The organism is Photobacterium sp. S4TG1, from assembly GCF_036040035.1.
GTDB lineage: Bacteria > Pseudomonadota > Gammaproteobacteria > Enterobacterales > Vibrionaceae > Photobacterium.
The window spans coordinates 57,672-162,595 of the sequence record NZ_JAYXUH010000008.1 but is presented as its reverse complement, the minus strand read 5'-3'; the positions used below and the strand labels follow the sequence as shown (position 1 = coordinate 162,595).

Genomic DNA, 104,924 nt, shown 5'->3' with positions numbered 1-104,924 from the left:
GATTGTGATACCGCGCTCGCGCTCTTCAGGAGCGTTATCGATAGATGCGAAGTCTTTAGCAACACCACCGTACACTTTTGCAAGTGTAGTACAGATAGCAGCTGTTAGAGTTGTTTTACCGTGGTCAACGTGACCGATTGTACCAACGTTAACATGCGGTTTTAGACGTTCAAATTTTTCTTTAGACACAATTGTGTTCCTTCCTAGTTAAGATACGCCCCCTACTAGGTCGGGGACGGCTCTGAAGTTTGTATTTTATGCGCCAATAGCCATTGACGCAATAATGAAATTAAATACGTTCAGCAATAATTTTGTCAGTAACGTTCTTTGGCATTTCAGCGTACTCGCTAAACTCCATAGAATAAGACGCACGGCCTTGTGTTGCCGATCTTAAATCAGTTGCATATCCGAACATTGCTGATAGTGGAACTTGCGCACGAATAATTTTAATACCCGCATTGCCTTCTTCCATACCTTCGATCATGCCGCGACGACGGTTAAGATCGCCAACAACATCACCCATCCAATCTTCTGGCGTGGTAATTTCAACTTTCATCATCGGTTCAAGCAATACTGGAGTTGCCTCAAGAGCACCTTGTCGTAATGCCATTGAACCTGCGATTTTAAATGCAATTTCGCTTGAATCAGTGTCGTGGTAAGAACCATCAACTAATGTCGCTTTGACATCAATCATTGGGTAGCCTGCTAACACGCCACTCTTCATTTGTTCTTCGATACCTGTAGCAACAGCACTAATGTATTCTTTAGGTACGCTGCCACCAACAATTTCATCTACGAATACGAAACCTTCACCCGGTTCTGATGGTTCAAGCTTTAGCCACACATGGCCATATTGGCCACGGCCGCCAGTTTCACCAGCTTGACGAATGAATTTACCTTCAACTTTAGTGTTACCACGAATAGTTTCACGGTAAGCAACCTGGGGTTTACCCACGTTGCAGTTGACGTTAAATTCGCGTTTCATACGATCGACGATGATATCCAGGTGAAGCTCACCCATGCCAGAAATTAGAATCTGACCTGATTCAACATCGGTCTCAACGCGGAAAGATGGGTCTTCTGCTGCTAGTTTATCTAGCGCGATTGTCATCTTATCTTGATCAGCAACAGAACGTGGTTCAACCACAATCTGAATAACCGGTTCAGGGAATTCCATGCGCTCAAGGATCACTTTATGATTTTGATCGCACAAGGTATCGCCTGTCGTTGCAAATTTAAGACCAATGGCTGCCGCAATGTCACCAGCGCGCACTTCTTTGATCTCTTCACGTTTATTCGCATGCATCTGAACAATACGACCTAAACGCTCACGTTTTTCTTTTACAGTGTTGAAAACAGTATCACCTGAATTAACAACACCTGAGTATACGCGCATGAAAGTTAACGTACCTACGAACGGGTCGGTTGCGATTTTGAACGCTAGTGCTGAGAATGGTTCGTCATCACTTGAATGACGCTCAACAGGGTTACCGTGTTCGTCTTCACCAGTAATTGCTTTTACTTCAGTTGGTGAAGGTAGAAAATCAACAACAGCATCAAGTACGGCTTGAACACCTTTGTTCTTAAATGCAGAACCACAAGTTGCCAGTACGATTTCGTTGTTTAGGGTACGTTGACGCAGACCAGCTTTAATTTCAGCTTCAGTCAGTTCACCTTCTTCAAGGTATTTATCCATTAGTTCATCATTAGCTTCTGCTGCTGATTCAACTAAGTTCATGCGCCACTCTTCTGCTAACTCTTGCATGTCAGCAGGAATATCTTCATAGGTAAAACTGGTGCCTTGATCAACATCAGACCAGTTAATGGCCTTCATTTTGATCAGGTCAATTACACCTTTAAATTCATCTTCAGTACCAATATTTAATTGCAGAGGCACTGGTGTTGCACCAAGACGGTGTTTGATCTGCTCGATAACGCGGAAGAAATCTGCGCCCGTGCGATCCATCTTGTTGATAAAAACAATACGAGGAACTTCATATCGATCGGCTTGACGCCATACAGTCTCAGACTGAGGCTCTACACCTGAAGCACCACAGAACACAACAACAGCACCATCAAGTACGCGCAGTGAACGTTCAACTTCAATGGTGAAGTCTACGTGTCCTGGAGTATCAATAATGTTGATTCGGTGCTCGTCGAACTGCTTGTCCATACCGCGCCAAAAGGTGGTCGTAGCAGCAGATGTGATAGTGATACCACGTTCTTGCTCCTGCTCCATCCAATCCATAGTAGCAGCGCCGTCGTGTACTTCACCAATCTTGTGAGATAGACCTGTATAAAACAGGATGCGCTCGGTAGTGGTTGTTTTACCGGCGTCAACGTGAGCACAGATACCGATATTACGGTAGCGCTCGATAGGCGTTTTGCGAGCCACGGTTGTATCCTCTTACTAAGGTGAACCTTAGAAAATGGTTTAGGCACAGCAGGATAACCTGCTGTGCCCAAGCGGTATTACCAGCTATATTACCAGCGGTAATGTGCGAACGCTTTGTTCGCATCTGCCATACGGTGAACGTCTTCACGTTTCTTAACAGCAGAACCTTTGTTGTCAGCTGCATCTAGCATTTCGCCTGCAAGACGCTGAGCCATAGATTTTTCACCACGCTTACGCGCAGCTTCAACTAACCAACGCATAGCTAGTGCATTACGACGTACTGGACGTACTTCTACAGGCACCTGGTAAGTTGAACCACCCACACGGCGAGATTTAACTTCTACCGCTGGACGTACATTTTCAAGAGCTTTTTCGAATACAGATAAGTGTTCTTCACCAGAACGCTCAGCCATAGTTTCTAGTGCAGAGTAAACAATTTTTTCTGCAGTAGATTTCTTTCCGTCAACCATTAGGATGTTAACGAATTTTGCCAGCAATTCTGATTTGAATTTAGGATCTGGAAGGATCTTACGCTGACCGATTACGCGACGACGTGGCATGGATTATCTCCGTTGTCTTCTTCAGGTTATCCAAAACTTTTCAGTTTCTTCAAAATTAAATAATTTTAGTGTTTGGCCTTACTTAACGGAATCCATTAAGACTTAGGACGCTTCACACCGTACTTAGAACGACCTTGTTTACGGTCATTAACGCCTGCACAGTCAAGTGCACCACGAACAGTGTGGTAACGAACACCCGGTAAGTCTTTAACACGACCACCACGGATAAGAACAACTGAGTGCTCCTGAAGGTTGTGACCTTCACCGCCGATGTATGATGTTACTTCAAAACCGTTTGTTAGACGAACACGACAAACTTTACGTAATGCTGAGTTCGGTTTTTTAGGTGTAGTAGTGTAAACACGAGTACATACACCACGTTTCTGTGGGCACGCTTCTAGTGCTGGCACGTTGCTTTTTACAACTTGCTTAGCACGTGGCTTACGTACCAACTGGTTAATAGTTGCCATTAAATAGCTCCTGATTGTTACTTTCGTAAGGTGAAAAATCTGCCTCCCAACAACAGGAGGACGCGAAATTTTAGGCATCGCACCTAAAGGTGTCAAGATCTAACCAACGATCAATTAAGTGATCATTTCTTAAACAATCACTTTTTTGTCCATATATTGTTACTAATAATGGCTTATTACGCCCATTTCATGTGTTTATTATGCCGTTCAGTTAGCAAAACAAACCCTTTGTAATCAATAACATCTAGACCTTTATCACATTTATCTTGCAAACCGCGCGCAATAATATCGGCTTCTAGTAAATAAATTTTTACGCCAATATTTTTTATTAAATCAAAGTAAATATTTTCGCTCAAGGCGACAATTACGGCATCTTCGAGCAATAAGATCTCATCATCAGGGCAAATAAACTGTAAACATTGTGTCAATGCATGGCTCTGAAATGGTGATCGGGTCACAGTATGTAACATCGGCACCTCAAAATGTGAGAATTTGGTGGCAACAATGCAATCTTGTCACCAACTCGGAATGGGGACAGATAATCACATCAATTAATAAATCATCAACGTTTAATCCGCGTTCAATTAATGACTGCTGACATACATAAATATTTTCGATGTCATACAAAGGTAACATTTTAAAAGTCGCAATATAATTACGACTTAAAATAGCGTCTGGCTGTTGATGCTTAACCAGTTGTAATACCCCATCACCAATAAAAAATGCGTCTAGTGCTTCAGTATAAGCAGAAGCCGCTAATAGCGCATCCAGCCCTTCACGACCACAACTATTGCCGTGAGGTGGTTGACGAAAAACAAACCCTAAGTTATTCACTCAATTAACCTCAAAATTGAATCACGCGATCAGCACTAAGTAACACCTCTGCAAGCCCGCCAAGTCCAACGGCTTCAAATCCTGATGCTAAATTATGACTCGGCAATTGGTGGTGCTGTGCTTCTTGTTCACCAACAATGCCACGTCGTAATGCAGCAGCAACACACGTATGTAATTCAATCTGGTGTATTTGCGCTAACTGCTGCCATGCGGCAACCAAATCAAATTCGTCTGATGCTGGCGCGGTAAGCGCATTACTATTTAAAACGCCATCTTGATAAAAGAAAACGCGAGCAAGTGTATGTCCCTGCTCAATGACTGCGCATGAAAATTGATATGCTGAGCGTGCGGTTTGAGTACCATAAGCTGGGCCATTAACAACAATGGCGTAAGTTAAACTCACTTGTCACCGTCCTCTGTTTTACGCTGACGAATATAAAGATAGACAGTATGCTTTGATATATTAAGTCGATCAGCAACACGGTTAATTGCATCTTTAATATCAAAAATACCCTTATCAAATAGCTCCATTACTATTTGACGATTTTTGGCATTGTTTGAGACATTCTTATCCGCATTTATTTCTTCAATCGTACGCTCAACGGTTTGATCGACCAATTCATCAACATCACTGGCAAAATTTACTTTTGATGCAGCTTGCTTTGCTTCATCAGTTGGCATAAACGATTGCAGAATTTGGGTAAATGGCACATCAAGATTAACGTTAATGCACAGCAGTCCAATGACTTTATTATCACCATTACGAATCGCAATGGTAATTGACTTCATTAAATCACCGCCTTTAGCACGCGTAAAATAAGCACGTGAAAAATTGCGTTCTGAATTTTGAATATCACGTAAAGAACGTAGCGCAAGATCCGTAATTGGAGATCCCACTTTACGACCGGTATTTTGGCCATTGGCTATTTTGATTGCCGAGGTATTTAAATCGGCTAAGGAGTGCAGAACAATTTCACAAAATGGCCCAATCAATGCAGCTAAACCGTCAACAACCGCTTCATACGCACGCAGAATATTATCATCGTGTTCAGAAAAAATACGTCTGTCAACGATGTCACTATCAACAATTATCTCTGTTCCAAAATTATCTACTGAAATCACGATATCACCTTCCATTTTGCTGCTTATCTACAATGCGATCGCCCTGATCTATCACTACAAGCATTCAATATAATTGATAAAATTTAAAATCTTCTCAGTAAGTTTATCAGATAATTGAACAAAAAAGACCCGACATATGCCGGGTCTTGATCAACAGTTACGCTTTTTTGTCACTAGAAAGTGATAAATTATTGCGCTTTTGTCGCTGTAGTTGTTGTTTTTACAGCTTCAACTGCAGGCTGTTGAGCTTGCTTAGCACCTTTGATACTTAATAATTCTACTTGGAAAACAAGAGTAGAATTAGCAGGAATGCTTGGATTAGCTTGTGCGCCATATGCTAGTTGTGGCGGAATAACAAACTCAAACTTAGAACCAACTGGCATTAATTGTACGCCTTCAGTCCAACCTGGAATTACTTGATTTAGTGGGAAAGTTGCTGGTTGGTTACGCTGGTATGAACTATCAAATACAGTGCCATCAGTTAGCATGCCTTTGTACTGTACTTCAACAGTGTCAGTTGCAGCAGGTTTTGCACCTGTACCTTCTTTCTCAACTTTGTACATCAAACCAGATTTAGTAGTTACTACGCCCGCTTCTTTAGCGAATTTAGCGCGGAACTCTTCACCTACTTTTACGTTCTTTTCAGCTTCAGCTTTTGCTTTTTGCTCAACAATCTTTGCAACACGTTGATCAAGAGATTGTAGTGCTTGCTGAGTTTGTTCTTGTGTCATGCGGCTCTTACCTGCAAACACATCTTCAACACCAGCAAGAACGTCTTGACGGTTAAGATTAAGACCTAGTTCTTTTTGTTGATCAAGATTAGCTGATAGATATTGTGCTAGTGATGCACCAATAGCATATGCTGCTTTTTGATCTTCAGTTTTAAATTCAACTTTAGCTGCATCCGTTGCTGCAACAGCAGCTGAAGCTGTTGTTTGTTCAACTTTTGCAGGTTCAGCAGGCTTGTTGGTGTCTGCTTTATTATCGTCCTGACAACCCACAGCAAGGAAGATTGTTGCTGCTAATACAGACATCTTTAAAATAGGCTTCATGTATTTCTCCATCAGTCATTGAGGTCATGCCTCACTTTTACACTGTGTTTATTAGTATGAGTATGAAAACAAAATTATATCAATATACTACTACCAGTCTGATTAAGTAACTGTAAATACTTAGCGCTGCAGTTATTTAATCAGATTCATTTCTTCTATCTAGTTACCCTAATCAAGCGGAACCAGAGCTTAATGTACAAGAAATTTTTGTCAGTTAGTCTACTTTTCTCGACCTTTGCCTTGAGCGGTTGTTTTCTCTTCAATTCAGAAGTTCAACGCTGGCATCTTGCTCAACAAGGTAGCACGAGTTTAAGCCTTAGCCGCGATGGCCGTTTTGCACTGATTAGCACAAACATACAAGGTATCGCGCTATGGGACTTACAGCAAAACAAAAAGTTAGCTGATTTTGGTTCTCAAGATCAATATCACAATAGCGTGATAACAAGCCATATATCTGATAACAATCGTTATGCTATAACCGCGACAACTCAAAACTTTGCCGTATGGGATTTAGGATGGTCACAAGCCCACGGGTTATGGTCGATTGAGAGTGCAACAATTGAAGATGTGGCTATTGCCAACAATGGCACTGATGTATTGTTAGCATTAAATAATGGTAAAGCACTATTTATTGACTTAAAAAAGGGTCGACGCCTAGAGTTCTTAGCGCATCGAAACAATGTTAATAGTGTTGCTCTCTCAGCCAATGGTCGCTATGCCCTTTCTGGAGGTAATGATCACCACGCCTATTTGTGGGATACCCGTAGCGGACAGATTATTTATTCATTTAAGCATAGCAGCAGTGTTAACCAAGTCGCACTGCAACGCGATGGAAAATTCGCTTTTTCTGCTACCGATAATAATGACAATATTATTTGGGACTTAACCACGGGTAACAAAATTACTCAATTAGCGATGAAAGTTCGCTATCACCCCCTTTCAAGTGCCCGTTTTTCTGATGATGGTCAATTTTTAGTAACGGGATCACCGTCACGCCGAGTCGAATTATGGCGCACAGATAATGGTGAAAATATCAAAAATTGGCGAGCGGAAGTACAGTCAGGGGCTCGACCCGCCACTGCAGTGGTGTATGATGTCGCTATTAGCCCTACAGGTAATGTTGTCGCTGGCTCGTCTGCTGGTTACGCTCAAGCCTGGTCAACCGACTGAAAGATATCCCATGAATGAGATACAACAATTACAAAGCCGTCTTGATGAACTCGAGATGAAACTCGCCTTCCAAGAACAGACCATTGATGAATTAAATGATGCGCTAACGAAGCAGCAATTTATGATTGATCGAATGGAAGTACAACTTAAGTTTATGGTCGGTAAAGTTAAAGGTATGCAAACCTCTAATATGGCAGATGAATCAGAAGAAACACCGCCGCCACATTATTAAATAGAGGTTCGAGGTTCGAGGTTCGAGGTTCGATAAAATAAAAACAAAAAAGGAAGCCGAGGCTTCCTTTTTTATGATCACAATAAATGTGATTAGTGAGAACAGCCGCAGCCACCCTTACCTTCGCCACCGCAACAACCTTCGTCATTACCGTGATCGTGGTCGCCGCCACAGCAATCATCGTCACCGTGATCACCACAACCGCCTTCACCACCACAACAACCGCCACCTTGGTGTAGGTGACCATGTTCAATTTCTTCTTCAGTTGCAGCGCGTACAGCAACAACTTCAACGTCAAAACCAAGTGTTTGACCAGCAAGCATGTGGTTACCATCAACAACAACTTCGTCGCCGTCAACTTCAGTTACTTCTACAGGGATTGGACCTTGATCAGTATCAGCTAGGAAACGCATACCAACAGTGATTTCATCAACACCTTGGAATACATTTGCAGGAACACGTTGAACCATTTCGTCCATGTGCTCGCCGTAAGCTTCTTCAGGAGCAACAGTGATTTCAAACTTATCGCCTGCCACGTGACCTTCAAGCGCTTTTTCCAGACCAGGAATAAGGTTGTTGTGACCGTGTAGGTAATCAAGAGGTACTTCAACTGTTGATTGATCGACAACGATACCTTCTTCAGTTTTCACTTGGTAAGCTAGGCTTACAACTGTGTCTTTAGCGACTTTCATGTTAACTCCAAAATTTAAGCTTGGGGTGATAGTTTTTGTTCCCATATCATACAGGATAATACCATTGAGATGCCATTATCACATTAGTCTGGTTTAAAAATCCCTATCACTTGTTGTTTGGTTGTCGAAGAAAGTTGTTCACTTTCTTTTACTGACTGTGGCAAACGTGTATCAAGGTGATGACATAGTGCACATTCAATGTGTTCAATGTCATGTTGCCGCCACCAGCGTAATGTATCTTGCGCTTGGCAATTCGGACACACTGCACCTGCAATAAATCGTTTCTTGATCATTAAATCATTCCTTGATTAATTCCAATCTTGGTGGCGTTGTTGCTCACCACGCATTTCACGATCAAAGATATCTTCTAGCTCTTTACGCGCTTCTTTTTGACGTGAAGCTAAATTGACATCTTCGCTATGCTGAGGCAGTAAATCACGTAATGCTTGGCTATCAATTTTACGAAAATGCGCCTGAGCACGATTCGCTTTATAAGGATGCATACCCAGAGATATGAGGGCTTGACGACCTAAATCAAGAGCACCTTCAAATGTTTCACGTGAAAAACATTCAACCCCATAACTTAATAACTGATGGGCTTCAACACGGCTACGCGCACGCGCCATTAATTTCAATCGAGGAAAGTGTTGTTGGCATAGTGCGACGACTTCCATCACCTCATTAGGATCATCAGTACAAATAATCAAGGCTTCAGCATTCTCAGCACCTGCAGAGCGTAATAAATCTAATTGAGTCGCATCGCCGTAATAGACCTTATAGCCAAATTTACGTAAAAATTGAATTTGGCTAGGGTCGCGTTCTAATACCGTCACGCGAATTTTATTAGCAAACAATAACCGTCCTACCACCTGCCCAAATCGACCAAACCCGGTAATAATAACTCGCGGTTGACGATCAATGACATCTGAGACCGGTTGCTCTGTATCTTCAGCTTGAAAGCTACGGCGATACCACTGTTTTTGTAGTTGTAAAATTAATGGCGTCGTCATCATAGATAAACTAACAACCACTAATAACAACGGTGCTAACTCACCACTTAATAATCCATCAGCTTTAGCTGCTGTAAATAACACAAAAGCAAATTCTCCACCTTGGCTTAAAATAACTGCCATCTGACTTCGTGATTTTTCACCAACGCCAAACATGCGTGCCAATAGATAAAGAATACCAGCCTTAAGGGTCACTAAGGCAATAACTGCCACAAGTATTTGTAACGGATATTGCAGTAACAACCCCAGATTAACCGCCATACCAACCGAGATGAAAAATAACCCCAGTAATAGTCCTTTAAACGGTTCAATAGCAATTTCAAGCTCATGCCGATATTCACTTTCAGCCAGTAATACACCCGCTAAAAACGCACCAAGCGCCATCGATAAACCAATCATCTGCATGATTAAAGCAATACCAATAACTAACAATAACGCGGCCACATTAAACAACTCACGCACACCACTCATCACCACATAACGAAATAACGGCCGTAACAGAAAATGCCCCGCCACTAAAAACAGCACAATACAACTCAACATCCAAATGCCATCAAGCCAACTGCCACCAGCATTACCTGCCAGCAATGGTAATAACGCTAACATTGGAATAACCGCGATATCTTGAAATAGCAGCACCGCGAACCCTGATTGACCGGTTTCACTACCACCTAGTTGTTGTTCATCAATGACCCTTAGCGCAATCGCCGTTGATGACAATGCCAACCCCATGCCGATAACAATCGCATCACGCCAGCTAAGTTCTGGAAAAAACCAGCGGCACCCAAGAGCTATAGTTGCAATAACCGCCGTCGAAAGCACAACTTGACTGCCACCGAGCCCTAAAATGGGTTTGCGCATTTGCCATAATTTTTTAGGGTTTAACTCTAATCCAATCAGAAACAGCAGTAATACCACCCCAAATTCAGAAAAGTGTAACATTGCATCCACATCAGAGATTAATCCCAAGCCCCATGGACCAATGCCAATCCCCGCAATGAGATACCCCAATACAGAACCAAGCCCTAACCGTTGCGCTAAAGGTACCGCAATAATTGCAGCCCCTAAGAAAATCACCATCACCACTAAAAAGTCATTATTCATGGCGAACTCCTGCGATTAACGGTAATTTCGGATCGTTTTGATGAGGATTAATTAACCATTGCCGATACCATTGTGCATATTGCTGGCGCTCCAATTCTGGAATTCGTCGAGCCCAATGCACCACTAACGGCGGTAACCACTGCATTCGACAAAGGTCAGCACACAATTCAAATGGCTTTAAAATATCGTCAATACTGCACCGGTTATAACCATCAGGACTGTAAGCTTCTGCAGCACCACCAGTGGTGATGACTGAACGCCAATATTTACCTGCCGTTGCTTTACCATCACCATGGGCAAACCCTTTAGTTAACACTCGATCAAGCCACTCTTTCAACAGAGATGGACAAGAGTACATATACAATGGATGTTGAAATATGATCACATCATTAGCCATTACCCGTGCCCGCTCAGCGACCTCATCTATAAAAAAATCAGGGTAAGTAGCATATAAGTCATGCACAGTAACATGAGGCAGTTGTTCAATTTCATTGAGTAATGTTTGATTCGCAACGGATTCTTGAGGATCGGGGTGAGCAAAGATAATTAATATTTTTAAATCGGTCATACTGTCCTTTGCACGTCGTTAGATGATCCAAGTAATACTTTGCTAGAGTATTACGGCGTCCAATTGTTAACCATCATACCTAATTGTTACTTAATATGATCATTTAGTTGGCTTTTCTATTTTATACAAACCAGCATCTCCCCCATGTAAGTACCGTGTTAACTCGGTGTCAGGTTAGCCACTGGTTCAAGTTTGGGTTAGACTCCTGAACATAATTCCAGTTTAATTTTGTGGAGCGGGCACGTCCCCGGCGCTATCGATGATTATCTTCTCAGACATCCAACTTCTACGTGGTGGTAAAGTTCTGCTTGAAAATGCCACAGCAACCATAAACCCTGGCGATAAAGTCGGTCTGGTAGGGAAAAACGGTTGTGGTAAATCAACCCTATTCGCATTACTCAAAAATGAACTCAGCTTAGATGGCGGTAATTGTCAGTTTCCAAGTAATTGGGAATTAGCGTGGGTAGCTCAGGAAACTCCTGCACTGGAGCGAGCGGCAATTGAATATGTTATTGATGGTGATCGCGAGTACCGCGAACTTGAACGTCAATTAATCGCAGCAGAATTGGCTGATAACGGCAATAAAGTTGCTGAACTGCATGGTAAAATTGATACCATCGGTGGTTATAGTATCAATGCGCGTGCTGCAGAATTATTAAATGGTCTCGGTTTTTCACAACACCAAATGCAATGGAACTTAACTCAGTTCTCTGGTGGTTGGCGCATGCGTTTAAACCTTGCCCAAGCCCTACTATGCCGTTCTGATCTGTTATTACTCGATGAACCAACCAACCACTTAGATCTTGATGCGGTAATGTGGCTTGAAAAATGGCTTCAAAGCTACCGTGGCACGCTAGTACTGATTTCTCATGACCGTGATTTCTTAGATCCTGTTATCAATCGTATTATTCACGTTGAAAACCAAACCATGAATAGTTACACCGGTAACTACTCATCGTTTGAAGTCCAACGTGCAGAAAAACTGGTATTGCAACAAGCGATGTTCCAAAAACAACAGAAGCAAATGACTCACATGCAGTCATATATCGAACGCTTCCGTTATAAAGCCAGTAAAGCACGTCAAGCGCAAAGTCGTATTAAAGCATTAGAACGGATGGAAAAAGTATTGCCTGCGCAACTTGATAATCCATTCAGTTTTGAGTTCCGCGAACCAAGCGCCCTACCAAACCCTATTCTAATGATGGATCATGTCGCTGCTGGTTATGACGATTTACTGATTCTAGAAAAGATCCGCTTAAATCTAGTTCCAGGCAGTCGTATTGGTTTGTTAGGTCGTAATGGTGCGGGTAAATCAACCTTAATAAAAATGCTAGCGGGAGACTTACCTGCCAAAGCCGGTGATATGGCGTTTTCACAAGGAGTTAAAATTGGTTACTTCGCTCAGCACCAATTAGAAACCTTATACCTTGATGATACGCCGGTTCAACACATGGCTCGCATTGCACCAAACTCAACCGAACAACAGTTACGTGATTACTTAGGTAGCTTTGGTTTTATTGGTGATAAAGCCCTTGAGAAAGTAGGTCCATTCTCTGGCGGTGAAAAAGCACGTTTGGTATTAGCGTTAATCGTATGGCAACGTCCAAACCTATTGTTACTCGATGAGCCAACTAACCACCTTGATTTAGATATGCGTCAAGCACTGACCTTCGCGTTGCAATCTTATGAAGGCGCAATGGTTATTGTTAGTCACGACCGTTACTTACTCCGAGCAACGACCGATGATTTATACTTAGTTCACGATCGCCAAGTAGTGCCTTTTGATGGTGATTTAAGTGATTACCACAAGTGGCTAAGTGAGCAGCAACGTAATGAGCGTCGTGAGCAGCAGGCTGCCAAACCGGATACAAATAAAGACAATAGTGCTGCATCACGTAAAGAACAAAAACGTTTAGATGCTGAATTCCGTAAACAAACCGCACCTATTCGCAAAGAGATCACTAAGCTTGAAAAGCAAATGGATAAGCTTAATGCGATCACCACCGCTGCAGAAACAGCATTAAGTGATAGCTCCATTTATGAGCCTGAAAATAAAGCGCAAATGAATGAACAGTTAAAGCTTCAAGGCGATGCTAAGTCGGATCTTGAAGACATTGAAGTAGCATGGATGGAGCTACAAGAACAATTAGAAGAAATGGAAAGCCAACTTAACGCTGAGTGATCATTGAACGCCGTAGTGATAGTTTTATTACTACGGCGTTTTTATTTGAATCAAGGACATCATATGCAGCCATTCACTGCCGCAAGTGGATTAAGTAATCCCCACCTACAAACCTTATTACCTCGCTTTATTCGTCGCCAGCCTCTTTTCACCCCGACGACTCAACGGCTTGAAATACCTGATGGTGATTTTATCGATCTCGCTTGGACAGAGCAGCCCAATCTCGCGAATCACCACCAACCATTAATGATTTTATTACATGGTTTAGAAGGCAGCTTTAACAGCCCTTATGCTAATGGCTTATTAATGGCAGCCAAGCAGCAAGGTTGGCTTGGGGTCATGATGCATTTTAGAGGGTGCAGCGGTGAATTGAATCGTCATCCACAAAGTTACCATTCTGGTGATATTAAAGATGTACACTTTTTCATTCACTGGCTACGTCAACAATTTCCACAGCGCCCATTTATGGCTGTTGGCGTCTCTCTTGGGGGTAATGTATTGATTAATTACTTAGCGACCTACCCTGATAATAGCGAACTAATTGCAGCTCAAGCAATATCACCACCATTGAACCTTGCTTCATGTTCTGATCGTATTCAACAAGGATTCTCACAAGTTTATCAACGCTACTTACTCACCTCTCTCAAACGTACCGTCGCTAAAAAAATTGACCGTCAACCTCACACAATGCCCATTAATCACCAACAACTGGCATCAATTCGTAGTGTGTGGCAATTTGACCAAGCGATAACAGCACCATTACATGGTTTCAAAAATGCGAATGACTACTATCAACGTTGCAGTGGCTTAAAACAATTAACGAACATTCGCAGTCCTTTACGTATTATTCACGCCAAAGACGATCCATTTATGAATAACGATGTTATTCCATCACAGCCTTTACCCTTCAATATTCGTTATGATTTATCCACTACAGGTGGTCATGTTGGTTTTATTTGTGGCAGCTTACTCAAACCCCAATTTTGGTTAGAGCACACAGTGCCAGAATGGTTTCAACACCAACTCAACTCGCATCAATCACAGCCACTTAAATAATTAATGGCTGACTTTCTTTATCGTGAATTTTAAGAATATACTGCAGTTATTATTTCATTAGTCATTTAAGAAGTTGTAATGATTATTCCTTGGCAAGACATCGCACCAGAAACATTAACCAACCTTATTGAGCAGTTTATTTTACGAGAAGGTACTGATTATGGCGAAGTAGAGATCAGCCTCAGCGATAAAGTGGCTTATGTTCGATGCCAACTACAATCAGGAGATGCGGTGATTGTATTCTCTGAATTACATGAATCAGTGGATATTAAGCTTCGCAATCAAATGTGATCAGCACGTTATTGTAGCGATGACCATTAAAACTTGCCTTCAGTTGCATTTTTATCACTTAATACCGACATTTTAGCAAACCTGTAGTAACATTTATGGTTATCCATTATTTGTTATTAAACCTGTGTTAATCACAACAACAAGGTGAGTTATGTCGGTAAAACATCCTATTATTGCAGTCACGGGTTCATCAGGTGCGGGGACGACCACTACCTCTGAAGCCTTTCGCAAGATGTTTAATATGATGGACATCAACGCTGCATGGCTAGAAGGTGATAGTTTTCATCGCTTCACTCGCCCTGAAATGGATTGTGAAATTCGTAAAGCTAAAGAGCAAGGTCGTCATATCAGCTATTTCGGCGCTGAAGCCAATGATTTTGAACAATTAGCCTACTTTTTCGAGCAATATGCTCATGACGGCAGTGGTAAGTTTCGCCGCTACTTACATACTTTTGATGAAGCAGTACCTTACAATCAAATGCCTGGTACTTTCACCCCTTGGCAACAGCTCGCTGAAAATACTGATGTGCTATTTTATGAAGGATTACATGGCGGTGTGGTTGATGGCGAAACTAATGTTGCTCAGCATGTTGATTTACTGATTGGTATGGTGCCTATTGTTAACCTAGAGTGGATTCAAAAGATTATTCGAGATACTCGAGATCGCGGTCATTCAAGAGAAGCTGTGATGGAATCAATTGTGCGCTCAATGGATGACTATCTTAATTACATCACTCCCCAATTTTCTCGCACCCATATTAATTTTCAGCGTGTTCCAACCGTTGATACATCCAATCCCGTTAGTGCCAAAGGTATTCCAAGTTTAGATGAAAGCTTTGTTGTGATCCGTTTTCGAGGCTTAAAGAATGTTGACTTTCCACATCTCCTAGCGATGATTCAAGGTTCCTTTATGTCACGTCACAACACTCTTGTCGTTCCTGGGGGAAAAATGAGTTTTGCGATGGAGCTGATTATGCGACCGTTGCTTGAACAACTTATTGAAAATGGGAAAATAGCATGAGTAAACACTACAACCAGCGATATTAATAAACGGTTACTAATATCAGCAACCGTCATCGTGGGCGAACTATGCCACAACAATTTCATAGCTGTGACTCATTTCAACACCCTGCCCCAGCATTAAACAAACTGAACAGTATTTTTCAAGCGAGTCAGCCACCACTTTGCTCACTAACTCACTACTTAAATCATGACCAGTAACAATAAAGTGTAAGTTTGCATGAGTGAAAATTCGTGGTGCTTGCTCACGACGCTCAGCAGAAAGATTTACTTCACAAGCCGTGATCTGCTGCTGTAAATCCTGTAAACCACTAACGACATCCACAGAACTACAACCTCCCGTAGCCATCAGTACCAACTCCATTGGGCTTGGGGCTTTTTCACCACCGTTACCATCTAAAACAACACTGTGACCTGAAGCTGATTGGCCAACAAAAGTCATGTTTTCTACCCATTTCACACGTGACTGCATTTTTATATCCTTTAGCTATATTATTTAAAAGTTGAGCTTATTTTTGTTGATAATTCCATCGATGTAAACGTTATTTATTTCGCCTAATGCTAATTGTGTTGCATATTTCTATTGCTAGAATTAGAGAGTAAAACCACTTTGAAACAGCGCTTTTGGTAACTAAGTCACAACGATGTGATCATGTGCACACTTATCTCTCATAAATGAGCGGGTCATCGAGATCAATATCAAGAAAAAGCCCCAAAAAAAGGATACACTCTAAACCAGTTTAAGTTAGCTCGCAGCCCATCAGCTGAGTGAATAAACCCTGCCAACACACAGTTTTGTCGAGTTATCTTTACAGAACATATTGTTGGGCAACATATGCAGAGGAAGTTAGTAATATGGTTCCAGGTAAACCGCAAACAGATCCAACTTTAGAGTGGTTTCTTTCCCATTGTCACATTCACAAATATCCATCAAAGAGCACGTTAATTCACGCAGGTGAAAAAGCAGAAACTTTGTACTACATCGTGAAGGGTTCTGTTGCTGTATTAATCAAGGATGAAGAAGGTAAGGAAATGATTCTTTCTTACCTAAACCAGGGCGACTTTATTGGTGAACTCGGCTTGTTCGAAGAAGACCAAGAACGTACAGCTTGGGTTCGCGCAAAAAGCCCTTGTGAAGTTGCAGAAATTTCATTTAAAAAATTCCGTCAATTAATTCAAGTTAACCCAGATATTCTAATGCGTTTATCTGCTCAAATGGCATGTCGTCTACAAGTGACAAGTCAAAAAGTTGGTGATCTTGCATTCCTTGATGTTACAGGTCGTATTGCACAGACATTATTGAATCTTGCAAAACAACCGGATGCAATGACACACCCTGATGGCATGCAAATTAAGATCACTCGTCAAGAAATTGGTCAGATCGTAGGTTGTTCTCGTGAAACAGTCGGCCGTATTCTTAAAATGCTAGAAGAGCAAAATCTTATTTCTGCTCATGGTAAAACTATTGTGGTTTACGGCACACGCTAATTATTATAGCGATACCGTGATCACCGATGAAACCGCAGCTTATACCTGCGGTTTTTTTTTTCTCTGCATTTCCAAAATTACCTCCATAAAACAATCATTGGCAGCGTCAGTATTACTGTTAAAATTTAATTTGTAATAACACCCATTTGTGTTACATTTTGCTCACAAACGGATATTAAATCAATGATGGCCAATATGGATATTGAACGCTTTTCTGCGAATAGTTTCACCACGGTACCTGGCGTATTAACCACTCAACCCACGACGATTGAAATGACAGGGTTTAGTGATAGCCGCTGTTATCTCGAACAACAAACAGGGTTACGTCGCTGCCCTGCAGATGAATCAGGTGTTTGGGCTTCACCATTAGATAACTAGCCTTATGACAGTGCTTATATGCTAAGCACTGTATTATGTTAATTTGCCTATCGACGGTCTTTACGGCAAATACAACGGCACATCGAAATATACTAGCGATCCGTACTTTCAAATATTTTATTTGCAGAATCAACAACAAACCCTTCATATAATTCGCCATTCGCTTGAGGATAGCGTTTAGCAAATTCATAAAAACCACCTGGGATATTATGAATGCCATCACGAAAGCTGACTCCAACCTTGTCAGCCATAGTTGCTGATTGCTCTAACATAACCTCGGCATTGCCTTTTATCTCACCACCTGCTTGATTAATGACAAATTGATTATGACGCAATAAATGATTGACCTCTTCAAGGTTAGCAAACTGCTCTAACTGATTAATATTGACCGTAAAATGATTCGCACCAAAACCATGGGCCGCAACCCATGCCGCATATTCACTTTCTGCGGCTAAGAACTGGTAGGTTGCAAAATCAAGTTGCCACGGACGCCCTCTATAAACAAAATCAGACTGATGAAAATAATCATCACCCACCTGATCAAGCAATGCCCGTATTGCACGCTGCAATTCAGCGGAGCACCCAGCTAGTTGTAATTCGCTAATAAAGACCTTTGGTAATAAAGGATTGGCATGGATAAATGATTCGGCATACAGTTTTTTAGCACTAAAATGATATTTTGCCTGCGGTTGGTATCCTAAAGCAATAAATGGCGCAGCAAGCACTGCTAATCCACACTTAGGTATTCCAAAACTGCGCAATGCAATATGATCATTGAGTAACGTCGTGTCCTCAGTTAACAACTGCTGTATCTGTACCGCGGAGGGGCATAATCGTTGACTATAATCGTGCCATAAACCATCAAAAAGTTGTGTTATAGATTCCATAATCAGCCTGCTTATTGAAAGCATTATTACTTACTAAACCTTAGTTCAAGCTCACTCCTGGCGCTAATTGGGACGGTAATTGTAATTGTTCCCCTTCAACTGATGCCATTGGATAGGCACAATAATCCGCTGCATAATAAGCACTTGGACGCAAGTTACCTGAAGCACCTGGGCCACCAAAAGGCGCATCGCCACTCGCCCCCGTTAATGGTCGATTTCGATTTACAATCCCTGCACGAATATGATCAATAAAATACTGCCATTGCTGCTCATCGGTTGAAATTAATCCTGCAGCTAAGCCATAGCGCGTTTGATTAGCACTTACCACCGCTTGAGTAAAATCAGTATAACGACAGACCTGCAATAACGGCCCAAAATATTCTTCATCTGCAAGCTCACTGATCGCACTAACATCGATAATCGCCGGTGTTACAATTGCACCGTGCCCACGGGTTGCCGTTAATAAAGCAATTCCACCAGCGGCAAATAATTGCTGCTGATGTGCCATAATTTGATCCGCTGCAACGGAAGAAATTAATGGTCCCATAAACGGTGCCGGTATTGCTAATGGATCACCGACCTGCAATTGTGAAGCAACAACAACTAACCGCGCTAATATTGCATCGCCAGCTTTTCCAGTAGCGATATATAACCGCCGAGCACACGTACAACGCTGCCCTGCACTTAAAAAAGCGGATTGAATAATGGCATATACTGCCGCCTCAATGTCGCCATACTCTTGACCTACTACCAATGGATTATTGCCTCCCATCTCCAAGGCCAACATGGTTTGCGGCTGCCCTGCAAATTGTTGGTGCAGTAAATGTCCGGTGTATGCACTTCCTGTAAATAATACGCCTGCGACTCCTGTTGCCATCGATAATGCGGCTCCTGTTGCACGCCCACCTTGCACTAAATTTAGAACACCATCAGTAATACCGGCTTGCTGCCACAACTCACACATTCGCTGAGCGGTATTAGGCGTCAGCTCTGAGGGCTTAAATACCACGGTATTACCCGCTAATAGCGCTGGAATAATATGGCCATTCGGTAAATGTGCGGGAAAGTTATATGGCCCAAAGACTGCCATTACGCCCAACGGGCGATGGCGCACAATCATCGTTGTATCGGCCTGTTGACGCTGACGAGTGCCCGTTCGTTCATGATAAGCTTGGGTTGATAACTCGACCTTAGCAATCATAGCTGCAACTTCAGTAGTACTTTCCCACAGTGGCTTACCTGTTTCTGACGCAATAATCTGTGCCAATTGAGATTGATGCTTATGCAGTAATTGAGCAAAGCGTTCAATAACGGCTAAGCGCTCACTAAAGGCCGTGTTACGCCAACTTAAAAACGCTGTATTTGCCACAGCAACCGCATTCTCAACCTGCTCTTCACTCGCCGCATTACCCTGCCAAACTACATCGCCGTTGTAAGGATTACAGGATTGAAATTGCTCACCGTCACCCGTTAACCAATGATTATTTATCCATATACTCATTCGTCTCTCCTTTTATGGTTGAGCTATTAATCTTACCTCATCACCCATTCCAACATTTAGTGCAGCAGCAACCTCAACCGTCATCAGTGCTTGTCCTTGTGCATTAATGGCAATAGCGGCAGCTACGGCTCGAAAGCCCGCTAATTGCCCATTTGAAATAAGGTAATGTTGATGGCTACTATGTTCGCCAATATCCACTTGATACCGCTGCGAATGGCGCACAGTTTCAATATTACGAACGTCACATTCAACACTAGGGCCGGCATCAAAAATATCGACATAACCACGACAACAAAATCCTTCTTGCTCTAATAGCTGTAATGCAGGGCGAGTGTTTTCATGCACCTGTCCAATCACAGCTTGCGCTTCTTTACTTAGCAAGTTGACGTAAATGGGCAATTTAGGCATTAAATCGGCAATAAAACCTTTGCGGCCAATACCCGTTAGATAATCAGCATAAGTAAAATCAATCGAAAAGAAATGCTCTTTAAGCCATTGCCAAAAAGGAGAGTTACCCAGCTCATCCGAGACGCCGCGCATTTCAGCAAAGGCCACCTCGGCAAATCGCTGCCGATGATCAGCCATCAACAAAAAACGTGATTTCGATAACAAGCGGCCGTTAATACCTTGACGCCATTCTGGTAATAAAAATAAGCTACACAGCTCAGTCTCACCTGTATATTGGCTTCCCAAAGTTAACACCTTAACGGTGTTATGGACGCCTAATTGACGCGAAGCATGGGTCACTGTACTTAAATGGTAATTATAGAAAGGCACATCAAGCCCAACCGTTGCTTCAATTGCTGTTGTACCAACAACTTGATCGGTGTCGCTATCAACTGCAACCAACAAATAACTTTCTTGATTTGGTGAAGTAACGGTGGCATTAAAACTGGTTTGAGAATGTTGAATACGGTGACGAAGCAAATCTTCATTGATAGGTAATGATGTAAAACCATGACCAGAGGCTTCTGCACATTGCATCAGTGCAGGATAATCAGCGGCAGTAATAGGACGAATAATGAGCATGGCATTCCCTCCTAATGTAGACAATGACTCCTGCCATTGCCTCGCTCAAAATTAGCATCAGAATGGGGCTATTGATGTTAACTAAGCCCCCGCAATTATAATTTAATCACAATTAAGAATCTGCGTTATATAGCGAAGCAATTGCCGCCTCTAAGCGTTGCATTCCTTCATCGATATCGGTTTTATCAATGACAAGTGAAGGCGTAAAGCGTACTACATCCGCTCCTGCCACCAACACCATAACCCCTTCTTTACCTGCAGCAACTAAGATATCTCGTGCTCGTCCTTGCCACTGTGGGCATAAGACAGCCCCAAGTAATAACCCTTTTCCTCGAATATCACTAAAAATAGGATAGCGGTGGTTAATTTGTTGTAATCCCTCACGAAACCACTGCTCACGCTGTTTTACTCCAGCGAGGACTGCTGGCTGACTAATGGTATCAATCACCGCCTCAGCAACGGCACACGCAAGAGGATTACCACCATAAGTTGAGCCATGGGTACCCACTTTAAGATGAGCAGCAAGTGCCGTCGTTGTTAGCATGGCAGCAACAGGGAAGCCGCCACCTAATGATTTTGCAGTGGTCAAAATATCTGGGGTAACACCAAGACCTTGGTAAGCAAACAAGTCTCCTGTACGGCCATTACCCGTTTGCACTTCATCAAAGATCAACAGCGCATGGTGTTTATCACACAGCTCACGTACTCCTTGCACGAACTCAATCGTTGGGCTAATGACCCCACCCTCACCTTGTAAAGGCTCCATCATCACAGCACAGGTTTTATCTGACATTAATTCAGTAATTGCCGCTAAATCATTATAAGGAATATGGGTAACTGCTTGGGGTTTAGGACCAAAACCATCGGAATAAGTACTTTGACCACCGACAGTCACTGTAAAAAAGGTACGTCCATGAAAACCGTGATGAAAGGCAATAATTTGATCTTTATCGGCACTAAAATTATCGACCGCATAACGACGGGCTAACTTTAATGCGGCTTCATTTGCTTCCGCGCCAGAGTTAGCGAAAAAGACTTTATCAGCAAAAGTGAGTTGGGTCAGTGTGTCAGCTAAGCGCAACGCGGGCTCATTGGTCATCACATTACTTAAATGCCACAATTTTTGTGCTTGCTCTGTTAATGCTTCCACCAGCACCGGATGGCAATGGCCTAAACAACTGACCGCAATCCCCCCCGCGAAATCAATATATTCCCGTTGCTGTTGATCCCATAAGCGCGAGCCTTGTCCACGAACGGGAATAATATCCATCGGCGCATAGCAAGGTACCATGACCTCATTAAACAATGAACGTTGCAGCTTCTCTTCTGTTGCCATCACACTATCCTTCTGTGCTGTATGCCGTATTATTAATAGTATTTACATTTTATTAACTTTTTGCCAAGCAAGTTAATGCTTTTTATTTCAGCAAAAGTGTTAATAAATGAATACACTAGCAATAGTTATGCATTATTTACGGAAGATTATTAACCACTATCATTGACCAACACTCTTTCCTCTAAGGAAATAATTCTTATCAAATGCATAAAATTGCATTTCAACAAAAACGAAACGACTCAAATAACGAAGATAAGCAGTAATAACAACAGAAAAGCGTACTTACTCACGCCGTAATAAGTACGTTAGAAAAGCAGTAACAGAGGAATTAGCGTTGCAGAAAATTAGCCAGCAGTTGATGGCCTTGTTCGGTCAAAATGCTTTCTGGATGAAACTGCACCCCTTCAAGTGCCAGCGTTTTATGTCGAATACCCATAATTTCATCAAATTCACCGTCTAATTCTGTCCAAGCGGTGATCTCAAAACAATCAGGTAATGTTGCCACTTTAACGACCAAGGAATGGTAACGCGTCACCGTTAGAGGATTATTCAGCCCCTTAAACACACCACAATCAGTATGATAAATAGGTGATGTTTTACCATGCATAACCTGGCGAGCCCGTACTACATCGCCGCCAAATACTTGCGCAAGTGATTGGTGTCCAAGACACACACCGAGAATCGGTAATTTACCTGCGAAATATTCAATGGCTTGCAAAGATATACCCGCTTCATTAGGCGTACAGGGGCCAGGAGAAATGACTAAATGCGTGGGTGCTAAAGCCTCAATTGCCGCAATATCAATTTCATCATTACGCACCACAACCACTTCAGCGCCTAATTCACAAAAGTATTGATAGAGGTTGTAAGTAAATGAATCGTAGTTATCAATAAGTAACAACATACTACAACTAAGCTCTTATTCTTTACTGTCGACGACAGTAATTAACTTGCGATAAAAAAGCAGAGCCTAAGCCCTGCTTTTATTGTCATTATTATTGCTAGCATTTATGGGCGAGCAACAAAACCTACTGCATGATATGCTTTTTTCAATACTTCAGCAGCGCGTGCTGATGCTTTATCCGCACCGGCTTTCATCACGCTATCAAGATAAGCACGATCATCACGGATACGATGATATTCAGCCTGCACAGGCTCTAGCATTGCAACTAATGCCTCACCAACGTCTTTCTTAAACGGACCATACATATCAACGCCAGCATACTGCGCTTCAATTTCAGCGAAAGTCTTACCCGTTGCGCCAGAATACAAACCCATTAGATTTGAAATACCCGCTTTTTGCTCAATATCATGTGCAATACGTGGTGGCATTTCTGCATCGGTTTGTGCTTTATTAATTTTCTTGAGAATTGACTTAGGATCTTCAAGCAACGTAATAACGTTCTTACGGTTATCATCTGACTTCGACATTTTCTTAGTCGCATCTTGTAAGCTCATTACACGCGCACCTACCGTTGGAATATACGGTTCAGGTACTTGGAAAATAGGACTTTCAACGCTGCCATAGAGATTATTAAAGCGAGTTGCGATATCACGTGCTAGCTCTAAATGTTGTTTCTGATCACTACCCACAGGCACTTGATGGGCGCCATACAATAAAATATCGGCAGCCATCAGTACTGGGTAACCAAATAAACCCGCATTAACATCATTAGCGTGACGCGCTGATTTATCTTTAAACTGAGTCATACGACTTAGCTCACCCATTTGGGTATAGCAATTTAATAACCAGCCCAACTGTGCATGCTCAGGTACGTGAGATTGTACGAACAAAGTGCTTTTCTTTGGATCAACACCAACGGCTAAGCAAATCGCAAGAGCATCGAGAGTTGCTTCATGAAGTGCTTTTGGATCTTGGCGTACAGTAATGGCATGTAAATCAACCACGCAGTACTGACAATCATAATCATCCTGCATCTGTTCCCACTGACGCAGCGCACCAAGGTAGTTGCCGATACTCAATTCACCAGAAGGCTGTACGCCACTTAATACAATGGGTTTACTCATGATCAGGCTGTCCTGTTAATATCTGTAATTGTATTGACGAAAGGTACTAATAACGTGGTTATCAGTACCTAATGTTATTGGTTTTTAGTGTACACCGTAATGTACTAGCAGCCTAGTTTAACCACATCAAGTAATTGCTTGAAGTGATCACAGACAACATCTGGCTGACTATCACTGATCGGTTGACCATAGTTATAACCATAAGTCAGCCCAAGCGAGCGACAACTAGCAGCTTGCGCCGCTAAAATATCGTTACGCGAATCCCCCACCATCAGCAATTCAGTGGCTGCAACATGGTGTTTTTCCATCAACCAATGTAATGCGTAAGGATCAGGTTTTTTCAATGGAAAAGTATCACCGCCAATCACATCAACAAAATAAGCACTCAAACCATGTTCTTCAAGCAAATGAGGCACAAATTGTGATGGCTTATTCGTCACCACCGCCATCAAAACACCCGCTTGATGTAAATGAGCTAATGTCGTTTTCACATCCGCATATAGCGCACTTTTTTGGTGACCGCCTGCGGCATAATAGTGATCAAATAACTCACGAGCTTGGCGCTGTAATTGTGGGTCAAGATTAGGATCAATATCGATACTACGGCTTAATGCGCGACCAATTAAAATATCAGCCCCGTTACCAATCCAAGTTGTCACCTGTTCAACCGTCACACCTTCACGGCCAAGATGACGCATAGTCAAATCAGCCGCATCGGCTAAATCAGGTACGCTATCTAACAATGTACCGTCTAAATCAAACGCTATAAATTTAATATTTTCAATCATGTTTTCAGAAACCATTAACGCTTAGCCTCAGCTAACTGTGCACGCATATTATCAATCGCAATTTTATAATCAGGTTCATTAAAAATAGCAGAGCCCGCAACAAACATATCCGCACCTGCTGCTGCGATTTCCGCAATATTATTAACGTTAACACCACCATCCACTTCTAAACGAATATCTCGCCCTGAAGCATCAATACGCTGACGTACTTGACGTAATTTATCTAACGTACTTGGAATAAATGATTGACCACCAAAACCAGGATTTACAGACATGATCAAAATCATATCCACTTTATCCATAATGTAATCAAGGTGGTGTAATGGTGTTGCTGGATTAAATACCACCCCAGCTTGGCAACCATGTTCTTTGATCAGTTGCAAACTACGGTCAAGGTGGTCAGTCGCTTCAACATGAACAGTGATCATGCTAGCGCCAGCTTTGGCAAAATCAGGAATAATACGATCAACAGGTTTTACCATTAAATGAACATCAATCGGCGCGGTAATACCATAATCGCGCAATGCTTGACAGATAGGCGCACCAAACGTCAGGTTAGGGACAAAGTGATTATCCATAACATCAAAATGTACCACATCAGCACCAGCGGCCAATACGTTTGCTACATCTTCACCTAAGCGGGCAAAATCAGCAGACAAAATAGATGGAGCGATCAAAAAGTCCTTCATGGTTAGCCTCTTTACACTAGCGATAAAAACACAGGCTCGGCGTACCAAGCTCATAAATTGCAGTCAGTCTACCCGATCCCCTAGGTGTTGTCTTAATGGATTTATTTATTACTGTAGTTAGCAATAATTATCAGTGTTACTACCAACATAGGCACTACAATCTAGCTAGCATTTAAATAAAACACTCACAGGAAAGCCGATGAATAAACACAGTAAAGCGGTGTGGCAAATAATAAAGAGTGTCTTAGCAGCATTGTTTGGCGTGCAATCACAACAACAGCACCAACAAGACTTTCAACATTCAAGTCCATGGCTATTTATTGTCATCGGAGGGATTGTTATCGTGCTGTTAGTGATCATATTGATTGCTATCACGCATCAAGCAATAGCAATCTAAAATCAGGAGGAATTATTCGTTATCAGTGGCAAGTGGCGTGTTAAATAACGCTAATAGCTCATCAACCTTATTGCGCCCGCCGCCATTGCGACTAATCGTGCGCTTAACCCTTACTACGGATAAATCAGCACCGGTATATAAACGACGAGTTAACGGTGTATCGTGATTAGAAATCAATACTGCGATATCGCGTTCAGTCGCGGCTTTCTCTGCGATATTAGCTAAGGTCGCTTGATCATCCAAACTAAAACCATTACCAGAGTAAGAGGTAAAATTAGCGGTGGTTGATAATGGCGCATACGGTGGATCACAATAAATCACACTGCCTTTACGCGCCCGTGAAAATGTCTGGCTGTACCCTTCACAAATAAACGTCGCACGTTTAGCTTTTTCTGAAAAATAATACATTTCAGCTTCAGGAAAATACGGTTTTTTGTAAGAGCCAAAAGGAACGTTAAACCCGCCCTTTTTGTTATAACGGCATAAGCCATTAAAGCCATGACGATTTAGATAGAGAAAATAAATCGAACGCTGATAAGGATCAGTACTGTTATTAAAGTCTTCTCTAATACTTAAATATGCTGCTTTAGTATTATATTCAGGCGTAAATAATCGGCGTACATCTTCAATGTATCGCTCAGGCTCTTGCTTAATAATATTATATAAATTAATCAGATCTGGGTTGATATCCGCCAGCAAATAATGCTCGTAATCAGTATTTAAAAACACAGATCCGGCACCGACAAAAGGCTCAACCAATTTACGCGCAGGCGGTAGGTGTCGTTTAATATCCTCGACCAGAGAATACTTACCTCCAGCCCACTTCAGGAATGCACGATGCTTTTTCATTAAGCTGACCCACCACCACTTACAAGAATGTCACGAAAGGTCGCGGATTGTACCTCATTTACACCCTGTGCTGATACCAATTCACATAAATAACTACCATTTATGGCTTTATTTTAAGCGATCCATTTCTTGCGAGATCTTACGATAAGATTTTAACCACGGTTTTAGCTGTTGTAACGAAGCAGATAATTGATTTTTTGCAGTGCGTGCCTGAGTGGCTGTGGCGTAATTTCCGGTCACAACAATAAACCATGACTGCTGATTACGCTCTGTTTGGTAAATCATTGCATCAGTTACATTATGGGTAGTGATAAACTCAGCAGCAGCGGCGAGACTTTGGGTTGCAGCCAGTTGTAACGCATAATGCGTTGGCTTCACTGTGGACAATTGTTGCTTATCTGCGGCTAATTTAAGCGACCAATCTAACCTAAAAACCGGTGCAGACATAATACTAGCGGAAGCTGTAGATGGGACTTTACCGACTTCTGTTGCTGCGATGGCTGGCGTTTTAGTTGTATCTGTAGCTTCAGTAGCTTCAGTAGCTTCAGTAGCTTCAGTAGCTTCAGTAGCTTCAGTAGCTTCAGTAGCTTCAGTAGCTTCAGTAGCTTCAGTAGCTTCAGTAGCTTCAGTAGCTTCAGTAGCTTCAGTAGTGACAGCATGCCCTTTTAGCGCATGATCATCAATAATCGCATCAATTTGCTGATCCGAGATAACAATTCGTTCTTGACCTTTAATGTCATCTTGACGTCCCACAGTTAATCCTTGTGGATTAACGTTAACTTGTGGTGGTAAGGGTTCTTTATCAATGGTTACTGCTGTTGTTGCCGCTGAAGGTAAAGACGTCGTTGCCGTTATAGCCGCAGCTGAAGGCTCATTACTTGTCTGCGCTGTCATAAAGAGATAACCGCCAGCAATTAAAACAATGATCACGCCACCAATCACAATCGGTAATAATGGTTTGTTGTTAATATTTGAGTTCATGGTTATTCCTTCTGCTTGCGGAAGATTATGTAATACACCTGGACGAGGCAGTGCCATTAATAGGCGCTGCTTTAACGAACGCCGACAAGGAGCATCTAATCCATCTGTCGCCATTAGCATATCACTAAATAGCATCACTTCTTGCTGACTAAAATCATCAATATCAAGTTCAACCGGAGTGATACTCGAGCCATGTGCAACATGAGCTAAGGTTTGATTTAACTCTCCCTGATTTGCAAATAGCACAATATTCAGTTGTAGCTCAGCATGCTGATTTGCATATTGTGCCAATGCCCACAATTCAGCAATTAAGACTGGACTCAGAAAATGAGCATCATCAATCACCACCATTAATTTATAATGTTGGTTCGCTAATAAATGCTCAACACTCTGACATAAAGAGTCATGTTCGTTAAACATAGCGTGATTAACAAATTGCTGGAGCAGTAAAGTACGGTGTTGAATATCAGTTTGTCCACGCTGACACATCAATAATACTTGATGGCAATCAGTGGCATAGTCTTCAAGAAAAGCATGTGCAAGCCAAGTTTTACCTGAGCCTTGTGCACCAGAAAGGTGAATGAGGTGAGAGCTAAACCGAGTAATGAACTGTACTCGAGTCAGCAACTGGATCTGGCTTTCCAGATCCAGACTTTTTCGTTTTGTCATGCGAATTATCAATTGGCTACAATTTAGTGACCAATTATATCCTGAAGCACATCAAAAGGAACATCAGCCACAACCTCAGCACTACCAATCGACGTCGGTAATACTAAGCGTAGCTGACCTGACAATACTTTTTTATCACGCATCATGTGCTTAATAAAATCGTCAAAAAACATTGTATCAGGGGCAACAACGGGCAAATTTGCTCGTTGATGTAATGTAATAATCCGCATTACATCAGCATCACTGATTAATCCCTGCTTTGCGGCAGTATGTGCTGCGAGAATTGTACCTACTGACACCGCTTCGCCATGTAGCCAATTTCCGTAGCCCATTTCTGCTTCAATAGCATGGCCAAATGTATGACCAAGATTAAGTAATGCTCTTACTCCTGATTCTTTTTCATCGGCAGCAACAACATCGGCTTTAATTTGACAGCAACGGCTAATGGCGTAACACAACGCCTCGTTATCCAGTGCATGTAATCGCTCAATATTGTTTTCTAACCAAACAAAAAAATCATGATCGGCAATAATGCCGTATTTGATAACCTCAGCCAATCCTGCTGCTAACTCTCGTTGCGGCAAGGTATGCAAACAATGATTATCAATAATCACTGCTTTAGGTTGGTAAAAGGCACCAATCATGTTTTTACCCAGGCGATGATTAACCGCAGTTTTTCCACCGACAGATGAATCAACTTGTGCTAACAACGTGGTTGGCACCTGAATAAAATCAACCCCTCGTTGATAACTCGCAGCAGCAAAGCCGACGATATCACCAATTACGCCGCCACCTAAAGCAACTAAAATCACATCACGACCATAATTACCTTCCAGTAAAAATGTCATGATCTGATTAAACGTATCAAGGGTTTTGTATTGTTCACCATCAGGCAGAGAAAGTAATGCCACTTGGCACGATAATGATCTGATGGTTGCTATTACCTGATCCGCATATAACGGGGCAACAGTGTCATTACTGACCACAACTACTTGCTTGCCTGCAGATATCGCAGATGCAAACAACGCCGAGTTGTCGAACAACTCGGCGCCAATTGAAATAGGGTAGCTTCTGTCATCTAAATTGACATTGATCCGTTCCATGGTCAGCTTCTCTTTTTAATTAATTAACGCTCTTCCAACATCTTGATGATTTGGTTAGCAACTACTTTCGCACTCTGATCATCAGTACGAACAACGTAGTCAGCAACCTCTTCATACAATGGGTTACGCTCTGCTGCTAGTTCTTCAAGTACTTCACGAGGTGTGTCAGTTTGAAGTAACGGGCGTTTTTTATCACGTTGAGTACGAGCTAATTGTTTTTCAATAGTCGTCTCTAGATAAACAACGATGCCACGAGCAGAAAGGCGATTACGGTTCTCTTTATTAATAACAGAGCCGCCACCCGTTGCGAGAACAATACCTTGTTCTTGTGTTAGGTCATCAATTACAGCTTCTTCGCGAACGCGGAAACCGTCTTCACCTTCAACATCAAACACCCAACTAATATCAGCGCCAGTACGTTCTTCAATTACAGTATCTGAATCAAAGAATTCCATATGCAGCTGCTGTGCAAGGTGTCTACCAATAGTGCTTTTGCCGGCACCCATAGGGCCAACCAAGAAAATATTTCGTTTTTCAGCCATTTTTAGCAATTTACGCGCGGTTAATAAAACGACACCACCCGCAGGCTCTATGTAATATAAGCCCGAGGCGCCAAGTTCCTCACATATAATTCGTGATAAGACAGAAAATTATCTCAGGACTGACTACTATTTTGCAATAGCTAGTCGACATCAATCGATATTTTATTAAGCCTGTCTTACCCACAGAGGTTGCCATAATGGCTTACCCGAGGTCAGAGGTCAATCGTATTAAGCTCGTAAATATCCTAATAATTGCCGAATAACATGCACAACACCCATTCAAAGGGCTAAGGTAACCAATAGAAATCAAACAACTTTTAGCAATACTCACCTTGCTGAGGCTTTGTTTAGAAGCGTTATCAGCAAGATGATTTGTCAGTGAAAAATTATTGCATCACAATCTTTGGCGTGACAAAAATCAATAATTCACGTTTTCCAAGTTCTTCCATCTTGTGCCTAAATAATGCACCAAGTACTGGAATATCGCCAAGAACAGGGACTTTACGAACCGTGTTGTTAACTTGATTTTGGTAAATACCGCCTAATACAACCGTCTCACCATTGTTGACTAACACTTGTGTTCCAATCCGTTGCGTTTTGATTGCAACCGCCGTACCAACCCCCGTTGGCACTTCTTCGCCTTTACTGTCTTGAGTCACTTCAAGATCAAGTACCAGTTTATTATCCGGTGTAATTTGAGGGGTTACCATCAAACTCAATACCGCCTTTTTAAAATCAACCGATACTGCACCACTTGATGATGCTTCGAGGTACGGTATTTCGGTACCTTGCTCGATATAAGCCGCTTTTTTGTTAGTAGTCATTAAGCGCGGACTAGAAATAATCTCAGCTTTACGTTCTGATTGTAATGCTGATAATTCCAAGTCGAGTAAAATATCACCCAACTTTGCCACCTGAAATGCAATACTTGCCGCCCCTGCTTGACCTGCACCTAAGTTAACATTAAGAAAATCATCAACAGTAGTGTCATCAAGTAAACCAGAGCTACCAAGATTGCCCTCTATCGAGCCCCCGATAGTGGTATCGCCATCAATACTTGACACACCCCACCGAACACCAAGCTCATCAATATTACCTTCATCAATGGTAACGATACGCGCTTCAATTTGTACTTGTTTAACGGGAATATCAAGGGCACCAACAATATCTTTAATACTGGCGATATTCTCTGGTGTATCTTTAATTATCAAGGCATTAGTTCGTTCATCAACATGTAAAGAGCCACGCTCTGATAGCATTCCCACACCATCACTTGAACCACTTAATAACGCAGAAATATCCGTTGCTTTAGCATAGTTCACTTGAATCAACTCAGAGCGTAAACTCGCTAATTCTTGTTGCTTGCGGGCGGTTTCCATCACTTGATGTTCATTCGCGGCTAATTCAGCTTTAGGGGCAACAAGGAGCACAGAACCACGGACACGCTTATCTAACCCTTTTGCTTGTAGAATAATATCAAGCACTTGCGGCCATGGCACATTATCTAATCGAAGAGTAACGTTACCACTAACGGTATCGGCAACCACCAAGTTAAAATCATTATAATCCGCAATTAACTGTAAGACATTGCGCACAGGAATATCTTGAAAGTTAATTGAAATAGGTTTGCCTTTGTAAGACACGTTACCTTTACTTGCCGTTGAGGTCGCTTTAGGCTGCACCCGTTTAATTAACGTAACTTCAAGATTGTTACCTCGAATGCGATAATCATAATCGTAGCTACCTGTCATATTGAACACAAACCGTGCTCCACGAGCCACGTTACTGGTATCAATGCTATTGACGACCGTAGCAAAATCAATCACATCTAAAGTGTGTATTTGCTCATTAGTTAATTGAGTATCAAATATATCTAGCTGTAATTGCTTACCTTGACGGCGAATATCAACCAAGGATTGTGGCTGTTTTAACTTTACCGTTAATACGCCTCGACCTTTACCATCACGGTGAAATTCAATATTTTGAACTTGATTCGTGATGCCGCTAGCTGGCGCTGCTGTAACGCTAGTCACAGTCAGTAACCCCCAGCACATTAACCATACACTGACGAAAATCTGGCGGCTAAGCCCCCATGTATTCCCTTTCATAACTCATCCTTGATTAATGCTGAACTAAAGCCAGCTTTGCAGGCCGTGTTAGCCAACAACCTTTGCCATCGGGTAATGTTTCTTCAATTTCAATGAGTTCATCACTCACTTTGATTACTTTGCCGCGGTTAAGCCCCACAAATTGTCCAGGCTTAATTTTCACTAGTTCACCTTTTGGGGTATAAATTAGTCCCCATAACTGACGTTGGTGACCAATTGCCCCTTTCATTGCAAGTTGCTCTAATGGGAACGCTTCTAACGGGGTTGGTTTATGATCAGTTAACGGTTGCCAACAACTACTATCCCCTTGCTTGGTTAATAATAATTCAGGTCTTGGCCGTAAAAACGGTACTCGTTTACTGGTCATCACAAACGATTCAGCAACAAAAATATAAGGAGCTGCTAATGGTTTTACTTTTGCCTTCGCATTAGTGTGTGTTTTAGCAATAAACTGCTCAATCGAATCAGTGTTAGCTTGGCACCCCATTAATCCGAGTCCTAACGGTAACAGCCATAATAGTGTTCTCATAGCATCCTCATTATTGTGGGGTTTTAAAGCGATAGGTCGTAGCAGAAACTGTTAACGACAGTAATTCATCAAAACCTTGATTATCCACTCGCCCCAACTCAACATTACGTAAGTTAACAATTCGCGGTAGCTGAGCTATTGCTTCTGCAAACTGACCAATCTGTTGATAAGAACCTGTGAGCTGCATATTAAGTGGAAGCTCATAATAAAGATCATGCTCAATACGAGAGGCCCATTTAATTGATTGAAAAATCAATCCATTTTTGACCCCGATATCATTAATACTTGCCAATAAGCTCGCGAGTTCTTGCTCTTCTGGCAATTGTTCAATAACTTCTTGATAACGACGATTAAGCTCTGCAACTTGTTCTTTAACGCGCGGCAAAGCGGCCACTTGGGCTGCACGGCTCACTAACTGAGACCGTAAGGTTATTTCTTGTTGTTTTTGTTGCTCTAAAGCCTCGGTCAGTGGCGTTAACCAATACCAATAGCCAAAAGCAGAGAGCAACAGAGTTAGCATTAACGCAACTAAGCCTTGCGGTAATAAAGGCCACTCCGTGATTTCATCTAACTCTAATTCACGCCAATCAATCATTGTTTTTCTCCACTATTGCAGTAGGAAAGGTCGCCTTTAATGGATTGTTCTTAATAACTGGCGCGACTAAATCAAAAGATGCATTAAATTGTGACTTTTGCTGTTTATCTGCACTCTTGGTAGTAACTAACGAATGCATTTCAATATTTTCAAACCACGGGGATTGTTCCGCTTTACCTAATAAAGCAGCAAGGTGACCATTAGTATCACCAAAACCATCAACTTTTACCCGTTGCGAAGCTAAGTTGACCCCATCAAGATACACTCCAGCTGGCACCACCTCCGGTAATTGATTCAGCAATTGTGTAACGCGATTACGTGATAATTGAATATCAGCAATCACCTTTAATCGCAGCTCAATAGCATCTCGCTGTTTATCTAGCTGTGGTAAAAAAGCCAATCGCTGCTCTAAGCTGTTTAGTTCTTGTTGCAGCTGATCATTACGGCTTTGTTGTTGCAACTGTTGGCTTTCAATATATTCACCAATCGCACCATTACCTATAAAAGCCAGCGCAACACTTGCCATCAATAATCCGATAAAACGCTGCTTGTGTTGTTTACGCCGCTGCTCACGCCACGGCAATAGATTGAGTTTATCGATCATGCTAGCCCCCGCAATGCTAAGCCTGTTGCAACGGCATATTGACTCGACATCAAGTGGGGTAATTCAACTTTTTTAGCACAACTAAAATGCTGAAATGGGCTCACCCACATTACATCTAACCCAATCAAACGTTGTAATAAAGATTCAGAAACTAAACTTTGCCCCCCACCACATAACCATAAGCCTTTAATGCCACTACGCGGATGGGTTGAGTTATACAGTTGAATTTGACGTTTTAGCTGTTCAGCTAATTGCTTGGTAAATTGTTCAGCATGATTACTGCCAAGTTCAATTGTTGTTTCTTGATTGTCAAACAAACCAGTACCAAATCGAATTTCACGATGATAAGCCGCACTGCCCTGGGGTTTCATGCAAAACTCAGTGTGACGTTTACCTACATCAACCACACCCCATTGGTTATAATGACTTCCCATTTCAGCAAGGTATTCCGCTAACCACAATAAAGCATGGGTTTGTAGCTCCATTACTTTGGGCTTAAAACCAAGCTTTAATAATGAGTTTAAGCGGTTATCTATAGTCTCTCGGCGTGAAGCAAACACTTGAAATGGTGTTGTCGACGCAGAATCACTAAAACGATCGCTAATAAGAGGAAAATAATCAAACCATAGCTCTTCTACTGGAAACGGCGAAGCCGCGCCCAATGCTTGCATTATGGCGAACTCAGCCTCTTCTTCACTGAGGCTTGTGTCTAATTGAACAACTTTGCTGATCACAGCACTATCGGGTAAGGCTAAGGTAACGGCTTTGGCTTGCCATGGTAATTGCTTTTTAATTTGACGCATTGCTGACAACAGCTCAGCATTATTCACGCTATGCTGATCGTTTATGACAGTTTTAGTCAATTCAACTTCAACAAACGCAGCTAACTCAAACTGCTCTTTTTTTTGTTGTAGCACCACAGCTTTTATACTGTGATTACCAATATCTACCCCAACACTTAGTGGGTTCCGAAACATCCGTGTTATGCTCCCATGTGGCGAAAAAACAAACTATTTCGAATAAACACCATCAACGGCATTAATTAATTTTTTGTTATCTTTATACTTGAAGGTAAAAGATAATAGATAATGACCGCCAGAACGATGGCGTAACGGGAAATCTCAAGTGAAGTTCATAAAGCGATTACTAATACTTGCAATAATTTGCATCACTCTTGGAGTGGGTACAATTTTTGGTTTTTATTTATACCTAAAACCAGACCTTCCAGATGTTGCTAAATTAAAAAATATAGAACTGCAAACCCCATTAAGGGTGTACAGTGCTGATGGTGAACTGATCTCACAATTTGGTGAGAAACGTCGTATACCACTCACACTGAAACAAATGCCACCACTGCTAGTCGATGGTTTTATTGCGACCGAAGACAGTCGTTTTTATGAGCATCACGGTGTCGATCCTATTGGTATCGCTCGCGCCGCTTTTGTGATGCTAACCTCTGGCCATGCTCGTCAAGGCGCAAGTACAATCACACAACAACTTGCACGTAACTTTTTCTTATCCAATAAAAAAACCTTCTCTCGTAAAATTCGAGAAGCATTTATTGCGATTCATATCGAACAAATTTTAACGAAAGATCAAATTCTTGACCTTTATCTCAATAAAATTTATCTCGGTTACCGTGCTTATGGTGTGGGTGCTGCTGCACAGGTCTACTTTGGTAAAAGTGTTGATGAGCTAACATTAAGTGAAATGGCTGTTATTGCTGGCTTACCTAAAGCGCCATCAACCATGAACCCAATTTACTCCATCGATCGCGCGACAACTCGTCGTAATGTGGTTCTTGATCGTATGTTTAAAGAAGGTTACATCACCCAAGCACAAATGGATCAAGCCCGTTCAGAGCCGATTGTTTCCCATTACCATCGCGCTGAAATTCAATTGTATGCACCTTATGTTGCAGAACGTGCTCGCGCATGGATGGTTAACCGTTATGGTGAAGATGCCTATACCAAAGGTATGGACGTTTACACCACCATTAACGCCAAGCTACAGCATGCTGCTCAGCAATCTGCGGTTGATAACCTGTTAAACTATGATGAACGTCATGGTTACCGTGGTGCAACAGCGGTGATATGGAAACCAGGCCAAACGCCACTGAATGCCAATCAAATTGTTGAAAAGCTAAGTAGCCAACCTACCTATGGTGAATTAATTCCAGCGGTCGTTACTCAGGTGAAGCAACAAACAGCCACGGTGGTGACCAAACAAGGCCAAACGGTAACCTTAGGTTGGAATGGTATGAAATGGGCGCGTAAGTTCCAAACTAGTAGCGCTCAAGGACCAGCACCAACAACTGCAGCTCAAATCTTAACTGCAGGTCAACAAATCTGGGTTCAAAATAAAGCTACTACCGTTGCTGCAACAGCAGACACTGCCGCAGTAACAACTGACCACTGGGTGTTAAGCCAAGTGCCAGGTGCTAATACCTCGTTTGTTGCTATGTCACCAAACAATGGTGCAATACTGGCTATGGTCGGTGGGTTTAACTACACCCAAAGTAAATTTAACCGTGCGACACAGTCAATTCGTCAGGTTGGTTCAGGCATCAAGCCCTTTATTTACTCGGCAGCAATTGAAAAGGGACTAACACTTGCGACCCTAATCAATGATGCGCCGATCACTAAGTGGGATAAATGGCAAGGCACAGCATGGCGACCAAAGAATGCTGATGGCCGTTATGGTGGCCCTACCCGTGCCCGTATTGGTCTAGCACGTTCTATCAACGTAATGGCAATTCGTGTATTACGTATGGCTGGATTAGATTTTACGATTAACTACCTCACACGCTTTGGCTTTAAACGTGCCGATCTTCCTCGCGCAGAACCATTAGCGTTAGGTGCTGGTAGTTTAACGCCACTAGAATTAGCCCAAGGTTATTCAGTGTTTGCTAACGGTGGTTATGCAGTTAAACCATTCCTTATCAATAAAGTTGATAATAGTAATGGTGAGTTGATCTACAGTGCGAATCCTAAAATTGTTTGTAACGATGTTTGTCAAAACGAAAATCCACAAGCAAAAATGCAAGTAGCACTCGCAACTGCCGCTCAAAATGCACCTATTCACAAAGCGCCATCATCTGCTGTTGAAAAACCAACATTGGCACAACTAGAACAAGTGATCACACCCCCAGAGGTACGCTATGCGCCTGAAGTGATCAGTGAGCAAAATGCATTTCTTGTTCGTCAAATGTTGACCAGTAATATTTGGGGTGAACCCGGCCATCCGTATGGTACAGGCTTTAGAGCTCGCGTATTAGATCGACATGATATTGGTGGTAAAACAGGTACAACAAATGACTCGAAAGATGCATGGTATACCGGTTTTGGGCCTAACATTGTTGCAACCACTTGGGTTGGTTTTGATGATCACCGTCATGCACTTGGTCGTACTAGCTATAATAAAAACCTCGGTAAAAACCAGGTGGCCGGTGGTGAATACGGCGGTAATGCAGCTCAACCAGCATGGATTAATTTTATGCGTACTGCATTGAAAAACACGCCAGAACAACCACTACAGGTTCCTGCTGATATCGTTAAAGTACGAATTGACCGTGCAACGGGTAAACTGTCTGATCGAGATGGTTCAAGCTCAATGTTTGAATACTTCATCAAGGGTACAGAGCCAACACAATCAGTTCGCCAAGTGACTTCTGAGCAAAAGTTTGATACTGAGACAGCAGAAGAGTTATTCTAATTACGGTTTTAGCCGCAATCAAAAAGAGCGCCGATTGGCGCTCTTTTTTTGCTCAAATATCATGTTTGATAATGAGTATTAACTATTGTTGTTTCTTATTGCTGCACATGCTTTTCAAAAATATCAGGCATTTTAGCCTTTATCACTGCAGCCAATTTTTCATAACGTGATTTTAATGGCGAGCCAGGACGATAAGCTAATGTGATTAAACGCGTTGGCTGCGGGTGCTCAGCTTCGATATAACAGACCCCATCACGACAATGTTCTTTTGGCGTCGCTAACTGAGGTAATAAAGTAATACCACTGCCTGCCGCGACCATATTGCGTAATGTTTCAAGGCTAGTCGCTTTAAAACGACCATCATCACGTGCACCAGCAGCAAAACAAAAACCTAATGCTTGATTACGTAAACAGTGACCATCTTCCAACATCAGTAAGGTTTCACCATGTAGGCGTGACATATCAATTTCTTTTTCTTGTGCCCACTGGTGCGTTTCAGGCACCGCAAGCATCATCGGCTCATCATAGAGTGGCAACTCAATAAACGGCTCACTCTCTTTGACCGATGCTAAAATCATGCAATCAAGTTTACCCTCTTCAAGTTGTTGCACTAGTTGATGTGTTTGTGCTTCATGTAAAAACAACTCTAACTCAGGAAAGGCTTCTTTAAGCGTTGGAATAATTTGCGGTAATAAATATGGACCAACCGTTGGAATAAAGCCAATATGTAGCGGGCCAGCCATGCTTTCACCTTGTAAACTAGCTAGTTCGGTCAATATTTTGACCTCAAGCAACACTTTTTGAGCTTGGGCGACTAAACTCAATCCCGCATCGGTAAAAAGTACGCGACGACTGGTTCGTTCTAACAACGACACCCCAAGTTCATCTTCTAGTTTACGAATTTGACCACTTAGGGTTGGCTGACTGACGTAACATGCTTCAGCTGCTTTACGAAAATGCTTATGTTCAGATAGGGCGACAAGGTACTCAAGATCTCGAATATTCATTAGCTAAGGTTACCAATAGGAATCAACTATCAAAACCATAGCAGTAAACGATTAGAACTATCAAGAGTAAAATCGCATAATTTCTTCATCAATATGGAGAACATATTAACGAAGCTCCGATTGCATTAAATTTATTTATATTTTTTTAAGGAATCACATTATGTTCGTATCTAAAGAAGGTCAGCTAATACCTCAAGTTACTTTCCACACTCGCAAGGGTGATCAATGGGTAGACGTAACAACTAATGAGTTATTTGCTAATAAAACAGTGGTTGTATTTAGCCTACCAGGCGCATTTACACCTACATGTTCTTCTAGCCACCTACCTCGCTACAACGAGCTAGCATCAGTATTTGCTGATAATGGTGTTGACGACATTCTATGTGTGTCAGTTAACGATACGTTCGTAATGAATGCATGGAAAGCAGATCAAGAAGCAGCAAACATCACTTTTATTCCTGATGGTAACGGTGAGTTCACTAACGGCATGGGCATGTTAGTTGAAAAAGACGATCTAGGTTTTGGTGCGCGTTCATGGCGTTACAGCATGCTGGTTAAAAACGGCATAGTTGAAAAAATGTTCGTTGAAAACGAAGAACCAGGCGACCCGTTCAAAGTATCTGATGCAGATACAATGTTAAATTACATTGCACCTGAGCAAAAACTACAAGAATCAATCACCGTATTCTCAAAGCCTGGTTGTCCTTTCTGTGTTAAAGCAAAACAGAATCTAATCGATAAAGGCCTACAGTATGAAGAAATCATTCTAGGAAAAGATGCAACGACGGTTTCTCTACGTGCAATTACTGGCCGTAGTACTGTTCCTCAAGTCTTCATCGGTGGTAAACACATTGGTGGTAGCGAAGAACTCGAAATTTTCTTAGGCTAAGCAATAGTCATTAGCTACAAAAAAGCCCTTACTTTATAATAAAGTGAGGGCTTTTTGATATTAATCCATCGCTAATATTGAGCTAAGCAACATTCACCGTTGGAATATGCTGAGCTTGATCAAGCCAGACCTCTAGAGCGACCTCATCACACGCATGTTGACGTGGGCAACGATCACAGTCTTTCATTACTTTCTCTGGTAATAAGGCTTTTGAGGTTGGCGTAAAACCACGTTTCATAAAGAATTCAGGCACTCGAGTTAACACAAATACTTTTTTAATCGCCATTTGAGTGGCTTTATCAAGCAAATGTTCAACAATCGCTTTTCCTTGGCCCTGCTGTTGCCAGCCCGCTTCAACCCCTAAAGATCGTATTTCGGCCAATCCAGAATCATAAACATACAATGATGCGCACCCAGTGACTACACCATGGTTTTCAGCTACAGCAAACGAGCCAATATCACGCACTAACTCATTACGATTACGCGGTAAATTCTCACCTAGCCCCGCCCAATACACCACCATGCCTTCAATAGCATCAAGATCGGTAAGTCGCGCGCCTCGTACTTTAACATTAGGTGAATAACGCTTATCAAGCCGCTTTTCTACTTGACCAATAGCATAGTCAACTTGATTTGGTGCAACGCCACCTAAAGCACACCGTTTATCTAAACATGATTCAATGGTTAAAATAGGATAAACATCATTTTCAATCACCGACGAAAATTGTTTCATCTCCTCAAGTGAGAGTTCTTCTAACGCACAACCTTTGGCAATTGCGGCCACCACCGCGACGCCGACAATATGGTGTGCTTCTCGAAAAGGAATCCCTTTTGCTACTAAATAATCGGCTAATTCAGTCGCATTTGAATAGCCTTGCATCGCCGCTTCTAAAGTACGATCTTGATTAATCTTGATCCCTTCAAAACATAAAGCAGCCATTTCCATACAATCATGCCAGCTATCTAACGCATCAAATAGCCCTTCTTTGTCTTCTTGCATGTCTTTGTTATAAGCCAGTGGTAATGCCTTAACGGTCATCATCATCGCCGCCATCGCACCATACACTCGGCCACACTTGCCACGAATAAGCTCAAGGGCATCAGGATTTTTCTTTTGTGGCATCAATGATGAGCCCGAGGTCACCGTATCATCAAGCTCTATGAAGTTAGATTCGCCAGAATTATAGAAAATCAGATCTTCAGCCATGCGAGATAAATGCAGCATTGAAATTGATGCGGTAGATAATAATTCCATCACATGATCGCGATCAGACACTGAATCAAGGCTATTACGGGTTGCACGTTGAAAGCCAAGGTTATGCGCTAACACTTCACGATCTATCGGATACGCCGTTCCCGCAAGAGCCCCAGATCCTAATGGGCAAGTATCAAATCGCGTCATAGCATCATTCAACCGTGAATGATCGCGCTCTAGCATTTCCACATACGCTAAACACCAATGAGCAAAGGTGACAGGCTGCGCCCGCTGCAAATGAGTATAACCAGGCAACACTGTTGTTTGATGCTGACGCGCAACGGTCACTAACTGCTGCTGTAATTTATCCAGCATCAACAATAATTGCTGACCTTGCTGACGACACCATAGCTTAAGATCTGTCGCCACCTGATCGTTTCGTGAACGACCGGTGTGAAGTTTCTTCCCCAGATCCCCTACTTTTGCAATCAACTGCTGTTCAACCCAACTGTGAATATCTTCAGCATCAGCAGCAAGAATTTGTTCAGGATCTTCCATTACCGCTAATTTAAGCTCATTTAGAGCCAATTCAAGCTGCTGTTGCTCAATTTCAGTAAGCACATTCACTTGGCGTAGGGCTTTTGACCAAGCTATTGAACCGACAATATCTTGCTCTGCGAGTCGATAGTCAAAACGCAACGAATCATTAAATTGTTTAAATCTGATGTCAGCTGCCTGACTAAACCGCCCACCCCATAATGCCATGCTAAATCTCCTGTTACTGTCTAAGCGAAGTCATATTGAGAAGCTTACGTTGCAATAAATAGCGTCATCATTACAGCGTAAGCAACAATATTAATTGGTTATTTATTTCTGACTATTAAGCGCACGAATACGGCTTGCCAAAGAATACAAACGAATAAAACCGCCAGCATGGCTATGATCATAAACATCATCTTCACCAAACGTAGCAAACTCTTCCGAGTACAAACTATTAAGTGAACGCTTTTGAATAACGGTTGCTTGGCCTTTGTATAGTTGAATCACAACTTCACCCGTTACATCTTGTGCCAACGTATCAGCCGCAGCTAACAATGATTGACACAATGGCGTAAACCAGCGGCCGTCATAAATAAGGTGCGATGCTTTAAGACCAATGGTTTGACGGAACTCAAATGACTCTTTATCTAGCACTAATTGCTCAACAGCACGCAATGCTTCCATCATAATGGTGCCACCAGGGGTTTCATAGCAACCACGAGATTTGATTCCTACGAGACGGTTCTCAACAATATCAATCCGTCCAATTCCGTGCTCTGCACCTTTGCTGTTGAGGTAATTAAGCGCGTTATAGGGCGTCATCGGTTCACCATCAACCGCAACCACTTCACCTTTTTCAACTAAAACAGACACAGTTTCAGCGACATCTGGCGCCTGTTGTGGATCTTTAGTCCACACCCAACATAGCTCATTAGGTGCATTCCACGTATTTTCAAGTACACCGCCTTCAGTGGATACGTGCCATGCATTAGCATCACGTGAATAAATTTTCTCTAACGTTGCAGTACAAGGAATATTACGCTCAGCCAAATAATCAAGCAGTGCTTCACGGCTACGTAGATTCCACTCACGCCATGGTGCAATCACGGTAAGTTGTGGCGCAAGAGCGGCAAATGCCCCTTCAAAACGCACTTGATCATTCCCTTTACCTGTACAGCCATGACATAACGCATCCGCGCCAACCTCTAATGCACACTCCACTTGCGCCTTTGCAATAATTGGACGCGCCATTGAGGTTCCTAGTAAATATTTACCTTCGTATGTCGCTCCGGTTTTAAGTGATGGATAAATATAATTTTTTACCATCTCTTCTTTTAAATCAGCGATATAACATGCTGATGCACCAGAGGCGAGTGCTTTAGCTTCAATGCCAACCAGTTCTTCTTCACCTTGGCCGACATCGGCCACAAAAGCGACAACTTCACAGTCATAGTTTTCTTTTAACCATGGAATAATGGCTGAAGTATCTAAACCACCGGAATAGGCCAATACCACTTTATTAATTTTGCTCATCTGCTGCTCTCCTTTTCAGCCTTATCGCGGTCATCCCGTTCAGGCACTATTTTCAAAAATATTTATTCGTCTTAATACATCAATTAACGTTCATCAATGCCGTTTAATTACTCATCGATGGCAACGTAAATCGAGTCCCAATACTCTCACCCGCTAATAAGGCATTGAGCTTGTCGGGATAACGCCAACTGGCCACTTCAATCGAGCGCCCTAAGGCTTTAGCTGCTGTAAATGCTGCACGTACTTTCACAATCATGCCATCGGTGATCACCGCTTGAGCAATTAACGCTTCTGCCTCTGCTTCAGTGAGTTGCTTAATTAAATTACCTTTACCATCAAGCACTCCCGTTACATCAGACAATAACACCAGCTCTCCACCAACAGCGGCAGCAACGGCAACAGCGGCTTGATCAGCATTGACATTCATCATTTCACCTTGCGCATCTAGTCCAATAGAGCTAATGATTGGAACAAAACCTAATTGCATAATTTGACGCACTAAAGCACCGTTATTAGGCTCAGCATGCCCCACAGCACCTAACTCTGGATCTAATTGACTAACTGTACACAAACCGCCATCAGCTAAACTTAATCCTACGGCTGCCACGCCAGCTTTAACTGCTTGCCCTTGCAGCATTTTATTAGCAGTGCCAGCTAACGCACCGGTAATCAAGCCAATTTGATCACTAGGAGTAACTCGTAACCCTTGCTTTTTAACTGTCGGCAATTGCAATTTTTTCATCAGTTCATCAACAAGATAGCCGCCGCCATGAACAAATAATATTGAGCGTTGTGAACGTGATTGATAAGCATTGATGGTTGAAAATAATCGCTCTAAGGTGACATTACATTCCAATGCAGCACCACCGAGTTTGATCACTAAAGGAACTTGATTCATTGTATTACTCCTACACCAATGCTGTTAATTGAGGAAATCCATTTCGAATATTTATGCACTGAACTGCTTGTGAAGAAGCCCCTTTCAATAAATTATCAATCGCGGCAGTTAAAATAATATGCTCGCCTTGAACCTGCCAACCGATATCACAAAAGCAACTACCGACAACATCATCCAATTTAGCCGTGTTATTGTTAAGCAACCGTACTGCATGTTGATCTGCTGTATTTAGATAAGCAGACTCCATTGCTACCCTCACATCTTCAGCAGTTACGCCAGACGCTAGCTTCGCGGTAATAGAGGCTAAAATTCCACGTTTAAAATTACCGAGATGCGGGGTGAAAATAACGTCACAATTAAGATGATGAGCAATTTCAGGTTGGTGACGATGAGTAAACAAACCATAAGCCTGTAAGCTCACCTCGCAAAAACTATTGGTTATGGTGGCTTTACGCCCAGCCCCAGAAACACCACTGACAGCATTAATCACCGGCCATTGATGAGTATCAAGCAGCCCAGCAACCAGCAGTGGTTTTAACGCTAATTGTGATGCAGTGGGATAACAACCGGGAACAGCAATCAACTGCGCTTGACGAATTTGATCATGATTCCATTCCGCTAATCCATAAACAGCACTATCTAGCAATGCGTCATATTGGTGCTCAAAACCATAATATTGATCATAGAAACCATCCGCTTTCACTCTAAATGCACCAGATAGGTCAAATACCTGGCACCCCATATTAAGAAAGTCAGCAGTAATATCATGGCTCACTTCATGAGCTGTTGCTAACAACACAATATCTATGTCTACTGCCGCTGTTTTAATGTCTGTCAGCGGCTGCAACGGTAAATCAACCACACCAAGTAATTGACCATGCAGCGCACTTAATGGTTTTCCGACATCAAAACTGGTGGCGGAAACATATAAGCCGCGAAGCGTTAACTGCGGATGACGACTCACTATTTTTACCAGTTCTGCGCCGGTATAGCCACTGGCGCCAACAATAACCGTGTTTAACATTGCTAATTCCATATCGTAATAGTGTTCTTGAGCCGTCATCAAATAATTGGAGCTATGGCATAAGTAGAGATAATTGTCATAACGGCTAACGGAGGTGTGCTGTAAACAGCATAGAAAAGGCACGTAAAAGCACCTAAGGCAAAAGACTTAGCGTCGTCGAAGGGAGATAAAGGCAGATGTATAGATTTGGTTCATGATAATAACTTCCTGCATTGAACAATAAACCCTGAGCGTTCCGTTGCTCGAGGATAAATAAACAGCCAACACTATTTATTCATAAATTTGAATTAATATGTTTACTGGTTAAATTACATACTGTCAATAGCGTAACGATAAAAAAATATATTTTATTAGCTTTTCATTAACTTTTACAACATTAAACCATAACAGAACCCATTCTTTAAGTGGCGATTTTTTGCTTTATCTTGTTAATAATGAACAATAAATGTGGGCTAACACAGGCAAGAATGAAACAAAATTACAAAATTCAATCAAGATTATGACCAAAATCAATATCGATAGTTTTTATTGGCGATAAATACAATCTCTGTTGACCTGTTACTAACTTCACGGCTAGATTGTGGGGTAAAGGTTAAATTGGATGTAACAAAATTACGAGATGGATACGATATGAACGAGAAATACAGTGCGTTAACAAGTAATGTCAGTATGCTTGGCCATTTGCTGGGTAATACGATCAAAACAGCTTGCGGTGATGAACTCTTAGAAAAAGTTGAAACGATTCGCAAACTTTCTAAATCAGCAGGCACAGGTAATCAAGATGACCGCGAGAAACTGATTGCTGAATTACAAAACCTACCAGATGATCAATTACTTCCTGTAGCTCGAGCTTTTAGTCAATTCCTTAATCTCACCAATATTGCCGAGCAATACCATACGGTTTCACGCCAACGTGAAACAACATTGTGTAGCCCAGATGCGCTCGATGAGTTGTTTACTAAATTAGTCCAGCATGATGTTAACCCTGCAGATTCTTTAGTAGCAATTAATGAATTAAATATTGATTTGGTTCTTACCGCTCACCCAACTGAGATTGCACGTCGTACCATGATCCATAAATTGGTACAGATTAATAAATGTTTATCACAATTAGAATTAAGCGAACTATCAACCGCAGAACGCGCGCGAGTTGAACAACGCTTAGAACAACTGATTGCTCAAGCATGGTATTCCGATGTTATTCGCCAACAACGTCCAACCCCAATTGATGAAGCAAAATGGGGTTATGCCGTGGTTGAAAATTCATTATGGCAAGCAGTACCAGAATTTGTACGCTTGTTTGATGAAAAGCTACAGCAACATTTAGATAAAAAATTACCATTAGATGCCGCGCCAGTAACATTCTCATCATGGATGGGCGGCGATCGCGATGGTAACCCATTTGTTACCTCAAATGTTACCCATGAAGTTTTACGTCTTTCTCGTTGGAAAGCCGCCGAACTTTACCTTGGCGATGTTCAAGAATTGATCAATGAATTATCAATGATTCAATGTAATAATGAAGTGCGTGAACTTGCAGGTGAAGAGCATGAACCTTACCGTGCAATTTTAAAACAATTGCGTACCAAGCTGATTGTTACGCGTGACAGCTTAGAAGCACAAATCAATGGTAACGCCCCCCTTTCTAAGCACATTATTAATGATGTTGCTGAGCTATGGGATCCATTGTATGCGTGTTACCAGTCATTACATCAATGTGGTATGGCTATTATTGCTGACGGTTTATTACTTGACTCATTACGTCGTATCAAATGTTTTGGTGTCCATCTGGTTAAACTGGATATTCGTCAAGAAAGCACACGTCATGAAAATGTTATTTCAGAGTTAACTCGTCACCTTGGTTTAGGTGATTACAGTCAGTGGTGTGAGCAAGATAAGATCGCATTCTTGGTCCGTGAGTTATCATCTAAGCGTCCATTGCTTCCACGTAATTGGGAACCATCAGCAGACGTTAAAGAAGTACTTGAAACCTGTAAAGCGATTGCAGAACAACCACGTGAAGCATTGGGTGCCTATGTTATTTCAATGGCACGTACAGCCTCTGATGTATTAGCCGTTCACTTATTGCTACAAGAAGCAGGTTGTCCATTCCGAATGGATGTGTGTCCATTATTTGAAACACTTGAAGACTTAAATAACGGTGCTGATGTTATTGAGCAACTGCTTAACATTGACTGGTACCGTGGCTTTATTCAAAACCACCAAATGGTGATGATTGGTTACTCTGATTCCGCCAAAGATGCCGGTGTTATGTCTGCTGGTTGGGCACAATACAGTGCAATGGAGAAACTGGTCGATGTCTGTGAAAAAGCAGAAGTTGAAATTACCCTATTCCATGGTCGTGGCGGTAGTATTGGCCGTGGCGGTGCTCCTGCACATGCCGCTTTATTATCTCAACCACCACGCAGCCTAAAAGGCGGTTTACGCGTAACAGAACAAGGTGAGATGATTCGCTTTAAGCTTGGCTTACCTGAAGTTGCAATCAATAGCCTCAGCCTTTATGCAAGTGCGACGTTAGAAGCAAACTTACTTCCACCACCGGCACCGAAACAAGAATGGCGCCATATTATGGACCAGCTTTCTCATGTTTCATGTGAGTCGTACCGCAACGTAGTCCGTAATACGCCGGAGTTTATTCCTTATTTCCGTGCCGCAACGCCAGAATCTGAATTGGGTAAGTTACCATTAGGTTCTCGTCCTGCAAAACGTAACCCTAATGGTGGTGTTGAAAGTTTACGTGCAATTCCATGGATTTTTGCTTGGAGCCAAAACCGTCTCTTATTACCCGCATGGTTAGGTGCAGGTGAAGCAATTCAACACTCAATTAATAATGGTGATACGGCACAACTAGAAGAAATGTGCCGCGAATGGCCATTCTTCTCGACTCGTCTAGGTATGCTTGAAATGGTGTACAGCAAAACCAGCCTTGGCATTACAGAATACTATGATCAACGTTTAACCGATGAAGCTTTATGGCCACTTGGTAAACAATTACGCTCACAGTTAGTACAAGATATTAAAGCAGTATTAACCGTTGAAAATAATGACCATTTGATGCAGCAAGACCCATGGGGTGCTGAGTCTATTCGTCTACGTAATATTTATGTTGAGCCACTTAATATGCTTCAGGCCGAATTACTTTACCGTACTCGCCAACAAAGCGAATTACCAAAAGAGCTTGAAGAAGCATTAATGGTCACTATTGCGGGTATTGCAACCGGTATGCGTAATACAGGCTAACCCTCGATAAATAACCATAAGGCTATCTTCGGATAGCCTTTTTTTTTAATCGTTATTTACAATGTTGTTAAAATATACTGTTAATTCTCAACTATGATACAGCATTGTATTGCTTATAAAGACTAAGATAGAAAAGTATCAATATGAGAAAAGATGAATATATTTCAATCAAATTATTATTTTTTTAGCGCTAAATTAGTTTAGTGACAGTTCACAAGATAATAAATTGAAACGCCTCAGTAACAGATAATTGAACTAGAAGTATCGATATTGAGTCAATTAATGATATTCTATGCGACCGCAATTAGGCAGTGCAATAGCACGATTATAAATTAAAAACGTCATTTGAAGCGTTACATAATCTAAGCCCTATTGTGTTTTTTATTTTATATATTTAACGGATAGAAGAGATGTCACTACCACATGTAATTTTAACGGTGCTTAGCACTCGCGAAGCGACTGGTTACGATATAACCAAAGAATTTTCACACAGTATCGGTTATTTTTGGAAAGCGAGCCACCAGCAGGTGTATCGTGAACTCAATAAAATGGCGACTAACGATCAAGTAACTTGCCGTCTTGAACCGCAAGATGGTAAACCTGATCGTAAGGTATATTCTATTACCGATCTTGGTCGCAAGGCATTATTTGAGTGGTTCCAAGAACCTGCACGTAATCCAACTACCCGCGATGAATTTTCTGCAAAACTGCTGATTTGTGGTGTTCACAATTCATTACCAATGCAGCAGCAACTTGAAGCTTTAATTGATGAATCACACATTTTAATGGGTCATTATCAAGAACTAGAGCAAATTCATTTTAGCGATTACAAAAACATGGATCGTCAACAACGTCTCGACCGTTTAACCTTGCGCCGCGGCCTTCACAACCGCCAAGCATGGATATTATGGGCAGAAGAAGTACTAGCTGAACTGAAAGATATGGACAGTGAAAATAGCGCAGTTGCTATTAACTAAGTCAGTATCAAAAATAAAGCCGCAGTTCAGTTTGAACTGTGGCTTTTTATTGCAACTTATCTTATATAATCATGGCTACAACATTGTCGCTAAGCGATTAATATCAGAAATTAACGCCCCCGCAGTCACATCTCGTCCAGCCCCAGGACCTCGAATCACTAATGGGTTCTCACGATACCACTGACTTTCTATCGCAAAAATATTATCACAAGGCAATAAGTTTGCTAATGCATGCTCATGGGGTAATGCTTCTAATCCAACATACGCTTTACCATGACGATCTAAACGTGCTACATAGCGTAGTACTTTATCTTCACGTGCCGCTCGTGCTAATTTTTTCGCTAACACCACATCGAGTTCAGATGCCTGCTCAAAAAAGGCATCAACCGTTAATTCACGTAAGCAAGCAGGAACCAATGATTCAACCTCCACTTGCTGTGGGTCGATTTCAAACCCCGATTCACGTGCTAAGATAACCAGCTTACGCATCACATCACTGCCATCCAGATCGTGACGAGGATCGGGCTCAGTTAACCCCTGCTGCCACGCTTGTTCAAGCAATTCAGAAAATGGCTGACTACCATCAAACTGTTGAAATAACCATGATAACGTGCCAGAAAAAATACCAGAGATAGCTAAAATACGATCGCCACTTTCTCGCAGATCACGTACGGTATGATTAATGGGTAACCCCGCACCAACCGTCGCGTTATACAGCCAATAACGGCTACTTTTAGCAAACGCATCAATAACCGCTTGATACTCTATCGTCGTCGCAGAACCGGCTATTTTATTCGCAGAAATAAGATGTAATCCACTTGCAGCAATACGTGGGTATAATGCCGCCAGCTGATAACTTGCGGTTACATCAATCACAACCACATCATCATAATCAACCGCAGCTAATTGAGATAATAAGTGCGGTAATTGATAATCTATCGCTTGATCATGAAACTGCGCTAACGCTGTCTGAGGCGCAATGCCTGTACTATTAATCCAACATTTATGCTGACCAACAATACCGATTAAATTAAATAGCATTCCATGTCGTAGCTCTAATGCTGCTTTTTCACGATTAAACAACCCTAACCAATGCTTACCGATATTGCCTTTGCCGCATAACACAATACCCACACTTTTTTGCGCTTGAAATAACGCTTGATGGATATCATTAACTAACGCATCCGTTTCAATATCGAGCAACACAGCCACTAAACTTAAACCTGACTCAGCCTCCGTCATAAATTCAACGGGTAAGCCTTTAAGTTGCTGATAGAAACCATGGCAATGATTCGGATTATTCAATACGCCAGCACCAACAGCGGCAACCATTGAAAAACCTTCTCGTAATCGAAGCTCAGCCGCAACACCGCTATCTTGCAATAACCTCAGCACGCTATTTACCATTTCTTGGGTATAGGCCAAAATAATGCGCCGCTTCCCTTTATCCATGGTTTGAGCCAATGGCTGTAATTGTGCTCGATCCAATAATAACTGCACGTCATGTTGAATATGTGCCACTGTCATTCCTTGCGGCACATCAAGCTCAATTAAACACACATCATTAAGTGATGAAATAATTTTAGCCCCGCGACCAGATGCTAATACTCGCTCAACCCGCGTCGAGCCTGATTCCGGTTGGTGACTACAACGTAAGGTTAAATCGAGACAACTTTGTGCGACAGGTTGTAACGTTCGACTATGTAAAACTGGTGCGGCAAGACGTGCTAATTCATTAGCCTCATCTAATCGCAATAAGGGCAACAGGCAAGCATTGCTGACTTTACGAGGATCGGCACTATAAACCCCCGCGACATCACTCCAAATTGTGACTCGATCTACTTTAGCTAAAGCACCGATGATCGTAGCGGAATAGTCAGAGCCATTACGGCCTAATAACACCGTTTGCTGATGTTGATTTGCAGCCATAAAACCAGTGATCACTAATCGCTGCTGCTGATATTGTACGATAAGTTGATCCAATAAAGGTTCAGATAAAGCTTTATTGACTTCCGGTTGCACTGCATGGTCGGCTCGTAAAAATAATCGAGAATCAATGGCTGTCGCGGCTAATTGTGATTGATTAAGTAGTGCACTTAATAAACGTGCTGACCATAATTCACCATGACCTAAAACCGCATTTGTAACCTCGGTCGTCATTGGTGACTGTCCCCACTGAGCAATTAACGCCAGCTCCGAAAATAGCTGCTGTTGTAATGGCTCTGCATATTTAGCCTCAAGTAACTCACTGATCAATTGCTGCTGAAATAATCTGATTGATAATAAAGTTTCATGGGCTTGGCGGCCATCGGTAGCTAATAGCTCTAACCATAACAACAATTGATTCGTCGTTTTTCCTGCCGCCGATACCACCACTAAATCGGTGCTATTAGAGTACGATTGTAAAATATCAGCGACACGGCGATAACACTCAGCATCGGCAAGGCTACTTCCACCAAATTTATGTAATTGGCGCAGATCTTTTTTCATCAGCAGCCCTCCTTTGCAATAGCAAACGCCTGTTTAAGATCAGCAATCAAATCTTGTGGGTCTTCTAAACCTACCGATAACCGCAACAAAGACGTAGAGATCCCTGCCGCTCGTTGTGCTTCATCAGTCATTGCACGATGAGTCATTGAAGCAGGATGAGCAATTAAACTTTCCGTTCCCCCCAATGATTCTGCTAGTGAGAATAATTGCAGTTTTTTAACAAATAATTCCAGTTGCTGATAACTTCCAGCAAATTCAAAACTCATCATTGAACCAAAACCACGCTGCTGACGTTTAGCAATCTCATGCCCTGGATGGGTAAGTAAACTTGGATGATAAATAGTGCCAACCAGCGATTGTTGTTGTAAATAAGCCAGCACTGCCGCACCATTTTCTTCATGCATTCTCATTCGTGGCGCTAAAGTACGTAATCCACGTAGTGTCAAATAGGCATCAAATGGTGCTCCAGTTGCCCCAATACAATTAGCCCACCAACTGAGATTTTCAGCCGCAGCTTGGTCTTTAGCAATTAAAACACCCCCGACAACATCAGAGTGGCCATTAATGTATTTGGTTGTTGAATGCACTACAAAATCAGCACCAAGCGATAATGGCTGTTGTAATAAGGGCGACAGGAAAGTGTTATCAACGGCAACTTGGCAACCAACCGCCTGTGCTTGTTGGCAGATCGCAGTAATATCAATCACGCGCACTAAAGGGTTTGAGGGAGTCTCAAGCCATAATAGCGCTGGTTTTTGTGCCAATGCAGCAGCTAAGGCTTCTGGATCTGATTGATCTATAAACAGAACTTTAAAGTCACCTTTTTGAGCACGAGTATTAAATAAACGGTAGCTTCCGCCATAACAATCATGAGGAGCAATCAATAAATCATCAGGACCTAAAACCGCAGACACCAATAAATTCATCGCAGCAGTACCACAATTGGTGACGACACCACCCGCACCGCCTTCCATGTCACTGAGAGCATCAGCTAGTGTGTTACGAGTTGGATTACCTGAACGGGAATAATCATATTGCGGTAACTCACCTAATGCTGGAAAACTGTAGGTGGACGTTAAATAGATTGGAGGCACAACAGCATTATATTGTGAATCAACGTCAATACCGGTTCGAACGGCAATAGTCGCAGGCTGCTTATCACTCATAATAACGTTCCTTGTTATAAGGGGGTGAACCCTGTAAATAAATAATGGTGGCTGTTAACAACCTTAACCACATCAAAACAAGACGTCAACACCTCTAGACGTCTATATGTCTTTGCTTATAGCGGTAAATCCCGCTAAAATTTAGTAATTGAAAAAAATAGTCGTGATCTAGCAACTGTTGTCTATCACTGTAGAGGACAAATCAGTGATGTTCACGTAATATCGCCGCCTATCATGACTATGTACTAACAACCGTCGTCGCGACATTGTTATCATCATTAATTAAACATCGCTGAGAAGGTAAAACATGGCAAAGTGGAATGGCGAATATATTAGCCCTTATGCAGAACACGGTAAGAAAAATGAACAAGTAAAAAAAATTACAGTGTCTATTCCATTAAAGGTTCTTAAAATTCTTACTGATGAACGTACTCGTCGTCAGGTCAATAACCTGCGCCACGCTACCAACAGTGAATTACTCTGTGAGGCTTTCCTACACGCCTACACTGGACAACCATTACCTACTGATGATGATATTCGTAAAGATCACCCCGATGATCTCCCCGCAGAAGCTAAAGCATTGATGGAAGCTATGGGTATCAGCTACGAAGATATTAATGAATAATATGGACATGAAATAGCAAAAAACCAGCACTTATGCTGGTTTTTTTATAGCGATAAATCTCAGCCATAAAAAAAGGGATGCTTGCGCATCCCTTTTTTTTAAATTCATCTGGCAAATAATTACTTGCTAGAAAGCGCACCGAAACGCTTGTTGAATTTGTCCACACGACCGCCAGAGCTAACTTGACGTTGCTTACCAGTGTAGAATGGGTGACACTTATCGCATACGTCAAGGTTAACGTCTTTGCTCATAGTAGAATTAAATACGAAAGTGTTGCCGCAAGAACAACGTGCGTTTACTGCTTTGTATTCTGGGTGGATACCTTGTTTCATGGGGAAACCTCAAGTTAAGGCCGTGTCGCTCTCCCGATCCAAAGCCGGGCACCACACGTGGTTAATAAAATAGTCTGTCGTAAATTTACGACAAATCAGGCGGCGTATAGTAATCAATCATTCTCCAGAGATCAACTCAGACACTGTTTTTTTATCGCTCTTTTATTGATCACCAAAACAGTAAATAATGGTTGCAACATAGCAGTACTTATCCCATATCACACGATCTGTTACTATTTAGTACAAGCTCAATTAAAGCGATAAAATATGACCCACCCAATAGCACGCGTTGCTTTACCTGTCCCACTAGATAAAACTTTTGACTATCTCATCAAGCCCAACACTACCCCTGTTATCGGTGGGCGTGTGCTGGTGCCTTTTGGTCGACAACGATTAGTTGGGATTGTGGTTGCTATTGGACATGATTCTGATTTTCCCATTCAACAGCTAAAACCTATTCAGCAAGTATTGGACGAGCAACCTTTATGGCAACCATCACTATTTAGCTTATTAAAATGGGCCAGTAGCTATTATCAATACCCTTTAGGTGACGCTCTAGCCAATGCGATGCCAACATTACTGCGTAAAGGTCGAGAAGCATCAACCGCACCATTAAAGTACTGGCACCTTACTGAAACGGGTCGAGAGCAGCCGTTAAATGGTTTAAAACGTGCGCCTAAACAAGCGCAAATCCTAAATCTATTACGTAATGGTCCACTCAGCCACGAAAGTTTACTCACTCATGAGGTCAGCAGCTCCACCCTCAAAACTATTGAGCAAAAAGGCTGGATTAGCGAACAACAACATCAACCGCAGCAACGTCAGTGGCAACCACAATTTGAGATTACAGAGCAGAAACCGCGTTTAAACGAAGAGCAAGCGTTAGCAATTGCAACGGTTAACAGCAATCCAGAATTTGGCTGTTATCTACTTGATGGCGTTACAGGCTCGGGTAAAACCGAGGTTTATCTTAATTTACTTGAACCCATTTTAGCGGCGGGTAAACAGGCGTTAATTTTAGTGCCAGAAATTGGCCTAACGCCACAAACAATCAATCGTTTTAAGCGCCGTTTTAATGTGCCATTAGAAACCGTACATTCAGGCTTAAACGATAGCGAACGCATGGCAGCATGGTTGGCAGGGCGAGATAATCAGGCAGGGATCATTATTGGCACCCGTTCAGCACTGTTTACGCCCTTTGCTAATCTTGGCATTATCATTGTTGATGAAGAGCATGATGCTTCATACAAGCAACAAGATAGTTTACGTTACCATGCTCGCGATCTAGCCGTAATGCGAGCCAATAAAGAAAATATTCCAATAGTGTTAGGTTCAGCAACGCCAGCACTGGAAACACTGCATAACGCACAAACAGGCAAATATCACTATCTGACACTCTCTAAACGTGCAGGTAATGCGAGTGCTGCACGTCATGGTGTTATTGATGTCAAAGGCCTGTATTTAAACGCGGGGTTATCAGCACCATTAATTGCAGAAATGCGTAAGCACCTCAATGCGGGCAATCAAGTGATGCTGTTTCTTAATCGGCGTGGATTTTCACCCGCGATGATGTGCCATGAGTGCGGCTGGATCGCCGAGTGTGATCGTTGTGATGCGTATTACACCCTCCATCAGCAATCTGGAGAATTACGGTGTCATCACTGTGCCACTCAACGGCCGATTATGCACCAATGCCAGCAGTGTGGCTCGACTCAGTTGTTACCTGTTGGAGTGGGTACAGAGCAACTTGAAGCCCAATTGGCCGAATTGTTCCCTGAATTTAAAACAGTACGAATCGACCGTGATAGTACTCGTCGTAAAGGGGCATTAGAAAACTATTTAGAAGCCATTAAAAATAATGAATATCAAATTTTAATTGGCACCCAAATGCTTGCTAAAGGTCACCACTTTCCTAATGTAACCTTAGTGGCATTAATTGATGTTGATAGTGCATTATTCAGTAATGATTTTCGCGCCTCTGAGCGATTAGCACAGCTGTTTATTCAAGTTGCAGGTCGTGCAGGTCGCGCCAGTAAACCGGGAGCTGTTTTATTACAAACCCACCATCCAGAGCATCAACTGCTACAATCATTACTGCATAAAGGCTATGGCGTTTTTTCTCAAGCAGCATTAACTGAGCGTCGTCAGGCATTATTACCGCCGTTTACTCACTTAGTATTATTACGTGCAGAAGCCAATGATAGCGACCTTGTGTGCCAGTTCTTACAACAAGTAAGAGGGATTTTTGAAGCAAGCCCGATATATGATCAAGACTGTTGTGTATTAGGGCCAAATCCAGCTCCCCTTGCTCGTCGTGCTGGCCGATTTCGGTGGCAATTAATTTTACAAATACCTAATAGAAATAAACTTCAGCAAATACTCAGTATTGCTAAGCCAGCGATTCAACTATTACCGTTAGCGAAAAAAATCAGGTGGTCGATTGATGTTGAACCACAAGATTTAACTTAAACTAGACAATGCGATGCATCTCACATAGCGAATGTAATTTATGCTATTGGAAGCATGTTTCAGCTTATGCATCCATTCTACAATATGTATATGAATTGACGTTTTTCAGTCAGTTACAATTAGTTGATGAGCATATCTGAATATATTTTCAAATCAGATAGTCAACTGTAAATTAGAAAGATATAGCACAAGAGGAAAGCACTATGGCGACAATGAAGGACGTTGCCCAGCTAGCCGGGGTATCAACCGCGACAGTTTCACGCGCGCTCATGAACCCGGAAAAAGTATCGGCCTCAACCAGGAAAAAGGTCGAGCAAGCCGTAATGGAAGCTGGATATTCACCCAATTCACTAGCACGCAATTTACGCCGCAATGAATCGAAAACTATCGTGACTATTGTTCCAGATATCTGTGATCCCTACTTCACAGAAATCATTCGAGGAATTGAAGAAGCGGCAATGGAAAATGGTTATTTAGTGCTACTGGGTGACAGTGGTCAACAACAGCGTCGTGAAAACTCATTCGCTAATTTAGTGTTTACTAAGCAAGCTGATGGTATGTTGCTATTAGGTAATAATTTACCGTTTGACGTCAGTAAACCTGAACAAAAAAATCTGCCGCCATTAGTCATGGCATGTGAATATGCGCCGGAACTTGAATTACCAACAGTGCACATTGATAACTTAACTGCAGCCTTTGATGCGGTGAATTACTTGACTCAAATGGGCCATAAGCGAATAGCTCAAATTACAGGGCCAGATAAAGCAGCTTTATCACAATTTCGTCAGCAAGGTTATCAACAGGCCCTTCGTCGTGGAGGTATAACTTTAAATCCAGCCTACACTATTAAAGGTGATTTTAGTTTTGCAGCAGGTGCCCGTGCTATCACGGCATTACTTGCTTTGCCTGAGCCGCCAACAGCATTATTTTGCCACTCAGACGTAATGGCAATTGGCGCCATGCAACAGGCAAAACGGTTAGGTTTACGCGTACCACACGATATTTCTATTGTTGGTTTTGATGATATTCAATTTGCAGAATATTGCGATCCACCATTAACAACTGTCTCACAACCCCGTTATGAGATTGGCCGTCAGGCAATGTTGATGTTATTAGAATTACTGAAAGGCAAAGATGTCCAAGCGGGATCACGATTATTGGATGCCAAACTGGTTATTCGTGAAAGTGCGGCGCCGCCAAGTCGCTAATTTATCTATCCCCATATTTAATACGTTACTGCACAGAGATCATAAAATCTGGCATCTTTGTTACAATATGGGGTTAATTATCAGCGAAACAGCGATAATAACTGGTCAGGATCAATCCAACTTTGTAACATAGCGTCCTATCTATCTACCCAAACTAATTTGTCGATATCGTGGCTACTAAAGATTATGTAAAACGTGGACGCTCAACAAAATCAGCGTCACCAAAAGCAAAAGCTAACCCTAAAGGCAAAAAAGTGCCGACAACTGGTTTTCCAACCAAGTGGGCTGCTTTCGCTGTTGTTTTAGTGTGTGGGCTGATTACGAGTTTATTTTTCCTTTCTGGTACTGATGTTCCTGAAAATGAGCCCGCCATTCCTGCGGCTGTTATTATCAAACCACAACCACCAGCAAAAGTTAACACCACCGCTTTGCCTCCTAAACCAGAAGAAAAATGGCGTTACATTCAGGAACTAGAAAATAAAAAAGTCATTGTTCCCGACTTAACACCCAAAAAAATCATTGCTAAAGAGAAGCCAGCTAAGCCTTATTTATTACAATGCGGCGCTTATCACAGCCAAACTCAAGCAGATGAACGTAAAGCGATGATTGCGTTTCAAGGCTTAAATAGCCAAATAAAAGTATCAACGAATAACAAAGGTACTTGGTATCGTGTTGTACTTGGTCCTTACAAAAATAAACGTTTAGCAATGAATGATCAGAATAAATTACAACAACATGGCATTAGCCCTTGTGCAATTTGGTTCTGGGAATAATCATCATTAGCATGAATAACAATAAAGGATGCCATCATGGCATCCTTTTTTATTCTCTAAAGCTTAACATCACCCCACCCAGCAATTGTTATATACACCTTGAAAACCTGCCTCTCTATCCCCAGATCTAATAGCATTAATGATCCCGGCTAACGTCGGAGCTGAATCAAAGAGGGTTTAACGTGACAACTATTGTATCTGTTCGTCGTAACGACAAAGTCGTAATTGCTGGTGACGGCCAAGTCTCACTTGGCAATACGGTAATGAAAGGCAACGCTCGCAAAGTTCGTCGTCTCTATAATGATAAAGTACTTGCAGGTTTCGCTGGCGGTACCGCTGATGCCTTTACTTTATTTGAACGTTTCGAACGTAAATTAGAAATGCACCAAGGCCATCTATTGAAATCAGCCGTTGAGTTAGCCAAAGATTGGCGTACCGATCGTGCTCTACGCAAGCTTGAAGCTTTATTAGTTGTTGCTGATGAAACAGGCTCATTAATCATTACTGGTAATGGTGATGTCGTACAGCCTGAGCATGATTTAGTTGCGATTGGTTCTGGTGGTAATTTTGCTCAAGCAGCTGCCATTGCATTATTGGAAAATACCGATCTTAGCGCCCGTGAAATTGCTGAAAAAGCGCTAAATATTGCGGGTGACATTTGTGTATTTACTAACCACAATCATACTATTGAAGAATTAGAAACTAAGTAAGGAAGTTGCAATGTCTGAAATGACTCCTCGCGAAATCGTTCATGAACTTGACCGCCATATTATCGGCCAAGACAAAGCCAAGCGAGCGGTGGCGATTGCACTGCGTAACCGCTGGCGTCGTATGCAGCTTCCTGAAGAGCTGCGTGTAGAAGTAACCCCAAAAAATATTTTAATGATTGGTCCAACCGGTGTTGGTAAAACAGAAATCGCACGCCGATTAGCAAAACTGGCGAATGCACCGTTCATTAAAGTTGAAGCGACCAAATTTACTGAAGTCGGTTATGTCGGTAAAGAAGTTGAAACTATCATTCGTGATCTAACTGATGTCGCTGTAAAAATGGTACATCAGCAAGCGACTGAAAAAGTACGTGTACATGCAGAAGAACTCGCAGAAGAACGTATTCTTGATGTGTTATTGCCACCAGCACGCGATGCTTGGGGACAAAACGAAGAAGTAGCAACAGAATCAACGACGCGTCAATCTTTCCGTAAGAAATTACGTGAAGGTAAACTTGATGATAAAGAAATCGAAATTGATATTGCAGCGCCACAAATGGGCGTTGAAATCATGGCGCCTCCTGGTATGGAAGAAATGACCAACCAGTTACAAGGCATGTTCCAAAATCTTGCGGGTAACACCAGTAAAAAACGCAAAATGAAAATCAAAGATGCGTTAAAAGCAGCGACTGAAGAAGAAGCGGCAAAACTGGTTAACCAAGAAGAATTAAAAGAACAAGCCATTTTCGCGGTTGAAAATAACGGTATTGTCTTTATTGATGAAATCGATAAGATTTGTAAGCGTGGCGAATCATCAGGCCCTGACGTTTCTCGTGAAGGTGTACAGCGTGATTTATTACCATTAGTTGAAGGCAGCACAGTATCAACTAAACATGGCATGGTTAAAACAGACCACATTCTATTTGTGGCATCAGGTGCATTCCAAGTTGCTAAGCCATCAGATTTAATTCCTGAGCTACAAGGTCGTTTACCGATCCGCGTTGAATTGGATGCACTGAGCAGTCATGACTTTAAACGCATTCTTACTGAGCCCAAAGCATCGTTAACGCAACAATACGTAGCACTAATGGCTACGGAATCTGTCGATATAGAATTTACGGCTGAAGGTATTGAAAGCTTAGCGGAAGCAGCATGGCAGGTAAATGAGCGTACTGAAAATATAGGTGCTCGTCGTTTACATACGGTAATGGAACGCCTAATGGAAGAGATTTCTTATGATGCGAGTGAAAAATCTGGCGAGAAATTCCTTATCGATGACGCGTATGTACAAGCACGCTTAGGCGAATTCGTTGCTGATGAAGATTTAAGTCGCTTCATTTTATAATCGAATTTAGACTAACAGTTAACACAATAAACGGTGCGTTTTATCGCACCGTTTTTTTTATTCTTTAACAAACATTGATCGGATAAATTTGCGCCTGACCAAATTTACGCCATAATACCTTTTCAGTATTCACTTTAAGTATCTAATTTATGAACTCACCCTCTTCACTGACAATTTGGTTAGATGCCGCAAGACCAAAAACCTTACCCCTTGCCATCGCTTCTATTGTCTGCGGTAGCGCAGTAGCAAAATGGCACGACAATTTTTCTGCAAGTATTGCAGCTCTTGCGCTATTAACTGCCTTGTTATTACAAATTCTATCTAATCTTGCTAATGATTATGGCGACGCCGTTAAAGGCACAGATAATGATGACCGTTTAGGCCCACAACGGGCAATGCAATCAGGCTTAGTTACTGCAGCCACAATGCGTAAAGCGATGATTATAAACATCATTCTTACCGCTATCAGTGGCTTAACCTTAATTTTAGTGGCTTGTAAGAACCCGCATGACATTATCGGTTTTTTAATCTTGGGCTTACTTGCAATAGCAGCATCGATTGCTTATACCGTGGGCAATAAACCTTATGGCTATCAAGGTCTTGGCGATCTATCTGTACTGATATTTTTCGGCTGGCTGGGTGTTGCAGGAACGTATTATCTTCAAACGGGACAGATTGACTCACTGATCATGTTACCGGCAACGGCATGTGGTTTATTGGCTGTCGGTGTACTAAATATCAATAATTTACGTGATATTGATAATGATAAAGCATGTGGCAAACAAACCTTAGTGGTGCGTATGGGTCCACAATGGGGCCGTAAATACCATCTGATATTACTTTCTACTAGCGTGATATTTTTTAGTTTATTCGCGCTATTAGAAGTGAAATCTCTTTTTGGGTGGCTATTCATTTTAAGCCTACCACTACTGATCAATCATGGTCGACAAGTGTACAATTCTGTTGATGGCGCTGCGCTTCGTCCAATGATGGCAACCATGGTTAAGTGTGCGTTAATCACTAACCTATTATTTGCTATTGGTATGGTATTAGCATAATCACTGATACAAATTGCAATGCGATATCAACTGGTTATAATTTAAACAACCTTTTTTGTTTTCAGCTACCAATAAGAAGCCTGCCCATGGAATATAATACATCTGAGCTTTGTGATATCTATCTCGACCAAGTTGATGTGGTTGAACCTATGTTCAGCTCTTACGGTGGTCGCAGTGCATTTGGCGGTCAAATCACGACCATTAAATGTTTTGAGAATAATGGGGTTATTCATGACGTTTTATCCCAGCCTGGCGCTGGGCGAGTATTGCTAGTCGATGGTGGAGGCTCATTACGCCGTGCTTTAATTGATATCGATCTCGCTCAATTAGCCGTTGAAAATCACTGGGAGGGGCTCATTATTTATGGCAGCGTCCGCCATGTTGATGAACTGGATAGACTCGATCTAGGAATTCAGGCACTCGCTGCGATTCCTGTTGGTGCAGATCAACAAACCATTGGTGAGATTGATGTTGCGGTGAATTTTGGTGGAGTAACCTTTTTACCTGAAGATCATATTTATGCGGATAATACTGGCGTTATTTTATCGCCAGAAGCATTAGATATAGACTAATCACTCATAAATAAAATGGCTACAATACAAAAAATCGGCTCGGTATATCACCTGTGAAGGGAGCTATACCGAGCCGATAATCGTATTAAAATAAATACGCGATTATTCTACGCTATCCATTTTACCTAGCAGTGTACGTACGCGATCTTGCCATACGTTATGCTCACCACGTAGCTTTTCGTTATCTTGAACAAGACTCTCACGACCAGAACGTAGTTCTTGTGCTTCCATAGCTAGGCTATCATTTTTTTCTTTTAGTTCATCAATTTCCATTTGTAGTAAAGAAATTGAATCCACAGCCATTTGAACTTTGGCTTCCAATTTTTCCAACATTTCTAGAGACATATTGTTCACCTGATCTATGCCCATATATTTACCTTAACAATTCAAGGTAATCTCTACGGACAGGGTTATATACATTTAACAGCTATTCTAACGAGGCATTGGCTTGCTGACATCTACATTTCCACCACATTAGTGCAAATGAATGAAAATCATACAAGTCTGATGTAATTATTGCAAAGTCAGTAAATATCAGCCTTACTTAGTCGCTAAAAACAGCTAAATTCAACGACCTCAGCGTGTTTTATAGCGCCAGATACCTTTCTCGCCTCGTTTCACATTCTGCTACCAATAATGTGGTATCTATGAACTTTCTCAAATTCTGTTCCACATTACCATGATAATTTACCCCTGCGATTTTATATGCCGCAGTTATCGCGAATAACGATGATTGCAGTATCAGCCTAATATCACGATCCATGATCTCACGCCATCAACACGACAATAAAAAGCCACCAAACGCTCACTTTAGAAAACAATTTACGCTCGAACGCACATTTTTGAGCCGTTATTATTTTAAAAAAAAGTAACTATTGTAAATTACAGCGCATGAAGGATAACGCAATACCCTACATTACCCATCAAAAGGACTGACAATATGACAAGTTCCAAACCTAATGCGCTCGTCGGAGAATGTTTTGCGGAATTTATCGGTACTGGACTACTGATATTTTTTGGCGTTGGCTGTGTCGCTGCCCTGAAATTAACCGGTGCTGACTTTGGTCAATGGGAAGTAAGTATCATGTGGGGTCTTGGCGTTGCCATTGCGATTTACGTCACGGCAGGGGTTTCTGGTGCCCATTTAAATCCAGCGGTGACTATTGCATTAGCCAGTTTCCATGGTTTCAATAAACGCAAAGTATTGCCTTATATTATGTCACAAGTGTTGGGAGCCTTTGCTGCTGCAGCCTTAATTTATGGGCTATACAGCAATTTATTTACTGATTATGAAGCCAGCCATAATATTGTTCGAGGAACAGTTGCTAGCCTAGATACTGCCTCTATTTTTTCAACCTTCCCTCACCCATCATTAAGTTTTGGTGGTGCTTTCGCCGTTGAATTTACTATTACCGCAGTATTGATGTTTGCCATTTTAGCTATCGGTGATGATAAAAATGGTGCTCCCCGTGGCGCTATGGGACCATTATTGATAGGTTTACTAATTGCTGTTATTGGCGGTTCGTTAGGTCCTCTAACGGGTTTTGCTATGAACCCCGCCCGTGATTTCGGCCCTAAACTACTGACCTTCTTTGCAGGTTGGGACACGGTGGCACTCACTGGTGCTAAAGATATTCCTTACTTTATCGTTCCTATTCTGGCGCCAATTTGTGGTGCGCTTTTTGGTGGCTGGGCCTACCCTAAACTGATTGGGATTTATCTACCAGGCAACAAATGTACCCTACCGAATAAATGCGAAGGCAATACGGATACACCTGCGGTTGAAGCATAAAATTTAATCCATCAACACAATCAAAGGGGCATTAACCTCGCCCCTCAATTGAAACTGACTCTATATAATAAAGATAACGAGGAACTCATCATGACTACTGAACGAAAATATATTGTGGCGTTAGATCAAGGAACAACCAGTTCTCGAGCCGTTGTGCTCGATCACAATGCCAATATCGTTTGTTCGTCACAACGCGAATTCACTCAAATTTATCCTAAAGCAGGTTGGGTTGAACATGATCCTCTTGAAATTTATGCGACCCAAAGTTCAACCATGGTTGAAGCATTAGCTAAAGCAGGTATTCGCAGCGATCAAGTTGCAGCAATTGGTATTACTAACCAACGTGAAACCACCATTGTTTGGAACAAAAAAACAGGTAAGCCTGTCTACAACGCTATCGTCTGGCAATGCCGCCGTACCGCCGACATATGTGAAGATCTAAAACAACAAGGCTTAACAGATTATATTCGTGAAACCACAGGGTTAGTGGTTGATCCGTACTTCTCTGGTACTAAAGTTAAATGGATTCTAGATAACGTTGAAGGTGCTCGCGAACAAGCAGAAGCAGGTGAGTTATTATTTGGTACTGTCGATACTTGGTTAATTTGGAAAATGACCCAAGGACGTGTATTTGTTACTGATTACACCAACGCCTCTCGTACCATGCTATTTAATATCAACACACTACAGTGGGATGAGAAATTACTTTCGGTATTGAATATTCCATTATCAATGATGCCTGAAGTAAAAGCATCATCTGAAGTTTATGGCCAAACCAACATTGGTGGTAAAGGCGGTACTCGTATTCCTATTGCAGGTATTGCTGGCGATCAGCAAGCCGCATTATTTGGTCAAATGTGTGTTTCAGCAGGCCAAGCTAAAAATACTTATGGCACCGGTTGTTTCTTATTAATGAATACCGGCAAAGAAAAAGTCACCTCACATAATGGACTATTAACGACTCTCGCTTGTGGCCCTAAAGGTGATGTTGCTTACGCCCTTGAAGGTGCAGTCTTTATGGGCGGCGCTTCCATTCAATGGTTACGAGATGAAGTAAAACTACTTAGTGATGCTAACGATTCAGAATACTTTGCAGAAAAAGTGGGCAGCGCTAACGGTGTCTATGTCGTACCAGCCTTTACTGGTTTAGGAGCTCCTTATTGGGACCCGTATGCACGTGGCGCTATTGTTGGACTTACTCGCGGCGTAAACTCTAACCATATTATTCGTGCCACCCTTGAAAGTGTTGCTTACCAAACTCGCGATGTACTTGATGCGATGCAGGCTGACTCAGGCATTAAACTTGATATTTTACGGGTTGATGGTGGCGCTGTTGCCAATAACTTCTTAATGCAATTCCAAGCAGATATTTTAGCAACAGAAGTACATCGTCCAAAAGTTACCGAAGTCACCGCACTTGGTGCTGCGTACTTGGCGGGCCTAGCAATTGGTTTCTGGGATAGTATTGATGAGCTTCAACACAAATCACAATTAGATCGAAGTTTTACACCGTGTGAAGACGATAAAAAACGTAACCGTCGTTACCGTGGTTGGCAACGTGCGGTTGAGTGTGCCAAAGGTTGGGCATTTGACGAAGAAGATGACGACGAATAAATTTCACGTTAATACCCTCTAAGATCAGGCCTGCTTATTATAGCAGGCCTTTTTTATTTTTATTACAACCACATAATCCTAATTCCGTTGCGTTAGATCATCAATCTACTGCCTAGACAATCTAATTTCCCACCGTGTTGAGGAACCAATTATGCTAGAATTTGCGCTGAATTTTTATACCCTTGAACCTACCGATATCTATATCTGGAGTTATCATGAAAGGCGATTTAGCAATAGCATTTGCTCGTGTTACCGAAGGCGCAGCCCTTGCCGGCCATAAATGGTTAGGCCGCGGCGATAAAATTGCAGCAGACAATGCGGCAGTTGAAGTTATGCGTACCCTGCTTAACCACACTAATATCAATGGTGAAATTGTTATTGGTGAAGGTGAAATCGACGAAGCGCCAATGCTCTATATTGGTGAACACGTGGGCTGTGGTGGTTGTGCGGTTGATATTGCCGTTGATCCTATCGAAGGCACACGCATGACGGCAATGGGACAAAATAATGCCCTTGCAGTACTTGCTGCTGGTGAAAAAGGTAGCCTGCTAAAAGCGCCAGATATGTACATGGAAAAATTGGTTGTGGGTCCACAAGCTAAAGGCGTTATCGATCTTGATAAACCTCTAGCTGACAACTTTGCAGCGATTGCTACTGCATTAAACAAACCACTGAGTGAGTTGGTTGTTACTATTCTTGCGAAGCCTCGTCACGATCAACTTATCACTGAAATGCATGCCATGGGTGTGCGTGTATTTGCTTTCCCTGACGGTGATGTTGCAGCATCTATTCTTACATGTATGCCTGAAAGTGATGTTGATGTGATGTATTGCATTGGTGGCGCACCAGAAGGGGTGGTTTCAGCTGCCGCTATTCGCGCATTAGGTGGTGACATGCAAGGCCGTTTACTGCCTCGCCATCAAGTAAAAGGTGACACTGAAGAAAATCGCCGTTTAGGTGAAATGGAAATTCGTCGTTGTGAAGAAATGGGCATTGAACCAAACACACTACTGCGCCTTGAAGACATGGCACGCAGTAATGATGTGATCTTTGCAGGCACAGGGATTACTAAAGGTGATTTAGTTGATGGTATTCAGCGCCAAGGTGATATCGCCACCACTGAAACACTATTGATTAGCGGCAACTGTGGCACCATGCGTCGTATAAAATCAAGCTACGACTTAAATCGCCAACATGACGCCGTTAAGCAACACACGCTATAACACGCCCTCGTTATCAATAAAAAATGCACTTCGGTGCATTTTTTATCTCTCTTAGCGCACCTTACCCGCCTAACCCTGATCTTATTTTCAGATCACTCACATCATAAATACGCCATTCTTAAACCTAAGAAGTCCTATTTTTAACGCACTATTATATTGTAAAGATATTGCTTTATTTAATAAGCTGATCCCATAATATAATAAGAGCAACAATGATGACTGATTATGAAAACTATTGAAAAAATCCTCTATCACATCAAATATGATGGCCCCGTTACGGCTAAAGTATTAGCCGATAAATTTCAGCTAACCACGATGGGTATTCGTCAACATCTACAATCGATGGAAGAACAAGGCTTAGTGGATGCTTATGATGTAAAAGTTAAAGTCGGCCGTCCAACGCGCCATTGGCAACTCACGTCTCAAGGTCACCAACAATTTAGTAATCATCATGGTGAGCTTGCGGTACAAACCCTAGAGGCTGTCAGTGATTTATTTGGTCAACAAGGTCTACAAGCGATCATTGAAAAACGAGAACAACACACATTAAATCACTATCAGGCCGCTATTGCTGATTGCTCTGATTTAAAAAGTAAACTCGTCGCACTCACCGAATTACGTCAGCATGATGGCTATATGGCAGAACTAATCAGCGATGATAACGGGTTTTTATTAGTTGAAAATCATTGCCCAATTTGCCAGGCTGCGACTCGCTGTCCATCACTTTGCCATTCTGAGCTGGCTATTTTTCAACAACTTTTAGGCGAGCAGGCACATATTCAACGTCAAGAACATATTATTACAGGCCAAAGGCGCTGTGCTTATCGAATAACATCCAAATAACGAGGAGGCCATTATGGCTGATTGGATCCCTGCACAAGTTATTGCTAACCGTCACTGGAACCAAGACTTATTCAGTTTATCGCTACGAGCCAATATTGAACCGTTTAAAGCGGGACAGTTTACTAAGCTTGGCATAATGAACGGTGATAATTTGATCCAACGCGCCTACTCGTTTGTAAACCCGCCCCAAGAATCTGATATTGAAATTTACGCGACACGTGTCGCTGATGGTTTGTTATCACCTCGATTACATGCATTACAAGCAGGCGATACCGTCCAAATATCAGCACGAGCCAGTGGCTTCTTTACCCTTGATGAAGTACCGACAGGTCAACATTTATGGCTGTTCGCAACGGGAACAGCAATTGGGCCTTATTTATCAATTTTAGGCCAAAAAGAAGTCTGGCATAAATACCGTAAGATTATTGTTATCCACGCGGTACGTTTTGCTGCAGATCTAAGTTATCAAGCTGAGATCAGTGCCCTTAAACAACAATATGGCGATCAACTTATCGTGCAGCCATTTGTGAGTCGCGAACCGGCACCACTTTGCTTAACTGGCCGCATACCACAAGCCATTGCTGATGGTTTATTAGAGCGGCATGTGGGTTTATACCTAACCCCTGAAAATAGCCAAGTAATGCTCTGTGGTAACCCACAAATGGTACGCGATACAAAAGCAGTACTTGAAGCAAAAGGGCTGACTAAAAATCTGCGTCGTAAGCCAGGGCAAATAACCATGGAACATTACTGGTAATTGTTAACGCTACTTTGTCATTGCTTATTATTGAGCCTGAAGCGTCGGGCTCAATCTCAACTATAATAAAAACGCCTTCGCCGCTAGCGTCTATCATTATGATAGAACTTCCATCAAGGAATAGCGGATGCACTCACTGCCTGACTTCGACCAACTGGTACACCTAGCCACAACAGATCCCCATCAGTTCGCATTATTGCGCCAACGGTTAGTTGAACAAGCTATTGCCCAAGCCGCTCCTAATATGCAACCACGATTACAAGCTCAACAAAGCCATATAGATCGCCTTATTAGCCACGCGAAAAACCCACTCCATAGCAACATTTTATTGCAGCAAGAATTACAGCGCCAATTACAACGTTTCAGCCAAGCACTGCAATCACCATCAGCGCAACAGCCAGCAAAAATATTGCCCTTTAAATGATAAAATCATGGTTTCCCCTCAACAGCATATTCCGCCAAAACGTCACAAAAAATCGACAAAAAACTGCATATATTGAAATATTTTTCTATTTGTAGTTCACTTTTTGTCTCGAAAAGGGTACAACCAAGCACATTAATGATTTTGAACAGTAAAAATTCAGTTTCGACTGGTATATTTTTACGTAGTTAAGTTAATTACGTCATTTAAATTTGGAGAAAAACTATGCGCCATCCTGTAGTTATGGGTAACTGGAAACTAAACGGCAGCAAAGAAATGGTTGTTGCTCTACTAAACGGTCTTAACACTGAACTTGAAGGTGTTACAGGCGTAGACGTTGCAGTTGCTCCACCAGCACTTTTCATTGATCTTGCTGAGCGTACGCTTACTGACGCTGGTAGCGCGATCATCCTAGGTGCTCAAAACTCTGACCTACACAACAGCGGTGCATTCACTGGCGACATGTCTCCAGCTATGCTGAAAGAATTTGGTGCTACTCACATCATCATTGGTCACTCTGAGCGTCGTGAATACCACCACGAATCAGACGAATTTGTTGCTGAAAAATTTGCTTTCCTAAAAGAAAATGGTCTAACACCTGTTCTTTGTATCGGTGAGTCAGAAGCACAAAACGAAGCAGGCGAAACAGTTGCAGTTTGTGCTCGTCAACTTGACGCAGTAATCAACACTCAAGGCGTTGAAGCACTAAACGGCGCGATCATCGCTTATGAACCAATCTGGGCTATCGGTACAGGTAAAGCAGCAACAGCTGAAGATGCACAACGCATCCACGCTCAAATCCGTGCTCACATTGCAGAGAAATCTGAAGAAGTAGCTAAGAACGTTGTTATCCAATACGGCGGTTCTGTTAAGCCTGAAAACGCTGCAGCTTACTTTGCACAACCAGACATCGATGGTGCTCTAGTTGGCGGCGCGGCACTTGACGCACAAAGCTTTGCAGCTATCGCTAAAGCAGCGGCTGAAGCTAAAAAATAATCTTTCTTAATGATTGATTAGATCAAGGTCACCTTTGGGTGGCCTTTTTATTGTCGTAAATAAAGCGCAGCATCAAAGCAATTACCCCATAAAAAAAGGCCGATATAAATATCGACCTTCATGATTTCAGTATTTTTATAACGTAATTTTAGAACAGCTTTTCAGCCAACTCATATAAATCGTTACGTACTGGACGACGCATATTTTCAATTGCATCGATAATGTCATGGTGTACCAGTTTTTCACACTGAATACCCACACAACGACCACCCTCTCCTTGTTGAAGAAGATCAACAGCATATGCGCCCATGCGAGATGCTAATACTCGGTCAAACGCTGTTGGTTGACCACCACGCTGAATATGGCCAAGTACTGTTGCACGAGTCTCACGACCAGTTTCTGCTTCAATGAATTTAGCCAATACATTCACATCAGTCATTAATTCAGTGATTGCGATAATCGCGTGCTTTTTACCTTTCGCAATACCTTTGTTGATATGTGCAATCAGTTGATCTTTATCAAGACCCGTTTCAGGAGTAATAATGTACTCACAGCCACCAGCAATTGCAGACATTAGGGTTAAATCACCACAGTGACGACCCATGACTTCAACAATAGAAATACGCTGGTGAGAAGATGACGTATCACGTAGGCGGTCAATTGCATCGATAACAGTGTTCATTGCTGTCATGTAACCGATAGTGTAATCAGTACCTGCAACATCGTTATCAATCGTACCTGGAATACCGATACAAGGGTAACCCATCTCAGTTAGCTTCTTCGCACCCATGTATGAGCCGTCGCCACCGATAACAACCAATGCATCAATACCGTGCAATTTCAGATTCTCAATCGCTTTTTCACGAATTTCCACTTCACGGAATTCAGGAAAACGAGCTGAACCTAAAAATGTACCGCCTTTGTTAATCACATCGGATACACTTTGACGATCAAGTTTTTTAATACAGTTATTGTAGAGGCCTTGGTAGCCATCAAAAATACCGTAAACTTCTAGATCTTCTGTCAACGCTGCACGAACTACGCCGCGAACCGCTGCATTCATACCAGGTGCGTCACCACCACTGGTCAAAACACCAATCTTCTTAATCATGGTTACCCTCTGACTTTGGGAATTGAAAAATCAAATCCAACACGACATACCGAGGTTCCCCTTCTCGATATCACAATCAATACTTATCAGACTGTGTTCGTGAAAACTGAAATTTTCCTACTTATGTAGGAGTATTACAATTTAAATGGAATATTTTGTTGATTCATATCACGCTAGCACATCACTTCCCCGTCACCGATACTTATCATCCGTCATCATGATTATTGTAATAATTTTTTGAATAAACCAATCATAATTAACAATCGCGGGTACCGTTAATGGTTGCAGAAATGTAGACAATAGCTAATATCACGCAGTATAGCTGTTTTATGATAAAAATTAATAACGAAACCTACCATAAAAATACAATCACTGCTTTATTCTCATACCATTTCAGAGTAAAGATCTTAAAAAAATCACTGAATAATAAACTTAATATCAAAAACAAAAAAAGCCACAGTCAAGACTATGGCTAATGGATGGCGTTGAACGCTTATCTATTGATGTTTAGTGACTATTTTTAGCCTCTAATCGCATTAAATGCTTTTCTGCTCGCTGTTGCTTTAGCTCTGTATATTTTTGCTTTTGTTCTGGTGTCAAAATATTAAGCATCTTATGACGCTGCTCTAGCATCGCAACACGACGTTCAACTTGTTGCTGCGACATTTTTTCAGCAATAGCACGTACTGCTGATTCATCAAAATTACTTGCTAATACCAACTTATCTAATTGCTGACGTTCAGCCATCATCATCTTATGATTTTCTAGTCGCTGTGCTTGATGCTCACTACGATTTGCTTGGCGTAAGGTTTTCATTTCTTGTTTTTGGGCTGCAGTAAGATCTAACTGACTAAAAATTTTTCCACCATGATGACCTTTCATCATACGGCCTTGGTGATCTTGATGATCTTGGCCTGCAAATGCAGACATAGAACCCAGTGCTAATGGCAATGCCATCGCGATAACAAGTGTTTTATTAAATATTTTCATCGTTGTTTCTCCAGCATTATCATGAATAAGTTGCCAGCGTTTTTGGCTTGGGAGTTATCATAACGGCTGGAAAGTAAAATGCTGTCTAGCAAACGTAAACTAGCGTAAAGCTAATGCAGCTTAACTTGGCGTACCAGCAAAGATTAGCGATACTAAACCAACTTTACGAATAACCACCTTTGTACATCAGGACACCATTATGGCAAAAATTCTCTTAGTTGATGACGATATAGAACTGACGGCACTTCTCAAAGATATTCTTGAGCTAGAAGGCTTTGAGGTTGAAGAAGCCAATAATGGCCTTGAAGGGTTAGCAAAGATCGATAGCAGTATTGATTTAATCTTACTTGATGTAATGATGCCAAAAATGAATGGCACTGAAATGTTACGCCGCTTACGAGAAAAACACACCACTCCGGTAATGATGTTAACCGCCAAAGGTGATGAAATTGATCGCGTACTAGGACTTGAGCTTGGTGCTGATGATTATCTACCCAAACCATTTAGTGATCGTGAATTATTAGCCCGTATGCGAGCGGTATTAAGACGAACTCAACCAAATATCGAACCAAAAGCCAACCACAGTGAATGCCTAATTTATCAAGATCTCACCATTTATCCTGGTCGACAAGAAGTGCTATACAATCAACAACCGATTGAAATGACGGGGACCGAATTCGCTCTTTTAAGCTATTTTGTACAACACCCGGGTAAGATTATTGCAAAAGAAGAGTTAAGTCTTGAAGTACTCGGTAAACGCTTTGCTCAGTTTGATCGTGCTATCGATATGCATGTTTCAAATTTACGCAAAAAATTACCCTTACGTAGCGATGGTAAGCCACTAATAAAAACACTACGTGGTAAAGGCTATTTACTTATTGAGGCAATATAATGAAAATCCCCGGATTTACTCACCTTTACGGGCGTATTTTCGCTATTTTCTGGACCACATTATTGGTGGTCGTTATCACCCTTGTGTTGATGTTTCAATATGATCCGCGCTCTGTACAAACGATTCCAGATCATCAATTAACACGCTTTCAATCTCAAACAGCGCAAATCAATCAACGCTTAAATACGCCTTCGCCTTCAAGTTACACTAGCCTTGTTCGACGAATAAAAACGCTGGCACATCGTCGCGATAATCATAATAGTCAGCTTTATTTTACGACGGTTGACGGTGATATCATTGCGCCACAAAAACACACTAAAGCGCTACGTAATTTTATCACTATTGCAGATAACCCGAGCAAACCTCAGCAACGACTTTATGGACGTTGGCTCATTGCGGGCCCATTTGTGATCACCACAGAACAACAACCACTGTATATGTACCGTGGTCAAGTATGGCGAGGCGCTCCGCCCTTCTTCGTTCAAATAATGGACAAGCCCTTTAAACTATTACTATTTACGATGTTAGTCAGCACACCGTTTTTACTATGGTTAGCTTGGGCAGTCACTCGTCCGGCACGACGCTTACAACAAGCAGCAGAACGAGTCGCCCGCGGAGAGTTTGAAGCGGATCCCACCTTAGAACAAGGGCCTCAAGAATTTAAGCAAGCAGGTGCTAGCTTTAATCAAATGGTCGATGCACTTAATAATATAATCAGTGGCCAACAAAGGTTGTTATCTGATATTTCTCACGAATTACGTTCTCCTTTAACGCGACTGCGTATGGCAACGGCACTGGCACAACGCAAACAAGGCCAAAGTAATGAGCTATCACGGATTGATACCGAAGCCGAGCGATTAGAAAAAATGATTGGTGAACTATTAGAGCTATCTCGTATGCAGGTAAATAGCCATCAACAGCAGCAAATAATCGATAGTCAAAGTTTATGGTATGAAATGTTAGAAGATGCCCGCTTTGAAGCCGAACAACATCATAAAACCTTAACCTATAATCAACTTCAAGCTTGGCCATTAAAAGGCAATCCTAATTTATTAATCAGTGCATTAGAGAACGTTATTCGTAATGCGATTAAATATGGCAACGATATTATTGAGGTTACATTTACTCAGCACCAACAGCAATTACTGATCACTATTGATGATAATGGTGAAGGTGTGCCAAGTGATGAACTTAATGATATTTTCCGTCCTTTTTACCGTGTTTCAACCGCACGTGATCGCAGTAGTGGTGGCACCGGCTTAGGGCTTGCAATCACAGAAAGCGCCCTTCGACAGCATAGTGGTAGTATCAAAGCAACATCAAGTCCACTGGGAGGATTACGGATAAGTATGACACTCCCTTTAGCCCGCTAACCATCACGGTTAAGCTAATGCATAAAGATGATTGCTTGTTGCCGTTACGCTTGTCACAATAAGCCTTCTTTTTGCACTAAATAAAGCTGAATAACTATGTTTGATATTGCGTTATATGAACCTGAAATCGCCCCTAACACTGGCAATATTATTCGCCTTAGTGCTAACTGTGGTGCCAACTTACATTTAATTGAGCCACTAGGATTTGATTTAGAAGAGAAGAAATTACGCCGAGCAGGTTTAGATTATCACGATCTAACCCATGTTTACCGCCATAAAAACTTTGAAGCATTTATGGAAGCCATGGCGGGACGTCGTATTTTTGCTTGTACGACCAAAACGACTAACTACCATGTTAATGCGAAATTTGGCGAAGGTGATGTGCTACTTTTTGGGCCAGAAACCCGTGGTTTACCCGCTGAATTTATTGCAAGCCTGCCATTAGAACAACGGCTTCGTATTCCAATGCAACCCGATAGCCGCAGCTTAAACCTTTCAAATGCAGTCGCTATTATTGCGTTTGAAGCTTGGCGTCAATTAGATTTTAATGGTGCAATCTAAAGCATCATCTCAATAATCATAAGGCGATCATGTGATCGCCTTTAGTCTATCACTATCAGTAGCTATGGCTTATCTGTATGGTTATAAATGTCATTACTGCCATTAAATTGCTGATCCATTTCAGTAGCAGGCTTCGCTGTCTTAGGACGACCAACAACAATTGCAGGAACACCTGCTACCGTTGTATGAGGTGGTACCGGTTCTAATACTACTGAACATGCACCAATTTTAGCACCAGCACCGACTTCGATATTACCCAAGACTTTAGCACCTGCACCAATCATCACCCCTTGACGAATCTTAGGATGGCGATCACCACATTCTTTACCTGTACCCCCTAAAGTCACATCCTGTAAAATTGAGACTTCATCTTCGATTACCGTCGTTTCACCAATCACGATCCCTGTCGCGTGGTCAAACATAATACCGCAACCGATCTGCGCTGCTGGGTGAACATCAACCTGACAAGCCACTGATATTTGATTTTGTAAATACACAGCAAGTGCTTTACGATTTTGCTTCCACAGCCAATTAGCAACTCGATAGCCTTGTAAAGCATGACACCCTTTAAGATAGAGTAATGGAATAGAGTAAGCATTAATTGCAGGATCTCGCTCAACAACGGCACGAATATCACAAGCTGCGGCTTCAACAATATTACTATCGCTAACGAACGCTTCTTCTATTACCTCACGCACAGCCATCGCAGGCATTGATGGCGTTGCCAGTTTATTGGCTAAAATATAACTCAATGCTGACGCTAAATTTTCATGCTTAATAATCGTGGCATGATAAAAGCTCGCTAGCATGGGTTCTTGTTCGGCTTGTTGTCGTGCCTCTTGCTCGATCTCTAGCCATAGTTGATATTGCTGACATTCCTTCACAAGTTCCCTCGAATCCACTTATTGATGTTCATCAAACCAATATCATCATTATTCATGAGTTAGTCGGTTATGAATCGAATAACATTACACACTCAGAATACTGAACGTTATTGTATTTTAGTACAGTTATAAAAAATAACGCGAGCCTAAGCTCGCGTTATTTTATAGATACCAGTTATCGCCCTTAGCAAGCAACTTTATTCGTACTTTTTCTCACGTGCGAGTAAATCTTTTGCCGCTTCGCGTGCATCTTTACCAAGATAAAGCACTTGATAAATTTGCTCAGTGATTGGCATTTCAACTTGGTGTCGTTGAGCCAATAACCACACTTCTTTAGTGTTACGATAACCTTCTACTACTTGACCAATATCCTGTTGTGCTTGCTCGACACTGCAACCATGACCAAGCGCTAACCCAAAGCGACGGTTACGTGATTGATTATCGGTACATGTCAGCACTAAATCGCCTAAACCTGCCATTCCCATAAAGGTTTCAGGTTGCGCGCCAAGCGCTGCACCTAAACGACACATTTCAGCTAAACCACGAGTTATTAACGCAGTACGTGCATTGGCACCAAAGCCGATGCCATCTGACATTCCAGCGCCAATCGCGATCACATTTTTAACCGCGCCGCCCAGTTGCATGCCAATAAAATCACTGTTGCTATAAACACGAAATGTCTTATCACAATGAATTTTTTGCTGTAAATCAGCCACAAAATCAGCATCAGGTGAAGAAACAGCAATTGCAGTCGGCATACCAGCCGCTAACTCTTTCGCAAAGGTAGGCCCTGATAATACGGCAAGAGGTATTTGATCACCCAACACTTCAACCGCAACATCTTTAAGTAGGCGCCCAGTGTCAGGTTCTAAACCCTTCGTTGCCCAACAGATACGAGAATCTGAACGCAAAAAAGGTTTCATTTGCGCTAATACACCACCAAAAACATGGCTTGGTACAACGACTAACACATCACGACTACCTTGAATTGCAGCTTGCAAATCCGACGTTAAAATCAACGAATCAGGAAAGCTTACTCCAGGAAGAAACGCTTCATTGGCACGATCGATTTCCAATTGCGCCATATGGTGCGGCTCATGGCCCCACAAAATGACATTGGCACCATTTCTGGCTAATGCAATTGCTAATGCTGTCCCGTAAGATCCAGCGCCTAACACTGCCATCGAAATCGTATTATTAACGTTCATTATATTGGTCACTTTTACAAATTAAGCTTCTGAATTAGCAGTATTTGCTTCAGCTTGGTTCTCTAGGTAGTTCATGAATAAAGCATCAAAGTTTACTGGTGCTAGGTTCAATTGTGGGAACGTACCTTTAACCACTAGGCTAGAGATTGTTTCACGTGCATATGGGAATAGGATGTTCGGGCAGAATGCACCTAGGCAATGCGCTAGTTGTGGCGCTTCCATACCAGCAACAGTGAAAATACCACCTTGTTGAACTTCACATAGGAATGCATTTTCTTCTTCGTTCTTAACCGTTACAGTTAAACGAAGTACCACTTCATATACACCTTCAGCTAATTCACGGCTTTGAGTATCAAGATCCAATTTCACATCAGGATTCCATTCTTTTTGGAAAACGTCTGGTGAATTTGGCGCTTCAAAAGACACATCTTTTAGGAATACGCGTTGAATTTGGAAGTTTTGTTGTGCTTCGGTATTTGCTGCTTCAGCCATTTTTGGAGTCCTTTATAAATACTCGCTACCACGAGTTATTAATTATACTAGCAACTGTGCATTCCACAGGCTGCATCAATTTAGATCGTCATTTCACATTCATAACGCTGCAAAATCACATCGAATAAAATTATTTTTTCTTGCTTGCAACAAGCGGTAAATTAGCTTCATTCCAAGCAATAAGACCGTCTTTTAAAACGTTAACATTAGTAAAACCATCTTTACTTAGTTGGTTTGCAGTCTCTTGTGCCGTCTGACCAGTCTTACATACAACAATAATTGGGGCAGCTTTGTGTTTTTCAAGCTCTGGCGTGTTTTGACGTTGAATTTGACTTGGTAAAATGTGAACTGAGCCTACAATATGACCTTTACGGAACTCATCACGGCTACGAATATCAAGGAACACACCCTGTTCATTATTCACTAACGCTGTCGCTTCATTTATACCAATTGTTTTATATTTAGCATTTTTCTCTTTTACCATCATGCTAATTAGTGCGATAACAATACCAATCCAAGCCAATGATAAAACAGGGTTACTTGTTAAAAATTCAATATATTGATGCATTTACTTTACTCTGTTGTCATGGTTCGCTATCGCAAGCCATGATATTACGGTTGAAAAAAATGACTGTGAGTATACCTAGGTTGCTGATCTTGTAACAGCGACCTTGAGTATAAAAGCTTATTGACTGATGACCTATCAATGAAATAGAAAAAAACTGTGATCCAGAGCTTACACTTTAATGAATAAATGCCTATATTCGACGAAGAGTACAAACATGCAAGCAATGATTTAGTTGCATCTACTGCTACTGCTTTGATGTGCTTTTGTAGTAAAATCGTGATAATTATTATATCAATTACCTTAAAAGGTGTTTAGGACACTGAGCCTATTAAGGTAATTGATGTATTTTATTTAATTCGAAGAGGGACAGGATATGTCTGCGAAGAAACCACTTGCACTTGTTATTTTAGATGGTTGGGGCTACCGCGAAGATAACTCAAATAATGCGATTGCAAACGCTAACACACCCGTAATGGATGCGTTAATGGCGAACAATCCTAATACGCTTATCGCAGCGTCAGGCCTAGAAGTAGGTCTACCTGAAGGCCAAATGGGTAACTCTGAAGTGGGTCATACCAATATTGGTGCTGGCCGTGTGGTATATCAAGATCTTACTCGTATCACTAAAGCAATTGGCGATGGTGAGTTCTTTGAAAATGAAGCACTGGTTAATGCGATTGATAAAGCAGTAAATACAGGTAAAGCGGTTCATATTCTAGGTCTTGTATCTCCAGGTGGTGTTCACAGCCACGAAGACCACATTGCTGCCGCAATTGAAATGGCAGCAAAACGTGGCGCAGAGAAAATTTACCTGCACGCATTCCTCGATGGTCGTGATACGCCACCACGTAGTGCGCAACACTCACTAGAGCGTTTCGATGCCCTATTTGCAAAATTAGGTAAAGGCCGTACAGCTTCTCTTGTTGGTCGTTACTACGCAATGGATCGTGATAACAACTGGGATCGTGTTGAAGTTGCTTACAACTTGCTAACTGCAGCTAAAGGTGAATTTACCTTTGCTAATGCAACAGAAGGTCTAGCTGCAGCTTACGAGCGCAGCGAAAACGATGAATTTGTTAAAGCAACAGAACTACGTGCAGAAGGTCAAGAAGCTGCAATCATGGCTGATGGCGATAGCGTTATTTTCATGAACTACCGCGCTGACCGTGCACGTGAAATCACTCGTACATTTGAGCCTAATTTCACTAGCTTTGCTCGTGCTCAGTTCCCTCAATTAGCAGACTTCGTAATGCTAACGCAATATGCTGCAGACATTGAGCTAACCACAGCTTTTGCACCAGCAAGCCTAGATAATACATTAGGTGAGTGGCTAGCGAAGAAAGGCAAAAAGCAGCTTCGTATTTCTGAAACAGAAAAATATGCACACGTAACGTTCTTCTTTAACGGCGGCAAAGAAGACGAATTTGACGGTGAATCTCGTTCACTTGTTGCATCACCAAAAGTAGCAACTTACGATCTTCAACCTGAAATGAGTTCACCTGAGCTGACTGAAAAATTAGTCGCTGCAATTAAGAGCGGCGAGTTTGACGTTATTATCTGTAACTACCCTAACGGTGACATGGTTGGTCACACAGGTGTTTATGATGCAGCAGTGAAAGCGTGTGAAGCACTTGATAGTTGTATCGGCCAAGTTGTTGCCGCAATTAAAGAAATGGATGGCCAGTTATTAATTACAGCTGACCATGGTAACGCAGAAATGATGGTTAACCCTGAAACTGGTGGTATCCATACTGCACATACTAACTTACCAGTGCCATTAATTTACGTAGGTAATAAAGACCTTGATCTTAAGCCAAACGGTAAGCTATCTGATCTAGCACCAACAATGCTATCACTAACAGATATCGAAATCCCTGCAGAGATGTCTGGTCAGGTGCTATACAATCTGAAATAATTATCCCATGCGGGATATTATTAATAGACACCTCAACCTAAAAATCCGCGCCAGTGCTTTATGCACTGGCGCTTTTCTATGCGTGGTATTTGCAGCTCCATGTGCAGCATCCAGTCAAAAACAGCTTGATGGCGTAAAACAGGAAATATCACGCCAAAAAAATCAGCTGGATAGTAAACAGCAAAACTATGCTGTATTACAAAAACAACTTAAACAACACGAACTGGATATCGCTCAAACTGCCAATAAAATCCACCAAACTAATGACCAATTAACAACAATAACCCAATCAATTACCAAGTTAGAACAGCAACAGCAACAACTACAAAAGCAGCAATTACAACAACTTGGGGTATTAAAAACGCTGATCAACGCGCAATATCGCCAAGGTAATAACAGTGATCTTGCGAATCTACTCAGTGGCGAAAATACGGCAAAATTAGATCGTATGACAACTTATGCCGAGTATGTTAGTAAAGCACGCGCCTCTGCTATTGATGCACTAGATGCGACTAAAACAGAATTACAAATTAAAATTCATGCACTTGCAGAGCAAAAAACAGAGCGACAGCAAGCGCTAGCTGAACTCAATCAGCAAAAACAACAACTTGATAGTCAACAACAGTCACGCCAATTAACGCTCAATAAAATAAAAGCACAAATTCATACCAGCACCGAAGCCCTTGCTGATTTACGCGCCGATGAGCAAAATATGCTCAAGGCAATTGCAAAAGCGAAAGCTGAAGCCGCTGCACGAGCAAAAGCCGAAGCTGCTGCACGAGCAAAAGCCGAAGCCGAAGCTCAGGCCCGTATTGCTGCAGCCAAAGAAGCAAAAGCCAGAGCAATTGCAGAAGCACAAGCAAAACAACTCAGAGCACGCTACGCTAAAATGCAAGTACCTATGGATGGATTAGCTCGTTATAAAGGTAAACTGCAATGGCCTCTTCGTGGACCAATCATTCACAATTATGGTGCGCCATTACAACGTGAGCTGCACTGGAAAGGGATGGTGATCAGCAAACCCGTTGGTAGCCAAGTCAAAGCGATATACTCAGGTAAAGTGGTCTTTGCCGATTGGTTACGGGGTTACGGTTTGATGATTGCCATTGATCACGGCAAAGGTGATATGAGTTTCTATGGCTATAACCAAACGCTACTCAGAAAAATTGGTGATTCGGTACAAGCCGGTGAACCAATAGCCTTAGTCGGTGATAGTGGTGGTCAAGAACAACCTGGGCTATATTTCCAGATTCGCCGTAAAGGTACCCCTGTTGATCCTAGACCATGGTTAACACGCTAAATTAAGTACTTGAACAAAAAAGGTTGGCGGATAGCCAACCTTTTTTCATGACAATTTATTGATAGTTATTCTTTGTTGTTCTAAATACTGTTGTTCTTGCTCTAAATAATATTGTTGTAATATTGCAACCCGCTGCTGACCTAACTCTGTTGCTAATGGTCGTACAATATTTAGCATTTGTTGAACACCATGATAAATCACTGTTTGAGTGATTTTAGCACCAGCCACTTGAGTGGTTTGATAGCTGATCCAAGATGAAGCGACCAACTTTAACGTATCAGCCAATACTTTCAGATCAACATCAGCAAGTGCGAGTAGACCTGCATCACGAAAATTAATCATTATTTGACTAATATTAACCTGAAGTTGAGTCTGCACCGCTAAATATTTATCTTGAAGCTCAGCATCGCGACGTAAAATATCAGGTAAATTGGCATAGAAGAAACGATAGCGCCACATCAATAAAAACACGCCATCAAGATAACGTAATAAACTCGCTTCTATTGTTTCCACTACATCAACAGGTTCAAAACTAATTTTTAAATCAATAGCATACTGATCAAAAATACAATGAATTATTTGATCTTTATTGCGAAAGTGATAGTACAAATTACCAGGGCTGATCCCTAAATCAGCAGCAATATGATTAGTGGTCACATTAGGTTCACCATGTTCATTAAACAATGCTAATGCTGCATGAATAATTCGATCGCGGGTTTTCATTTTATTATCATCCTTCGCCCTTGCAGTGAATATAATGTTATCATAATTTGATGTTTATCAGCTTAGTGAGGCAATAATATACATGCCTTTATTCAATCCCATAAATAATCAGTACATTCATTAAATGAATACTTTATGACGATGGATATATAAGCTAAATAGTTAACTATGTTGTCATTTTCTCTACTGTTCAATAAAGGTAGAATATAGAAAAACAACGGCAATAATCGCTAAACCATAAGCACTCAAATACATTGTGGCAGATCTTCGCCAACACTATAACTCGTGAGATAGACGTAATTCATATGACTAAAAACCATTACGATAAGCAAGCATATAACCCTCAATTTGAGTGGTCTTTTGTGCACCCGCGTTATTGGGGAACATGGCTCGCAGTGATGATTGCTTCACTATTAAGCTTACTGCCTCATGGTGCACGACGTTCATTAGCGACTGTTTTTGCAAAACAAGCTATCAAACTAAAAAGTGGCGCTAATCATCGCGCACGTGTGAACCTAAAAATGTGTTTCCCTGATAAATCAGACGCCGAACGCGAACACATTTTATTGCAAAATCTAATCACTGCCGGCAGCTTTCTTACTGGCTTTGCCTCACTATCGGTGCGCAATAAAGCATGGCTTGAACAACATACCGTTATTCGTGGCATGGAAAACCTCACCAGCCTTACAGAGCAACAGCAAAGTGTCATTTTGTTGGTGCCACATACTTGGGCAATTGATATTCCAGCAGTGTTACTTGCATCGCGAGGTTTGCCCGTTTCAGCAATGGCAAAAAAACAAAAGAACCCTGTTTCTGATTGGCTTATGCATCGCCAACGGGTGCAATATGGGGGTCGTGTTTATGAGCGCAGTGGCGGTATTAAGCCGTTTATTAAGTCCATTCGAGAAGGTTATTTAGGTTACTACTTACCAGATGAAGACTTAGGTCCTGAGCACAGTGTATTCGTTGATTTCTTTGGTACCACCAAAGCGACAATGGCAGGTCTTGGCCGCTTATCAAAATTAAGCCGCGCTAAAATTGTACCGTTATTTGCAATGTACAACAGTGAAACTGGCATATATGAATTGGACTTTTATCCTGCACTGCCCTTCCCTGCAGAGACAGAAGAACAAGATGCGCGAATGATGAACCAATGTATTGAACAATATGTTAATCAGCGCCCAGAACAATACATGTGGATTTTACGCTTGTTGAAGACGCGTCCAAATAATGATGAGAAGCCTTATGCTAAAAGATAACATAATAGAAAAAGGCGCTAATTTTTTAATTCTCCTGCCGATACTTTGGATTTTTACTGGTTTATTTATATTAAAAGACGGTGATAAGATCCTTGTTATTTTAACATTAGTTTCGACTACAATATCGTTACTAATATATAAAACCTCAATTTATAAAGAAAACATAAAAAACCCATATCTATGGTTAATGTTCGCACTACTGTTTATTAGTATAATTTGTGAATCATTACATATTTACAATCCAATTAATTTCAGGGCAATTGCCATTATTACAGTCTTACTGTGCTTTTTACCGTTTAAATTAATATCTCGTAACACATTATTTCCTATTATAATCCTTGCAAGTATTAGTAGTTTCTTTTTTGTTTATTGGTTCACCTATATCCAAGTAGTTAATCGTCAATTTTGGCCTATCAATGCCATTCCTTATACTACATATATTTGTTTTATTACTGTAACTGCACTAATATTATTTTTTAATATTAAAAATAATATTATGAGATTTCTAATCTTATCATGCCTATGTTTGAATATTTCAGCGATATTCATCAGTGAAACTCGAGGAGCTCTTGTAGCTTTAGCTCCAACATTATTAGGTCTCATACTATATATTTCATATAAAAATAAAACTATCAAACGTAATATGATAGTTTCAACTATTGGTTTAGTTATTCTTTGTACCTTAAGTTATCCAATACTTGAAAAAAGAATCACTCAAACAACTGCTGATATTACATTAATAAAATCAGGAGATACAAATACCTCCATTGGTTTACGATTAGACTTTTGGAAAGCAGCATTTCATCTTATTGAAAAATCACCATTTATTGGTTATGGTCATCATTATTTCAAGCAACTTGATCTACTTGCCAACGAGCATATAATTCCTCAATATGCTGCATCTTATAAACCTCCACACTTTCATAACCAATTTATAGATATTAGTGTAAAATGTGGTCTATTTGGACTATTTGCTTTATTGGTTTTACTCATATTCCCAATAATTAAGCTGACAAGTAAAACCAATAATGAGGCATTATTGATTTATAGTTATACTAGTATTCTTATTCTTGCAGGATTAACTGATGTCCCATTTTTTCATAAGCAACTTTTTCTTATTTTCTTCATTATGATTGGCATCATGTATGGTAGAAACAAACAACAGCTAAAAAACTAAAAAACTAAAAAGGAGGGTTAAACCTCCTTTTTTATTATATCCAAATACTGGTGACCAATAATATCAGCAGAGAAACGTTGTATAATATCATTTTCATTTACTTGAATAATATCAGCTAAAACACTATCAATATGCTGCGCTATTTTTTTAGATAGTTCGCTATCAATAAGATATTTACTATAATTCCCAATTAATATTTCAGCAGGTCCTGTCGGACAATTTGAACTTACAGCCGCAGTACCTAGTATTAATGCTTCAATTAATACTGTCGGCAATCCTTCATGATGAGAAGTCAATACCAACGCTCTTGCTTTACGCATTATTGAATAAGGATTTAAGCAGAAAGGGAAAAATAACACCTTATGATTAATACCTAACTTTATGGCTTGCTGCTTTAATTCAGCCTCTAAACTACCCTCACCTATAATCACTAAAGGTATATTAGTCTTCATTTTACTCACGCTTTCTAATAACAGCGGAATGTTTTTTTGCATCTCTAATCGCCCCACAAATAAAATATAATCTTGAGGCAATTTATATACCGGTTCTTCTAATGACAATTGTTTGATTTTTTCAATGTCAAAAGGATTATAAATGGTAGAAATAGATAAAGCACTACTATTAGTTTTTGCTTTAACAAAATCACGAATACCATTTGAGACACAAATAACATGTTTAGCTTTAATTTTTTTAGTTAACTTTCTTCTGAATTTTAATTTATCAAACCAATTCTTATTATTATAGGTATACTCATCTGAATTATGAATACAATGAATAAGTTTAGGGTTATCTATATATGAAATAATATCATTAGTCTCACCATGAACAGAAAAAACAGCATCAAACTTATCGTTATTCTCTTCTAGTCTCTCAATACAAGATAGAAACTTTTCAACATACTGCTTTGATTTTTTAAAGCTCACTCTTTTTTCAATATCAAGGCTATGATGTAAGATTCCTGAAACCAACTCTAACTCTTGAGCACCATTTAATGTGATTAGCTCGCACTGATGCCCCATGTTAACTAATGTTTCTGCTAATCGAAGAGTTACAACTTGCACGCCTTCGATTTTCAAATCCCGTAAAAAGAAACCAATTCTCATACCAAAGCCTTTAAAATAGTTGCCCGGGCCAAAACTAAATCCAACCAGTCAAACTCATTTACATGAACACAATCATTATCGCTAAAAGGTTTACGATTAAGCAAACGCTGCGAATACTTTCCTAAAGGCTTCCATTCTTCATAATTTTGCATGTTGTGACGATAAACACCAATCACAGGCTTATTGAGTGCCGATGCCATATGTACCACAGCAGTGTCTGGAGTAAAGGTAAAATCAGCAATATCAATAATAGCCAATGACACCTCAAAACTTGCAGAAAAATCAGGTGACAAAACCATATCATCCTTTATTGACGCGACTAAACGCGCAATAAATTTATCCTCTCCAGGCGTCGGGATAATAATCAATAAATCATCAGGAAACTGCTGTCGCCATTTACAGATCAATGTCTTCGCATGCTCCAATGAAAAACGACGATATTTACTTGAGCCAAAAAAATTAATACCAACCACATGTTTAAATTTTTGTTGTGATTGATTAATCAATTGCTGTAAAGCAACTCGCTGCTGACTAAATTCAGCAATAGGTAACTGGCATTGATCATCAATTGGTTGAGATACAAGTTGCTGTGCGGCAGCAATGTATCTATCTTTAAAATGAAGATATTGCGGTGCAACTTCAACATCAAATAAATGATATTGTTGTTTATTAAAGCCAAGATAATGCTTTGCTTTAAACTGAGAGGATAGGCACAAATCTTTATGACTACAATTCGTACCGAGATCGACAAATAGATCAAACTTACCAATATTATTGGCAATTATTTGCTTTCTCTGTGCTTTACTATAAAAAATATAGTCATCAGCAGGAGCGGCTTTCTCTAACCATAACTTTGTCGTGGCGCCAGTTAAAACGGTAATATGAATATCAGGACGATATTGACGTAACACCTTAATGAAGCCACCGCACATAATGGCATCACCTAACTTATTATCCCAACGCAAGAGCAAGACGGATTTGATCTTCGATGATTCAAAATCTATCTCTTGCTCGCGCTTATCGTATACTTTTCGATAAAGATTAAGTTTTAATGCTTTCACTTTATTACGGATTAAGCGCCATCCCGCCTTTATTTTTTTTACACAATTCATATAACAGTTCAGCCGTCGCAAATATATAAATATAAATTATGAATAACAACACTAAAAATCAGTTTGAATCATAATAGCTATCGAGACGTTATATTAACTAACGCACAGAAGAAACTAGAATATAATCGTGTTATTAACTTTTTCATTCTTACTTGTGGCTGCGTCATTTTTTGCTTACGGCAACCTATCGTAGAATGTTTATCACCACCAGGTTTTACAGGTGCCGGATCAAGTCCATAAATCGCTTGTCGATGTAAATATGTATTACGAATAAACACATCTACAGGTAATATCATTTTTTCACTTGCATCCAAAAATGCCTGTGCACAAGATGGTGTAATAAAATACCCCGTTGTACATTGAGGTACCTTTAAGAATTTAACTAACTTAACCTCATTCTGCTGGACAACCGAATAAAACAATTTTGTTTTCCATGGCTCAAGTCGAATAAAATGGTGTTTATTCGTCCATAATTCAGCCGTCTCAATTAACGCACAAAAATCATCTCGAAGAATAAAATCATCTTCAAGAACAACAACAGGCTGATCAAGTTTAATGACTTGTTGCCAAGCTAAAATATGACTCGCGTAACAGCCTAACTCTCCAGCCAAAGCTTTGCGGCCCCTATGACGAATAAAGCCACTTTTATCATAACGCTGCAACAAGGGATCAAGCCCTAACCGACCATCAACAGCATCAATAATATCATAGCTAATCTCATGTCTCTTGAGTATCGCCTCTGCATTATTTCTTCTGGTTGTTGAAGAAGCGAGACTAATAAGAAGTACTTTCATCATATCCTTTTAAATCACTCATTGCACTTATCAATAGCAAAAAATAGTGGTGACTTTATTATCTGTAATAACTAACTTTTATTTAAAAAAGTAATTATCTACACTATAAAAATTCAGACCAATATTTCATAATGTTTTCGTGTATTGTAACCTATAAAAATGTCTACAAACGCTTATCAACTTCTTCTTACTAAATATTGAGATCTATAATGAAAATAATGATATTCAGTTCATATATGGATGCATGGAACAGCGTTAGACCTGAAGCTGAAATGCTCATAGCAATAGCGCAGCAAGGCCATCAAGTGACTGTTGTTACTCAAGGTAATGCTGATTATGTGACACGGTTTCGAGAACAAGGCTTGACGGTCATTGATGCTTACCCAACAAAAAAAATATGCTGTAATACCATTAAGCGACTTCGCCATGAACTAAAACAAAACCATTACGATATCGTTTATGCAACCAACTCACGAACTATTCCCAACGCAGCTTTTGCTTGTATCGGCTTTCCGGAAACAAAACTTGTTACTTACCGAGGTACCGTTGGCGGTTTATATCGTCATGATCCCAGCGCATATTTAACCCACTTACATCCGCGAGTAGATGGTATTTCCTGTGTAGCGGATAAAGTTCGTGAAGATGTAACTAAACAGGTATGGTCAAACAAACATAATGTCGTCGCCATCCACAAAGGCCACGATCTATCTTGGTACCAAACCAAAGCTGCTGATTTAAGATCTTTAAATATTGCTGCCGATGACTTCGTTATTATTTGTGTTGCTAATGCACGCCCAAGTAAAGGCGTACATATATTATTAGAAGCAATACAATATCTAGAAAAAGAGCCCAATATTCATTTATTACTGGCTGGACGTGGAATAGATACAATAGAAAATCAGCAACTTGCTGAGCAAGCACCTTTCCCTAACAATATTCACTTTCTCGGTTACCGCACAGATGTGCCAGAACTCATGGCTGCTGCTGATGTACAAATACAACCATCTGTCAGTGGTGAAGGTCTACCAAAAACAGTCATTGAAGCAATGGCAATGGCTATTCCCTCAATTGTTACTACTACTGGTGGTAATGCAGAAATCGTAACCGATAGCGTGACAGGGTTTGTCGTAGAAACTAATAACGCCCATGCAATTGCAGATAAAATTAACTACCTTTATCATCATCACAATGAAGCAAAAGCAATGGGGCTCAAAGCTCAGAACTACATTGCTACCACGCTATCCGTTGACAATACAGCAAAGCAACACTTGGCATTTTTTAAACGTCTATTAGCACAATCAATAACTTCACATAAAAAGTCAACTAACTGAATATGTTAGTTATCAGTTCTTATCATGATGTATGGAACAATGTTCACTCCGAAACTAAAATATTTATTGAAGCCATGACCATGGCAAAGCTTTCCACTATAACAAGTGATCTTAAAGAACTTGTTCATAATAATATTAATAGGTGTATTGCTAAACAAAAAAAACACATCAATTTAGATAAAAATTCAATATCCAATATGGATAATAAGCAAGAATTAAACTATCTAAATATTTATCAATAAAAAACCACTAAAAACAGATTTTATTTTTAAATACGTTTAATATATTTCATTAAAAAACAGGAAAATATAATGATAATAGAGTACTCTCGATCCAAAACATATAATTTTGGAGATGACCTAAACTTATGGTTATGGTCAAATTTTTTTTCAGAAGAATTAAATAAAAAAGATAATGTATACCTTCTTGGCATAGGGACGATATTATCACAAAGTCGTTATGACAAATATTTGCACCATGCAGATAAAATAATTGTATTAAGCTCTGGATGTAGCGATAGAGACATTCCAAAAATATCAAAAAAATGGCAATTCTATGGTGTAAGAGGACCTAGAACAGCAGCAAAACTAGGGCTAGATCAATCATACGTTATTGGCGATGGAGCTTATCTATTAAGAAAGGTTTCCCTTCCTCCTCCAATACAAAAAAAATCAAAAACAGCCTTTATTCCTCATCATAGAAGTGAAGATTATATAGACTGGGATACTATATGCAAAAAAGCTGATGTGGATTTTATTTCAGCAAAACAACCTGTTGAAGAATTTTTATCTCAAATTCAATCATATGATTCTATCATTACAGAAGCAATGCATGGTGCAATAACAGCCGATGCCTTAAGAATCCCATGGAAAGCGGTCAGCTTCGCTCCAAATTTTTGTAATGAAAAATGGTTCGACTTCATGGAAAGTATGGATATAAAAACTGATATCATACCTTTAAAATTTATAAACCAGAACAACAGCGACTTAAGTAAAAATATACTAAACGGTACTAAGTATCTATTTGCAAAATACTTTAATATTAAAAAAGAGAAATGGTCAAAGTTACCCGTTACTTTCTGTAAAGCTAGTTCAACAGAGATCACTCAACTATCTGACAGTATAAAAAGCATAAAAGACTCTAACTCATTTATTTTAAGTTCTGATGAGAAAGTAGACGAGATAACAAAAAAACTTATATTTCAAGTTCAAAAATTAAAACAGGAGTATTCTATCTCCCTTTAAGTATACTATGGACAAAATTTAAATATAATTTGAAATAAATTTATGAATATACTCATCATTGGGCCATCGTGGATTGGCGATATGGTAATGTCACAATGCCTCTATATTGATTTAAAAAAACAACATCCTGATTGTATCATTGATGTAATGGCACCAGGCTGGTGTAAAACCGTATTGGCACGTATGCCCGAGATCAACAAGGCAATTGAAATGCCAATTGGTCATGGTGACTTTAATTTCTTTGCTCGCTATCAATTAGGCAAGATCTTACGTGATGACCATTATGATCACGCTTATATTCTACCAAACTCAGCAAAATCAGCCTTGATCCCGTTTTTCGCTAGCATTCCAAACCGTACTGGCTGGAAAGGTGAAATGCGTTATGGACTACTTAATGATTTACGTAATAACAAAAAATCATTCAATTTAATGATCGAGCGTTACATTGCATTAGCACACCCTGCATCGACAATGACTGGTTCAGGCTGCTTAACAGATATGCCATTCCCAGCGCTAACTGTTGACACTAACAATCAACAACAAGTACTTGAAAAATTTAACGTTGACCAAACTCGTACATCCATTGCACTCTGCCCAGGAGCCGCTTACGGTTCAGCTAAATGCTGGCCAATAGATCACTACACTTCAGTTGCTAAAAGTCTTATCGAAACGGGCTGTAATATTTTACTATTTGGGTCTGAAAATGAGAACAAGCTTACCAATCAAATAAAGCAATCTTTACCCCTTGAAGCACAACAGTATTGCCATAATTTAGCAGGAAAAACATCGTTAACAGATGTGATTGACCTACTGGCTTTTTGTCGCACTGTCGTTGGTAATGACTCAGGTTTAATGCATGTTGCCGCAGCGGTTCAATGTAATGTTGTCGCGCTTTATGGACCAACAACACCTAACTACACTCCACCACTGACTGATAAAAAAGTTATTCTACACACTGATATCAGCTGCCGACCGTGCTTTAAACGTGAATGTCCACTTAAACATAATAAATGTATGACTGAGATTTCACCACAACAAGTCATCACCGCTATTAGTAATTTACAGACATTATGATTCGAACTTTATATACCTTATTGTTAACCTTGATTGCTCCCATCTTATTATGGGGGCTGTACCGAACCAAACCAGGCAAACCCAATTTTGGTACTCGTTGGAAAGAACATTTCGGCCTGACCCCTCGACTCACGACCACAACGGCTCCTATTTGGATTCATGCAGCGTCAGTCGGTGAAGCTATTGCGATCGTACCGGTTATCAAAGCACTTAAACAAGCCTATCCTGAACAAGCTATTGTGGTAACAACCACCACCAGCACTGGTGCTGAACAAGTGGCTAAATTAGGCGAATTAGTTGAACATCGTTATATGCCAATTGATTTTGCTTGGTGTGTAAGAGGATTTTTAAAAACAATTAAGCCTCAACTATTCCTGATCGTTGAAAAAGAATTATGGCTCAATACCTTAAGCTGTGTTCACAATCAAAAAATTCCAACGATTATTGTTAATGCGCGTTTATCCGAGCGCTCAGCTAAGCGCTATCACTCATTTAGTTTCTTCACTCATCAATTACTCAAGAAAATAGATAAAATATTGTGTTTACATGATGATGATGCTCAACGCTTTATCGACATTGGTGCGCAACAACATCAAATCGCGGTTACTGGCTCAATCAAATACGACATCAGTATTGCTGACACTGTTTTTGAGCAAGCACATCAACTGCGCCAACAACTCGGTAATCAACGCCCGATTTTTGTCGCAGCGAGCACTCATCAAGGTGAAGAGGAACAAGTACTGGATGCCTATCAAACAGTGCTTCAACAATATCCTAATGCGATGGTAATTATTGTGCCTCGCCACCCGGAACGATTTGACAGTGTAGCTAAACTGGCAATAGAGCAAGGTTTACAAGTCCATCGCCGTACTGACACCACACCAATAAAAGCGAACACTCAATTATACCTCGCAGATACGATGGGAGAAATGTTAGTCATGCTGGCTACTGCTGATGTAACTTTTATGGGGGGAAGTTTAGTTGGTGAAAAAGTGGGTGGACATAATCTATTAGAGCCAGCAGCGGTGGCGAAACCAGCCATTACCGGCCCAAGTTTTTATAATTTTGAAGATATTACTCAACAACTATTGGCTGCAGGTGCAATTGAAATTTGTCAAAATAGTCACCAACTCGCACAACAAATCATAATCTTATTTAATGATCCCGAGCGCCAACAAAAAATGGGCGTACAGGGTCAAAAGATCGTACTTGAAAACCAAGGTGCAGTGAAGAAAACTATTACCAATATTAGCCATTACTTAGCCGATGATTAACGCTTAGCTGATGGTAATACGAAGTTGATTTTTATGTGCATAGCCATCACACAAAGCAATCCAATCATCTTCGCACCACTTAATCGCACGTTTATCGACTTCTTTGAGAAAAGAGCGCTTTAAACGTGCCAAATTCTCGACTTTCCAATCATCGCCGTCGCGACAATCACATTTATCAAAATCAATCAGCCATGGGCGCTGACTATCGTCTAATAAAATATTATGAGCATTTAAATCGGTATGGCAGACTTGCAAATCATGCATCTTACCGATCATTTGACCAATATCATGCCACACTGTTGCCGCGACGGTGTGGCTTTGTAGCAATGCCACTAAATCACGACTATTGGCAACCTTCTCCACTAAAATATCTGCTTTATATGTCAGACCTTTTTTAACTGCACGCGCAGCTACGGGACGTGGCACATTAACCCCACCATCACGTAATAATTTTAATAATGCGAGCTCTGCCCCACTGCGAGTGGTATGCCAATTAGAGAACCAATAGCTGTCATTATTCACTTTAGCAAACAGCCCACCACGATGATAATGACGTAATGCCATCTCCAGTTTTTCATCGGCAACAAACCATGTTGTACCACGCCCCTCGGCGGAACCAATAACTGCATCACGCTGACGCCAATACTCAATATCAAAGCAACCATGCGGATCTGCACTTAGATAATCGCTATCAAACCAAATGGCCTGGTTGTTACTGATAATTTCCTGCACTACAGCCTCTCTCGCATTTATTGTTGAATATTTTACAATTTCAATGGCTAGCGGCATAATTCACCGACCACTTTTAATAAGGTAATCTCATGGCTCTATTCTCAACGCCACCACGTTCAATTTGTATTTTACGTTTATCAGCTATTGGTGACGTATGCCATGCGATTGCGGTTGTTCAAGCTATCCAACACCAGTGGCCAACGACTGAAATCACTTGGGTTACTGGTAAAGTTGAGGCTCAGCTAATCAATGCATTACCCAATATTAAGGTGATCAGTTTTGATAAAAAAGCTGGCTGGCATGGCATTAAACAGGTTTGGCAACAACTGAAATCACACCGTTTCGATGCGCTGTTAGATATGCAAGTTGCCCTACGTGCAAGTGTACTATCTTTAGGTATTAAAGCTAAGTATCGTATTGGGTTTAGTAAAAATCGCACCAAAGAAGGCCAATGGTTGTTTACTAATAAGCACTTACCCAATACTGACAGTGTTCATGTACTCGATAATATGGCTGATTTTGCGCGTTACATTGGTGTTCCCTTTTCTGCGCCAGAATGGAATATTCCACTTACTGCTGAAGATAACAGTATTGCTGAACAATATATTCAACAACCAACATTAGTGATCTCACCCGCCGCCAGTAAAGATGAACGTAATTGGCTTCCAGAACGTTATGCAGCTATTGCCGATTATGCGGCAACCAAAGGCTTATCCATTATACTTTGCGGCTCACCCAGTGAACGTGAGCAACAATTAGGCCAACACATTACTAGCCTCAGTAATGCACCAATTATCAATTTAATTGGCAAAACAACATTATTACAACTTACGGCATTATTGCGCGCAGCAACCGTGGTGTTAGCACCAGATTCAGGTCCAGCTCATTTAGCAACCACCCAAAACACACCCGTCATTGGACTTTATGGCCATAGCAATCCAGCGCGTACCGGACCATATTTATCACAGCCATATACTGTTAGTGTTTATCAACAAGTCGCAGAACAACATTACGGTAAACCATTAGGTGAGTTACCATGGGGAGCACGCGTCAAAGGGAGCTATATCATGCCGCAAATTAGTGTTGCGATGGTCAGAGAAAAACTTGATCTCATTCTATCGTTATCATCACCGATGTCATAAGCTTCAAAGGAAAACACATGAGCGTATCAGCACACAAACCGACACTTGGTGTTGCATTAATTGTTAAAAATGAAGCTAAACATCTTGCAGCTTGTTTAGACACAGTTAAAGACTGGGTCGACGAAATAGTTATTCTAGACTCAGGCAGCACAGATGAAACAGAAACTATTGCTCGTCGCTATACAGACAAGTTTTATGTCAATACACCATGGCCTGGGTTTGGTAGGCAACGCCAACTTGCTCAACAATATGTTAGCAGTGACTATGTATTATGGCTCGATGCTGATGAACGTGTCACACCAGAGCTAAAACAATCAATTCAAAATGTATTGCAAGATAATCAACATAATGTGGTTTATAGCGTTAATCGTTTAAGTACTGCGTTTGGAAAATTTATTCGCCACGCTGGCTGGCACCCAGATTGGATTGTACGGTTATATCGCCCTCAAGAAACCCACTATAATAATGTTCAGGTACATGAATCCGTAATAATTCCTTCTAGCTGCCAAGTAATAAAAATCGTCGGAAACTTAGAACATTATACCTTTGATGATTTTTTCGAATTCCAAAAAAAACAATCAAAATATGCCGAACTATGGGCAAAAGAAAAGCACTTACAAGGAAAAAAAACTTCTGTAGCATCAGCTATTGGACATGCGCTTTTTAGCTTTATACGTACCTATTTTATCAAACAAGGCTTCCTTGATGGTAAACATGGTTTTATTATTGCCTGTATTAATGCGCAATATGTACTAAATAAATATCTTGGCCTTTACCTTAAACAAAATAAGTAACCCATTATGACAACTCGCGTTATCTACCCTGGCACTTTTGATCCAATCACTAACGGTCATCTTGATCTTATCGAGCGCGCAGCTGCAATGTTTGATCATGTCATTGTTGGTGTCGCTTTCAACCCTAGCAAAAAGCCGTTATTCAGTTTAGAAGAGCGAGTAGAGCTGGCTCAGCAAATTACAGCCCATTTAACCAATGTTGAAATTGTTGGTTTTTCAGGTCTACTTGTAAATTTTGCCAAAGAGCATCATGCTAATATTTTAGTACGTGGGTTACGAGCGGTGTCCGATTTTGAATATGAATTTCAACTCGCTAATATGAATCGTCGTTTGATGCCTGAGCTTGAAACGGTCTTTTTAACGCCAGCTGAAGAAAATTCATTTATTTCATCAACCATTGTTAAAGAAGTCGCGCTCCATAAAGGGGATGTAAGTCAATTTGTACCACAACATGTAGTCAAAGTTCTTAAACATAAGCTCTTTAGTGCAAAATAATTCAAGGATTTTAACTTTATGAATATCGAAGTTATTATGAGTGCGTACAACAATACGGAAGATCTAAAACTGGTTCTTGAAGGATTTAAGAACCAAACAAATGATAATTTCAGCCTCTGTATTGCAGATGATGGTTCAACGGATGAGCTTGCTAACTTATTAACTGAATTTAAGCATGCTCCTTTCTCTATTCGTCATATATGGCATGAGGATAAAGGGTTTAGACGCGCAGCTATTCTCAATAAAGCACTGGTATCCAGCACCGCTGACTACATCATATTCACTGATAGCGATTGTATCCCGGCCATAAATTTTATTGAGGATCACCACCATCTCGCCTCTCTGAACCATTACACCGTCGGAATACGCGTTTACTTAAAAGAAAAACTGTCTCAAGATATTAGAAATGGAACTTTACCTGCCACTCAGCTAAAAAACACATGCTACCTTTTATTACAATCAATACGTGGTAATGTGTCAAAACCAGAACAAGCCATTTATTTTCCGGATTGGTCACTACCCATTGTAAAAAAATTAAAGCCGAATTTAACTCGATTTGGTTCTAATCTCGCAATGAGTAGAGAGTCCTTACTAAAAATCAATGGTTTTGATGAAGACTTTGAGGGCTGGGGCTATGAAGATATCGATTTATTATGGCGTATAGAACAAATTGGATTAACACCGCGCGGTTATCTAGGTCGTTGTCGTCAATACCACCTCAACCATAAAACTCAGCCACCTAATCAAAATGGCCGTAACTTATTTTTAAAAAAGAAAGAAAATAATATTGTTGCCTGTGCTAATGGTATCAATAAAGCATAATAAATTAAGCCTCTCGAGGCTTAATTTCCCGACTATAGCTGATAATACGCACGATACCACTCAACGAAAGCCTGTACGCCTTGTTTTACTTCAACCGCAGGCTTATACCCCGTTGCTGCAAATAAATCATCAGTATCAGCATACGTCATGTAAACATCGCCCGGCTGCATGGGCATAAAGTTTTTCTTCGCTTCAACACCTAATGATTCTTCCAAAGCTTCAACATAATCCATTAATTTAACCGGGCTACCATGACCAATATTATAAATACGGTATGGTGCAGAGCTGGTTGCTGATGAATTAGCTTCAACTGTCCACTCTGGATTAGATTGTGGAATCACATCCTGAATTCGCATTACACCTTCAACAATATCGTCGATATAAGTGAAATCGCGGCTCATATTGCCATTGTTATAAATATCAATTTCTTTGCCTTCCATAATCGCATTGGTAAATTTAAATAACGCCATATCTGGACGACCCCACGGACCATAAACCGTGAAGAATCGTAAACCCGTGGTTGGAATGCCATAAAGATGGGAATAACTGTGTGCCATCAGTTCATTGGCTTTTTTAGTTGCCGCATATAAAGATACCGGATGATCAACACTGTCAGCGGTATCAAAAGGCATTTTTTGATTTAAGCCATACACAGAACTAGATGATGCATAAATCAAGTGTTCGACTTTATTGTGACGACAGCCTTCAAGGATAGTCAAATAGCCAATTAAGTTACTGTCACCATAAGCCATTGGATTATCTATTGAATAACGAACACCCGCTTGACCAGCAAAATGGATAACTCGATTAAATTGATGCTCAGTAAATAAGCCCGCGATCCCTTCACGATCAGCAAGATCCATTTCAATAAAGGTAAAATTTGGGTGCTCAATACGAGCTAAACGTGCGTGTTTAAGTGCCACGTCATAATAATCATTAAGGTTATCGATACCAATGACTTGATGGCCTTGTTGACATAAGCGCTCAGTAACAGCACTACCAATAAAACCAGCAACACCGGTCACTAAATATTTCATTTTTCAGCCCTTAGTATAGCATCAATATGCTATCTATTTTATAAATTACGTACTAATGATAACAATGTTTACGTTTTATTTTGCTCAATAAAAATGAACCCATCGTTAACGAAAACTCACTAGACAATTGATTTAATTCTGACACTTACCACAAAAAACAGTGGCTCTTTGGCCAAGTTTTATATCGGTTAAAGGCTCACCACAACGAGGGCAAGCTTGACCTCCTTTACCATAGACTTGCAACTCTTGAGCAAAATACCCAGGCTTACCATCGGCATTTTTAAAATCTTTTAACGTTGTGCCGCCTTGAGCGATTGCTTTTTTAAGAACCGTCTTAATTTCACTGACCAATAACTGTAATTTTAGAAATGAGACTTTTCCTGCGGGAGACTGTGGATCAATACCTGCCGCAAAGAGTGATTCATTGGCATAAATATTGCCGACCCCAACCACAATGTGATTATCCATAATCAGTAATTTAATTGCTTTACGCTTTCCTTTGGCCTTCGCCACTAAATAATCCACATTAAAATCGTCACAGAGCGGCTCTGGGCCCATCTTCTCTAATACTGCATGACTTTCTCCTGCTTGTTGCCATAACCATGCCCCAAAGCGACGAGGATCGTTATAACGTAGAATTTCACCACTGCCTAAAACCACATCGACATGATCATGTTTTTCTACAGCAGAGCCCACAGGTAAAATACGTAAACTACCCGACATACCAAGATGGACAATCGCATAGCCAATATCCGTTTCTAATAATAAATATTTTGCTCGGCGCGTGACTTTTCGAATCACTTGGCCCTCAAGACTTTTAATCGCATCGGGAATTGGCCAGCGCAAACGGGCATTACGAATAATTATTTTTGTCACCGTTTGTCCAACAACGTGGGGAGTGATCCCCATACGGGTCACTTCCACTTCTGGTAATTCAGGCATCGTTATCTTGCTCCAATAATCATTATAGTTTTGACGATAATGGTGGAAAGAGAAAATCAGCATCAACCGTTACCGCCAACCACTGTCCATTACCGTTATTAAACAACCAAAAAGAAGGGAATTGATAGGCAGTGATTCGTTGCGGCTGAGCATGACCAACCAACCACACTTCAATCGTGTGCGGTGTTGTCAGCTGGCTTTTTAGAGCAGCCAACTGTTGCTCACTTACCAATGTCCCCTTCAATGTTTGCCAGTGCATAATCAAACTAGCGATATCAAACGTCACCACAGGTTGGCTTTTCCACCCTGTATCAGCATGCTGAAAAGTGATTGCTGGTAACAATAAGCGTTGAATAATACGATCTTGCGCAAATAATGGGATCACCGTTGATGATGGCACTGGCGTGGTAGATGTTATTAAACGAGTACGAATAAGCTCTGGCAGCTGTATGACAGCGATAAAAACTAAAACACCAATGATGATAACGTTATTCCACCCACGTCGCGTTAACCGCATGCTCAGGCGCTCCTATGCGTATTTATTGATGCGGGTTAAGATAACATTGCCATCATCAATAACAACAAACAATTAGATTATTGTTTAATGACGAGAATAAAATTTACCGCAGGAAAGCAGGAAAGCAGGAAAGCAGGAAAGCAGGAAAGCAGGAAAGCAGGAAAGCAGGAAAGCAGGAAAGCAGGAAAGCAGGAAAAGAATGCTAAATTTTAAATATAAAAAAACCCAGCTAGGCTGGGTTTTTATCAAAGAGTTAAAAAATCAATTACTTGATTTTAGCTTCTTTGTAAAGCACGTGCTGGCGAACTACTGGATCAAATTTCTTGATCTCAAATTTGCCTGGCATGTTGCGCTTGTTCTTGTCGGTAGTGTAGAAGTGGCCTGTACCAGCTGATGATACTAGACGGATCTTCTCACGAATGCCTTTAGCCATTGTTCAAATTCCTCTAAACGTTCTCGCCGCGGACACGCATCTCTGCAAGAACGGTATCAATACCTTTCTTATCAATGATACGCATACCTTTAGCAGTAAGACGTAGTTTAACGAAGCGTTTTTCGCTTTCTACCCAGAAACGATGAGTTTGCAGGTTCGGCAGAAAACGACGCTTGGTGGCATTACGTGCGTGTGAACGGTTGTTACCCGTTACAGGACGCTTACCAGTTACTTGGCATACTCGGGACATTACTGTCTTCTCCAAATCGTTTCGCTCGATATCTACCATGGAAATTTAATGCGAAATACAATTTCACATATAACCACAGCTATCAAAGGTCGCGCATTATACTAAGTCAAAACCAGTTGCTCAAGTCCCGAGCAGATCCTTTCTCACTTTTTTTTTCGATAATTGTCTATTTTATAGCCAACCGCGCTCGGAAAAGGAAATAACATCCCCTTCACCGACAACAAAATGATCCAGAACACGAATATCGACTAAAGCCAGCGAATCGCTGATCTTGCGGGTTATTCGATGGTCAGCCTGACTAGGTTCAGCAACGCCTGATGGGTGATTATGCGCTAAAATTAACGCGGCTGCATTAAGTTCTAACGATCTTTTTACAACTTCACGTGGGTAAACGCTCGCACAATCAAGCGTTCCTTCAAATAATACCTCCCCCGTAATCACTCGGTGTTGATTGTCTAGGAATAGGATATAAAAGGCTTCGCGCTGTTTATGACGTAATTTTTTAACTAAATATTGACGAGTATTTTGTGGGTTTGTGAGCGCATTATCTTTTTTTAAAATTTCTTCTAAATATCGATCTCCCATCGCTAAAACAGCCTTTAAAAGTGCAAATTTCGCTGGGCCTAAACCTTTAACCTGACAAAAAGCTTCTTTATCTGCCGCAAGTAAAGCGCGTAATGAACCAAATTCTTGTAACAAATACGTCGCCAATTCCAACGCATTCATTCCTTTGATGCCAGTACGTAAAAAAATAGCCAGTAATTCGGCATCAGTCAGCGCATCACTACCATGAGATAATAATTTTTCTCGTGGTCGAGAGGCTAATGGCAATTGCTTAAGCGACATATTTCCTCCTATTTTGATCAACTATTAGCAAAACAGGCCTTCGCTTTTATACAACCTAATGACCAGTGTTCCTTGAAAGCATCTCCAAAGTTTATGCCTAACGCTTCTTATTACAGCAACAGAACCTCGAAATGATCACCTCTAAAGATAAAACGATGAATTGCAGTCAATGACCGTTAATACGTTTGATGCTATCGTGTCTGCAAAATTTATTGGCATCTAAACACAGGCAAAACCATGCAAACTCTGGCAGGAAAAAAAATCCTTCTCGGCATTAGCGGCGGTATCGCTGCCTATAAATGCGCAGAACTGACTCGTCGTTTAATTGAACGCGGCGCACAAGTTCAAGTCGTCATGACTAAAGCGGCACAAGAATTCATTACACCATTAACGATGCAAGCTGTATCGGGAAACCCCGTTTCAAGTAGCTTATTAGATCCTTCAGCTGAAGCATCAATGGGACATATTGAATTAGCTAAATGGGCTGACTTAATCTTACTGGCACCTGCAACCGCAGACTTAATCGCACGTATCAGTGCTGGTATGGGAAATGACTTACTCTCAACACTGTGTTTAGCTACGGATGCGCCCATTGCCGTCGCTCCTGCAATGAATCAACAGATGTACCGTAATGTCGCCACGCAAGAGAACCTTGTTACTCTGCAACGACGTGGAGCGATGTTATGGGGGCCTGCCAGCGGTGAACAAGCATGTGGCGATGTTGGCCCAGGGCGAATGTTAGAACCGATGCAATTAGTCCATCACTGTGAAAATTTTTTCCGTCCAGCCGATCTTAGTGGTCTAAACATTGTTATCACTGCCGGCCCAACACGCGAAGCCATTGATCCTGTACGTTACTTGAGTAATTACAGTTCAGGTAAAATGGGATATTCCGTCGCACAAGTTGCCGCACAACGTGGTGCAAACGTGACCTTAATTAGTGGTCCTGTTAACTTAGCCGTTCCTGATGGCGTCACCTGTATTAACATCAATAGCGCTCAAGAGATGCATCAAGCCGCATTAGAGCAAGCAATAAATAACCATATTTTTATTGCCTGTGCCGCGGTTGCCGATTTCCGTCCAGCGCATGTCGCCCAGCAAAAAATGAAAAAACAAGACGGCAATGATGAAATGGTCATTCAACTAGTGAAAAACCCAGATATCGTTGCCAGTGTTGCCGCTCTTACTGAAAACCGTCCCTTTACTGTCGGTTTCGCGGCTGAAACACAAAATGTTGAACATTATGCTCGTGGTAAATTAGCCAATAAAAACCTCGATCTGATTTGCGCCAACGACGTATCTGTCCAAGGGCAAGGCTTCAACAGTGATAATAACGCCTTACATTTATACTGGCCTAATGGCGATAAAACATTACCATTAGCCTCTAAAACTGATCTTGGTCAGCAATTGCTTACCGAAATTGTTAGCCTTTATCAACATGTCACGCACTAGAGCATAATTATGAATACTATCGATCTTAAAATTCTTGACCCACGCGTTGGAACAGAGTTTCCATTACCTGAATATGCAACAACAGGTTCAGCAGGGCTAGATTTACGTGCATGTCTTGATCAAGCATTAATCGTCGCCCCTGGTGAAACTCACCTTGTACCTACAGGGTTAGCCATTCATATTGGTAACCCTCATCTAGCGGCTACAATTTTACCGCGTTCAGGTCTTGGTCATAAACATGGTATTGTTTTAGGAAACCTTGTCGGTCTGATTGACTCTGATTACCAAGGCCAATTGATGGTATCCGTTTGGAACCGTGGTGATACCACCTTTACTATTGAGCCTGGCGATCGTATTGCACAACTAGTTTTCCTGCCGGTAGTACAAGCGCAATTTAATATTGTGACGGATTTTGATGACGCGAGTCATCGTGGTGAAGGCGGTTTCGGTCATTCAGGCACAAAATAAAGCCACCATTGTCAATATACCAATTATGCCCTTGGCGCATAAAATGGTTTTGATGATAAAATAACCGATAACGATCAAGTACAAAGCGCAACTTTTGACGGTGGCGCTTTTTTTGCTGATAAACTGCATACATTTACCATCGATCGCTTTTCACGACGCAATGGCATCGCTAAGATAGGCGGGTTTCATGCTGTCCATGGACAGTCTCATTTTGCAAAGGAACGATAATTCATGGCTGGCACCAAAAAAAGCAATCGCCGCGAAGAGATACTTCAGTGTCTTGCTCATATGTTGGAATCTAATCAAGGAAGCCAACGTATTACAACCAAAATGCTGGCGGCTAATGTTGGGGTCTCAGAAGCTGCACTCTATCGCCACTTCCCAAGTAAAGCACGGATGTTTGAAGGCCTGATTGAATTTATCGAAGATTCAATTACCACCCGAATTAACCGCATTCTTGATGACGAAAAAGATACCCTTACTCGTCTGCGTATGGTGTTACAACTGATCTTAATGTTTGGTGAACGTAATCCCGGTCTCAGTCGCATCATGACAGGCCACGCACTGATGTTTGAACAAGATCGCTTACAATCACGTATCAACCAATTATTTGAACGTGTTGAATCACAATTACGTCAAATATTGAAAGAACGTAAATTACGTGAAGGCAAAGGCTTTCCTATTGATGAATCTATTTTAGCAGCACAGCTCTTAGGCCAAGTTGAAGGAAGTCTTAGTCGTTATGTTCGCTCAAGCTTTAAATATAAGCCCACTGAGAATTTTGATGACTACTGGCAATTACTGAGCGGTCAATTAGGTTAAGCCTAAATCAACCGACTTATCAGTAAACACCATAAAAAAAGCGAGGATCAATTGGTCCTCGCTTTTTTATATTTAATCACTGATTAAACAGTCATTAAACACCGTATTGAACACGGTATGCAGTTACAGCAGCAAGATGCTGCTCCATATCTGCCTGCTCACTTAAATACGTTACCACATCGCCTAGCGACACAATTGAAATGACTGCACAACCAAAATCACGTTCAACTTCTTGAATCGCTGATAATTCACTTTGGCCTTTTTCTTGACGATCGATAGCGACTAACACACCCGCTAAATCAGCACCGTTCGCTTTAATGATTTCCATTGATTCACGAATAGCAGTACCAGCAGTGATCACATCGTCCACCAACATTATGCGACCTTCGAGTTCACTGCCGACTAAATTACCACCTTCACCGTGGTTTTTCGCTTCTTTACGGTTAAAACAATAAGGTGTATCGATATCATGATGATCTGCTAATGCGACAGCCGTAGTCGTTGCAATTGGAATCCCTTTATATGCAGGGCCAAATAGCACATCAAATTCAATGTTAGCGTCAACCAATGCTTCAGCATAGAAACGGCCTAGACGTGCCAGATCACGACCAGTATTAAATAATCCCGCATTAAAGAAATACGGACTCTTACGGCCGGACTTCAGAGTGAACTCACCAAACTTTAATACACCTTTCTCTAGGGCGAATTCGATGAACTGACGCTGATATGCTTTCATTGTGGCTCCTTAAACGACTTTCGTGTTTTACAATGTTGAAATGGACACAACCTTTACATTGCGAAGAATGTAAAACTGTTGCAGCTAAAACTTATGACTATTCCTATAGCCTATAAATTTTAGATAAAAAAAAGCGGCTCCTTAATAGGAACCGCTCAATAATTAATTTTCTAATACTTGTTTCTGCATCGAAATAATATCGAATATGCCGTCTTTAGCCAGCGCTAACATTGCCAACAATTCTTCATGACTAAATGCCTCGCCTTCCGCCGTACCCTGAATTTCAATCATCTTACCGTCTTCGGTCATGACCACATTCATATCAGTTTCAGCCGCGGAATCTTCAAGGTACTCAAGATCGCAAATTGGCTCACCTTTATAGATTCCAACCGAAACAGCAGCGACCATGCCTTTAAGTGGGCTTTTCTTAATCATGCCTTTTTCAAGCATATAATTAATTGCATCCACTAAAGCAACCATCGCACCGGTAATAGAAGCAGTACGTGTACCGCCATCAGCTTGAATAACATCACAGTCAACAGTGATCATTTGTTCACCAAGGATTTTTAAATCAACCGCCGCACGTAAACTACGCGCAATCAGACGTTGAATCTCCATGGTGCGGCCACCTTGCTTACCACTCGCGGCTTCACGACGGTTACGGGTATGTGTTGCACGTGGCAACATACCATATTCTGCAGTCACCCAACCTTGGCCTTTACCTTTAAGCCAACGCGGCACATTTTCTTCAACACTGGCAGTACAAATTACTTTGGTGTTGCCAAATTCAACTAATACTGAACCCTCAGCATGGGCTGTATAGTTACGAGTAATAGTGATTGGACGTACCTGAGTGGCACTTCTTCCGCTTGGACGCATAGGGATTTCCCTTTGGCTGGATGATATTAACCGGCGATTATAGCGACATCTCAATCCCAGTGCACGAGAAAACCACCGTTAAAACGATAGATTCAACCTTGTTTTGCATTTACAACAGTAGCCCGCAAGAGGCGATTTCGCATATAATGATAAAACTCGGTTACGACGCATCGCTATTGTTATTAGAAGACCTGACTTACCGTTAAATGCGCTAAGTTTAGCCGCCGCAACCATCATAACCTAAGGGCCACAAGCCAATGATCCATAGTATGACTGCCTACGCCCGTCGCGAAATAAAAGGCGACTGGGGCACAGCTGTGTGGGAAATCCGCTCAGTAAACCAACGTTATCTTGAAACTTATATTCGTATGCCAGAGCAATTTCGTAGCCTTGAGCCGGTATTGCGTGAGCGCTTTCGTAAACGTTTAGCACGTGGTAAAGTCGAATGTAATCTTCGCTACGAAGCCAACACTGCCGCTAATAC

The 104,924-nt window shown here is 41.2% G+C and carries 106 protein-coding genes (1 of these 106 only partly in view); 47 read left to right on the top strand and 59 right to left on the bottom strand.

Annotated elements, in window-relative coordinates:
* The 9 genes from VXS03_RS11780 to fkpA all read right to left on the bottom strand — a co-directional run.
* On the bottom strand, positions 1–189 hold a 189-nt coding region (locus VXS03_RS11780; RefSeq protein ID WP_327763911.1), incomplete at its 3' end, for a GTP-binding protein.
* Between the two features lie 100 nt (positions 190–289).
* On the bottom strand, positions 290–2,395 hold the full coding sequence (fusA, locus tag VXS03_RS11775) for an elongation factor G (RefSeq protein ID WP_327763909.1): 2,106 nt from the start codon (positions 2,393–2,395) through the stop codon (positions 290–292).
* Positions 2,396–2,484: 89 nt separating this feature from the next.
* The gene (gene rpsG, locus VXS03_RS11770) at positions 2,485–2,955 is read right to left on the bottom strand and encodes a 30S ribosomal protein S7 (protein ID WP_080158724.1); all 471 of its coding nucleotides are present in this window, start codon (positions 2,953–2,955) and stop codon (positions 2,485–2,487) included.
* A gap of 95 nt (positions 2,956–3,050) precedes the next feature.
* Positions 3,051–3,425 carry a 30S ribosomal protein S12 gene (rpsL, locus tag VXS03_RS11765; protein WP_004399892.1) on the bottom strand — a complete coding sequence of 125 codons (375 nt, stop codon included), beginning with the start codon at positions 3,423–3,425 and terminating at the stop codon, positions 3,051–3,053.
* A 176-nt stretch (positions 3,426–3,601) separates the two neighbouring features.
* Positions 3,602–3,895 carry a sulfurtransferase complex subunit TusB gene (gene tusB, locus VXS03_RS11760; RefSeq protein ID WP_327763908.1) on the bottom strand — a complete coding sequence of 98 codons (294 nt, stop codon included), beginning with the start codon at positions 3,893–3,895 and terminating at the stop codon, positions 3,602–3,604.
* A gap of 7 nt (positions 3,896–3,902) precedes the next feature.
* Positions 3,903–4,259, bottom strand: a complete 357-nt coding sequence (gene tusC, locus VXS03_RS11755) for a sulfurtransferase complex subunit TusC (protein WP_327763907.1) — start codon at positions 4,257–4,259, stop codon at positions 3,903–3,905.
* A gap of 10 nt (positions 4,260–4,269) precedes the next feature.
* Positions 4,270–4,662 carry a sulfurtransferase complex subunit TusD gene (gene tusD / locus VXS03_RS11750; RefSeq protein WP_327763906.1) on the bottom strand — a complete coding sequence of 131 codons (393 nt, stop codon included), beginning with the start codon at positions 4,660–4,662 and terminating at the stop codon, positions 4,270–4,272.
* Positions 4,659–5,381: a helix-turn-helix transcriptional regulator gene (locus VXS03_RS11745; protein WP_080158806.1), complete on the bottom strand. Its 723-nt coding sequence runs from the start codon at positions 5,379–5,381 to the stop codon at positions 4,659–4,661. Before VXS03_RS11745 ends, tusD begins: the two co-directional genes overlap by 4 nt.
* Positions 5,382–5,569: 188 nt before the next feature.
* The gene (fkpA, locus tag VXS03_RS11740; protein ID WP_327763905.1) at positions 5,570–6,433 is read right to left on the bottom strand and encodes an FKBP-type peptidyl-prolyl cis-trans isomerase; all 864 of its coding nucleotides are present in this window, start codon (positions 6,431–6,433) and stop codon (positions 5,570–5,572) included.
* Positions 6,434–6,625: 192 nt separating this feature from the next.
* Between fkpA and VXS03_RS11735 the strand changes: the two genes are divergently transcribed.
* Positions 6,626–7,603 carry a WD40 repeat domain-containing protein gene (locus VXS03_RS11735; protein WP_327763904.1) on the top strand — a complete coding sequence of 326 codons (978 nt, stop codon included), beginning with the start codon at positions 6,626–6,628 and terminating at the stop codon, positions 7,601–7,603.
* A gap of 10 nt (positions 7,604–7,613) precedes the next feature.
* A complete protein-coding gene (locus VXS03_RS11730) occupies positions 7,614–7,835 on the top strand; it encodes a SlyX family protein (protein WP_045035979.1) in 222 nt (73 codons plus the stop codon).
* Between the two features lie 92 nt (positions 7,836–7,927).
* On the opposite strand, the gene slyD is transcribed toward VXS03_RS11730, so the two are convergent.
* From slyD to kefG, 4 genes are all read right to left on the bottom strand, one after another.
* Positions 7,928–8,527, bottom strand: a complete 600-nt coding sequence (gene slyD, locus VXS03_RS11725) for a peptidylprolyl isomerase (protein ID WP_045028976.1) — start codon at positions 8,525–8,527, stop codon at positions 7,928–7,930.
* 83 nt (positions 8,528–8,610) lie between these two features.
* On the bottom strand, positions 8,611–8,820 hold the full coding sequence (locus VXS03_RS11720) for a YheV family putative zinc ribbon protein (protein WP_327763903.1): 210 nt from the start codon (positions 8,818–8,820) through the stop codon (positions 8,611–8,613).
* A gap of 15 nt (positions 8,821–8,835) precedes the next feature.
* Positions 8,836–10,641: a glutathione-regulated potassium-efflux system protein KefB gene (kefB, locus tag VXS03_RS11715; protein ID WP_327763902.1), complete on the bottom strand. Its 1,806-nt coding sequence runs from the start codon at positions 10,639–10,641 to the stop codon at positions 8,836–8,838.
* Positions 10,634–11,209 (bottom strand): glutathione-regulated potassium-efflux system ancillary protein KefG, encoded by a 576-nt coding sequence (gene kefG / locus VXS03_RS11710; RefSeq protein WP_327763901.1) that lies wholly within the window; start codon positions 11,207–11,209, stop codon positions 10,634–10,636. Before kefG ends, kefB begins: the two co-directional genes overlap by 8 nt.
* 259 nt (positions 11,210–11,468) lie before the next feature.
* On the opposite strand from kefG, the gene VXS03_RS11705 reads away from it, so the two are divergent.
* The 4 genes from VXS03_RS11705 to VXS03_RS11690 all read left to right on the top strand — a co-directional run bounded on the left by VXS03_RS11705 (position 11,469) and on the right by VXS03_RS11690 (position 15,759).
* A complete protein-coding gene (locus tag VXS03_RS11705; protein ID WP_327763900.1) occupies positions 11,469–13,391 on the top strand; it encodes an ABC transporter ATP-binding protein in 1,923 nt (640 codons plus the stop codon).
* Positions 13,392–13,454: 63 nt separating this feature from the next.
* Positions 13,455–14,447, top strand: a complete 993-nt coding sequence (locus VXS03_RS11700) for a hydrolase (RefSeq protein WP_327763899.1) — start codon at positions 13,455–13,457, stop codon at positions 14,445–14,447.
* 78 nt (positions 14,448–14,525) lie between these two features.
* Positions 14,526–14,738, top strand: a complete 213-nt coding sequence (locus VXS03_RS11695) for a YheU family protein (RefSeq protein WP_327763897.1) — start codon at positions 14,526–14,528, stop codon at positions 14,736–14,738.
* Between the two features lie 151 nt (positions 14,739–14,889).
* On the top strand, positions 14,890–15,759 hold the full coding sequence (locus VXS03_RS11690) for a phosphoribulokinase (RefSeq protein WP_327763896.1): 870 nt from the start codon (positions 14,890–14,892) through the stop codon (positions 15,757–15,759).
* A 66-nt stretch (positions 15,760–15,825) separates the two neighbouring features.
* On the opposite strand, the gene VXS03_RS11685 is transcribed toward VXS03_RS11690, so the two are convergent.
* A complete protein-coding gene (locus VXS03_RS11685) occupies positions 15,826–16,230 on the bottom strand; it encodes an OsmC family protein (RefSeq protein WP_327763895.1) in 405 nt (134 codons plus the stop codon).
* A gap of 383 nt (positions 16,231–16,613) precedes the next feature.
* Between VXS03_RS11685 and crp the strand changes: the two genes are divergently transcribed.
* Together crp and VXS03_RS11675 are read left to right on the top strand one after the other, a co-directional pair.
* Positions 16,614–17,246, top strand: coding sequence for a cAMP-activated global transcriptional regulator CRP (gene crp / locus VXS03_RS11680; RefSeq protein ID WP_036789513.1), 633 nt, complete (start codon positions 16,614–16,616; stop codon positions 17,244–17,246).
* A gap of 183 nt (positions 17,247–17,429) precedes the next feature.
* A complete protein-coding gene (locus VXS03_RS11675) occupies positions 17,430–17,624 on the top strand; it encodes a hypothetical protein (protein WP_327763894.1) in 195 nt (64 codons plus the stop codon).
* Between the two features lie 92 nt (positions 17,625–17,716).
* Here VXS03_RS11675 and VXS03_RS11670 read toward each other — a convergent pair whose 3' ends face one another.
* From VXS03_RS11670 to rpe, 8 genes are all read right to left on the bottom strand, one after another.
* Positions 17,717–18,511, bottom strand: coding sequence for a DUF1338 domain-containing protein (locus VXS03_RS11670; RefSeq protein ID WP_327763893.1), 795 nt, complete (start codon positions 18,509–18,511; stop codon positions 17,717–17,719).
* A 40-nt stretch (positions 18,512–18,551) separates the two neighbouring features.
* Complete coding sequence (gene astD / locus VXS03_RS11665) at positions 18,552–20,012, bottom strand: succinylglutamate-semialdehyde dehydrogenase (RefSeq protein ID WP_327763891.1); 1,461 nt, start codon at positions 20,010–20,012, stop codon at positions 18,552–18,554.
* A gap of 12 nt (positions 20,013–20,024) precedes the next feature.
* Entirely contained in the window at positions 20,025–21,041 is a 1,017-nt protein-coding gene (gene astA / locus VXS03_RS11660) for an arginine N-succinyltransferase (RefSeq protein WP_327763890.1), read from the bottom strand.
* A gap of 112 nt (positions 21,042–21,153) precedes the next feature.
* Complete coding sequence (locus VXS03_RS11655) at positions 21,154–22,377, bottom strand: aspartate aminotransferase family protein (protein WP_327763889.1); 1,224 nt, start codon at positions 22,375–22,377, stop codon at positions 21,154–21,156.
* Between the two features lie 328 nt (positions 22,378–22,705).
* The gene (locus tag VXS03_RS11650) at positions 22,706–23,281 is read right to left on the bottom strand and encodes an aminodeoxychorismate/anthranilate synthase component II (protein ID WP_327763888.1); all 576 of its coding nucleotides are present in this window, start codon (positions 23,279–23,281) and stop codon (positions 22,706–22,708) included.
* A 104-nt stretch (positions 23,282–23,385) separates the two neighbouring features.
* Positions 23,386–24,405, bottom strand: a complete 1,020-nt coding sequence (gene trpS / locus VXS03_RS11645; protein ID WP_327763886.1) for a tryptophan--tRNA ligase — start codon at positions 24,403–24,405, stop codon at positions 23,386–23,388.
* Between the two features lie 104 nt (positions 24,406–24,509).
* Positions 24,510–25,193 (bottom strand): phosphoglycolate phosphatase, encoded by a 684-nt coding sequence (locus VXS03_RS11640; protein WP_327763885.1) that lies wholly within the window; start codon positions 25,191–25,193, stop codon positions 24,510–24,512.
* Between the two features lie 14 nt (positions 25,194–25,207).
* A complete protein-coding gene (rpe, locus tag VXS03_RS11635; RefSeq protein ID WP_080158744.1) occupies positions 25,208–25,882 on the bottom strand; it encodes a ribulose-phosphate 3-epimerase in 675 nt (224 codons plus the stop codon).
* Positions 25,883–26,081: 199 nt separating this feature from the next.
* Here rpe and VXS03_RS11630 point away from each other — a divergent pair, with 199 nt between their 5' ends.
* Complete coding sequence (locus VXS03_RS11630) at positions 26,082–26,279, top strand: DUF2970 domain-containing protein (protein ID WP_327763884.1); 198 nt, start codon at positions 26,082–26,084, stop codon at positions 26,277–26,279.
* 12 nt (positions 26,280–26,291) lie between these two features.
* Here VXS03_RS11630 and dam read toward each other — a convergent pair whose 3' ends face one another.
* The 9 genes from dam to pilM form a co-directional block, all read right to left on the bottom strand.
* The gene (gene dam, locus VXS03_RS11625) at positions 26,292–27,128 is read right to left on the bottom strand and encodes an adenine-specific DNA-methyltransferase (protein ID WP_327763883.1); all 837 of its coding nucleotides are present in this window, start codon (positions 27,126–27,128) and stop codon (positions 26,292–26,294) included.
* 108 nt (positions 27,129–27,236) lie between these two features.
* Positions 27,237–28,778 carry an AAA family ATPase gene (locus VXS03_RS11620; protein WP_327763882.1) on the bottom strand — a complete coding sequence of 514 codons (1,542 nt, stop codon included), beginning with the start codon at positions 28,776–28,778 and terminating at the stop codon, positions 27,237–27,239.
* Positions 28,779–28,801: 23 nt separating this feature from the next.
* On the bottom strand, positions 28,802–29,881 hold the full coding sequence (aroB, locus tag VXS03_RS11615; protein WP_327763881.1) for a 3-dehydroquinate synthase: 1,080 nt from the start codon (positions 29,879–29,881) through the stop codon (positions 28,802–28,804).
* A gap of 23 nt (positions 29,882–29,904) precedes the next feature.
* Positions 29,905–30,423 carry a shikimate kinase AroK gene (aroK, locus tag VXS03_RS11610; protein WP_045035958.1) on the bottom strand — a complete coding sequence of 173 codons (519 nt, stop codon included), beginning with the start codon at positions 30,421–30,423 and terminating at the stop codon, positions 29,905–29,907.
* Positions 30,424–30,809: 386 nt separating this feature from the next.
* The gene (locus VXS03_RS11605; RefSeq protein WP_327763880.1) at positions 30,810–32,531 is read right to left on the bottom strand and encodes a type IV pilus secretin PilQ; all 1,722 of its coding nucleotides are present in this window, start codon (positions 32,529–32,531) and stop codon (positions 30,810–30,812) included.
* Positions 32,532–32,544: 13 nt separating this feature from the next.
* Complete coding sequence (locus VXS03_RS11600; RefSeq protein ID WP_327763879.1) at positions 32,545–33,060, bottom strand: pilus assembly protein PilP; 516 nt, start codon at positions 33,058–33,060, stop codon at positions 32,545–32,547.
* A 10-nt stretch (positions 33,061–33,070) separates the two neighbouring features.
* A complete protein-coding gene (locus VXS03_RS11595; protein WP_327763877.1) occupies positions 33,071–33,655 on the bottom strand; it encodes a type 4a pilus biogenesis protein PilO in 585 nt (194 codons plus the stop codon).
* Positions 33,648–34,259: a PilN domain-containing protein gene (locus VXS03_RS11590; RefSeq protein ID WP_327763876.1), complete on the bottom strand. Its 612-nt coding sequence runs from the start codon at positions 34,257–34,259 to the stop codon at positions 33,648–33,650. The genes VXS03_RS11595 and VXS03_RS11590 overlap by 8 nt, the downstream gene beginning before the upstream one ends.
* Positions 34,256–35,236, bottom strand: coding sequence for a type IV pilus biogenesis protein PilM (pilM, locus tag VXS03_RS11585; protein ID WP_327763875.1), 981 nt, complete (start codon positions 35,234–35,236; stop codon positions 34,256–34,258). Before pilM ends, VXS03_RS11590 begins: the two co-directional genes overlap by 4 nt.
* 148 nt (positions 35,237–35,384) lie before the next feature.
* On the opposite strand from pilM, the gene VXS03_RS11580 reads away from it, so the two are divergent.
* On the top strand, positions 35,385–37,973 hold the full coding sequence (locus VXS03_RS11580; protein WP_327763874.1) for a penicillin-binding protein 1A: 2,589 nt from the start codon (positions 35,385–35,387) through the stop codon (positions 37,971–37,973).
* Between the two features lie 95 nt (positions 37,974–38,068).
* On the opposite strand, the gene oxyR is transcribed toward VXS03_RS11580, so the two are convergent.
* On the bottom strand, positions 38,069–38,980 hold the full coding sequence (oxyR, locus tag VXS03_RS11575) for a DNA-binding transcriptional regulator OxyR (protein ID WP_080158755.1): 912 nt from the start codon (positions 38,978–38,980) through the stop codon (positions 38,069–38,071).
* A 160-nt stretch (positions 38,981–39,140) separates the two neighbouring features.
* Here oxyR and VXS03_RS11570 point away from each other — a divergent pair, with 160 nt between their 5' ends.
* A complete protein-coding gene (locus tag VXS03_RS11570; protein WP_327763873.1) occupies positions 39,141–39,869 on the top strand; it encodes a glutathione peroxidase in 729 nt (242 codons plus the stop codon).
* Between the two features lie 82 nt (positions 39,870–39,951).
* On the opposite strand, the gene argH is transcribed toward VXS03_RS11570, so the two are convergent.
* The 4 genes from argH to argC all read right to left on the bottom strand — a co-directional run bounded on the left by argH (position 39,952) and on the right by argC (position 45,059).
* The gene (gene argH, locus VXS03_RS11565; protein WP_327763872.1) at positions 39,952–41,829 is read right to left on the bottom strand and encodes an argininosuccinate lyase; all 1,878 of its coding nucleotides are present in this window, start codon (positions 41,827–41,829) and stop codon (positions 39,952–39,954) included.
* Between the two features lie 102 nt (positions 41,830–41,931).
* Positions 41,932–43,137, bottom strand: coding sequence for an argininosuccinate synthase (locus tag VXS03_RS11560; protein WP_327763871.1), 1,206 nt, complete (start codon positions 43,135–43,137; stop codon positions 41,932–41,934).
* Between the two features lie 103 nt (positions 43,138–43,240).
* Entirely contained in the window at positions 43,241–44,035 is a 795-nt protein-coding gene (gene argB, locus VXS03_RS11555) for an acetylglutamate kinase (protein WP_327763870.1), read from the bottom strand.
* Positions 44,036–44,045: 10 nt separating this feature from the next.
* Positions 44,046–45,059, bottom strand: a complete 1,014-nt coding sequence (gene argC / locus VXS03_RS11550) for an N-acetyl-gamma-glutamyl-phosphate reductase (RefSeq protein WP_327763868.1) — start codon at positions 45,057–45,059, stop codon at positions 44,046–44,048.
* A gap of 630 nt (positions 45,060–45,689) precedes the next feature.
* Between argC and ppc the strand changes: the two genes are divergently transcribed.
* A complete protein-coding gene (gene ppc, locus VXS03_RS11545; RefSeq protein WP_327763867.1) occupies positions 45,690–48,320 on the top strand; it encodes a phosphoenolpyruvate carboxylase in 2,631 nt (876 codons plus the stop codon).
* A gap of 410 nt (positions 48,321–48,730) precedes the next feature.
* Positions 48,731–49,297 (top strand): PadR family transcriptional regulator, encoded by a 567-nt coding sequence (locus VXS03_RS11540; RefSeq protein ID WP_327763866.1) that lies wholly within the window; start codon positions 48,731–48,733, stop codon positions 49,295–49,297.
* A gap of 75 nt (positions 49,298–49,372) precedes the next feature.
* Here the strand turns inward: VXS03_RS11540 and VXS03_RS11535 are convergent, their stop codons facing one another.
* The gene (locus VXS03_RS11535) at positions 49,373–51,787 is read right to left on the bottom strand and encodes a bifunctional aspartate kinase/homoserine dehydrogenase II (RefSeq protein WP_327763865.1); all 2,415 of its coding nucleotides are present in this window, start codon (positions 51,785–51,787) and stop codon (positions 49,373–49,375) included.
* Positions 51,787–52,953 (bottom strand): O-succinylhomoserine (thiol)-lyase, encoded by a 1,167-nt coding sequence (locus VXS03_RS11530; RefSeq protein WP_327763863.1) that lies wholly within the window; start codon positions 52,951–52,953, stop codon positions 51,787–51,789. The genes VXS03_RS11535 and VXS03_RS11530 overlap by 1 nt, the downstream gene beginning before the upstream one ends.
* Before the next feature lie 307 nt (positions 52,954–53,260).
* On the opposite strand from VXS03_RS11530, the gene metJ reads away from it, so the two are divergent.
* Complete coding sequence (gene metJ, locus VXS03_RS11525) at positions 53,261–53,578, top strand: met regulon transcriptional regulator MetJ (RefSeq protein WP_036789456.1); 318 nt, start codon at positions 53,261–53,263, stop codon at positions 53,576–53,578.
* Between the two features lie 119 nt (positions 53,579–53,697).
* Here metJ and rpmE read toward each other — a convergent pair whose 3' ends face one another.
* Positions 53,698–53,910: a 50S ribosomal protein L31 gene (rpmE, locus tag VXS03_RS11520; protein ID WP_327763861.1), complete on the bottom strand. Its 213-nt coding sequence runs from the start codon at positions 53,908–53,910 to the stop codon at positions 53,698–53,700.
* A gap of 267 nt (positions 53,911–54,177) precedes the next feature.
* Here rpmE and priA point away from each other — a divergent pair, with 267 nt between their 5' ends.
* From priA to rraA, 7 genes are all read left to right on the top strand, one after another.
* Positions 54,178–56,379, top strand: a complete 2,202-nt coding sequence (gene priA / locus VXS03_RS11515) for a primosomal protein N' (protein WP_327763860.1) — start codon at positions 54,178–54,180, stop codon at positions 56,377–56,379.
* Positions 56,380–56,561: 182 nt separating this feature from the next.
* A complete protein-coding gene (cytR, locus tag VXS03_RS11510; protein WP_255418369.1) occupies positions 56,562–57,587 on the top strand; it encodes a DNA-binding transcriptional regulator CytR in 1,026 nt (341 codons plus the stop codon).
* Positions 57,588–57,757: 170 nt separating this feature from the next.
* Entirely contained in the window at positions 57,758–58,360 is a 603-nt protein-coding gene (locus tag VXS03_RS11505) for an SPOR domain-containing protein (RefSeq protein WP_327763859.1), read from the top strand.
* 182 nt (positions 58,361–58,542) lie between these two features.
* The gene (gene hslV / locus VXS03_RS11500) at positions 58,543–59,070 is read left to right on the top strand and encodes an ATP-dependent protease subunit HslV (protein WP_036789451.1); all 528 of its coding nucleotides are present in this window, start codon (positions 58,543–58,545) and stop codon (positions 59,068–59,070) included.
* Positions 59,071–59,080: 10 nt separating this feature from the next.
* Positions 59,081–60,412, top strand: a complete 1,332-nt coding sequence (gene hslU, locus VXS03_RS11495; protein ID WP_107276026.1) for an HslU--HslV peptidase ATPase subunit — start codon at positions 59,081–59,083, stop codon at positions 60,410–60,412.
* A gap of 149 nt (positions 60,413–60,561) precedes the next feature.
* Entirely contained in the window at positions 60,562–61,470 is a 909-nt protein-coding gene (locus VXS03_RS11490) for a 1,4-dihydroxy-2-naphthoate polyprenyltransferase (RefSeq protein WP_327763858.1), read from the top strand.
* An 86-nt stretch (positions 61,471–61,556) separates the two neighbouring features.
* Positions 61,557–62,042: a ribonuclease E activity regulator RraA gene (gene rraA / locus VXS03_RS11485; protein WP_327763857.1), complete on the top strand. Its 486-nt coding sequence runs from the start codon at positions 61,557–61,559 to the stop codon at positions 62,040–62,042.
* 102 nt (positions 62,043–62,144) lie between these two features.
* On the opposite strand, the gene zapB is transcribed toward rraA, so the two are convergent.
* On the bottom strand, positions 62,145–62,387 hold the full coding sequence (zapB, locus tag VXS03_RS11480) for a cell division protein ZapB (RefSeq protein ID WP_036789682.1): 243 nt from the start codon (positions 62,385–62,387) through the stop codon (positions 62,145–62,147).
* A gap of 595 nt (positions 62,388–62,982) precedes the next feature.
* Between zapB and VXS03_RS11475 the strand changes: the two genes are divergently transcribed.
* The 7 genes from VXS03_RS11475 (at position 62,983) to tpiA (ending at position 69,688) form a co-directional block, all read left to right on the top strand.
* Positions 62,983–63,834 carry an MIP/aquaporin family protein gene (locus VXS03_RS11475; RefSeq protein ID WP_327763856.1) on the top strand — a complete coding sequence of 284 codons (852 nt, stop codon included), beginning with the start codon at positions 62,983–62,985 and terminating at the stop codon, positions 63,832–63,834.
* Positions 63,835–63,924: 90 nt separating this feature from the next.
* Positions 63,925–65,448 carry a glycerol kinase GlpK gene (gene glpK, locus VXS03_RS11470; RefSeq protein ID WP_327763855.1) on the top strand — a complete coding sequence of 508 codons (1,524 nt, stop codon included), beginning with the start codon at positions 63,925–63,927 and terminating at the stop codon, positions 65,446–65,448.
* Between the two features lie 215 nt (positions 65,449–65,663).
* Positions 65,664–66,671, top strand: a complete 1,008-nt coding sequence (glpX, locus tag VXS03_RS11465) for a class II fructose-bisphosphatase (protein WP_327763854.1) — start codon at positions 65,664–65,666, stop codon at positions 66,669–66,671.
* Between the two features lie 225 nt (positions 66,672–66,896).
* Positions 66,897–67,514 (top strand): helix-turn-helix transcriptional regulator, encoded by a 618-nt coding sequence (locus tag VXS03_RS11460; RefSeq protein ID WP_327763853.1) that lies wholly within the window; start codon positions 66,897–66,899, stop codon positions 67,512–67,514.
* A gap of 13 nt (positions 67,515–67,527) precedes the next feature.
* Positions 67,528–68,271 (top strand): ferredoxin--NADP reductase, encoded by a 744-nt coding sequence (locus VXS03_RS11455; protein ID WP_327763852.1) that lies wholly within the window; start codon positions 67,528–67,530, stop codon positions 68,269–68,271.
* 127 nt (positions 68,272–68,398) lie between these two features.
* Entirely contained in the window at positions 68,399–68,695 is a 297-nt protein-coding gene (locus VXS03_RS11450; protein ID WP_327763850.1) for a DUF3135 domain-containing protein, read from the top strand.
* A 222-nt stretch (positions 68,696–68,917) separates the two neighbouring features.
* A complete protein-coding gene (tpiA, locus tag VXS03_RS11445; RefSeq protein WP_327763849.1) occupies positions 68,918–69,688 on the top strand; it encodes a triose-phosphate isomerase in 771 nt (256 codons plus the stop codon).
* Between the two features lie 148 nt (positions 69,689–69,836).
* On the opposite strand, the gene pfkA is transcribed toward tpiA, so the two are convergent.
* Together pfkA and VXS03_RS11435 are read right to left on the bottom strand one after the other, a co-directional pair.
* Positions 69,837–70,799 (bottom strand): 6-phosphofructokinase, encoded by a 963-nt coding sequence (gene pfkA, locus VXS03_RS11440; RefSeq protein ID WP_327763847.1) that lies wholly within the window; start codon positions 70,797–70,799, stop codon positions 69,837–69,839.
* A gap of 507 nt (positions 70,800–71,306) precedes the next feature.
* Positions 71,307–71,789: a CpxP family protein gene (locus VXS03_RS11435; RefSeq protein ID WP_327763846.1), complete on the bottom strand. Its 483-nt coding sequence runs from the start codon at positions 71,787–71,789 to the stop codon at positions 71,307–71,309.
* 199 nt (positions 71,790–71,988) lie between these two features.
* Here VXS03_RS11435 and VXS03_RS11430 point away from each other — a divergent pair, with 199 nt between their 5' ends.
* From VXS03_RS11430 to VXS03_RS11420, 3 genes are all read left to right on the top strand, one after another.
* Complete coding sequence (locus VXS03_RS11430; protein WP_327763845.1) at positions 71,989–72,681, top strand: response regulator; 693 nt, start codon at positions 71,989–71,991, stop codon at positions 72,679–72,681.
* Positions 72,681–74,054, top strand: coding sequence for an envelope stress sensor histidine kinase CpxA (gene cpxA, locus VXS03_RS11425; protein ID WP_327763844.1), 1,374 nt, complete (start codon positions 72,681–72,683; stop codon positions 74,052–74,054). Before VXS03_RS11430 ends, cpxA begins: the two co-directional genes overlap by 1 nt.
* Before the next feature lie 96 nt (positions 74,055–74,150).
* Positions 74,151–74,615, top strand: coding sequence for a tRNA (cytidine(34)-2'-O)-methyltransferase (locus VXS03_RS11420; protein ID WP_065194024.1), 465 nt, complete (start codon positions 74,151–74,153; stop codon positions 74,613–74,615).
* Positions 74,616–74,677: 62 nt separating this feature from the next.
* Here VXS03_RS11420 and cysE read toward each other — a convergent pair whose 3' ends face one another.
* From cysE to VXS03_RS11400, 4 genes are all read right to left on the bottom strand, one after another.
* Entirely contained in the window at positions 74,678–75,499 is an 822-nt protein-coding gene (gene cysE, locus VXS03_RS11415) for a serine O-acetyltransferase (protein WP_327763842.1), read from the bottom strand.
* Between the two features lie 197 nt (positions 75,500–75,696).
* Complete coding sequence (gpsA, locus tag VXS03_RS11410; RefSeq protein ID WP_327763841.1) at positions 75,697–76,707, bottom strand: NAD(P)H-dependent glycerol-3-phosphate dehydrogenase; 1,011 nt, start codon at positions 76,705–76,707, stop codon at positions 75,697–75,699.
* Positions 76,708–76,728: 21 nt separating this feature from the next.
* Complete coding sequence (gene secB / locus VXS03_RS11405) at positions 76,729–77,199, bottom strand: protein-export chaperone SecB (protein ID WP_060997786.1); 471 nt, start codon at positions 77,197–77,199, stop codon at positions 76,729–76,731.
* Between the two features lie 130 nt (positions 77,200–77,329).
* Positions 77,330–77,767, bottom strand: coding sequence for a rhodanese-like domain-containing protein (locus VXS03_RS11400; RefSeq protein WP_327763839.1), 438 nt, complete (start codon positions 77,765–77,767; stop codon positions 77,330–77,332).
* A 373-nt stretch (positions 77,768–78,140) separates the two neighbouring features.
* Here VXS03_RS11400 and gpmM point away from each other — a divergent pair, with 373 nt between their 5' ends.
* Both gpmM and envC read left to right on the top strand, forming a co-directional pair.
* Positions 78,141–79,682: a 2,3-bisphosphoglycerate-independent phosphoglycerate mutase gene (gpmM, locus tag VXS03_RS11395; RefSeq protein ID WP_327763838.1), complete on the top strand. Its 1,542-nt coding sequence runs from the start codon at positions 78,141–78,143 to the stop codon at positions 79,680–79,682.
* A gap of 7 nt (positions 79,683–79,689) precedes the next feature.
* Positions 79,690–80,982 carry a murein hydrolase activator EnvC gene (envC, locus tag VXS03_RS11390; RefSeq protein ID WP_327763837.1) on the top strand — a complete coding sequence of 431 codons (1,293 nt, stop codon included), beginning with the start codon at positions 79,690–79,692 and terminating at the stop codon, positions 80,980–80,982.
* 45 nt (positions 80,983–81,027) lie between these two features.
* Here the strand turns inward: envC and VXS03_RS11385 are convergent, their stop codons facing one another.
* The gene (locus VXS03_RS11385) at positions 81,028–81,705 is read right to left on the bottom strand and encodes a TetR/AcrR family transcriptional regulator (RefSeq protein WP_327763836.1); all 678 of its coding nucleotides are present in this window, start codon (positions 81,703–81,705) and stop codon (positions 81,028–81,030) included.
* A gap of 305 nt (positions 81,706–82,010) precedes the next feature.
* On the opposite strand from VXS03_RS11385, the gene lpxM reads away from it, so the two are divergent.
* Positions 82,011–82,964: a lauroyl-Kdo(2)-lipid IV(A) myristoyltransferase gene (gene lpxM / locus VXS03_RS11380; protein ID WP_327763835.1), complete on the top strand. Its 954-nt coding sequence runs from the start codon at positions 82,011–82,013 to the stop codon at positions 82,962–82,964.
* The gene (locus VXS03_RS11375) at positions 82,951–84,141 is read left to right on the top strand and encodes an O-antigen ligase family protein (RefSeq protein ID WP_327763834.1); all 1,191 of its coding nucleotides are present in this window, start codon (positions 82,951–82,953) and stop codon (positions 84,139–84,141) included. Before lpxM ends, VXS03_RS11375 begins: the two co-directional genes overlap by 14 nt.
* 17 nt (positions 84,142–84,158) lie before the next feature.
* Here the strand turns inward: VXS03_RS11375 and VXS03_RS11370 are convergent, their stop codons facing one another.
* The 3 genes from VXS03_RS11370 to VXS03_RS11360 all read right to left on the bottom strand — a co-directional run bounded on the left by VXS03_RS11370 (position 84,159) and on the right by VXS03_RS11360 (position 87,153).
* Positions 84,159–85,244 carry a glycosyltransferase gene (locus VXS03_RS11370; RefSeq protein ID WP_327763833.1) on the bottom strand — a complete coding sequence of 362 codons (1,086 nt, stop codon included), beginning with the start codon at positions 85,242–85,244 and terminating at the stop codon, positions 84,159–84,161.
* Positions 85,241–86,356 (bottom strand): glycosyltransferase family 9 protein, encoded by a 1,116-nt coding sequence (locus VXS03_RS11365; protein ID WP_327763832.1) that lies wholly within the window; start codon positions 86,354–86,356, stop codon positions 85,241–85,243. Before VXS03_RS11365 ends, VXS03_RS11370 begins: the two co-directional genes overlap by 4 nt.
* Before the next feature lie 77 nt (positions 86,357–86,433).
* Positions 86,434–87,153, bottom strand: a complete 720-nt coding sequence (locus VXS03_RS11360; protein WP_327763830.1) for a glycosyltransferase family 25 protein — start codon at positions 87,151–87,153, stop codon at positions 86,434–86,436.
* Positions 87,154–87,359: 206 nt separating this feature from the next.
* Here VXS03_RS11360 and VXS03_RS11355 point away from each other — a divergent pair, with 206 nt between their 5' ends.
* The 4 genes from VXS03_RS11355 (at position 87,360) to waaA (ending at position 92,073) form a co-directional block, all read left to right on the top strand.
* Positions 87,360–88,481 carry a glycosyltransferase family 4 protein gene (locus tag VXS03_RS11355; RefSeq protein ID WP_327763829.1) on the top strand — a complete coding sequence of 374 codons (1,122 nt, stop codon included), beginning with the start codon at positions 87,360–87,362 and terminating at the stop codon, positions 88,479–88,481.
* A 311-nt stretch (positions 88,482–88,792) separates the two neighbouring features.
* Positions 88,793–89,725, top strand: a complete 933-nt coding sequence (locus VXS03_RS11350; RefSeq protein WP_327763828.1) for a polysaccharide pyruvyl transferase family protein — start codon at positions 88,793–88,795, stop codon at positions 89,723–89,725.
* Between the two features lie 42 nt (positions 89,726–89,767).
* Positions 89,768–90,799: a lipopolysaccharide heptosyltransferase II gene (gene waaF / locus VXS03_RS11345; RefSeq protein ID WP_327763827.1), complete on the top strand. Its 1,032-nt coding sequence runs from the start codon at positions 89,768–89,770 to the stop codon at positions 90,797–90,799.
* The gene (gene waaA, locus VXS03_RS11340) at positions 90,793–92,073 is read left to right on the top strand and encodes a lipid IV(A) 3-deoxy-D-manno-octulosonic acid transferase (RefSeq protein WP_327763916.1); all 1,281 of its coding nucleotides are present in this window, start codon (positions 90,793–90,795) and stop codon (positions 92,071–92,073) included. Before waaF ends, waaA begins: the two co-directional genes overlap by 7 nt.
* Positions 92,074–92,076: 3 nt before the next feature.
* On the opposite strand, the gene VXS03_RS11335 is transcribed toward waaA, so the two are convergent.
* The gene (locus VXS03_RS11335) at positions 92,077–92,805 is read right to left on the bottom strand and encodes a 3-deoxy-D-manno-octulosonic acid kinase (RefSeq protein WP_327763826.1); all 729 of its coding nucleotides are present in this window, start codon (positions 92,803–92,805) and stop codon (positions 92,077–92,079) included.
* Positions 92,806–92,894: 89 nt separating this feature from the next.
* Between VXS03_RS11335 and VXS03_RS11330 the strand changes: the two genes are divergently transcribed.
* Genes VXS03_RS11330 through VXS03_RS11315 form a run of 4 tightly spaced genes read left to right on the top strand, consistent with a single transcriptional unit; the run spans position 92,895 to position 96,058 of the window.
* Positions 92,895–93,947, top strand: a complete 1,053-nt coding sequence (locus tag VXS03_RS11330; protein WP_327763825.1) for a glycosyltransferase family 9 protein — start codon at positions 92,895–92,897, stop codon at positions 93,945–93,947.
* Positions 93,948–93,964: 17 nt separating this feature from the next.
* Positions 93,965–94,741: a glycosyltransferase family 2 protein gene (locus tag VXS03_RS11325; RefSeq protein ID WP_327763824.1), complete on the top strand. Its 777-nt coding sequence runs from the start codon at positions 93,965–93,967 to the stop codon at positions 94,739–94,741.
* A gap of 6 nt (positions 94,742–94,747) precedes the next feature.
* Positions 94,748–95,236 (top strand): pantetheine-phosphate adenylyltransferase, encoded by a 489-nt coding sequence (coaD, locus tag VXS03_RS11320; RefSeq protein ID WP_327763823.1) that lies wholly within the window; start codon positions 94,748–94,750, stop codon positions 95,234–95,236.
* Positions 95,237–95,254: 18 nt separating this feature from the next.
* Positions 95,255–96,058: a glycosyltransferase gene (locus tag VXS03_RS11315; protein ID WP_327763822.1), complete on the top strand. Its 804-nt coding sequence runs from the start codon at positions 95,255–95,257 to the stop codon at positions 96,056–96,058.
* 32 nt (positions 96,059–96,090) lie between these two features.
* Here the strand turns inward: VXS03_RS11315 and VXS03_RS11310 are convergent, their stop codons facing one another.
* From VXS03_RS11310 to radC, 6 genes are all read right to left on the bottom strand, one after another.
* Positions 96,091–97,095 (bottom strand): NAD-dependent epimerase, encoded by a 1,005-nt coding sequence (locus tag VXS03_RS11310; protein WP_327763821.1) that lies wholly within the window; start codon positions 97,093–97,095, stop codon positions 96,091–96,093.
* Positions 97,096–97,227: 132 nt separating this feature from the next.
* On the bottom strand, positions 97,228–98,037 hold the full coding sequence (mutM, locus tag VXS03_RS11305; RefSeq protein ID WP_327763914.1) for a bifunctional DNA-formamidopyrimidine glycosylase/DNA-(apurinic or apyrimidinic site) lyase: 810 nt from the start codon (positions 98,035–98,037) through the stop codon (positions 97,228–97,230).
* Positions 98,038–98,059: 22 nt separating this feature from the next.
* Entirely contained in the window at positions 98,060–98,554 is a 495-nt protein-coding gene (locus tag VXS03_RS11300) for a hypothetical protein (RefSeq protein WP_327763820.1), read from the bottom strand.
* A gap of 265 nt (positions 98,555–98,819) precedes the next feature.
* A complete protein-coding gene (rpmG, locus tag VXS03_RS11295) occupies positions 98,820–98,987 on the bottom strand; it encodes a 50S ribosomal protein L33 (RefSeq protein WP_005371942.1) in 168 nt (55 codons plus the stop codon).
* A gap of 13 nt (positions 98,988–99,000) precedes the next feature.
* Entirely contained in the window at positions 99,001–99,237 is a 237-nt protein-coding gene (rpmB, locus tag VXS03_RS11290; protein WP_045039707.1) for a 50S ribosomal protein L28, read from the bottom strand.
* Positions 99,238–99,408: 171 nt separating this feature from the next.
* Positions 99,409–100,083 (bottom strand): RadC family protein, encoded by a 675-nt coding sequence (gene radC, locus VXS03_RS11285; protein ID WP_327763819.1) that lies wholly within the window; start codon positions 100,081–100,083, stop codon positions 99,409–99,411.
* A 237-nt stretch (positions 100,084–100,320) separates the two neighbouring features.
* Between radC and coaBC the strand changes: the two genes are divergently transcribed.
* The 3 genes from coaBC (at position 100,321) to slmA (ending at position 102,825) form a co-directional block, all read left to right on the top strand.
* Positions 100,321–101,535, top strand: a complete 1,215-nt coding sequence (gene coaBC / locus VXS03_RS11280; RefSeq protein ID WP_327763818.1) for a bifunctional phosphopantothenoylcysteine decarboxylase/phosphopantothenate--cysteine ligase CoaBC — start codon at positions 100,321–100,323, stop codon at positions 101,533–101,535.
* Between the two features lie 9 nt (positions 101,536–101,544).
* Positions 101,545–102,003, top strand: a complete 459-nt coding sequence (gene dut / locus VXS03_RS11275; protein WP_327763817.1) for a dUTP diphosphatase — start codon at positions 101,545–101,547, stop codon at positions 102,001–102,003.
* A 231-nt stretch (positions 102,004–102,234) separates the two neighbouring features.
* Complete coding sequence (gene slmA, locus VXS03_RS11270) at positions 102,235–102,825, top strand: nucleoid occlusion factor SlmA (protein ID WP_327763815.1); 591 nt, start codon at positions 102,235–102,237, stop codon at positions 102,823–102,825.
* A gap of 94 nt (positions 102,826–102,919) precedes the next feature.
* On the opposite strand, the gene pyrE is transcribed toward slmA, so the two are convergent.
* Together pyrE and rph are read right to left on the bottom strand one after the other, a co-directional pair.
* Positions 102,920–103,561, bottom strand: a complete 642-nt coding sequence (gene pyrE / locus VXS03_RS11265; protein WP_327763814.1) for an orotate phosphoribosyltransferase — start codon at positions 103,559–103,561, stop codon at positions 102,920–102,922.
* A gap of 162 nt (positions 103,562–103,723) precedes the next feature.
* A complete protein-coding gene (gene rph / locus VXS03_RS11260; protein WP_327763813.1) occupies positions 103,724–104,440 on the bottom strand; it encodes a ribonuclease PH in 717 nt (238 codons plus the stop codon).
* Positions 104,441–104,697: 257 nt separating this feature from the next.
* On the opposite strand from rph, the gene VXS03_RS11255 reads away from it, so the two are divergent.
* Positions 104,698–104,924: the 5' portion of a YicC/YloC family endoribonuclease gene (locus VXS03_RS11255; protein ID WP_297480977.1), read on the top strand. 637 nt of this gene lie beyond the right edge of the window; 227 of the gene's 864 nt are visible here — the first part of the coding sequence; the start codon lies at positions 104,698–104,700; its stop codon lies off the right edge, out of view.

Coding starts and splice junctions, on each gene's coding strand:
- VXS03_RS11400 (WP_327763839.1), bottom strand. CDS start 77,767: ATGCATCAATATATTGAATTTTTAACAAGTAACCCTGTTTTATCATTG.
- VXS03_RS11435 (WP_327763846.1), bottom strand. CDS start 71,789: ATGAAAATATTTAATAAAACACTTGTTATCGCGATGGCATTGCCATTA.
- VXS03_RS11420 (WP_065194024.1), top strand. CDS start 74,151: ATGTTTGATATTGCGTTATATGAACCTGAAATCGCCCCTAACACTGGC.
- VXS03_RS11315 (WP_327763822.1), top strand. CDS start 95,255: ATGAATATCGAAGTTATTATGAGTGCGTACAACAATACGGAAGATCTA.
- dam (WP_327763883.1), bottom strand. CDS start 27,128: ATGAAAAAGCATCGTGCATTCCTGAAGTGGGCTGGAGGTAAGTATTCT.
- slyD (WP_045028976.1), bottom strand. CDS start 8,527: ATGAAAGTCGCTAAAGACACAGTTGTAAGCCTAGCTTACCAAGTGAAA.
- rpsG (WP_080158724.1), bottom strand. CDS start 2,955: ATGCCACGTCGTCGCGTAATCGGTCAGCGTAAGATCCTTCCAGATCCT.
- trpS (WP_327763886.1), bottom strand. CDS start 24,405: ATGAGTAAACCCATTGTATTAAGTGGCGTACAGCCTTCTGGTGAATTG.
- astD (WP_327763891.1), bottom strand. CDS start 20,012: ATGAGTATATGGATAAATAATCATTGGTTAACGGGTGACGGTGAGCAA.
- VXS03_RS11360 (WP_327763830.1), bottom strand. CDS start 87,153: ATGATGAAAGTACTTCTTATTAGTCTCGCTTCTTCAACAACCAGAAGA.
- cpxA (WP_327763844.1), top strand. CDS start 72,681: ATGAAAATCCCCGGATTTACTCACCTTTACGGGCGTATTTTCGCTATT.
- fkpA (WP_327763905.1), bottom strand. CDS start 6,433: ATGAAGCCTATTTTAAAGATGTCTGTATTAGCAGCAACAATCTTCCTT.
- argB (WP_327763870.1), bottom strand. CDS start 44,035: ATGAATCAAGTTCCTTTAGTGATCAAACTCGGTGGTGCTGCATTGGAA.
- VXS03_RS11455 (WP_327763852.1), top strand. CDS start 67,528: ATGGCTGATTGGATCCCTGCACAAGTTATTGCTAACCGTCACTGGAAC.
- VXS03_RS11655 (WP_327763889.1), bottom strand. CDS start 22,377: ATGGCAACAGAAGAGAAGCTGCAACGTTCATTGTTTAATGAGGTCATG.
- tpiA (WP_327763849.1), top strand. CDS start 68,918: ATGCGCCATCCTGTAGTTATGGGTAACTGGAAACTAAACGGCAGCAAA.
- VXS03_RS11590 (WP_327763876.1), bottom strand. CDS start 34,259: ATGATCGATAAACTCAATCTATTGCCGTGGCGTGAGCAGCGGCGTAAA.
- VXS03_RS11375 (WP_327763834.1), top strand. CDS start 82,951: ATGCTAAAAGATAACATAATAGAAAAAGGCGCTAATTTTTTAATTCTC.
- coaD (WP_327763823.1), top strand. CDS start 94,748: ATGACAACTCGCGTTATCTACCCTGGCACTTTTGATCCAATCACTAAC.
- metJ (WP_036789456.1), top strand. CDS start 53,261: ATGGCAAAGTGGAATGGCGAATATATTAGCCCTTATGCAGAACACGGT.
- pilM (WP_327763875.1), bottom strand. CDS start 35,236: ATGTTTCGGAACCCACTAAGTGTTGGGGTAGATATTGGTAATCACAGT.
- waaF (WP_327763827.1), top strand. CDS start 89,768: ATGAATATACTCATCATTGGGCCATCGTGGATTGGCGATATGGTAATG.
- VXS03_RS11650 (WP_327763888.1), bottom strand. CDS start 23,281: ATGTTGTTACTTATTGATAACTACGATTCATTTACTTACAACCTCTAT.
- slmA (WP_327763815.1), top strand. CDS start 102,235: ATGGCTGGCACCAAAAAAAGCAATCGCCGCGAAGAGATACTTCAGTGT.
- lpxM (WP_327763835.1), top strand. CDS start 82,011: ATGACTAAAAACCATTACGATAAGCAAGCATATAACCCTCAATTTGAG.
- VXS03_RS11690 (WP_327763896.1), top strand. CDS start 14,890: ATGTCGGTAAAACATCCTATTATTGCAGTCACGGGTTCATCAGGTGCG.
- secB (WP_060997786.1), bottom strand. CDS start 77,199: ATGGCTGAAGCAGCAAATACCGAAGCACAACAAAACTTCCAAATTCAA.
- VXS03_RS11735 (WP_327763904.1), top strand. CDS start 6,626: ATGTACAAGAAATTTTTGTCAGTTAGTCTACTTTTCTCGACCTTTGCC.
- VXS03_RS11300 (WP_327763820.1), bottom strand. CDS start 98,554: ATGCGGTTAACGCGACGTGGGTGGAATAACGTTATCATCATTGGTGTT.
- zapB (WP_036789682.1), bottom strand. CDS start 62,387: ATGTCTCTAGAAATGTTGGAAAAATTGGAAGCCAAAGTTCAAATGGCT.
- VXS03_RS11490 (WP_327763858.1), top strand. CDS start 60,562: ATGAACTCACCCTCTTCACTGACAATTTGGTTAGATGCCGCAAGACCA.
- VXS03_RS11570 (WP_327763873.1), top strand. CDS start 39,141: ATGTTCGTATCTAAAGAAGGTCAGCTAATACCTCAAGTTACTTTCCAC.
- hslU (WP_107276026.1), top strand. CDS start 59,081: ATGTCTGAAATGACTCCTCGCGAAATCGTTCATGAACTTGACCGCCAT.
- VXS03_RS11705 (WP_327763900.1), top strand. CDS start 11,469: ATGATTATCTTCTCAGACATCCAACTTCTACGTGGTGGTAAAGTTCTG.
- VXS03_RS11630 (WP_327763884.1), top strand. CDS start 26,082: ATGAATAAACACAGTAAAGCGGTGTGGCAAATAATAAAGAGTGTCTTA.
- VXS03_RS11370 (WP_327763833.1), bottom strand. CDS start 85,244: ATGAGAATTGGTTTCTTTTTACGGGATTTGAAAATCGAAGGCGTGCAA.
- rpsL (WP_004399892.1), bottom strand. CDS start 3,425: ATGGCAACTATTAACCAGTTGGTACGTAAGCCACGTGCTAAGCAAGTT.
- pfkA (WP_327763847.1), bottom strand. CDS start 70,799: ATGATTAAGAAGATTGGTGTTTTGACCAGTGGTGGTGACGCACCTGGT.
- oxyR (WP_080158755.1), bottom strand. CDS start 38,980: ATGAATATTCGAGATCTTGAGTACCTTGTCGCCCTATCTGAACATAAG.
- tusB (WP_327763908.1), bottom strand. CDS start 3,895: ATGTTACATACTGTGACCCGATCACCATTTCAGAGCCATGCATTGACA.
- kefG (WP_327763901.1), bottom strand. CDS start 11,209: ATGACCGATTTAAAAATATTAATTATCTTTGCTCACCCCGATCCTCAA.
- gpmM (WP_327763838.1), top strand. CDS start 78,141: ATGTCTGCGAAGAAACCACTTGCACTTGTTATTTTAGATGGTTGGGGC.
- VXS03_RS11325 (WP_327763824.1), top strand. CDS start 93,965: ATGAGCGTATCAGCACACAAACCGACACTTGGTGTTGCATTAATTGTT.
- crp (WP_036789513.1), top strand. CDS start 16,614: ATGGTTCCAGGTAAACCGCAAACAGATCCAACTTTAGAGTGGTTTCTT.
- VXS03_RS11430 (WP_327763845.1), top strand. CDS start 71,989: ATGGCAAAAATTCTCTTAGTTGATGACGATATAGAACTGACGGCACTT.
- VXS03_RS11620 (WP_327763882.1), bottom strand. CDS start 28,778: ATGACAAAACGAAAAAGTCTGGATCTGGAAAGCCAGATCCAGTTGCTG.
- VXS03_RS11730 (WP_045035979.1), top strand. CDS start 7,614: ATGAATGAGATACAACAATTACAAAGCCGTCTTGATGAACTCGAGATG.
- VXS03_RS11595 (WP_327763877.1), bottom strand. CDS start 33,655: ATGATTGATTGGCGTGAATTAGAGTTAGATGAAATCACGGAGTGGCCT.
- rpmE (WP_327763861.1), bottom strand. CDS start 53,910: ATGAAACAAGGTATCCACCCAGAATACAAAGCAGTAAACGCACGTTGT.
- VXS03_RS11365 (WP_327763832.1), bottom strand. CDS start 86,356: ATGAATTGTGTAAAAAAAATAAAGGCGGGATGGCGCTTAATCCGTAAT.
- argH (WP_327763872.1), bottom strand. CDS start 41,829: ATGGCATTATGGGGTGGGCGGTTTAGTCAGGCAGCTGACATCAGATTT.
- rpmB (WP_045039707.1), bottom strand. CDS start 99,237: ATGTCCCGAGTATGCCAAGTAACTGGTAAGCGTCCTGTAACGGGTAAC.
- rraA (WP_327763857.1), top strand. CDS start 61,557: ATGGAATATAATACATCTGAGCTTTGTGATATCTATCTCGACCAAGTT.
- VXS03_RS11310 (WP_327763821.1), bottom strand. CDS start 97,095: ATGAAATATTTAGTGACCGGTGTTGCTGGTTTTATTGGTAGTGCTGTT.
- VXS03_RS11350 (WP_327763828.1), top strand. CDS start 88,793: ATGATAATAGAGTACTCTCGATCCAAAACATATAATTTTGGAGATGAC.
- VXS03_RS11560 (WP_327763871.1), bottom strand. CDS start 43,137: ATGAGCAAAATTAATAAAGTGGTATTGGCCTATTCCGGTGGTTTAGAT.
- VXS03_RS11700 (WP_327763899.1), top strand. CDS start 13,455: ATGCAGCCATTCACTGCCGCAAGTGGATTAAGTAATCCCCACCTACAA.
- kefB (WP_327763902.1), bottom strand. CDS start 10,641: ATGAATAATGACTTTTTAGTGGTGATGGTGATTTTCTTAGGGGCTGCA.
- VXS03_RS11605 (WP_327763880.1), bottom strand. CDS start 32,531: ATGAAAGGGAATACATGGGGGCTTAGCCGCCAGATTTTCGTCAGTGTA.
- VXS03_RS11460 (WP_327763853.1), top strand. CDS start 66,897: ATGAAAACTATTGAAAAAATCCTCTATCACATCAAATATGATGGCCCC.
- rph (WP_327763813.1), bottom strand. CDS start 104,440: ATGCGTCCAAGCGGAAGAAGTGCCACTCAGGTACGTCCAATCACTATT.
- VXS03_RS11675 (WP_327763894.1), top strand. CDS start 17,430: ATGATGGCCAATATGGATATTGAACGCTTTTCTGCGAATAGTTTCACC.
- gpsA (WP_327763841.1), bottom strand. CDS start 76,707: ATGAACGTTAATAATACGATTTCGATGGCAGTGTTAGGCGCTGGATCT.
- VXS03_RS11720 (WP_327763903.1), bottom strand. CDS start 8,820: ATGATCAAGAAACGATTTATTGCAGGTGCAGTGTGTCCGAATTGCCAA.
- pyrE (WP_327763814.1), bottom strand. CDS start 103,561: ATGAAAGCATATCAGCGTCAGTTCATCGAATTCGCCCTAGAGAAAGGT.
- coaBC (WP_327763818.1), top strand. CDS start 100,321: ATGCAAACTCTGGCAGGAAAAAAAATCCTTCTCGGCATTAGCGGCGGT.
- glpK (WP_327763855.1), top strand. CDS start 63,925: ATGACTACTGAACGAAAATATATTGTGGCGTTAGATCAAGGAACAACC.
- aroB (WP_327763881.1), bottom strand. CDS start 29,881: ATGGAACGGATCAATGTCAATTTAGATGACAGAAGCTACCCTATTTCA.
- VXS03_RS11695 (WP_327763897.1), top strand. CDS start 14,526: ATGATTATTCCTTGGCAAGACATCGCACCAGAAACATTAACCAACCTT.
- VXS03_RS11535 (WP_327763865.1), bottom strand. CDS start 51,787: ATGAAAAAAGATCTGCGCCAATTACATAAATTTGGTGGAAGTAGCCTT.
- VXS03_RS11540 (WP_327763866.1), top strand. CDS start 48,731: ATGTCACTACCACATGTAATTTTAACGGTGCTTAGCACTCGCGAAGCG.
- rpe (WP_080158744.1), bottom strand. CDS start 25,882: ATGAAGGACTTTTTGATCGCTCCATCTATTTTGTCTGCTGATTTTGCC.
- VXS03_RS11640 (WP_327763885.1), bottom strand. CDS start 25,193: ATGATTGAAAATATTAAATTTATAGCGTTTGATTTAGACGGTACATTG.
- VXS03_RS11475 (WP_327763856.1), top strand. CDS start 62,983: ATGACAAGTTCCAAACCTAATGCGCTCGTCGGAGAATGTTTTGCGGAA.
- glpX (WP_327763854.1), top strand. CDS start 65,664: ATGAAAGGCGATTTAGCAATAGCATTTGCTCGTGTTACCGAAGGCGCA.
- VXS03_RS11685 (WP_327763895.1), bottom strand. CDS start 16,230: ATGCAGTCACGTGTGAAATGGGTAGAAAACATGACTTTTGTTGGCCAA.
- radC (WP_327763819.1), bottom strand. CDS start 100,083: ATGTCGCTTAAGCAATTGCCATTAGCCTCTCGACCACGAGAAAAATTA.
- aroK (WP_045035958.1), bottom strand. CDS start 30,423: ATGGCTGAAAAACGAAATATTTTCTTGGTTGGCCCTATGGGTGCCGGC.
- VXS03_RS11450 (WP_327763850.1), top strand. CDS start 68,399: ATGCACTCACTGCCTGACTTCGACCAACTGGTACACCTAGCCACAACA.
- rpmG (WP_005371942.1), bottom strand. CDS start 98,987: ATGGCTAAAGGCATTCGTGAGAAGATCCGTCTAGTATCATCAGCTGGT.
- VXS03_RS11600 (WP_327763879.1), bottom strand. CDS start 33,060: ATGAGAACACTATTATGGCTGTTACCGTTAGGACTCGGATTAATGGGG.
- astA (WP_327763890.1), bottom strand. CDS start 21,041: ATGCTCATTATTCGTCCTATTACTGCCGCTGATTATCCTGCACTGATG.
- ppc (WP_327763867.1), top strand. CDS start 45,690: ATGAACGAGAAATACAGTGCGTTAACAAGTAATGTCAGTATGCTTGGC.
- dut (WP_327763817.1), top strand. CDS start 101,545: ATGAATACTATCGATCTTAAAATTCTTGACCCACGCGTTGGAACAGAG.
- VXS03_RS11330 (WP_327763825.1), top strand. CDS start 92,895: ATGGCTCTATTCTCAACGCCACCACGTTCAATTTGTATTTTACGTTTA.
- VXS03_RS11530 (WP_327763863.1), bottom strand. CDS start 52,953: ATGAGTGATAAGCAGCCTGCGACTATTGCCGTTCGAACCGGTATTGAC.
- VXS03_RS11670 (WP_327763893.1), bottom strand. CDS start 18,511: ATGGAATCTATAACACAACTTTTTGATGGTTTATGGCACGATTATAGT.
- priA (WP_327763860.1), top strand. CDS start 54,178: ATGACCCACCCAATAGCACGCGTTGCTTTACCTGTCCCACTAGATAAA.
- envC (WP_327763837.1), top strand. CDS start 79,690: ATGCGGGATATTATTAATAGACACCTCAACCTAAAAATCCGCGCCAGT.
- VXS03_RS11355 (WP_327763829.1), top strand. CDS start 87,360: ATGAAAATAATGATATTCAGTTCATATATGGATGCATGGAACAGCGTT.
- argC (WP_327763868.1), bottom strand. CDS start 45,059: ATGTTAAACACGGTTATTGTTGGCGCCAGTGGCTATACCGGCGCAGAA.
- VXS03_RS11385 (WP_327763836.1), bottom strand. CDS start 81,705: ATGAAAACCCGCGATCGAATTATTCATGCAGCATTAGCATTGTTTAAT.
- mutM (WP_327763914.1), bottom strand. CDS start 98,037: ATGCCTGAATTACCAGAAGTGGAAGTGACCCGTATGGGGATCACTCCC.